Origin of the sequence: Paenibacillus glacialis (assembly GCF_001637205.1) — a bacterium.
In the GTDB taxonomy this organism is placed as follows: Bacteria; Bacillota; Bacilli; order Paenibacillales; family Paenibacillaceae; genus Paenibacillus_AQ; species Paenibacillus_AQ glacialis.
In genome coordinates this window covers 115,343-230,685 of record NZ_LVJH01000003.1, presented here as the reverse complement: position 1 = coordinate 230,685, position 115,343 = coordinate 115,343, and the positions used below count along the sequence as shown (strand labels likewise).

At 41.5% G+C, this 115,343-nt stretch carries 102 protein-coding genes, 2 pseudogenes and 5 riboswitches (1 of these 109 cut by a window edge); of the genes and pseudogenes, 32 read left to right on the top strand and 72 right to left on the bottom strand.

The features are described 5' to 3' along the window. Together PGLA_RS03900 and PGLA_RS03895 are read left to right on the top strand one after the other, a co-directional pair. Nucleotides 1-854, top strand: partial view of an FAD:protein FMN transferase gene (locus PGLA_RS03900; protein WP_068528985.1) — the 3' portion only. Its footprint begins 211 nt before the window's first position; the window shows 854 of its 1,065 coding nt (coding positions 212-1,065); its start codon lies off the left edge, out of view; the stop codon is at nt 852-854. Between the two features lie 640 nt (nt 855-1,494). Further along, nucleotides 1,495-1,833: a L,D-transpeptidase gene (locus tag PGLA_RS03895; RefSeq protein ID WP_068528983.1), complete on the top strand. Its 339-nt coding sequence runs from the start codon at nt 1,495-1,497 to the stop codon at nt 1,831-1,833. Nucleotides 1,834-1,838: 5 nt separating this feature from the next. Here PGLA_RS03895 and PGLA_RS03890 read toward each other — a convergent pair whose 3' ends face one another. Beyond that, nucleotides 1,839-2,654 (bottom strand): squalene/phytoene synthase family protein, encoded by an 816-nt coding sequence (locus tag PGLA_RS03890; protein WP_068528980.1) that lies wholly within the window; start codon nt 2,652-2,654, stop codon nt 1,839-1,841. A gap of 250 nt (nt 2,655-2,904) precedes the next feature. Between PGLA_RS03890 and PGLA_RS03885 the strand changes: the two genes are divergently transcribed. Continuing rightward, entirely contained in the window at nt 2,905-3,486 is a 582-nt protein-coding gene (locus tag PGLA_RS03885; RefSeq protein ID WP_068528978.1) for a YitT family protein, read from the top strand. Between the two features lie 65 nt (nt 3,487-3,551). Here PGLA_RS03885 and spoVAE read toward each other — a convergent pair whose 3' ends face one another. From spoVAE to PGLA_RS03865, 4 genes are read right to left on the bottom strand one after another with little or no spacing between them, the layout of a single operon-like run. Then, entirely contained in the window at nt 3,552-3,902 is a 351-nt protein-coding gene (gene spoVAE, locus PGLA_RS03880) for a stage V sporulation protein AE (protein WP_068528975.1), read from the bottom strand. Then, nucleotides 3,899-4,918 carry a stage V sporulation protein AD gene (gene spoVAD, locus PGLA_RS03875; protein WP_068528973.1) on the bottom strand — a complete coding sequence of 340 codons (1,020 nt, stop codon included), beginning with the start codon at nt 4,916-4,918 and terminating at the stop codon, nt 3,899-3,901. The genes spoVAE and spoVAD overlap by 4 nt, the downstream gene beginning before the upstream one ends. Nucleotide 4,919: 1 nt before the next feature. Continuing rightward, the gene (gene spoVAC, locus PGLA_RS03870; RefSeq protein ID WP_068528970.1) at nt 4,920-5,399 is read right to left on the bottom strand and encodes a stage V sporulation protein AC; all 480 of its coding nucleotides are present in this window, start codon (nt 5,397-5,399) and stop codon (nt 4,920-4,922) included. A 35-nt stretch (nt 5,400-5,434) separates the two neighbouring features. Beyond that, nucleotides 5,435-6,295 carry a DUF421 domain-containing protein gene (locus PGLA_RS03865; RefSeq protein ID WP_068528967.1) on the bottom strand — a complete coding sequence of 287 codons (861 nt, stop codon included), beginning with the start codon at nt 6,293-6,295 and terminating at the stop codon, nt 5,435-5,437. 185 nt (nt 6,296-6,480) lie between these two features. Between PGLA_RS03865 and PGLA_RS03860 the strand changes: the two genes are divergently transcribed. Further along, nucleotides 6,481-6,687, top strand: a complete 207-nt coding sequence (locus PGLA_RS03860; protein WP_068528964.1) for a DUF1657 domain-containing protein — start codon at nt 6,481-6,483, stop codon at nt 6,685-6,687. An 812-nt stretch (nt 6,688-7,499) separates the two neighbouring features. Here the strand turns inward: PGLA_RS03860 and PGLA_RS03855 are convergent. The 8 genes from PGLA_RS03855 to PGLA_RS03825 all read right to left on the bottom strand — a co-directional run bounded on the left by PGLA_RS03855 (nt 7,500) and on the right by PGLA_RS03825 (nt 17,438). After that, on the bottom strand, nt 7,500-9,815 hold the full coding sequence (locus PGLA_RS03855) for a universal stress protein (RefSeq protein ID WP_068528961.1): 2,316 nt from the start codon (nt 9,813-9,815) through the stop codon (nt 7,500-7,502). A 263-nt stretch (nt 9,816-10,078) separates the two neighbouring features. Beyond that, nucleotides 10,079-10,681, bottom strand: coding sequence for a potassium-transporting ATPase subunit KdpC (kdpC, locus tag PGLA_RS03850; protein ID WP_068528958.1), 603 nt, complete (start codon nt 10,679-10,681; stop codon nt 10,079-10,081). Between the two features lie 66 nt (nt 10,682-10,747). Then, complete coding sequence (kdpB, locus tag PGLA_RS03845) at nt 10,748-12,778, bottom strand: potassium-transporting ATPase subunit KdpB (RefSeq protein ID WP_068528955.1); 2,031 nt, start codon at nt 12,776-12,778, stop codon at nt 10,748-10,750. A 17-nt stretch (nt 12,779-12,795) separates the two neighbouring features. Further along, nucleotides 12,796-14,475, bottom strand: a complete 1,680-nt coding sequence (kdpA, locus tag PGLA_RS03840) for a potassium-transporting ATPase subunit KdpA (RefSeq protein ID WP_068528952.1) — start codon at nt 14,473-14,475, stop codon at nt 12,796-12,798. Nucleotides 14,476-14,518: 43 nt separating this feature from the next. After that, the gene (kdpF, locus tag PGLA_RS29650; RefSeq protein ID WP_084403049.1) at nt 14,519-14,596 is read right to left on the bottom strand and encodes a K(+)-transporting ATPase subunit F; all 78 of its coding nucleotides are present in this window, start codon (nt 14,594-14,596) and stop codon (nt 14,519-14,521) included. Between the two features lie 150 nt (nt 14,597-14,746). Continuing rightward, nucleotides 14,747-15,142 (bottom strand): hypothetical protein, encoded by a 396-nt coding sequence (locus PGLA_RS03835; RefSeq protein ID WP_068528949.1) that lies wholly within the window; start codon nt 15,140-15,142, stop codon nt 14,747-14,749. Between the two features lie 122 nt (nt 15,143-15,264). Next, nucleotides 15,265-15,448, bottom strand: a riboswitch (cyclic di-AMP (ydaO/yuaA leader). Between the two features lie 72 nt (nt 15,449-15,520). Continuing rightward, nucleotides 15,521-15,716: riboswitch (cyclic di-AMP (ydaO/yuaA leader) on the bottom strand. Nucleotides 15,717-16,001: 285 nt separating this feature from the next. After that, a complete protein-coding gene (locus PGLA_RS03830) occupies nt 16,002-16,895 on the bottom strand; it encodes a hypothetical protein (RefSeq protein WP_068528946.1) in 894 nt (297 codons plus the stop codon). 225 nt (nt 16,896-17,120) lie between these two features. Beyond that, nucleotides 17,121-17,438, bottom strand: a complete 318-nt coding sequence (locus tag PGLA_RS03825; RefSeq protein WP_068528943.1) for an MTH1187 family thiamine-binding protein — start codon at nt 17,436-17,438, stop codon at nt 17,121-17,123. 287 nt (nt 17,439-17,725) lie between these two features. Next, nucleotides 17,726-17,971, top strand: a riboswitch (cobalamin riboswitch). A gap of 176 nt (nt 17,972-18,147) precedes the next feature. Between PGLA_RS03825 and PGLA_RS03820 the strand changes: the two genes are divergently transcribed. From PGLA_RS03820 to PGLA_RS03805, 4 genes are all read left to right on the top strand, one after another. Beyond that, nucleotides 18,148-20,121: an anaerobic ribonucleoside triphosphate reductase gene (locus tag PGLA_RS03820; RefSeq protein WP_084410703.1), complete on the top strand. Its 1,974-nt coding sequence runs from the start codon at nt 18,148-18,150 to the stop codon at nt 20,119-20,121. Next, nucleotides 20,118-20,618 carry an anaerobic ribonucleoside-triphosphate reductase activating protein gene (gene nrdG, locus PGLA_RS03815; RefSeq protein WP_068528939.1) on the top strand — a complete coding sequence of 167 codons (501 nt, stop codon included), beginning with the start codon at nt 20,118-20,120 and terminating at the stop codon, nt 20,616-20,618. The genes PGLA_RS03820 and nrdG overlap by 4 nt, the downstream gene beginning before the upstream one ends. A gap of 52 nt (nt 20,619-20,670) precedes the next feature. Beyond that, nucleotides 20,671-23,004 (top strand): ribonucleoside-diphosphate reductase subunit alpha, encoded by a 2,334-nt coding sequence (locus PGLA_RS03810; RefSeq protein WP_068528936.1) that lies wholly within the window; start codon nt 20,671-20,673, stop codon nt 23,002-23,004. A 452-nt stretch (nt 23,005-23,456) separates the two neighbouring features. Beyond that, on the top strand, nt 23,457-24,488 hold the full coding sequence (locus PGLA_RS03805; RefSeq protein ID WP_068528932.1) for a ribonucleotide-diphosphate reductase subunit beta: 1,032 nt from the start codon (nt 23,457-23,459) through the stop codon (nt 24,486-24,488). Between the two features lie 90 nt (nt 24,489-24,578). Here the strand turns inward: PGLA_RS03805 and PGLA_RS03800 are convergent, their stop codons facing one another. Beyond that, nucleotides 24,579-25,112: a hypothetical protein gene (locus tag PGLA_RS03800; RefSeq protein ID WP_068528927.1), complete on the bottom strand. Its 534-nt coding sequence runs from the start codon at nt 25,110-25,112 to the stop codon at nt 24,579-24,581. A gap of 167 nt (nt 25,113-25,279) precedes the next feature. After that, nucleotides 25,280-25,849, bottom strand: coding sequence for an NADPH-dependent FMN reductase (ssuE, locus tag PGLA_RS03795; RefSeq protein WP_068528924.1), 570 nt, complete (start codon nt 25,847-25,849; stop codon nt 25,280-25,282). 839 nt (nt 25,850-26,688) lie between these two features. Here ssuE and serS point away from each other — a divergent pair. Next, a complete protein-coding gene (gene serS, locus PGLA_RS03790; RefSeq protein ID WP_068528921.1) occupies nt 26,689-27,975 on the top strand; it encodes a serine--tRNA ligase in 1,287 nt (428 codons plus the stop codon). A gap of 230 nt (nt 27,976-28,205) precedes the next feature. Here serS and PGLA_RS03785 read toward each other — a convergent pair whose 3' ends face one another. Beyond that, the gene (locus PGLA_RS03785) at nt 28,206-28,409 is read right to left on the bottom strand and encodes a hypothetical protein (protein WP_068528918.1); all 204 of its coding nucleotides are present in this window, start codon (nt 28,407-28,409) and stop codon (nt 28,206-28,208) included. Between the two features lie 325 nt (nt 28,410-28,734). On the opposite strand from PGLA_RS03785, the gene PGLA_RS03780 reads away from it, so the two are divergent. Beyond that, nucleotides 28,735-29,157, top strand: coding sequence for a hypothetical protein (locus tag PGLA_RS03780; protein WP_211269494.1), 423 nt, complete (start codon nt 28,735-28,737; stop codon nt 29,155-29,157). Nucleotides 29,158-29,576: 419 nt separating this feature from the next. On the opposite strand, the gene PGLA_RS03775 is transcribed toward PGLA_RS03780, so the two are convergent. Further along, nucleotides 29,577-30,233 (bottom strand): NAD(P)-dependent oxidoreductase, encoded by a 657-nt coding sequence (locus PGLA_RS03775; protein WP_281197250.1) that lies wholly within the window; start codon nt 30,231-30,233, stop codon nt 29,577-29,579. Nucleotides 30,234-30,632: 399 nt separating this feature from the next. Between PGLA_RS03775 and PGLA_RS03770 the strand changes: the two genes are divergently transcribed. Both PGLA_RS03770 and PGLA_RS03765 read left to right on the top strand, forming a co-directional pair. Next, the gene (locus PGLA_RS03770; RefSeq protein WP_068528909.1) at nt 30,633-30,941 is read left to right on the top strand and encodes a hypothetical protein; all 309 of its coding nucleotides are present in this window, start codon (nt 30,633-30,635) and stop codon (nt 30,939-30,941) included. A 92-nt stretch (nt 30,942-31,033) separates the two neighbouring features. Continuing rightward, a complete protein-coding gene (locus PGLA_RS03765; protein ID WP_068528906.1) occupies nt 31,034-31,978 on the top strand; it encodes a hypothetical protein in 945 nt (314 codons plus the stop codon). A 221-nt stretch (nt 31,979-32,199) separates the two neighbouring features. On the opposite strand, the gene PGLA_RS03760 is transcribed toward PGLA_RS03765, so the two are convergent. From PGLA_RS03760 to PGLA_RS03735, 6 genes are all read right to left on the bottom strand, one after another. Further along, nucleotides 32,200-32,424, bottom strand: coding sequence for a YezD family protein (locus PGLA_RS03760; protein ID WP_068528903.1), 225 nt, complete (start codon nt 32,422-32,424; stop codon nt 32,200-32,202). 124 nt (nt 32,425-32,548) lie between these two features. Next, nucleotides 32,549-33,412: a sulfate ABC transporter permease subunit CysW gene (cysW, locus tag PGLA_RS03755; RefSeq protein ID WP_068528900.1), complete on the bottom strand. Its 864-nt coding sequence runs from the start codon at nt 33,410-33,412 to the stop codon at nt 32,549-32,551. Between the two features lie 45 nt (nt 33,413-33,457). Beyond that, nucleotides 33,458-34,291 (bottom strand): sulfate ABC transporter permease subunit CysT, encoded by an 834-nt coding sequence (gene cysT / locus PGLA_RS03750; protein ID WP_068528897.1) that lies wholly within the window; start codon nt 34,289-34,291, stop codon nt 33,458-33,460. Nucleotides 34,292-34,354: 63 nt separating this feature from the next. Continuing rightward, nucleotides 34,355-35,437, bottom strand: a complete 1,083-nt coding sequence (locus tag PGLA_RS03745) for a sulfate ABC transporter substrate-binding protein (RefSeq protein ID WP_068528894.1) — start codon at nt 35,435-35,437, stop codon at nt 34,355-34,357. A 452-nt stretch (nt 35,438-35,889) separates the two neighbouring features. Then, nucleotides 35,890-36,945, bottom strand: coding sequence for a lactonase family protein (locus PGLA_RS03740; protein ID WP_068528891.1), 1,056 nt, complete (start codon nt 36,943-36,945; stop codon nt 35,890-35,892). Between the two features lie 450 nt (nt 36,946-37,395). Continuing rightward, entirely contained in the window at nt 37,396-37,821 is a 426-nt protein-coding gene (locus PGLA_RS03735; protein WP_068528888.1) for an Rrf2 family transcriptional regulator, read from the bottom strand. A 322-nt stretch (nt 37,822-38,143) separates the two neighbouring features. Here PGLA_RS03735 and PGLA_RS03730 point away from each other — a divergent pair, with 322 nt between their 5' ends. After that, complete coding sequence (locus tag PGLA_RS03730; RefSeq protein ID WP_068528886.1) at nt 38,144-38,638, top strand: CcdC family protein; 495 nt, start codon at nt 38,144-38,146, stop codon at nt 38,636-38,638. Between the two features lie 138 nt (nt 38,639-38,776). On the opposite strand, the gene PGLA_RS03725 is transcribed toward PGLA_RS03730, so the two are convergent. The 5 genes from PGLA_RS03725 to PGLA_RS03705 form a co-directional block, all read right to left on the bottom strand. Further along, on the bottom strand, nt 38,777-39,508 hold the full coding sequence (locus tag PGLA_RS03725) for an ABC transporter permease (protein ID WP_068528882.1): 732 nt from the start codon (nt 39,506-39,508) through the stop codon (nt 38,777-38,779). Then, nucleotides 39,509-40,225: an ABC transporter permease gene (locus PGLA_RS03720; protein WP_342671677.1), complete on the bottom strand. Its 717-nt coding sequence runs from the start codon at nt 40,223-40,225 to the stop codon at nt 39,509-39,511. Next, nucleotides 40,222-41,136, bottom strand: a complete 915-nt coding sequence (locus PGLA_RS03715; RefSeq protein ID WP_068528876.1) for an ABC transporter ATP-binding protein — start codon at nt 41,134-41,136, stop codon at nt 40,222-40,224. Before PGLA_RS03715 ends, PGLA_RS03720 begins: the two co-directional genes overlap by 4 nt. 178 nt (nt 41,137-41,314) lie before the next feature. Then, nucleotides 41,315-42,706 (bottom strand): HAMP domain-containing sensor histidine kinase, encoded by a 1,392-nt coding sequence (locus PGLA_RS03710; protein ID WP_068528873.1) that lies wholly within the window; start codon nt 42,704-42,706, stop codon nt 41,315-41,317. Continuing rightward, a complete protein-coding gene (locus PGLA_RS03705) occupies nt 42,703-43,377 on the bottom strand; it encodes a response regulator transcription factor (protein WP_068528870.1) in 675 nt (224 codons plus the stop codon). The genes PGLA_RS03710 and PGLA_RS03705 overlap by 4 nt, the downstream gene beginning before the upstream one ends. 362 nt (nt 43,378-43,739) lie before the next feature. On the opposite strand from PGLA_RS03705, the gene PGLA_RS03700 reads away from it, so the two are divergent. Beyond that, nucleotides 43,740-45,488, top strand: coding sequence for an alpha-glycosidase (locus tag PGLA_RS03700; RefSeq protein WP_068528867.1), 1,749 nt, complete (start codon nt 43,740-43,742; stop codon nt 45,486-45,488). A gap of 109 nt (nt 45,489-45,597) precedes the next feature. Here the strand turns inward: PGLA_RS03700 and PGLA_RS03695 are convergent, their stop codons facing one another. From PGLA_RS03695 to PGLA_RS03680, 4 genes are all read right to left on the bottom strand, one after another. Further along, nucleotides 45,598-47,661 (bottom strand): methyl-accepting chemotaxis protein, encoded by a 2,064-nt coding sequence (locus tag PGLA_RS03695; RefSeq protein ID WP_068528865.1) that lies wholly within the window; start codon nt 47,659-47,661, stop codon nt 45,598-45,600. A gap of 162 nt (nt 47,662-47,823) precedes the next feature. After that, nucleotides 47,824-48,669 (bottom strand): sugar ABC transporter permease, encoded by an 846-nt coding sequence (locus tag PGLA_RS03690; RefSeq protein ID WP_068528862.1) that lies wholly within the window; start codon nt 48,667-48,669, stop codon nt 47,824-47,826. Further along, complete coding sequence (locus PGLA_RS03685; RefSeq protein WP_068528859.1) at nt 48,666-49,967, bottom strand: sugar ABC transporter permease; 1,302 nt, start codon at nt 49,965-49,967, stop codon at nt 48,666-48,668. Before PGLA_RS03685 ends, PGLA_RS03690 begins: the two co-directional genes overlap by 4 nt. Nucleotides 49,968-50,062: 95 nt before the next feature. Then, nucleotides 50,063-51,379 (bottom strand): sugar ABC transporter substrate-binding protein, encoded by a 1,317-nt coding sequence (locus PGLA_RS03680; protein WP_068528856.1) that lies wholly within the window; start codon nt 51,377-51,379, stop codon nt 50,063-50,065. Nucleotides 51,380-52,213: 834 nt separating this feature from the next. On the opposite strand from PGLA_RS03680, the gene PGLA_RS03670 reads away from it, so the two are divergent. From PGLA_RS03670 to PGLA_RS03660, 3 genes are all read left to right on the top strand, one after another. Continuing rightward, complete coding sequence (locus PGLA_RS03670) at nt 52,214-53,263, top strand: LacI family DNA-binding transcriptional regulator (RefSeq protein ID WP_068528848.1); 1,050 nt, start codon at nt 52,214-52,216, stop codon at nt 53,261-53,263. A 171-nt stretch (nt 53,264-53,434) separates the two neighbouring features. Next, on the top strand, nt 53,435-54,109 hold the full coding sequence (gene pgmB, locus PGLA_RS03665; protein ID WP_068528845.1) for a beta-phosphoglucomutase: 675 nt from the start codon (nt 53,435-53,437) through the stop codon (nt 54,107-54,109). Nucleotides 54,110-54,159: 50 nt separating this feature from the next. After that, the gene (locus PGLA_RS03660; RefSeq protein ID WP_068528842.1) at nt 54,160-56,463 is read left to right on the top strand and encodes a glycoside hydrolase family 65 protein; all 2,304 of its coding nucleotides are present in this window, start codon (nt 54,160-54,162) and stop codon (nt 56,461-56,463) included. Nucleotides 56,464-56,558: 95 nt separating this feature from the next. Here PGLA_RS03660 and PGLA_RS03655 read toward each other — a convergent pair whose 3' ends face one another. Further along, entirely contained in the window at nt 56,559-57,584 is a 1,026-nt protein-coding gene (locus PGLA_RS03655; RefSeq protein ID WP_068528840.1) for an EAL domain-containing protein, read from the bottom strand. 128 nt (nt 57,585-57,712) lie between these two features. Beyond that, nucleotides 57,713-58,129 carry a pyridoxamine 5'-phosphate oxidase family protein gene (locus tag PGLA_RS03650; RefSeq protein WP_068528838.1) on the bottom strand — a complete coding sequence of 139 codons (417 nt, stop codon included), beginning with the start codon at nt 58,127-58,129 and terminating at the stop codon, nt 57,713-57,715. 169 nt (nt 58,130-58,298) lie between these two features. Further along, a riboswitch (TPP riboswitch) is annotated at nt 58,299-58,409 on the top strand. Between the two features lie 142 nt (nt 58,410-58,551). Here PGLA_RS03650 and PGLA_RS03645 point away from each other — a divergent pair. From PGLA_RS03645 to PGLA_RS03630, 4 genes are read left to right on the top strand one after another with little or no spacing between them, the layout of a single operon-like run. Continuing rightward, nucleotides 58,552-59,526, top strand: coding sequence for an ABC transporter substrate-binding protein (locus PGLA_RS03645; RefSeq protein WP_425415336.1), 975 nt, complete (start codon nt 58,552-58,554; stop codon nt 59,524-59,526). 57 nt (nt 59,527-59,583) lie between these two features. After that, complete coding sequence (locus tag PGLA_RS03640; protein ID WP_068528832.1) at nt 59,584-59,877, top strand: thiamine-binding protein; 294 nt, start codon at nt 59,584-59,586, stop codon at nt 59,875-59,877. Continuing rightward, nucleotides 59,874-60,635: an ABC transporter permease gene (locus tag PGLA_RS03635; protein WP_211269493.1), complete on the top strand. Its 762-nt coding sequence runs from the start codon at nt 59,874-59,876 to the stop codon at nt 60,633-60,635. Before PGLA_RS03640 ends, PGLA_RS03635 begins: the two co-directional genes overlap by 4 nt. Before the next feature lie 48 nt (nt 60,636-60,683). Beyond that, the gene (locus PGLA_RS03630; RefSeq protein ID WP_068528821.1) at nt 60,684-61,520 is read left to right on the top strand and encodes an ABC transporter ATP-binding protein; all 837 of its coding nucleotides are present in this window, start codon (nt 60,684-60,686) and stop codon (nt 61,518-61,520) included. A 10-nt stretch (nt 61,521-61,530) separates the two neighbouring features. Here PGLA_RS03630 and PGLA_RS03625 read toward each other — a convergent pair whose 3' ends face one another. Beyond that, the gene (locus tag PGLA_RS03625) at nt 61,531-62,130 is read right to left on the bottom strand and encodes a TVP38/TMEM64 family protein (protein WP_068528818.1); all 600 of its coding nucleotides are present in this window, start codon (nt 62,128-62,130) and stop codon (nt 61,531-61,533) included. Nucleotides 62,131-62,200: 70 nt separating this feature from the next. Here PGLA_RS03625 and PGLA_RS03620 point away from each other — a divergent pair, with 70 nt between their 5' ends. Then, nucleotides 62,201-63,004 carry a TatD family hydrolase gene (locus tag PGLA_RS03620; protein WP_068528815.1) on the top strand — a complete coding sequence of 268 codons (804 nt, stop codon included), beginning with the start codon at nt 62,201-62,203 and terminating at the stop codon, nt 63,002-63,004. Nucleotides 63,005-63,015: 11 nt separating this feature from the next. Here PGLA_RS03620 and nfsA read toward each other — a convergent pair whose 3' ends face one another. The 5 genes and pseudogenes from nfsA to PGLA_RS03600 form a co-directional block, all read right to left on the bottom strand. Continuing rightward, complete coding sequence (gene nfsA / locus PGLA_RS03615; protein WP_068528812.1) at nt 63,016-63,759, bottom strand: oxygen-insensitive NADPH nitroreductase; 744 nt, start codon at nt 63,757-63,759, stop codon at nt 63,016-63,018. 42 nt (nt 63,760-63,801) lie between these two features. Continuing rightward, nucleotides 63,802-66,240 (bottom strand): heavy metal translocating P-type ATPase, encoded by a 2,439-nt coding sequence (locus PGLA_RS03610; RefSeq protein WP_068528809.1) that lies wholly within the window; start codon nt 66,238-66,240, stop codon nt 63,802-63,804. A gap of 144 nt (nt 66,241-66,384) precedes the next feature. Then, nucleotides 66,385-66,585 carry a copper ion binding protein gene (locus tag PGLA_RS03605; RefSeq protein ID WP_068528806.1) on the bottom strand — a complete coding sequence of 67 codons (201 nt, stop codon included), beginning with the start codon at nt 66,583-66,585 and terminating at the stop codon, nt 66,385-66,387. A 36-nt stretch (nt 66,586-66,621) separates the two neighbouring features. Further along, nucleotides 66,622-66,783: pseudogene (locus PGLA_RS26500) on the bottom strand (metal-sensing transcriptional repressor); the annotation flags it as partial. A 137-nt stretch (nt 66,784-66,920) separates the two neighbouring features. Then, a complete protein-coding gene (locus PGLA_RS03600; protein WP_068528803.1) occupies nt 66,921-67,100 on the bottom strand; it encodes a hypothetical protein in 180 nt (59 codons plus the stop codon). Nucleotides 67,101-67,384: 284 nt separating this feature from the next. On the opposite strand from PGLA_RS03600, the gene PGLA_RS03595 reads away from it, so the two are divergent. Both PGLA_RS03595 and PGLA_RS03590 read left to right on the top strand, forming a co-directional pair. After that, entirely contained in the window at nt 67,385-69,049 is a 1,665-nt protein-coding gene (locus tag PGLA_RS03595; protein ID WP_068528800.1) for a copper resistance protein CopC, read from the top strand. A 36-nt stretch (nt 69,050-69,085) separates the two neighbouring features. Continuing rightward, nucleotides 69,086-69,799 (top strand): YcnI family copper-binding membrane protein, encoded by a 714-nt coding sequence (locus PGLA_RS03590; protein WP_245699694.1) that lies wholly within the window; start codon nt 69,086-69,088, stop codon nt 69,797-69,799. Nucleotides 69,800-70,023: 224 nt separating this feature from the next. On the opposite strand, the gene PGLA_RS03585 is transcribed toward PGLA_RS03590, so the two are convergent. Further along, a complete protein-coding gene (locus tag PGLA_RS03585; protein WP_068528796.1) occupies nt 70,024-70,254 on the bottom strand; it encodes a cold-shock protein in 231 nt (76 codons plus the stop codon). A gap of 160 nt (nt 70,255-70,414) precedes the next feature. Beyond that, nucleotides 70,415-70,615, bottom strand: coding sequence for a cold-shock protein (locus PGLA_RS03580; protein ID WP_036651712.1), 201 nt, complete (start codon nt 70,613-70,615; stop codon nt 70,415-70,417). Between the two features lie 363 nt (nt 70,616-70,978). On the opposite strand from PGLA_RS03580, the gene PGLA_RS03575 reads away from it, so the two are divergent. From PGLA_RS03575 to PGLA_RS03545, 7 genes are all read left to right on the top strand, one after another. Beyond that, on the top strand, nt 70,979-71,710 hold the full coding sequence (locus tag PGLA_RS03575) for an amino acid ABC transporter ATP-binding protein (RefSeq protein ID WP_068528794.1): 732 nt from the start codon (nt 70,979-70,981) through the stop codon (nt 71,708-71,710). A gap of 33 nt (nt 71,711-71,743) precedes the next feature. Further along, nucleotides 71,744-72,541, top strand: coding sequence for an ABC transporter substrate-binding protein (locus tag PGLA_RS03570; protein WP_068528791.1), 798 nt, complete (start codon nt 71,744-71,746; stop codon nt 72,539-72,541). A gap of 84 nt (nt 72,542-72,625) precedes the next feature. Then, complete coding sequence (locus PGLA_RS03565; protein WP_068528788.1) at nt 72,626-73,288, top strand: amino acid ABC transporter permease; 663 nt, start codon at nt 72,626-72,628, stop codon at nt 73,286-73,288. A gap of 36 nt (nt 73,289-73,324) precedes the next feature. After that, complete coding sequence (locus PGLA_RS03560; protein WP_068528785.1) at nt 73,325-73,975, top strand: amino acid ABC transporter permease; 651 nt, start codon at nt 73,325-73,327, stop codon at nt 73,973-73,975. 201 nt (nt 73,976-74,176) lie between these two features. Continuing rightward, nucleotides 74,177-74,662: a translation initiation factor IF-3 gene (infC, locus tag PGLA_RS03555; protein ID WP_068528782.1), complete on the top strand. Its 486-nt coding sequence runs from the start codon at nt 74,177-74,179 to the stop codon at nt 74,660-74,662. 52 nt (nt 74,663-74,714) lie between these two features. Continuing rightward, a complete protein-coding gene (locus PGLA_RS03550) occupies nt 74,715-75,788 on the top strand; it encodes an undecaprenyldiphospho-muramoylpentapeptide beta-N-acetylglucosaminyltransferase (RefSeq protein WP_068528779.1) in 1,074 nt (357 codons plus the stop codon). 242 nt (nt 75,789-76,030) lie between these two features. Further along, nucleotides 76,031-76,780 carry an SDR family NAD(P)-dependent oxidoreductase gene (locus PGLA_RS03545; protein WP_068528776.1) on the top strand — a complete coding sequence of 250 codons (750 nt, stop codon included), beginning with the start codon at nt 76,031-76,033 and terminating at the stop codon, nt 76,778-76,780. Nucleotides 76,781-76,885: 105 nt separating this feature from the next. Here the strand turns inward: PGLA_RS03545 and PGLA_RS03540 are convergent, their stop codons facing one another. From PGLA_RS03540 to PGLA_RS03525, 4 genes are all read right to left on the bottom strand, one after another. Beyond that, on the bottom strand, nt 76,886-77,785 hold the full coding sequence (locus PGLA_RS03540) for a YitT family protein (protein ID WP_068528773.1): 900 nt from the start codon (nt 77,783-77,785) through the stop codon (nt 76,886-76,888). Nucleotides 77,786-77,890: 105 nt separating this feature from the next. Then, nucleotides 77,891-79,144, bottom strand: coding sequence for a cation:proton antiporter (locus PGLA_RS03535; protein ID WP_068528770.1), 1,254 nt, complete (start codon nt 79,142-79,144; stop codon nt 77,891-77,893). Between the two features lie 4 nt (nt 79,145-79,148). Then, nucleotides 79,149-79,643 (bottom strand): cation:proton antiporter regulatory subunit, encoded by a 495-nt coding sequence (locus tag PGLA_RS03530; protein WP_068528767.1) that lies wholly within the window; start codon nt 79,641-79,643, stop codon nt 79,149-79,151. Between the two features lie 154 nt (nt 79,644-79,797). Then, a complete protein-coding gene (locus PGLA_RS03525) occupies nt 79,798-80,163 on the bottom strand; it encodes a hypothetical protein (protein WP_068528763.1) in 366 nt (121 codons plus the stop codon). A 271-nt stretch (nt 80,164-80,434) separates the two neighbouring features. Here PGLA_RS03525 and PGLA_RS03520 point away from each other — a divergent pair, with 271 nt between their 5' ends. Continuing rightward, entirely contained in the window at nt 80,435-82,351 is a 1,917-nt protein-coding gene (locus tag PGLA_RS03520; RefSeq protein ID WP_068529366.1) for an LTA synthase family protein, read from the top strand. A 233-nt stretch (nt 82,352-82,584) separates the two neighbouring features. Here PGLA_RS03520 and PGLA_RS03515 read toward each other — a convergent pair whose 3' ends face one another. From PGLA_RS03515 to PGLA_RS03400, 26 genes and pseudogenes are all read right to left on the bottom strand, one after another. After that, the gene (locus tag PGLA_RS03515) at nt 82,585-84,252 is read right to left on the bottom strand and encodes an AraC family transcriptional regulator (protein WP_068528759.1); all 1,668 of its coding nucleotides are present in this window, start codon (nt 84,250-84,252) and stop codon (nt 82,585-82,587) included. A gap of 130 nt (nt 84,253-84,382) precedes the next feature. Further along, complete coding sequence (locus tag PGLA_RS03510; RefSeq protein ID WP_068528757.1) at nt 84,383-85,393, bottom strand: ABC transporter substrate-binding protein; 1,011 nt, start codon at nt 85,391-85,393, stop codon at nt 84,383-84,385. Nucleotides 85,394-85,711: 318 nt separating this feature from the next. Then, nucleotides 85,712-87,940 (bottom strand): DEAD/DEAH box helicase, encoded by a 2,229-nt coding sequence (locus tag PGLA_RS03505; protein ID WP_068528754.1) that lies wholly within the window; start codon nt 87,938-87,940, stop codon nt 85,712-85,714. Continuing rightward, nucleotides 87,937-89,256 (bottom strand): ATP-binding protein, encoded by a 1,320-nt coding sequence (locus PGLA_RS03500; RefSeq protein WP_068528751.1) that lies wholly within the window; start codon nt 89,254-89,256, stop codon nt 87,937-87,939. The genes PGLA_RS03505 and PGLA_RS03500 overlap by 4 nt, the downstream gene beginning before the upstream one ends. Before the next feature lie 25 nt (nt 89,257-89,281). Beyond that, on the bottom strand, nt 89,282-92,128 hold the full coding sequence (locus PGLA_RS03495; RefSeq protein WP_068528748.1) for a TerB N-terminal domain-containing protein: 2,847 nt from the start codon (nt 92,126-92,128) through the stop codon (nt 89,282-89,284). 222 nt (nt 92,129-92,350) lie between these two features. After that, nucleotides 92,351-92,722 carry a rhodanese-like domain-containing protein gene (locus PGLA_RS03490; protein WP_084410731.1) on the bottom strand — a complete coding sequence of 124 codons (372 nt, stop codon included), beginning with the start codon at nt 92,720-92,722 and terminating at the stop codon, nt 92,351-92,353. Nucleotides 92,723-92,769: 47 nt separating this feature from the next. Next, complete coding sequence (locus tag PGLA_RS03485) at nt 92,770-93,081, bottom strand: rhodanese-like domain-containing protein (protein WP_068528741.1); 312 nt, start codon at nt 93,079-93,081, stop codon at nt 92,770-92,772. Between the two features lie 42 nt (nt 93,082-93,123). Continuing rightward, complete coding sequence (locus tag PGLA_RS03480; RefSeq protein WP_068528738.1) at nt 93,124-93,921, bottom strand: sulfite exporter TauE/SafE family protein; 798 nt, start codon at nt 93,919-93,921, stop codon at nt 93,124-93,126. Nucleotides 93,922-94,235: 314 nt separating this feature from the next. Continuing rightward, nucleotides 94,236-94,889, bottom strand: a pseudogene (locus tag PGLA_RS03475) (MBL fold metallo-hydrolase); the annotation flags it as partial. 46 nt (nt 94,890-94,935) lie between these two features. Continuing rightward, a complete protein-coding gene (locus PGLA_RS29340) occupies nt 94,936-95,061 on the bottom strand; it encodes a hypothetical protein (RefSeq protein WP_281197249.1) in 126 nt (41 codons plus the stop codon). A gap of 209 nt (nt 95,062-95,270) precedes the next feature. Then, nucleotides 95,271-96,659, bottom strand: a complete 1,389-nt coding sequence (locus tag PGLA_RS03470; protein ID WP_068529364.1) for an alanine/glycine:cation symporter family protein — start codon at nt 96,657-96,659, stop codon at nt 95,271-95,273. A 237-nt stretch (nt 96,660-96,896) separates the two neighbouring features. Next, a riboswitch (glycine riboswitch) is annotated at nt 96,897-96,995 on the bottom strand. Nucleotides 96,996-97,285: 290 nt separating this feature from the next. Next, a complete protein-coding gene (locus PGLA_RS03465; protein WP_068528734.1) occupies nt 97,286-98,896 on the bottom strand; it encodes a response regulator in 1,611 nt (536 codons plus the stop codon). Continuing rightward, the gene (locus PGLA_RS03460; protein WP_068528731.1) at nt 98,865-100,784 is read right to left on the bottom strand and encodes a cache domain-containing sensor histidine kinase; all 1,920 of its coding nucleotides are present in this window, start codon (nt 100,782-100,784) and stop codon (nt 98,865-98,867) included. The genes PGLA_RS03465 and PGLA_RS03460 overlap by 32 nt, the downstream gene beginning before the upstream one ends. An 80-nt stretch (nt 100,785-100,864) precedes the next feature. Beyond that, nucleotides 100,865-102,535, bottom strand: coding sequence for an extracellular solute-binding protein (locus tag PGLA_RS03455; RefSeq protein ID WP_068528729.1), 1,671 nt, complete (start codon nt 102,533-102,535; stop codon nt 100,865-100,867). Nucleotides 102,536-102,633: 98 nt separating this feature from the next. Next, entirely contained in the window at nt 102,634-103,524 is an 891-nt protein-coding gene (locus PGLA_RS03450; protein ID WP_068528725.1) for a carbohydrate ABC transporter permease, read from the bottom strand. Between the two features lie 19 nt (nt 103,525-103,543). Continuing rightward, nucleotides 103,544-104,515: an ABC transporter permease gene (locus tag PGLA_RS03445; RefSeq protein ID WP_068529361.1), complete on the bottom strand. Its 972-nt coding sequence runs from the start codon at nt 104,513-104,515 to the stop codon at nt 103,544-103,546. 236 nt (nt 104,516-104,751) lie between these two features. Then, the gene (locus tag PGLA_RS03440; RefSeq protein ID WP_068528722.1) at nt 104,752-107,973 is read right to left on the bottom strand and encodes a cellobiose phosphorylase; all 3,222 of its coding nucleotides are present in this window, start codon (nt 107,971-107,973) and stop codon (nt 104,752-104,754) included. A gap of 116 nt (nt 107,974-108,089) precedes the next feature. After that, nucleotides 108,090-109,430, bottom strand: coding sequence for a glycoside hydrolase family 30 protein (locus PGLA_RS03435; protein ID WP_068528719.1), 1,341 nt, complete (start codon nt 109,428-109,430; stop codon nt 108,090-108,092). An 86-nt stretch (nt 109,431-109,516) separates the two neighbouring features. Next, entirely contained in the window at nt 109,517-110,536 is a 1,020-nt protein-coding gene (locus PGLA_RS03430) for a LacI family DNA-binding transcriptional regulator (protein WP_068528716.1), read from the bottom strand. A 160-nt stretch (nt 110,537-110,696) separates the two neighbouring features. After that, nucleotides 110,697-111,371 carry a VOC family protein gene (locus PGLA_RS03425; RefSeq protein WP_068528713.1) on the bottom strand — a complete coding sequence of 225 codons (675 nt, stop codon included), beginning with the start codon at nt 111,369-111,371 and terminating at the stop codon, nt 110,697-110,699. Nucleotides 111,372-111,470: 99 nt separating this feature from the next. Beyond that, on the bottom strand, nt 111,471-112,085 hold the full coding sequence (locus PGLA_RS03420) for a hypothetical protein (RefSeq protein ID WP_068528710.1): 615 nt from the start codon (nt 112,083-112,085) through the stop codon (nt 111,471-111,473). A gap of 79 nt (nt 112,086-112,164) precedes the next feature. After that, nucleotides 112,165-112,518 (bottom strand): hypothetical protein, encoded by a 354-nt coding sequence (locus PGLA_RS03415; RefSeq protein WP_068528705.1) that lies wholly within the window; start codon nt 112,516-112,518, stop codon nt 112,165-112,167. A 26-nt stretch (nt 112,519-112,544) separates the two neighbouring features. Further along, nucleotides 112,545-112,712 carry a hypothetical protein gene (locus PGLA_RS27830; protein WP_161487834.1) on the bottom strand — a complete coding sequence of 56 codons (168 nt, stop codon included), beginning with the start codon at nt 112,710-112,712 and terminating at the stop codon, nt 112,545-112,547. Between the two features lie 15 nt (nt 112,713-112,727). Then, nucleotides 112,728-113,150 carry an NUDIX hydrolase gene (locus tag PGLA_RS03410; RefSeq protein WP_245699692.1) on the bottom strand — a complete coding sequence of 141 codons (423 nt, stop codon included), beginning with the start codon at nt 113,148-113,150 and terminating at the stop codon, nt 112,728-112,730. A 44-nt stretch (nt 113,151-113,194) separates the two neighbouring features. Continuing rightward, the gene (locus PGLA_RS03405) at nt 113,195-113,470 is read right to left on the bottom strand and encodes a hypothetical protein (protein WP_068528700.1); all 276 of its coding nucleotides are present in this window, start codon (nt 113,468-113,470) and stop codon (nt 113,195-113,197) included. A gap of 190 nt (nt 113,471-113,660) precedes the next feature. After that, complete coding sequence (locus PGLA_RS03400) at nt 113,661-115,211, bottom strand: sensor histidine kinase (RefSeq protein ID WP_068528697.1); 1,551 nt, start codon at nt 115,209-115,211, stop codon at nt 113,661-113,663. Nucleotides 115,212-115,343 lie beyond the last annotated feature (132 nt).

The following is a 115,343-nucleotide window of genomic DNA, read 5'->3' as shown; positions in this document are numbered from 1 at the left end:
TTGAGATCCAAATGAACCGTAGTAACGACAAAAGTGAGCTTGCAGACGTCAATAGAAACGCTGGCTTGAAACCTGTACACGTATCTGATGACACCTTCTTTGTCGTATCCAAAGCGTTAGAATATTCGGAACGGTCCCTTGGTCGATTCGATCTGGCTATCGGCCCTCTCGTCTCATTGTGGAACATCGGGCATGAAGGTGCGAAGGTACCTCCTATGGATAAGATTGCTGAAGCCATGAAACTCACCAATTACAAGAACGTTAAGCTCAATCCGGATAAACAAGAAATATACCTATCGGAAAAAGGAATGGAACTTGACCTTGGATCTATTGCTAAAGGCTTTGCGGCAGACAAAATCGTAGAATATCTACAAAATAAAGGATTTAAAAGTGCCATTATAGACCTTGGTGGAAATGTATTTGCTATGGGTAAGAAACCTGGAGATCAATTATGGACTATTGGCATTCAAGATCCTGATGAATCACGTGGTAATCCTATCGGCAACATTCATGTAGACAATAAGACCATAGTAACTTCCGGAGTATATGAACGCTATTTCGTAGAGAATGGTAAACACTATCACCATATTCTTGATCCCAAGACGGGTTTCCCTGTAGAGAATGATATCAATAGCGTCACCATCTTAACAGATAAATCCATCGATGCCGATGGACTGTCCACCACGATATTTGCACTAGGACTTGAACAAGGGTTGGCATTCATTGAGAACACAGCACATGTAGATGCGCTATTCATTACAACGGACAAGAAGATTTATGCAACATCAGGTATACAAGACCTGCTTGAAATGACGAATGACAGCTATACTCTGGTCACCAAAGAAGTAAAATAACATATTTAATAAACTCAAAAAACCAGTCACCTGTGGCATCCCTCTCAACCTCCATTTAGGATGAATGAGATGTGATACACGAGTGCGGTTTTTTATGTTTCAAATGAAAATGAGTTTTTGAAAAACGTCATGTTGCGTAAATAGGTTGATATCAGACTTTATATGTGTTATGATATGTAAAGTGTTAAAAAATAATTTAATCCCCTAAGCGTTCCTCGCAAGAAGAATAACCCTTCACCTAATGAAGTTGAAATTTCTATTTTGTTAAAACCCAAATTGAGTAGAGTTTTAAAGACGTATCTGATTCACACTGGCGCGGTCATTGGAGCCGCAAGGACAAAAGAGAGGTAGGGCTTTTGTTGTGTTGGAAGTCAATTATTCTGTAACCCAACTGCTAAAGGGACCGACTGTAGCCGAAACATCATGGCTAACGGGATTAAATATATAGCTTGTCATGCTGCAAGCGAAAGCACTCTGAATCCATATTCCGGGTGCTTTTTTTAATGGTAAGAAAACATCTTCGAAGAAGGGGCTGTGTCATCCTTATTAAGGACGGCACAGCCCCTTCTTCTTATTGGTCTACTGTTCACACCCAACATAGATATCACATATCCTACGATATAAAGGAGTGATCATTCATATGCCAAATAATCGAATCATCGTAGATCTATCTGATCGAAATCTATATTTGCTCGACGGTGATCGTGTTATCAGGTCCTTCCCCGTAGGGATTGGGAAAATGCTGACAAGGACCCCTGCGGGTGAATTCACTATTATTAACAAACAGCTAAATCCAGGTGGCCCATTTGGTGCGTTATGGATGGGTCTGTCCAAACCCCATTATGGCATTCATGGTACTGACGACCCTTCCTCTATTGGGAGAGAAGTATCCCATGGATGTATTCGAATGTATAATAGTGACGTCCTTGCTCTTTCTCCACTAGCCCCTATAAACACACGTGTAACGATCCGTCCTTAAATAACTTATCGGACAGCTCCACTTACAATCTTGAGCACAGAAATACGGTTAAGCTTGGACTTTCCGGATACGATTGCATCTAATGTTCCGGTCGCAAGTGCAAGGGGGATTTTGCAAAAATTATAAATGGGATCTAACTTAATACGACTCGTATAGGATTCAGCAATCTTCAAGTTCTGACGAGCATAATCCAGCATTTCCTCAAAACTCCATCCTGGTGGATGGAAGTTCACTCCACGCTCTGAATCCTCTGAACGATTACTAATAATATTGACTAGCTGTAATCCTCGTCCAAATGCAACACTTTGGTCCTTACTTACGTCACTTTCTCCATACAAAGTCCATAAATCGGACAACATGATCCCAACTAATCCAGCCACATAATAGGTATAGTCATCTAAATCCTCTTTATTCTGAATGTTCCAGTTCTTTATCACCCATTCAGCCATCCCATGCGCCATCGTCGCAGTATAACGACATATCATTTCCTTTGTTTGTAGTGGAGCTAACTTGATCCAATCTGTCATTCGAAGACTAACCTCAGGGAGATCCTTCTTATAGGGTGCAAATAAGGATGCGAAATCTTCATCTGTAAAAGTCTTATTTAATAATGTAGAAATCGATTGTAATAGGGAAATCTTATCTTCTTTTGGAAGTGTCTCATGATCTTCAATCTCATCAATAGCTCTCATACTTAGGTACCCTGCTGTAACAGCTTCTCGGAGTCCCGGTCCTAGATGGCTAATTGGAATAATAAACGTTCGACTAGTCTGAGCTAACACTTTCGTAGCATCTTTTAGTAAAGCAGCGTTCCCTTGCACAAATCCACTTCCCCTCACAACGTTAGAGATTCTATTTTCTACACTTAGTATACGATTTATTAATCATACAATACATTTACACCATATGCACATGACTATTACCTCATTATTAATCTATTCAAGCCTAGTTATACAAATAGCCCACTAAACAGATCGTTTTATCTATTTAGTGGGCTAATATCATGTATTAGCTAAAACAAGCATATATATGAGACATGTTGTTTAGGGAGTTTTTTAGGGAGCTGTGTATATGAAATCACTACAAAAATACGCAATTATTGTACTGGGCAGTTTATTGATCGCTATCGGTACAGACTTCTACCTCGTTCCCTATAAAGTATTAGATGGCGGAGTTATTGGTATCGCATTGATCATAAATTACATTTTCGGATTCAGAATTGGACTGGTTATCCTATTGTGCAGTATTCCTATCTTCATCGTGGCATGGGTGCGAAATCGTGCATTCTTTTATAACAGCCTAACAGGAATGCTTGTTTCATCCCTTTTTATAGAGCTGCTAGCACCTTTTCAGTACCATTTCCTCTATTATATTGAATTAGGACCTCTAACAAGTTCTATGTTCGGAGGATTTCTGCTTGGAACTGGATTGGGTCTAATGTTACGGTTCGAGACAAGCACTGGCGGAACGGATTTACTTGCAAATCTATTATCTAAATATATTCACTTAAATGTAGGCATTATTATTCTTGTAACCGATGGACTTATTATTGGTATAGGAGGATTACTGATATCATGGGAGACTTTCTTCTATTCGGTTATTTCGATTGTTTCCGGGGGCATTGCGACTAGCATATGTACATTGAAAAATTGATCTATAAAAAAACGCTGTGAAAAGAGGATATCCTTTCACCCCTTTAAACAGCGCTAACTAATCCTCTATCCTTTTGGTTTCACAAATAGAGCAGCAAAGAAAGAGAAAATAATTGCTGCCGATATCCCTGCACTTGTCACTTTAAATATCCCGGTTATAATACCGATCACTCCATCTTTCTTCAATTCCGTGATGGCCCCGTGCACCAGCGCATTTCCAAAGCTCGTAATAGGAACGGTTGCCCCGGCACCTGCAAATTCAATTAGCGGCTCGTACCACCCTATGCCATCCAAGGCTGCACCCAGCACTACTAACAAGGTCATCGTATGTGCAGGGTCAAGCTTAAATACATCGAAACAAATTTGTCCAAAGACACATATGGCACCACCCACAAGAAATGCCCATAAAAATATCATGAAATATTCCTCCCAGCTTCTATGGATACCGCATGAGCAATACACGGGATACTTTCCCCTTGTTGAAAACTTAGCGGGGATAGAAGTGCTCCCGTTGCAACAACGAGCATCCGCTTAAGTTCCCCTTTTCTCATGCGATTGAGTAAATGTCCGTACGTAACGACCGCAGAACACCCGCACCCACTGGCACCAGACTGCACCATCTGTGTGTCGTAGTCGTAAATCATCATCCCGCAGTCTTTATATACGGTCTGCTGCATCGGAATATTATGCTTCTTCAACAATTCACAAGCGATTTCATACCCAACTTTGGACAAATCACCTGTCACGATTAAATCATAATGACCAGGTTGGATGTTCAAGTCACGAAAATGAGCTTCCATCGTATCGACAGCAGCGGGTGCCATGGCAGCACCCATATTAAATGGATCCGTGATACCCATATCGATGACCCTCCCGATTGTAGCAGATGTTACTACGGGACCCTCGCCTTTGTCTGATACAATGGCCGCCCCTGCTCCGGTTACGGTATATTGGGCAGTTGGAGGTTTCTGCGACCCGTATTCCGTTGGGTAACGAAACTGTTTCTCCACGCTTGCATTATGACTACATGTGCCCGCCAAAGTATAATGGGCTGACCCAGAATTAACGATCATCGAAGCAATTGCCAAGCTCTCCATCGATGTTGAACAAGCCCCAAATACACCAAGGTAGGGAATAGATAATGTGCGAGCAGCAAAACTGCTACTAATGATCTGATTCATCAAATCACCACCGACATAAAACTGAACCTGTTCTTTCGTCAATCCAGCATTCTCTATTGCCAGTTTAGCAGCCTCTTCAATCAACACCTTCTCGGCTTTTTCCCAACTTGCCTCTTCCAGCATCGAGTCTCCATGAATAATGGAAAAATCCTTAGCCAGCGGTCCTCTACCTTCAAAAGGTCCTACAACCGTTGCCGTTCCGAGAATCACCGGTTTATTCTCAAACACCCAACTTTGATGTCCCTTTAGCATGTCATGAACCTCCTCCGCCTTGAAATACCCATGTTAAGATACCGACAATAAAAGCGGCCACAGTACCAAATACGATAACTGGACCCGCAATTTTGAACATTTGCCCACCAATACCTAAAACGATGCCTTCACTTCGGTGCTCAATTGCCGCTGAAGCCATAGAATTGGCAAACCCTGTAACTGGCACTGCTGTTCCAGCCCCTGACCATTGAGCTAATTTGTCGTATACGCCAAGGCTCGTCAATATTACAGATATAAGAATCATTACAGCCACTGTAGGGTCTGCCGCTGTCTTCTCCGTAAAACCAACCCAATGAACAAACATTTCTTGAACCGCTTGCCCAATTAGGCAAAGCACTCCTCCAGCAATAAAGGCACGTATACAATTTTTCAAAACCGGTCTTCGAGGTTGTATTCTCTGAGCCAGTTCCTGATACTCCTGTTGTGTAGGTGTTAATTTTTCCTTTTTTTTATTCGCCATAATGTTGCCTCCATTTCATTTCTCAGTAACATAAGCTAGCGAGTAAGCGCCGGTCTAACGTCGTTGATGACTTGCTCCATGCTAATTGAGCATCGCTCATACATTTGCTTCACTTGTTGATTGTCGGTAGACAAACTGAACATTTCCAGATCGGCTTCACACTTCTTCAAAGTCGCAAATAATGTAGCCTTATTCTGCGATTTCGGCACAATAATCTGATCATCGTATAGATCTACGAATAACTGCCCATAAGAATCAACCTGACCAAGAAATACATTCTCAATGGCAACACCTATTTTCTCCAACTCCGTATCTAACCATTGCCGGTTTAAGCCAATAGTTGATAAAGGCTCGTCCATGATGTTCCCATCCATAATGATGGCTTGTGTCTCTTGTTCTGGTGCAACTTTAATACCCAAATGGCTTGGTGTGAGTGGTTGATTTTCTCTTGTTAAGAGGACGTTAACTTCACCGCTTGACTCCATCACGGCAAATTCTACGTCTGCTAATCTGAACACATCCTTACTTCTTAGCTGCTCTAATAATTCATCTGTCGTAAGTCGCTCTTTTTTTAAATTTTCCTCAAGAACTTTACCATCTTTAATAAGGATTGTTGATTTACCATCTAGGAGATTTCTGGCCATTTTACTTTTTATCGTTAAAAATTCAATACCTAACGAACATGTCACCCACACAGCCAAGGATATAAGGCCCAAGTGCCAGGTACCATCCATTTCGATTGGAATCGTAGCTGCAAGACTACCGATCGTAATTCCAGTTATGTATTCGAATAAAGAAAGCTGGGATACTTGCCTTTTACCAAGAAGTTTTGTCATAAAGAAAAGAACGACAATAGTTAAGATGGTACGTAAAGAAACAATTAACCACTCCTGCATATTGACATACCTCTTTCCTGTTCGTTTTTAAAGTTATTACACAGTAAGATGTCCTCTAACGTATCGTTTTAACCAAATTCCACTTATTTTTTAATTGAAAAATGATGTATGGCTTTAGCTAAAACCGGATAAGATATGATTCGTTACTTCCTTACAAAATATAAAATAATAAGGAGGTGAAACAGATGACCGTTGCTTCTCAAGTAAAAACATGCTTAGCTTCTTTAAAAGGTGCTCAAGCCAGCCTTGAACAATTCGCTATTGAAACTCAAAATCAAGAAGCAAAAACAACATTTACGAATGCAGCTGAACAAGCGCAACAAATCGTGCAACAAGTAGAAACGCGTGTACAGCAATTAGAGAACGAAGAACCTCAATATAAAGGATTCTAAGATAAAATTTCATAGAAATTGCAAAAAAACCACGGATTTCACAGCCTTCAGGCATGTGACAATCCGTGGTTTTTTTTGTCTTTCATACGATCTATATAGTCTGAAAATGGCTATTGTCCCATCTTTATTAGAAACCCACACGAGAAGTCCGAATAGTTAATATATTGACGATGTAAGGAGGTGATACATCTTTTCAAGACATCGGGAACCCTATCGTCATTGTTGTTCCTGAGGGTCGTAAAGCTCTGATTGTAGCAGTTAGAATGCATCACCGCAGACACCTTAGACACTTCTGTTAGCTTGATTCTCATTCCCCCATCTTCATTAGAAACCCACACGAGAACAACGAATGATTAATATATTGTACTAGTAAAGGAGGTGATCCTCATGTGTGGACATAGACACCATAGACGTCATAGACATCACAATACGTTTGAAGTCATTCTAAGACCTGGCCAAAAACTTCGTGTTAAAGTTAAAAGACGTCGTCATCGCCATCATCACAGACACTGTTGTTGTTAATAATCAACACGCTATAAATTCACACTGTGATAGCTGACCTACTAGTAAAGGAGGTGATATTCATGTGTGGACATAGACACCATAGACGTCATAGACGTCATAGAACAATTGAAATCGTACTAAGACCTGGTCAAAGACTTTTAGTTAAAGCTAAAAGACGTCGTCATCGCCATCATCACTGTTAGTAATCCGCTCTATGGGAGAAGGAGAGTTTCTTTCCTCCTCCCTCCCTTATATAAGTTATTGTACACCACGCAATATGAATACATAACGTTAGTTGAACCATTCGTTTAGAATCTCGCTACAACAAGTACATCTACATGTCGTGCTGCACGCAGTAATCGTTTCACAACAGAACCTTTCCTAATCACCTGAATGAATCGAAGCTTAGATTGACCTACGATAATCTGAGTCACTTTGTGCTCGTTCGCTTGGGTAATGAGAACCGTTGCAATGTGACTGCGACGTCTCGCTTGTAGTATATTAAAGTGACCGCCTAAACGTTCCGTTAGCTTCTCTAACGCCTCAATGCGTACTGAATCTTCTTCTTTCGTTTCCGAATCCTCTAACTGGACATAGGTTACGTACCAAGTTGCTTTGAGGCGATGCGCAATTCGAAATCCTCTTCGTATTAAGCTTTCCGCATGAGCTGTTAATTCTACGCACACGTATATCACCTCTTGTCGACGCCAAGGACCTCTCAAAGAGCTTGTTCGCTCCCAAGACTCCAATCGCTCATCTACGTCATCTGCGATCTCTCTAAGAGCAAGTTCACGCAAAGCGATCAAGTTACCTGTTTTAAAGAAATTACCGAGCGATTGTTCGACCTTGTCTAGCGCGTATACCTTTCCTTCCCTTATCCTTTGTTGAAGAGACTGCGGCGCTACATCAATTAACTGCACTTCATCCGCTAAGCGTAAAATATGATCAGGCACGGTTTCCCTTACACGAACGCCTGTAATTTGCTCAACTGCATCATTTAGACTTTCTAAATGCTGTACATTCATTGTCGTTATGACCGAAATGCCCGCATTCAGAATCTCAATCACATCTTCAAACCTTTTTTTATTTTTACTGCCTGGAACATTGGTATGCGCTAACTCATCAACGAGAACAACATCGGGAGCCTGTCGAATAATCTCCTCCGTGTCCATCTCCTCTAGAAGTGTACCGCGATAATCGATGACTTTTCTTGGAATCATTCCAAGCGATCCTACCTGAGCCCCTGTCTCTTTACGACCGTGCGTTTCTAAAAGTCCGATCGTCACATTCGTTCCAATCCGCTCTAAATCATTTCCTTCTCGAAGCATGGTGTATGTTTTACCAACACCAGGTGCAGACCCAATATATACTTTAAATTGTCCCCGTTTGATTCTTTCAATTTGCTGGTCAACTTCTTCAGAACTTAAACGCCGATACACCGAGCTCTCATTCGGACCTTTCACTTTTGTGGGTAGGATACGTTCTCCCTCATGCTCAGCTCGATCTGCAATCACAAATACATCCACGTTCCGAGTCTTTTTTAGGATGTCATGGATGATTGAACCTTGCCAACACTCCTGCCAGAGCGTTTGCTTCGAATGACCTAACACAATCCGTGTTGCCCGATGCTCCATAGCATACTTAACTAATATATTCGGAAGTGACCTTCTCGAGCTGAAAGGCAGCTCCTCAAATTCACCATTCACTTTTTTAACTAATTTCACAAGCGACCTCTTAAACGTTTCTGCTTCTCTGCTCATCTTATCTTGTGGATTCCTAAAGGTAACAACGTACAGCTCCCCATTTAGCCTTTTAGCAATTTGCTGCCCGCGGCGAATATATATCGAACTATTCCAATGATATTGAGCTGACACTAGAATTTTTTCAGTTACGCCGGTTGGACCCACGTTTCCCATTTCATCGTTGTGCTTTTCCAGTGAATCATTTACCCCTTCAGCGACATGACGGAGAGCGAGTTCACGAAGTATCGCTAAATTACCCCTTTTGAAAACAATATTTGTTTCCGCCTGACTGAGATGAAATTTCCCAGTTGCAATCCGACTCAATAGTGTTTCTGGGGTTACATCAATCAATCGAACTTCATCAGCTAGCGATAGCGTATTAGCAGGTACTGTTTCTTTAACTTCAATTCCAGTCATTCTGCTAGCTACTTCCCTTACACCTTCTAGATCATATATATTTGCCGTGGTGATGACACTAATACCCTGACTAAGCAGGTACTGGATATCCTCAAGTCTTGTCATAAAACGTGCATCAGGCCTATTTCGATGAGCAATCGAGTCCACTAGAACCACTTCTGGATTGCGTTCCAGTAGAACGTCTAAATTCAAATCTTTTTGTTCTATATTATTCCTAGTCCAATGAATGCTCGGTACACGTTCTAGATCAGCAAGTTGTTCTACGGTTTCAGATCGCTGAGATGTTGTAACGGCACAGATGACAACATCTATACCTTGCTGCTTAAGAAGTTGTCCTTCTCTAAGCATGTGATACGTTTTTCCTGAACCACTCACGGCTCCAATGAGAATTTCTAATCGTCCACGATGCAACTTGTAGATAGACATAAGGATTTCTTCTGGTGTTTTTCTTTTGAAGGTTTCCATCGTTGCTTCATCCTTTACTAAATATCTAAAATTAAGTAGAAACGGCTACGCCGTCCTTCTCTAAGGACGGCACCCGTTTTACGCGTAAATATAAGGAATAGAGTATCAAGTGAAACTTATACTTTCATATATTTAAAAAAAAGCCAAAACAAGCGGATCAAATCCGAAATGCCTTGGCTTTAATGTAAGTGTATGAATGAAAAACTATTTTATTTGTTGGAGCCAAGACCAGATCGACCAGGCTTGGCATTCCATCATCTCTACTATTTCTTAACTATTTTCCCCAAATCGATGTTCAACAACAGCACATTGACTCTTGGCTCCCCGAACACGCCCAAATCACGTTCTTTCGTATGGAGATCCACCAATTTCTGAAGCTCAGCTTGATCTAATCCAGTCAACTTGCTGATTCTTGGAATTTGCGCCTTGGCAGAGGCTGGTGAAATATCTGGATCTAGTCCTGAACCTGAGTTCGTTACTAGGTCAATCGGTAGCTGCTCTAACGGAACATCCGGGTTAGCGGCTTCCCAAGCAACCATAGATTCTTGAATCCGTTTCACCAATTCTGGGTTAGACGGTGCATAGTTGTTGGAACCAGAACCTGCCCCATTGTTCTCAATGCTTGATACACGACCTTGGAAGAATGCAGGATTGGTAAAAGTCTGCCCAATGAGCTCGGAACCGACCACTTTACCCTCTCCATCTTTCACCATACTACCATTCGCTTGGTTAGGGAAAATCACTTGCGCTACACCTGTACTAACCGTGGGATAAATGATTCCGCAAAGTACGATCATCACTAGACTGACACGTATAGCGATACCTATAATTGAATTCTTCTTATGGGATGACTCTGTATTGTTCATTGCTATTTCCTTCCTTTCCATATTATAGTATATGGCGTATAACGCTTGCCATCTTATTCCTCGCGCTTAAATCCATAAGTGTACAATCAGGTCAATAGCTTTAATCCCGATAAACGGTGCGATAACCCCTCCAACGCCATAGATTAGTAAATTCCGACTTAGCAACTTACTTGCGCCCATGGGTTTGTATTTAACACCTTTCATGGCAAGCGGAATGAGCAGTGGAATAATCACAGCGTTGAAAATGAGTGCTGAGAGTATTGCCGAAAGTGGAGAACCTAACCCCATCACATTAAGCACATTCATTTCTGGAATAGCGACCATAAACATAGCTGGAATAATAGCAAAATATTTAGCTACATCGTTCGCAATACTAAAGGTTGTTAATGCTCCTCGTGTCATCAATAACTGTTTACCGATCGCAACGACTTCAATAATCTTCGAAGGATCAGAGTCCAGATCGACCATATTGGCTGCTTCTTTCGCAGCCGTCGTTCCGCTGTTCATCGCTAAGCCTACGTCGGCTTGGGCGAGCGCTGGAGCATCATTCGTTCCATCGCCTGTCATGGCAACCAGTTTACCTTCGCTTTGTTCACGGCGAATGACTTCTATTTTATCTTCCGGTGTACTTTCCGCAATGAAACTGTCAACGCCTGCTTCACGAGCAATGGTCGCTGCTGTCAACGGATTATCTCCCGTGCACATGATGGTTTTGATTCCCATCTGTCTTAATTGGTCAAACCGCTCTTTCATACCTGGTTTTACGGTATCCTTTAAGTAAATCAATCCATAAATGACACCATCTACTGCTACTGCTAGAGGCGTTCCTCCGTCAGAAGCAATCACGTTTGCCTTGTCTTCTAGATCTGCCGGGATAAGTCCTCCTTGAGATTCGACCCATTTTCTTACAGAGTCAACGGCTCCTTTACGTACATGACGTCCGTCTTTGAGATCGATACCGCTCATTCGCGTCTGTGCTTTGAATTCAACGAATTCTCCACCAGCTGCAAGTATATCCTCAATGGTATAATCAAGTTTCCTCATGAGTTCAAGGACAGATCGTCCCTCAGGTGTCTCATCCTTCAAGGAACTTATGGATGCCCAATAACCCAACTCTTTCTTAGACATTTTACCTACAGGTACAAATTCACTTGCCATCCGATTACCGAACGTAATCGTTCCTGTCTTATCGAGAATCATCGTGTTGATATCACCAGAAGCCTCAACAGCTTTACCCGACATCGCCAACACGTTGAATTGAGTCACGCGGTCCATACCTGCAATACCGATCGCGGACAATAAGCCACCAATCGTTGTCGGTATTAGACACACTAACAATGAGATAAGTACTGGAATCGGAAGATCAATTTCGAAATGTTTGGCGATAGGAGCCAAAGTCACCACTACGATTAAGAATATCAATGTCAAACAAGTAAGCAACGTATTAAGTGCTATTTCATTTGGTGTCTTCTGACGCGTCGCGCCCTCAACGAGCGAGATCATCTTGTCGATAAAGGATTCACCTGGATCAGCAGTAATCCGTACTACAATTTCATCGCTGACTACCCGTGTTCCACCGGTTACCGAGTTGAAATCTCCTCCAGCTTCCTTGATCACGGGAGCTGACTCGCCCGTAATAGCCGATTCATCCACAGATGCTAACCCTTCAATGACTTCACCGTCTCCAGGTATCATCTCTCCACTTGAGACAATAACGACATCACCTTTACGTAATTCAGTAGAATTAATAATTTTGATTTCCAAACCTACACGCTTATTGGCTTGAATCTCCCGCTTCCCTTTTTTCAAAGAATCTGCTTGTGCCTTCCCACGTCCTTCCGCCAATGATTCAGCGAAGTTAGCGAACAAGACCGTAAATAACAGAATCAAGAACACGCTGATATTAAATCCTAACTGGTCTTCAGTTCCGAAGTAACTTGGAAATAGAACCATCATTAGTACAACAAATGTCCCTACTTCAACAACAAACATCACGGGATTCTTTATCATAAACATCGGATTCAATTTAATAAAACTCTCTTTAACAGCATGTTTGGCTATTTCACCATTGAACATGCTCTTGCGTATATTACTCATCGTTCAAGCACCTCGTTCTAATGGAGTGTTAAAAATTCGGCCACAGGGCCTAAGACAATGACTGGAAGGAACGTTAGTGCCCCGATCAATAAGACAACACCGATCAAAATCCCAATAAATAGCTTGTTATCTGTACGGAATGTACCGATCGTCTCCGCTACGGGTTTCTTAGCATTTAGTGAACCAGCTACTGCAAGCATCGCAATAATCGACATGTAACGTCCAAAGAACATCACAAGCCCTGTCGATACGTTCCAGAATACATTATTATCCGCAAGTCCTTCGAACCCTGATCCGTTGTTGGCGGCAGATGAAGTGTATTCATATAAGGACTGCGTTAAGCCGTGGAATCCCGGATTACTTATGGAATCATAGCCCGAAGCGGTCATAAATGAGAGCGCAGTAGGAACTAAGATAATAAACGGATGCACAAGAATAACGAGTGCAATCAATTTCATTTCCCTTGCCTCAATCTTACGGCCTAAGAATTCTGGCGTTCGTCCAACCATGAGCCCGCATATAAAGACTCCAAGTATGGCGTACATCAGCATGTTAACTAGCCCGACACCCTTACCTCCAAACACGACGTTGAGCATCATTTCAGAAAGCGCTGCAAGTCCACCGAGAGGTGTTAATGTGTCATGCATGTTGTTAACCGATCCCGTTGTCGCAGCCGTTGTAACGGTAGAGAACAATGCTGATTGCGCTATGCCGAACCGAACCTCTTTTCCTTCCATACTACCTTGAGAAGATTCAATCCCTAGCGAATTGATCGCCGGGTTCCCAGCTTTCTCAGACGAATAACTGATGCTTAGGAATATCAAGAACAGAATCATCATGGATGAGAAGATGACCCATCCTTGCTTCTTGTTTTTTGCAAACAGACCAAACATATACGGAAGTGATGCTGCTAACAACCACATACTTAATATTTCGATAACGTTCGTTAGAGGACCTGGATTCTCAAAAGGATGAGATGAGTTGGCTCCAAAGAATCCACCACCATTGGTTCCAAGGTGTTTGATAGCTTCCAAGGAAGCGATAGGACCCATCGTTATTTGTTGTTCGACACCTTCAAGCGTTGTTACTGTAGCTGTCGGGTCAAACGTTTGAGGCACTTTTAAACCAACCAATACGATAGTAACGATAAGTGCTAGTGGTAAGAAGATACGAATAATAGCTTTGGTGAAATCCTGAAAGAAGTTACCTAAACCTTCCCCACGACGGGTAATTCCGCGAATAAATGCAACCGCAATCGCAGCACCTGACGCTGCCGACGTGAACATCATCATCGTAACAAAAGCCATTTGCGTTAAATAAGTAACGCCACTCTCGCCGCTGTAATGCTGTAGATTGGTATTGGTCATAAAACTAATGATCGTGTTAAGTGCGAGCGATGCCTCCATATTCTCGTTACCATTCGGATTTCCTGGAAGGATTCCTTGAAAACGAAGAAGCATGTAACTAATGGCGATTAACACCGCATTCGTAGCAATAAAACTGAGTACATACTTTTTCCAGTTCATACTGTCACGATTTCTTAACCCGATGATCTTAAAGATCACATTTTCGGTTGAACCGAATACCTTATCCGTTCGGTTAGGTTCATTGGAGAATACATGAAACATATAAGTACCGACTGGCTTCACCAGCAACAGCAGTACAACAATCACAATTCCCATTTGCAGTAATTCCATGCTTTATATCCTCCTTATAGGGATGAATTTTCTGATTTAGTTACTAGAATTTCTCAGGATTGATTAGCGCATATATTAGATAGACGAAGATGACTATTGTCAATGCAAGTACAACGATCATTGTTCCCCGCCCCCTCTATCGACCAACGTTCCGCACCAATGCGTGAACAGTACTAATAAGCCGAACGCAACCATTAACGTGATGACCATGTAGACATCCATCATTATGGGAATGCCCCTCTCTCATGCGAATTTTTGATTAAGCCTTATCTTATTTTTCAAGTAGAAATCCGACGTCTCCATTTTTTGTGTATACGACGTGATCCGCACCCATGCCTCTGTAGATTCCTCGTGGGCTCCAGAACCTTGTTACAATGTATATCTCTTGAGACGTCCACGGACGACAAATCTGAAGGTAACGACAACTTAAGTTAAGACTACTTTCGAAAATATAAATCTTGTCCACCGCTATCTGTGGGACGATCCATTTCTTGGTCATAAAGGTATCGATACGTACAACATGCTTAACACCCATTTTTTGATACTGTTGTTCTTCCGCGCGGTTGTTAGTCAATACCGCAAAGGCCTTTTTTCTATACATTAATTGGTCTACGAATTTCCGTCCGTCCTCATTCGGAGCGATAACCAAAATGATCGCATCTTCCATAAAATAGATCCTCCTATACGTTTAAAGGCAACAAAAAAGAAGCTCAGTGAAAAGTAGCTTTTCCAGAGCTTCTTAGTAAGTCCATGACCAAATAAACTCATGAACTAGCCAGAAGGCGGTTTGCTGCCTCTCCCTGCACGCTTACGAGGTTAGCTGTCGGATTCGGGCGAGGAAGTCGCCCTATTCTTAAGTACTGGCACAGTACTTAAGAAATTCACCCCATGGACACGTCCGGCGTTTACGCAGCAGACATCTCCGATTGGTTCCCCCGTTTCTGAATTTCGCAGAATTCAGCGTTCAAGACATTCTTTCAATAAACTTTCAAATAAGAGCATGACGCCCTATGGTCGACTCTGTTCGATCACAAACTTCATCATTCCTCTCTCAAACTTTTGCTTACGAGGTTAGCTGTCGGATTCGAGCGGTGAGAGTCGCTCTACCCAGCAAAGACCTAATTGTCCTTGTCAGGATTCACCCCTGTAGCAACTTTTTTTCGACTCTCACACGAAAAAAAGTTGCTACTATTGGTTCCCCCGTTCTCCGCCACAAGACGAAAACTCAGCGAAATTAACAATTGAATAAATTAACAATTTGTATTTCGTTATGAATCATACACCCGCCCCAAATTAGTGTAAAGGTGACTCAATCCCTTCCTAGAACCAAATAAGAAGCATCTAGACCGATGGTAGCGATTACAAAAATAGATACCTCCTCGCTGCTCCTTAATGCTCCCTATATCTCGTTTTTACGTAAATTTATTCATCTCCAATCCTCCAATACACAAAAAAGCCCCCAATAATGGGGGGGCTATATATATATATATATATGTCTATATATACTACTTTGTAATCATAAATGATTACTCAATCGTTATTGATCCCACTGAGGTGGTCAGCGACAGTAACGGTCCGCCACCATTGATATCACTTGTGCCTTTAGGAGCTCCTGTAATGGATCCAATCTCGCTGTCCGTTTCCAAGCTAACTTGAAGTGATTCAGCAAGATTTGCGTGAATGGATCCTACCTCAGTATTAGCTTCAAGTCTACTATCATCTTCCATTTGGTCGATAGCTAGTTTAATGCTCCCTGTTTCAGACCCTACATTAGATTTCCCTTGGATATGAGCTCCCTCGATAATTATGGTACCCACTTCAGAATGAACATCATAAATACCTTTTAGATTACTGAGATTAATCCCTCCAACTTCACTTGAGATATTAAAGCCATTAACCGTATTTGGAATTTCCACCACATAATCAATGCCGAAGTTTGAGAATCCGTATTCTTTCTTTGCCCATTTCCACAGATCAAGCTTCTCATTACCCTTTGGATGTGTAGTAATCTTCAACTGATCTCCACTTACTACAGCAATAATTTCCGCATTATCCATCATTTCTTGGTACTTGTCATCACGTGATGACTTATCCAGTGACCAGATTGTAGCGCTCACGTTAATCTTGTCTTCAGAGCTCCCCTTTACCTCTATGCTGCCTACCTCGTTTGCCAAATGGAGAACGGATACCGAACTATCGACTTCTTGCGATAGCACTATTTCTTTATGGATACCTGTCCTTTTCAACTGATCGCCCCATTCCGACGCCGTGTCTTTTACCGTATCCCCAATTGTCTCAATCGCTTGTGTTGCCTCTCCAATGCTCGTCTGTATCACTTCATTAGCATTCTTAGCACAACCAGACAATAATGCTAGTGAAACAAATCCCGCAAGCAGCATTGGCTTATAGTGTCTTCTCATAATTAAATAACGCCCCCAGTTCGATAATCCTTATATTGTATACTATACAATATAAGGAAATTATAAACACCAGTCCACGGGCTAGTGAAATACTGGACCTCAGTCGGGGCAACGAATTTCTAACAAAAAACGCGGTCTCTCAAGTTTGAGAAACCACGATATATGGAAGCTAATGAAGGCAATTGAGCCGCTGTCCTACACATTACGAGTACATTGCTCTACTATTTATTTAGATGAATCTTCATTTAATTTTTCCTGAACAGACTGCAATTTTTGCGCACTAGAGGATATTTTATCACGTCGATCATCCAATTTAACAGAAGTTGAGACGCGTTCTGCCCCCGATATAAATGGTGATTCGTGCAGTGTAGCAATCGCCTTCCATACCAATTCAAGAGGTCCTTCAATAATGGTACTCATGGAAGTAAGTTGATACGTTATTCCTTGTTGCTCTTGCAGTACGCGCTGCATGTCCGCTACGTATGCACTTAGACTTGTCGTCTGCGTTCCAATTGGAATAATTGTAACCTCGGCAATGGCCACCTTGATTTCCTCCTTAAAGTTTTGAAAAAAACTGGCATCGTAAGCATTTACTTTAAAGTTTTGGGACAATACTCACTTCGTAAGCCCCACTCATATTCCTTAATCTATCTTAACGAATTTATAAAATTTTCGCAAAATGTAGACACAAATATTTCATATTACTTAGCAAATTACTCAAAAGGTTAGTCGCAGCGGGCTTGCGAAACTTTTCACATTTTTTTCAGTTCAATATTTTGTGATTCCCTGTTTACAAACACCATATATTGAGTTAGATTTATATAGCACTACTAAATATAGTGAAAACAGGTGATCCGGCTGGTACTTCACATCTGGGTCTTAAAAGGGAAGAATGGTGCAAATCCATCACGGTCCCGCCACTGTAACTCAAGAATTGAGCTGCATATTGCAGACAAATAGGCACAGCAATTGCCATAAGCGTTAATTGTCCATATGTATACGTATACCGTCTTTATATGGACAACTAAGCCGTTTACTTGGGAAGTCAGGATATCTGCCTGTTGGACATAGTCGAAACAAATCCTACGAGGAAATAGGAGTTGTTACTATTTACTTCGGTTACGTAACCAGGAGGACACTGTAACATGCCCTGAGCGCCTCTACGGAGTGCTTTTTTTGTCTGATGAAATGGATTTCTACTCCACATGTGGAGCCAATCCGGCATCTCTTATCCGAAGGGTGGAATCAGTTCATGGTACTTATGGAATCAAGAAGTTACGTATCTGAAACGGAGAAAATGTTGCGTGAAGTATCGAGTCTTGGGCACGATATCTCAGAGAGTCTAAATGTAGAAATGTTACGTGAAAATGCCAACCTGAACGGAGAAAGTTTTTCAGGGAAAATCGGTAAATTCGGCAGTGAATATGCCAAATGGTACGCAAGATATTACATATTACCGGAACAACTCATGGCTGCGGTGGATCACAATGATTTATACGTACATGATCTTGATCAATACGCGGTAGGTAGTACAAATTGTATCTTCATTCCATTCGACAAACTCCTATCACGAGGCTTCAGCACTGGAAGTGGGAGTGTTCGTCCTCCACAGTCAATATCTAGTGCCATGGCCTTAGTTGCAATAATATTTCAATGTCAGCAAAATTCTCAATATGGTGGAGTTTCCGGGAGTAAATTGGATCATGATTTAGCTCCTTATGTCGCCAAGTCGTTTGCGAAGCATTTTCATAAAGGGTTACACTACTTTAATGAGAGTTTTCTGACAGAAGACCAAGACATCACGCTAGGCAATTTAAAGTTATCCAGCTCCCATCCCAGTTCATATTCTTTTGCTATGCAAGAGACCAAGACAGAATGCCTTCAAGCTGCTGAGAGCTTAATCCATAACCTGAATACGATGTCCAGTCGCGCTGGAGGTCAGATTCCATTCACCAGTATCAATTATGGTACATGTACCTCACCTGAGGGACAAATGATTATTGATAGCATACTCAGCACAACAATGAACGGACTGGGAAGTGGAGAAACACCCGTGTTTCCTATTCAAATATTCAAATGCAAACGTGGTGTAAATCAATCACCAGAAGATCCTAACTATGTTCTGTTCTTGAAGGCAATAGAATGTTCAACGAAACGTTTGTATCCTAATTTCGCCAACTTAGATGCTCCTTTCAACTTACAATATTATGATCCAACCGATCCCAATACCGAATTTGCTACCATGGGTTGCCGTACTCGGGTTCTTGCTGACCGACATGGACGTAACCACTTGTCTGGCAAGGGTAATTTATCCTTCAATACGATTAATCTTGTGAAGTTAGGTATCAAACACGGCGTGGTTAATGGCAGTACTATTCCCAACGAACTCGGATTTTATCGGGATCTTCATCACTTCTTAGATATCGCTCTCGACGGCCTACTACACCGTTACAATATCCAGGCTCGCCAGCCCGCCAAAGCGTCTGATTTCATGATGCGTGAAGGGGTCTGGGAAGGCGGAGAGCTACTAGCCCCAGAAGAATCCGTGGAAGAATGCTTGAAGCATGGTAGCTTATCCATCGGATTCATCGGTCTAGCTGAATGTATGAAGGCTATGTATGGTCGTCATCATGCTGAAAGTGACGATGTATATAACAAAGCATTAAGTCTTATCGCATCGATGCGGCGCTACTGTGACGAGAAAAGTGAAGAGCATGATCTGAACATTACACTGATAGCCACACCTGCTGAAGGCTTGTCTGGCAAGTTCACCAAGAAAGACCGAGAAGTCTTCGGTTCCATTTCAGGCGTTACGGACCGCGACTATTATACTAATTCTTTTCACGTACCTGTGTATCATAACCTGCCTGCTGCACGTAAGATTGCACTTGAAGCACCTTTTCATGAATTATGCAATGCAGGAGCCATCTCTTATGTTGAATTAGACGGAAATGTTCGGAGTAATCAGAAAGCTTTTCTCAGAATCGTTCAGTATGCATTATCACAAAATATCAGCTATTTCAGCATTAATCACCCTATTGACCGCTGTGGTACTTGCCATTATGAAGGCATTATCGGAGATACTTGTCCTCAATGTGGAACCAACGAAGCGGACGTCCCTATGCATCGCTTACGTCGAGTGACGGGTTACTTAACGGGTGATTATCAGACCCGCTTTAATGCTGCCAAGCAAGCTGAGGTACGAGACCGGGTCAAACATAAGTGAATATTTGTGGATACTATCCTGAATCCATTAATGAAGGTGATGGCCTGCGTGCCGTCATCTTTCTTAGTGGATGTCGTCACCGATGCAGTGGTTGCTTTAATCCGGAAACGTGGAATTTCAACTACGGAGAACCTTTTACAGAACATCGTCAACAAGAGATCATTAATGAAATGGCCAATAATCCGTTACTTGATGGCATGACCTTAGCTGGTGGAGACCCTTTCTTCTCAGCTGATGAGGCTGCCGATTTCATCGATAAAGTTCGAATATCTCTCCCTAACTTCTCTGTATGGATATATACAGGCTACATGTATGAAGATATTATGGCTCACATGGATTCAGCAGAATACCGTCTGCTTCAGAAATGCCAAGTCGTGATCGACGGTCCTTTTATAGAATCTTTAAAAAATACCAGTCTCCCCTATCGTGGGAGTTCAAATCAGCGTATTATAGATATTCAGGCAAATTTAAGACACGATGTTGCCACACTGTTGTAAATTTAAATATCCAAAATTGAAAAACATATATTGAAAGGAAGACGCCTAACCTATGCCACATTCCGTAGTAAAACCGAACAATCGCCAACTCTCTTTTGATGAGAATCGTCTCTCCATCTATACTGACCGCCTTCTTGAAGGGTTGGACATGCTTGATAAGGAGCAATTGATCCGAGGAGTACTATCCAAGCTTCGCCGAGATGAAGTCACGGGAGAAGACATTAGTAATGCCTTCACCATGTCTGCGTTAGAGCTAGTAACTAAAGAAGAACCTAACTGGAAATTTGCTGCGGCACGTTCCCTACTCACTTCTTTATATAAAAAAGCAGCTCATCACCGCCGTTATAAATCCTATGCAGATGAGCCTTATGGTGCACTTTATCCACTAATCACAGATTTGGTACACAAAGGCATATACCGTGAAGAATTACTTGAATACTATACAAAAGAACAGATTGAAGAACTCGCTGAACTGATTGACTACAAGCGCGATCTATTGTTTGATTACATCGGTCTTTTAACCCTTACAGAACGTTACCTTACAACCGATTTCGATGGACACATCATGGAGCTTCCACAGGAAAGATACATGATCATTGCGATGTTCTTAATGCATAAAGAACCTGCTGAGAGACGTATGGAGCTTGTGAAGGAATCCTATTGGGCCATGAGTAATCTATATATGACTGCTGCTACACCGACAATGTCTAATGCTGGTAAAAAAGTGGCTGGACAACTCTCCAGTTGTTTCATTGATACCGTGGATGACTCCTTAGAAGGTATCTTTGACTCCAATACAGATACAGCTCGCCTTAGTAAAATGGGCGGTGGAATCGGTGTCTACCTTGGTAAAGTAAGAGCTCGCGGTTCAGATATCCGTGGACATAAGAATACTAGCTCCGGTATCATCCCTTGGATCCGTCAGCTAAACAATACGGCTGTCAGCGTAGATCAACTAGGTACTCGTAAAGGGGCAATCGCAGTCTATATCGATGTGTTCCATAAAGATATCCTTGCGTTCCTTGATCTCAAATTAAATAACGGTGACGAGCGCATGAGAGCGCATGATGTATTCCACGGCATTTGTATTCCCGATTTGTTCATGAGTGCTGTGGAGAACCGTGGAATGTGGAATCTATTCTGTCCTCATGAAGTCAAGAAGGTCATGGGCTGGACAGATAGCAACGGTCGTCCACTTGGACTTGAAGATTTCTATGATGAAAAGCTTGGACAAGGTGCTTTCAGTGATAAATACGAAGAAGCTGTAAATCATCCTTTATTGTCCCGTATTACAGTCCCTGCCATTGATGTTATGAAACGTGTTATGAAATCACAACTTGAGACCGGCACTCCGTATATGTTCTACCGTGATACGGTAAACCGGGCTAACCCGAATAGTGCACATGGTATGGTGTATTCCTCCAACTTATGTACTGAAATTATGCAGAATCAATCCGCAACTGTTGTGGAAAAGGAAGAACTCGTTACGAAGGACGGACAGACAAGAATTATCATCTCGAAAATCCCTGGCGATTTCGTCGTGTGTAATTTGAACTCCATTCACTTAGCTCGTGCTGTTCCAGCAGGTGTATTAGATCGACTTGTACCTATTCAAGTACGTATGCTTGATAATGTCATCGATATTAATAATATTGAAGTGCTTCAAGCTCAATATACAAACAGTCAATATCGTGCTATTGGTCTAGGGACTTTCGGACTTCATCACTTACTAGCTCTCGAAGGTATTCGCTGGGAATCTGAGGAAGCTGTCACGTATAACGATAATCTATATGAGAAAATTAACTACTTACTCGTTCGTTCCAGTATGGAATTGTCGAAGGAAAAAGGTCATTATCCGAAATTCAAAGGCTCTGATTGGGACAATGGTACTTACTTCTCTCATCGTGGATACACAGACGGTAAACTTGAAGGCAAATATGTAACGACTGCACAATGGCAGGAACTACAACAAGAAGTACAACAGAATGGTGTACGGAATGCTTGGATGTTCGCTATTGCACCAAATGGTTCCACTTCCATTATTGCTGGCTCCACTGCGAGTATCGATCCGTTGTATGAATTGTTATCTTATGAAGAGAAAACAACTTACAAAATTGCTAATCCTGCTCCAGATCTGTCTGACAAGACCATCTGGTACTATAAAACAGCATTTAATATTGACCAACATTGGTCTATCGACATGGCTGCTGCTCGCCAGCGTCATGTGGATCAAGGACAAAGCTTCAATCTGTATGTTCGTCCTGATATTAAGGCAACGGATTTCCTATCGTTACACATTCATGCTTGGAAGTCTGGCATGAAGACAACTTACTATGTAAGGAGTCGGGCATTGACTATTGAGGAATGTGAGAGTTGCTCGTCATAACGTTCTAAGGGATGAGATCCCTTTCAAACCCTTTTTCGATCCCTCCCAAACCCTCCCTTTCCAAGCTTATGCTTCCGGAGTGAGCTTCCTAAGGGAAGCTTTCAAGAGGGCCCCAAGGGCTCTGCCCTCTGGACACCCGAAACTCTTTGGTGGAGTGAGGGGATTTGGAGCCTACGTGTGAGGATCGTTTCGTCCTTAGAGCGCTTAGTCCCCCTGTTCGCTTTGCGAATGCGTTTTGGGGACCCACTCTACTCCATCGGATTGAGTAGCTCTCGCTTCGCCGAGCTACGGGTCCTGTTTGCTTCGCAAATGCGGGAGTTCTAAACCCAAATACGAGAAACCTAAACCCTCCTGTTCGCTATGCGAATACGGGAGATCTAATACAATTACTACCCTTCCCTATTCGCTTGCGCGAATAGGGAAGACAGCTTATTTATAAAGGAGTAATAGATATGAAATTGCAACAAATTTTCAATACTGAAGCACCCAATCAATCTACACGCATTATCGAAGGTGAATGTTCGGGTATTCTGAACTGGAATGATATTCGTATGCCTCATATGTATAAACTCTATAAGGTACTGTTATTAAATCACTGGATTGCCGATGAAATTCCAATGTCCAAGGATGCGCAACAATTCGCAAGATTAGATCCTGAAGAGCAACGCGTCTTCAAGATTAATATTTCACTACTTGCTGTATTGGATTCTATGCAAACGATGTTTGTTGGGGATGTAAAACGTTACTTTACTGACTCCTCATTAGAAGCCATCTCAGCGATTATTGGTCAACAAGAAGTTGTTCACAATCAATCTTATTCATATGTACTTTCATCCATTGTTTCCGATCAGGAGCAGAAAGAAATTTTCGAATATTGGAAACAGGATCCGGTTCTTCTAGAACGCAATCGCTTCATTGCTGATATTTATCAAAGTTTCCGGGATGAGCAGAATCCACAGACATTCTTCCATGCTATGGTAGCTGATTTGATTCTTGAGGGTATTTTCTTTTATAGTACATTTGCCTTCTTCTACAACTTGGCTCGCGATCAGAAAATGATGGGTACAAGTCAGATGATTTCTTATATTCAACGCGATGAGAATCAACACTGCTATTTCTTTGCTGAAGTGTTTAAACAACTTCTTGTTGATTTCCCAGAGCTTAACTCGAAAGAAAACATGGATTATGTGTACAGAACGATTGATGAGGCTGTTCAATTAGAGACGAATTGGGCACATTACACACTTAGTCATATCGCTGGAATCGATCTAAATGAGCTTGAGAATTATATTAAATACACAGCTAACAAACGTCTTACTCTAATGGGAATGGACAAAGCTTATGAGGGTGTAGATGTGAACTGTATGCCATGGATTAAGCCTTTCTCAGACGACGCACTCAATTCAACTAAGACTGATTTCTTCGAAGCGAAGTCCCGTAACTATGGTAAAGTGGGCGACGATAACGGATTTGACGATTTGTAAGTTTAAAGTTTACCTATGTTCTTATATTCAGCAAAAAGGAGGGGCTCAAATGAGCCACCTCCTTTTTGCTTACACCAACTATAGTTCTAGTCATTCATCCGCGATGAACCCATTATCAAGATCTTTAAGTACTTTCCATTCATTATCCTGTTTAACGACTGACATATGTCCTGTTTTGGTCACCACACTTGGGGCCTGGGATGAAGTCAATTCTGAAGAACTTAGTTCAATATCTATGCTATAGCGAAAAGAGAATGTGTCCTTTTCCATATTATCATGATTCATATTTTCAAATTGAATACGGTTAACCTTCATATTCAACTTATTCTTAAGTGCATAGCCTGTGGCTATTACGCTCCGCCTATTGGCTGCAAATGCTTCATATCCTTGCTCCGTTAAGAACGGCTTATATTCTTCTTGTTTCTTCATCCTATCTTCCATCGTTGTTCCGATATCAGCAACTTGAATCTCGTATTGCATTTTCTTCAGGTTCACACCTACTTGTATAGCCGCAGCCTCATCACTTCCAATAGAGTAGCCTGATGCCATAAATAACAGAGAACAGGTTAGAATCAATGATCCAAAGACAACTGCTTTTGTCATTGCTTTAGATTTTTTCTTCAACGTAAATCCCTCCTTTCATACAATAACGCATGAAAATTGATTTGGTCTCTCTTTTTCCGAAAAAAAAACGTTATGAAATTTCCACATAAAAAAAACGGAGCGAAACTGTATCCAGTTCCAACCCCGTCTCTATCTCATATCTGGGCACATGTCACCCAATCAATCATCTACACCTTCAATTCATACACTTTATTGTTATGTTCACTTCTTAAACGCGTTTCATTTGCTAATTCTTCAAGCTCAGCGTGCAGGCGTAATCGCAACTCTTCTGCAATTTCCATCTCACCCTTATCCGTACGGGTTACTTGTGAATCAACCGTGTAGACCCCGCCCAGAATGTGCCGTGCCCCTAATGCAGACAGAACAGGCTTTAAAGCATAATCAATCGCAAGTAAATGTGCAAGGCTTCCACCCATAAACAAGGGCAGCGTAATTTTGCCGGCGAGACCCTTTTGAGGAATAAGATCCAAGAATGTCTTAAGAACACCCGTATAAGACGCTTTATACACTGGACTTGCAATAATTACGGCATCCGCTTCTGCCACTAGCCCGTTGGCTTTGATAATATGTTCGCTTTCAAACTTTGTATGAATGAGATCATCTGTTGGGAGCTTAGCCACATCAATACGACTCACTTCAAAACCTGAACTTCCAAGAATTTTCTCCACGTAATCAATGATTGCACCAAGTCTTGAAGTAAGCGAAGGATTCCCATTTATTATAACGATTTTGGCCATGTTTTCATTCTCCTTTTCATAAGACTCTACACGAGAATCCAAGTATATAAAATTATATTCATAAATCCGATAAGACTACTTAGTTTTAATTATCGTAACAAGTGCAACAACATTTGTCAATTTATTGAACGCAAACAATATAAAGAACGCAAGCAGTCTGACTGCCAATACGATTAACAAACCCGTTCTCTCAGAAAGCATTGAATTGAGACTTGATCCATCATTTTCATTGTTACGAATAGCTTAATGTTGTAGCTGAATAACGTCATAATTAGAAAAAAAGCAGAAGAACCCTGGCAAAAGGGTCTTCCGCTATTATCCGCACGCACAGCGCAGTTGCAGAAAGTATATACAGCGTTTTAAAAGTCGTTCCACGGTGCGAAGTATAAAGAAAAAAATGGTCACATTGTATAAGACTAGCCTTTCAAGAAAAGATCGGAGGGCAAATACTAAATTCTCTAGTCCAAAGAACAGAAATGCTATTAAGAGACAATACAAGAAATATCTTTTTTCCGATCTACAGTGTATTGTAGGTGACTTCTATCTCTTCGGTTAACTGTATATTGAACTTACTCTTCGTATACGCTATACTAAACGATAAAGAATTGAACAGTGAAATTGCGCCTATGATCAGAATCCAACTGTGAGGCGTTGGCGACCAGAGAAGGTATTTCTTCTCCCTAAGTTAACCGGCATCCGTCCGTTACCGCGGAACCAAGAGGATCGAAGACTGCCTATAGCTGCTTCGATCAAGTTGGGTGGCACCGCGAGCAAGCGCTCCTCGTCCCAAAGGATGAGGGCGTTTTTTGTATTTTTTTAGACAAAGGAGCTCGTGAGATATGTTAGACATTCGATTTATCCGGGATAACCCGGACTTGGTACAACGGACAGCACAACAGAAAAGGTTAGAATTGTCGGTCACCGATTTACTCAATTGGGATCAGAAGAGACGCGATCTACTGAAACAGATTGAAGATTTAAGAGCCGATCGTAATCGACTAACACAATCCATCGCTACAACCATCCAACAAGGTAATCGGGCAGCTTCTGAACCTCTCAAAGAACAGGTAAGACAGATCAACAAAGAGTTAACGATGCAGGAATCAGCCTTAAATCAAGCTAATGAACAATGTGAGCAACGGATGATGTCTGTGCCTAACATTGTATCTCCCGACACCCCAGTGGGCCGAGATGATACTGACAATGTCGAGATTAGACAAGTCGGTACTCCCCCAGTCTTTGCCTTTGAGACATTAGATCATGTACAACTAGGTGAACGCCATGATCTCATTGATATTGCACGTGGCGTGAAATCGGCAGGTAGCCGGAACTATTTCCTCAAGGGAGCCGGTCTATATTTACATCTAGCCGTTCAACGATTAGCACTGGATCTACTTACCAGCTATGGTTTCACAGCAATGGATGTTCCAGTTATGGTACGACCAGAGGCGCTCACAAGAACGGGATTTTTCCCAACGGGACAGGATCAGACCTTTGAGATTACGGGAGAAGACAAGTGGTTAGTCGGTACTTCTGAAGTTTCGTTAGTATCGTATTATAGCGATGAAATCATTGATGTAACAGAACCGATCAGACTAGCTGGAATGTCAGCTTGTTTCCGGAAAGAAATTGGATCGGCTGGGCGGGATGTTCGAGGGTTATACCGAGTTCATCAGTTCGCTAAGGTTGAACAAGTCGTTCTTTGCGAGAATAATGCCGAGATCTCGGAGCAGATATTGCAGGAAATCACAGGTCATGCGGAGGAAATTCTTCAGCTATTAGAGCTTCCTTATCGTGTAATGTCGGTATGTACCGGAGATATGTCGCAAAAAACGTATAAGCAATATGATATTGAGACATGGATGCCTAGCCGACAGTCCTATGGGGAGACGCATTCGTCTTCCAATGTGCTAGACTTCCAATCACGTCGTTCTAATATTAGATACCGTGATGCCGATGGTAAGCTACAATTCTGCCATACGCTAAACAATACAGCTGTCGCATCCCCACGTATTCTGATTCCACTGTTAGAGAATCATCAACACAAGGATGGCTCCATCTATATCCCCAAGGCACTGCGGCCCTATATGGGAGGAATAGATCGGCTAATTGCGCCACAAGAGTAACCCTATAAATGAAATACCGATGACACGGATGGACACTTGTAAGGAACCTAATCTTTGTCACGCGTTCCTTTACTCAATCGTCCGTGGATCAAGGTATTCATAGACATATTTAATCTGATTCTAAAAAGGCTATCTACCATGAGTGATTCATGGTAAATAGCCTTTTGTCCGTAGTGCCCCTTTTTATATATAATTCAGCACTCTATTATGTATTTGATAATGGCTCTAGACTAATGTCGCCACCATCCTCTGACTCTAGATGGTTCACAAGCGAATAGGGACTCTTCCTTAGGCCCTATGAGCTCTGGTGTATGAAGATTATTACGTTCATGTCCAAACTCAATTCTATGATACTCTTCCATTCCTTGACCTTCGCTTCTTAAATACTGAACCCGAGTTACAACATGTTGCATTTCAATAAATCCTTCATACATAACCTTCGACCTCCTGAAAGGTTGCAAGCCTACCCTGCCGTTACAAATCTATCCTCAGTCATTGAAGGAATACAGCAAGGTCCTGCTTGCTATAATATTTTGTTTGCGCTTTCATAATAACATAACAAAGCATGATTGTTAAGTATGTAAGCGCTTTATTTGTGTCTAAAATGCTACTTCTATCCCCTTCAAACAAAGCTTATATCTGGGCATATGCCTAGAACATTTGTCTGGGCTCATGACTATGATGAAGTGATGAATTAGAAACACGGATTGAACGATCATAGGAAGGATTGATATGATGCATTCCAAAGAATACCCCCCCATGATGCGGCGTTTACACATTGGGAACTACATTCTAAATAAACTCGCTTGCGGTGGGATAGCTTTCCTATTATTAAACCTTATAACAGTTGTCATGAATGATTACACCTCAAGCCCAATACTACCGATCTCTCTTGAACAATGGGTGTATGGCATATTTATGATGGCATCCATTGTCTCTGATGCCGTATGTGCTCTCGTTGCTCCGTTTAGCCGAACTAAATCCATCTTTCTTATATCTACTTGGGGATATATTGTTGGTTTCTTTGTAGTAGTGAATGGGGGCGAAAGCCCATGGTTCAGTGGGATCGTCGGATTAGGTACGATGCTATTATTCTACTTCGGGAGAACTGTATTGCGGAGACATTCTCTAACTACACTGGTGCTGGCTTGGTTTATTCCTGTAATATGTTTATCTATATAGATTGAACTAAAGACGAAAGCAGAATGCTTTAGTTCATTCTATCTATATAGATTGAACTAAAGGCGAAAACAGATTACTTTAGTTCATTCTATCCATATTTATGTGAGTAGACTAAGCAGATTTATTTAAACAACCTGTTTGCAACCTAAAGAGGGACATTTGCAGTGCAAATCCCCCCATTAGTCTATCATTATCATTCGTTGTAAAATAAGCCTGCGTTCCACGCTGGGTGGTGCGGCTGCCCACCTGTCACTATACCAGTATATGCAGGTTATATGAATATAAACCTTACATTCAACTAGAACCGGCTATGCCGTCCTTTTTCAAAGACGGCACCCGTTTCAGCGGAAATATAAGGAATAGAGTATCATGTGAAAATTATACTTTATATTTGAGCACTACTGATTCTTGCACCTTTTCTAGTATGCCACCGTAAAGCGGGCGCGCAAGAAATATGGATCTTCCACTTCATCAATGATCGCAGCAGCATAGTCCTCTGCTGATATAGAACTTCTGTCACTTTCATCTAGAATGAGTTTATCCGTCCCGATACGGAATTGACCGGTACGACGTCCAGGGATAATCTGAGCTGGAGGGCTACAATACGTCCAGTCCAAGTCAGACTGACTATATATTTCATAAGCCTTTACATGGGCAATAGCTAGTGGCTTAGATTCTTTAGGATATTCATCCGTATCCATCCACTTTATTCCCGATGCCACTTCAAGACTTCCAGCTTCACCTACTACGACAAGTCGGGAAATACCCGAACGCCGAGCACCCTCAACAATCGAGTGAGCTACAATTGCTAATTCTTCTTCCGCTCCAAGTGATGCGCCAACTGCGCTGATGATCACTTGATGACCTTCACAAATGGATGCAACGTTATCTGCATCCATCGCATTCCCTTCCACCACACGTAGATTCTCATATTGCTCTGTCATCCGGGTATGATCGCGTACCACAGCAGTAACCTGATAACCTCGGTCTAATGCCTCTTTCATAACAAGCTGTCCTATTCTTCCATTAGCACCAAATAGTACAATTTTAACATCCAACAATGTAAGATCCACCACTTCTTATTCCCTCTTTCTATGTTGTTCAGGCTTATCCTACGATAGGCCATGAGTTTGGATTCGTTCTGTTATCTTACCACCTATATAGATTGAACTAAAGGCGAAAGCAGGATTCTTTAGTTCATTCTATCTATATAGATTGAACCAAAGACGAAAGCTGAATTCTTTAGTTCATTCTATCTATATAGATTGAACTAAAGGCGAACCCTCATATTCATGATTCTCTTTAGAAATGATTGAGCTTGTGAGATCTATATAGTGTTCCCAAACATCAAAGAATGGGGTATATATAATTATCATTCAATCCTATACTTATCATATTGGGTATATTATCTAGACCAATGGATGTAGAATTAACATAAGATCACCATAAAAAGAAACGGTAGGTGTTACAAAAAAATGTCCAATACGTCTAAGCTTTTAAAATGGATTACGTTCGCTATTGAAGCCTTCTTCGCAATTCCGGTTGTAGGAGGTGCTTTTATTCTCTCAAATGGGTGGCTACCACTCGGAGTTGCATTGCTCTTACATGTCGTGGCAATCGTCTATCTCTTGAAGGATCGAGCTTCAATTATTGGTAATGGACTGGGTGTTGTCACGTCCTTAGTAGGCATTATTCCTATTGTCGGATGGATTATGCACGGGATCACTGCCATCGTATTACTAATCGAAGCTATTACAGGTTCACGAAGAAGACCACGGTTTTAACTAATGCAGACTGTTATCCGAACCCTTCATTACCTTGAAAAGTTAGTGTTCTTATGCAATAGTGAAGGTAGAATAATGAAGGGGGCATCAGGTTGTTCCAAATGGTTACGGAATTCATCAACACTCTCTCAAATTCAGTAGAAAGCTTTATATTGGCTGGTATAGCGGTTGTTCTGTTTATATGGATGTACATACGCACAGCCCTACAATTACAAACAGCCGGCAAGGAACAATTAGAACGACTACAGAAGTCTTTAATGTTATATAGCCGTGTTACTGGCCCTATCAGTGAAATGATGGAGCGTGAGAACAACAGCCTTGAGGAAATAAGCTACCTAATTACTCTGTTGGAGGAATGTAAGGCGGCACCATTACTTACAAGCAATCTTCATGAACAGATCGACGCTTATATAAGAGAACGGGATCACTCCCGTTTATCGATACTTCACAAAACATGGGTACGCGAGGTTAATCGGCAGATCGAGGAACAAAGTACCCTTTTGCGCAAATGGGACCGCCCAAGCTGGGGATTAAGCTTCTGGGTATTGTTGAAGCCATCTCTCCCTTTTGTCGCTGTAGTAGCCAGTGCGTTATGGGGTTTACAGCTATATCAGACTCTTATAGGAACTGAATTCGATTCATCTTCGTTCGATATCATAAATGCATGGGCTCGCTTTATTTCTTGTATTATAGCAACAGCTTCTCTTTACCTCATGTTCATGTATACTCGCAGGCTTTCACATCAACTAGTCTATACGAGTCTCTATGTATTGATCGCAGCAGTTGCCTTATTTCACTTGTTCGGTTTGAATTTGGCACTTTATATTGTTTCCGTACAAGCAATCCTCTTCATCGCAGGCTTTACTCTGACCACAAAGCGTACACGTCGTCGGGCACGCCCTTATGCCGGTCGTGATCTTGTCGTAGAAGTTCAACCAAAGTTGACAACAACGGAGACATTACCGTTACACGCAATCACTCAGGATCAAGATGTAGCTGAGCTACCCAGACGTTCCACACGAATGCATAACAAGTAAGAATAACATTTCTATAGATCCAATTATGCCACAATCAAGTAGAGACGTGTGCCGTCCTTCTCCAAGGACGGCACACGTCTCAGCGGAAATATAAGGAATAGAGTATCAAGTGAAACTTATACTTTCTTATATTTCAAAAAATAGCCCCGCTGTTGTACGAACGCTTCTTCATTACAGAAACGTTCGACTTGAACAGTGGGGCTATTAGCTTTAATCCTCATTTAATGGGAACTCGATTCCCTTAGGTGTCGCGTACCTGAGCGAGGAGCAGAACTAGACTTGGCGATCCCCAAGGACTTATTCTCAAATCGCTTCCGTTCCGTTCTTTCCATCTGTACGATCTGTCCCTCATGTACCACGATCTGAAGTGATCCAAACTCCATATTATTCAGTAAATCAGCAATACGCCCTAACCATACTTCATCCACTTGAAGTGGTTTTGCCATAGTGTCGCCCCCTTCGCCAGGTTAATAAGTCAATATCTTATGACTTAGAACTGCTCTCACCACAATCCACTATTATCCAACCGTTTTAGTATGAATTAACCTTAACACGGACTGGAAAGAAGTGTCAATGGGCATCTTTTCGTGTGAACCAACTCTTTAAAAGTAACGTTACCATCGCCAATAGAAGCAATAGTGATGCAACTGCAAATGAAGCTGAGAATTGATATTCATTGTACAAAATTTCAACATGTAGGGGGAGTGTATTCGTCTCTCCTCGGATATGTCCCGACACGACAGAGACAGCCCCGAATTCCCCCATCGCCCTAGCATTACATAGAATAATACCGTATAGAAGTCCCCATTTAATGTTAGGTAATGTTACTTTAAAGAAGATGGTCCAACCACGTGCCCCTAAGGTAACTGCAGCCTCTTCTTCTTGTTGACCCTGATCTTCCATCAATGGAATCAGCTCTCTAGCTACAAATGGGAAGGTTATAAATAGTGTCGCTAGCACAATACCAGGTACAGCAAATATGATTTTGATATTATGAGCGTCAAGCCAAGGTCCAAACCAGCCATGAGCACCGAATACCAAGACATAGATCAATCCACCTATCACGGGTGATACTGCAAAGGGAAGGTCAATTAAGGTAATTAATATTCCTTTGCCACGAAACTTAAATTTAGTTACCGCCCAGGCAGCGATTACACCAAACACAGTATTCAACGGCACGGTAATGAGTGCTACAAGTAACGTTAACTTTAGGGCGGACATTGCATCTGGATCAGTAAGCGCTGCAGCATACACCGACCAACCTTTTTTCAAAGCTTCTGTTAATACAATAACGAGTGGAAGTACGATCAACCATAGCAACACCAGACCTGCCATACCAATCAGAAGCCATTTAGCCCATCTGGGTTCAGTTGCCGCTGTAGAGATGCTCCCTGAGTGCGCAGGTGAAGCTATCACCGGATCATTTCCCGTCATCTGCCTTTCCTCCTTTTAACAAAGTGGTTGCTATGACTCCCTTTGTTAGCGAGAGGTTCGGCGCACCCATCGTTGTAGTGAATTAATCATAAGTAACAATAAGAACGAAATCGACAATAGGATTATAGCTACTGCAGTAGCACCTGCGTAATCATATTGCTCAAGCTTTGACATGATCAATAATGGAGCAATTTCGGTCCTCATCGGCATATTACCAGAGATAAAGACGACAGAACCGTACTCCCCTATGCCACGTGCAAATGCTAAAGCAAACCCAGTTAAAAGTGGCGGTAACAAATTGGGTAGTATGACTTTACAGAATGTACGAAACCGTCCTGCGCCCAATGTTGCCGCCGCTTCCTCCGCATCCCTCGCCATATCCTCTAATACAGGCTGTACCGTGCGAACCACGAACGGAATACCAATAAACATCAAAGCTAGCGTTATCCCTAAGGGAGTAAAAGCTACTTTGATCCCTAGGGGTTCCAATAGTGAACCTATCCACCCGTTCTGTGCATAAAGCGCAGTTAACGAGACCCCCGCAACTGCCGTAGGCAATGCGAAGGGAAGATCAATTAGAGCATCAAACAATGCTTTACCGGGAAATTTGTAACGTACTAGCACCCATGCGAGAAGAAGACCCAGTACAGCATCTAGTAATGCTGCTACCGCTGAGGTAGTGAAACTGACCCAATAAGACGCTAGTACCCGCGGATCGGTCGCCACTTGCCAGAACTTTTCCCACGTGAGTCCGGTAGAATTAAAGAGTAGCGCCGCCAAAGGAATAAGAACAACCACACTAAGATAGAACACGCTAAACCCCATCGTCAGTCCGAATCCGGGAATGACTTTACGTTGGATACCTTTGACTTGACTCATATCCTTGTATCCTATCCTTTCCGTGCCTTCGATCTATGAGTCGATCAGCTATTCACGTTTAGTCTATTTACCAGGCACGTATATTTGATCAAACACGCCACCGTCTTTGAAATGCTTCGTTTGCGTTTCTTTCCAAGTACCAAATACATCTTTTAAAGTAAATAGTTCAATAGCAGGGAAAGAATCTTTGAATTTATCTTTCACACTCTCAAGCGTTGGACGGTAAAAGTTCTCTGCCGCAATCGTCTGTCCATCTTCCGAATACAAATATTTCAAGTATGCTTCGGATACTTCACGTGTTCCCCGTTTGTCTACCACTTTATCAACGACAGCTACCGGAGGCTCAGCCAGAATACTTACTGAAGGATATACGATATCGAACTTATCTGGACCTAATTCTTTCACAGAAAGGATTGCTTCATTCTCCCAAGCAATAAGAACATCACCAATTCCGCGTTCCACAAATGTTGTTGTTGAACCACGAGCTCCTGTATCTAGAACCGGTACATGTGTGAAGAGGTTCTTAACGAATTCCTGAGCTTTGGCCTCATCATTCCCATTCTGTTTCAGTGCGTAACCCCATGCAGCAAGATAGTTCCAACGAGCTCCCCCTGAAGTCTTAGGGTTAGGTGTGATCACTTCCACACCATCTTTAACTAAATCGGACCATTCCTTAATGTTCTTGGGATTGCCTTTTTTCACTAGAAATACGATTGTTGATGTATACGGTGAACTATTGAGCTCGAATTTACTTTCCCAACCTTCTTTAATGAGACCATCCTCTTGAAGTGCATCAATATCATATCCAAGCGCTAACGTAACCACATCAGCTTCGAGACCATCGATAACGGCCCGACTCTGTTTCCCCGAACCGCCGTGGGACTGCTTAACGGTAACTTTCTGTCCCTTTTCTTTCTCCCAGTACGTCGCGAATGCTTTATTGTAGCTTTCATAAAGTTCACGTGTTGGATCGTAGGATACGTTCAATAGCTCAACATCCTTGAGTTTCTCTGTCTTTTTCGTATCGGTAGGAGCTGGTGCAGCAGCGTTCTCTTTCTCTGATGTTTTATCTCCACATGCAGCAATCGTTGCAGTCATAAGTAATACTAAACCCATTAGAACCCCTTGTTTCAACGCTTTCTTCATAATCATGATCACTCCTAATTATTCTTCTCTTCTTACTAACAGGAACACAAAACAGACGCAGGAAAATCACCATAACGCTGCTGTCAGGCCAGTTACATAGAACTGTGTCTGCAACACTAGCGAGTGATTTCCTCCGTCTGTACGGTAAGAAATATTATTAATTATTCCTACCTGTTTAGTAAGATATAAGATTATTGTAATTAATTGGAGGTAAAGTGTCAAACCTTTTTTTGTTAATCATCCATTCATCCGCGTTTAAGGCGAGTCAAGTTCGAATAAATATGGCGTTCACTCTTTCACTCACACACGTTTAAAGACAAACAAGCAGGCTATTCCTATTATTAAGGTAATAACCTGCTCTATATTCCATTCTTCAAGCCATAAATAATTTATGAACTAAAATTAAGATTTAATCATACGAATAATAATTCCGGCTCGATCTAAAATTATTATTAAACACTTAGAGGTTGAACACACATCGGTATTGGCAACTCTAATTCACATCCTGTTGCTGTTAAGCGTCCCGTCTCTGAATCCATGAAGTAAGAGACCACATTCCCAGTTTTATGATTCGCTACGAGAACATACCCACCTTCTACAATCGTAAAATTGCGAGGATACTCGCCTTGAGTACTTTGCCAATCTACTGCTGTTAAGTTACCTGTATCTAAGTCTATATCATATTGTACAATACTGTCATGTCCTCGATTAGAGGCATATAAGAAACGTCCACAAGATGATACATGAATATCAGCAGGATATGAAACCCCTTCGTTGTAGTCATCAGGTAATGTAGAAATGCTCTGAATCGTGTGAAGGTCTGCGGTCTTATCATCATACGTAAATACCGTGATTTCATTATTAAGCTCATTTGCACAATATGCCCATTTACCCGTTGGATGAAAGTCGAAGTGCCGTGGTCCTGCTCCCGGTGGAAGGTCCACCTCATGATGCTTCACTAACTCTCCCTCTTCTAGACGATAGACCACGACCTGATCAATTCCTAGATCACACACCAGGACGAACTTACCCGATGGATCTGGGAAAATAGAATGAGGGTGCGGTGATTCCTGTCTATCTGGATTAACACTATGTCCACTGTGAGTTATCATGCAAGACTTCTCTTCTAATGTCCCATTATCCCCAATTCTGAAGACGTTCACATTTCCACCAGAATAATTAGATACGAATACAAATTGACCATCTGAGGATAGACTTATGTAACACGGATCAGCGCCCTGCGTAGGTTTCCGATCCAATAAGTGTAATTCCCCAGTCTTATTATCAATAACATAGACAAATACCTCACCATCAGATTTTTCACTGACAGCATACAACCGATCACCTATTGAATTCACAACTAAATATGTAGAATTTTCTATACCATCAGTACTGCTCACAATCCGCATAGATCCGTCCAATGGATTAAGAGTACAACGGAATATCCCCTTCTCTGTATCCTTTGTTTGTGTTCCTGTAAAAAAAACAATTTCATTCTGAGTGTTCATGAGACAACTCCTCCTTATAACTATCTAATTTATTACCCAAATTCCCAACCTTTATAACAGTTACACAACCTAATTATGCCAAGAGGATAAGTATACATATGGTTGATTAAACACAGCTGTTGATATAATAAAAAGGACCATTCCAATCCGTTTCATCTTAAATATAATTTATTATCCTTACAAGTTCAACGGGAATTAATGCACACAAGTAGAAACGGCTGTGCCGTCCTTTTTCAAGGACAGCATCCATTTTAGTGGAAATATAAGGAATAGAGTATCCATATAGATTGAACTAAAGTTTGCGCTCACAAGTTCAATCATTTCTAAAGAGAATCATGAATATAAGGGTTCGTCTTTAGTTCAATCTATATAGTGAAACTTATACTTGCTTATATTCACAAAAATAGCCCTGCAAATACGCAGGACTGTTCCAATTAGTAGTTATTAACGCTAAGGTTTTGTCTCTGATTGAATATCACGGGTAACATCTAGCAAAGTGATGTTATCGTAATGCCGTTCAAGAGCCAATTCCCCACCGTTATAAATTCGTTCCATAACCTCTTGTATATGTTCGGATACCACACAGGTTGTCTCTCCTCCTCCGGAACACCAACTCGGTTGTAGTGAACCACGTGCAAGCAGACGATACAAGTCGCCTAACGTCACATTCGCACTATCGGCATTAAGCAGATAGCCACCACCTACACCTTCCTTCGTGGTTACATAACCTTGTTTCCGAAGCAATCCGAGTACTTTACGGACACGTGCAGGATGCGTACATACACTCTTAGCAATCTCATCACTATTAGCCATGTGGTCTTTCTTTAAGCTAAGAAGGGTTAAACAATGGACGGCAATATTAAATTCACTATTCATTTCATCGCTCCCTCTCATCTGTAATTATAAGCATAACAGTTTTTGGATGTCAAGCCTCCACTTTTGAGAGCACCCTTTTCAAACGATGATTACTTATCTTCTATAAATGACTATTATCCCATATATATATCCATCTTTCTCGCATCTAGCCTCGCTACCCTAGTATATGCAATCTCAAGTACTGTAAAAATGTAAACATACTTAAAATTGAATGTGTTACTTCATGTGCTATAATATTTGTACCTGATGGATTATCCAGCCAAGTACGACCGCACTTGCAATTCATAACTAGTATACAAATTATAGAGAGGGGTTCTCAAGCGTGCCTCAAATCAGTCCCTCATATCTCCAAATTGGAACAACGCTGGGTGCCATTGTTATTGCGTTGCTTACCATTTTCATTCGACTTAAAGCAAGTAGTTCACCGGTCACGATTAAGAAGATCCTTATCCCACCCTTAGGGATGTCTACGGGATTTCTCATGTTTGTTGCACCTTTTACGCATGTTCCTCTGTGGTCGGCTGCCGTTGCTTTTGTAATAGGTTGGTTTCTATTCTCCTATCCACTTATCCGCAGCACCCATTTCAAAGTCGTTGACGGTCAAGTCTACGCTGAGCGTTCTCGAAGTTTCATCGTTATCTTGTTCGCCTTACTTGTAGTCCGTACATTACTTCACCAAATTATTGAACAATATATTTCCATTGCCCAGACTGGCTCTTTATTCTTTCTATTAGCATTCGGAATGATTGTTCGTTGGCGTCTGTTCATGCTAAAGGAATACAAGCACATCACCAAGTCAAGTGACAACTTGAAATAGAATAGAACCTCACAAGGTTACAATTTAAGCTCATAACACCCACTTTGCTTCTACTGAAAAAAAGAGTGTCCTTAACCATTTTCAATGGCTTCGGGACACTCTTTTGCTTCCTGTACCTCATCTTATAAAATTCAGACCTCAGACTTCCTTTAATCTAAAAGCAATCCATCCTGCAATAAAAAACACGATGAAGCTTCCAAGTACGACAATCATTAAGTTGCTTAAGGCCAAATTGAATGCTCCGAAGCTATGTGAATTAGGAAGCATGGATAGTAGCGGCTGCGCCCAGGGATAATAGGGGCCAATTCGTTCCGAATTGATGACGAGCATATTTGGAATGGTAAATACAACATTCAGCGCAAGCGGTGCTGCGAAGCTATTCCACATGACAGAAACAGCGAGTTGTAGCGCAGCAAGCGGTAAGCAAGCCACCCATCCTCCAAAGAAACTTCGCATCATGAATTCCCATGGAATAGGTGTGGCAACGCCCTTCATCCATCCAACAAGAAACACACCTGCTAGGAATAATATCTGGGTTATGGCAAGCAGAACGGCAATAACCGTAAACTTAGCCATATACACACTAGAACGAGATACAGGCAATACTAATAATTGCTTCCATCCCCCTCCGCTATGCTCATAGCGACAAATAAAGGCAGCGAACAAGCCACTCAAGATGGGTAGAAATAACAATCCATGAGCCATTCCCATTTCTAGTAACAGTCTCTCCCATAGCCCGATATCGTTTGATACATCAATCTCGAATCCTATCAGGACGGCGAGGATCGGACTAAGTAGAACAAGTAGCCAAATTTGAATGTTAGCTATTTTCACTCTTTCAGCTGATAGAAGTCTTAGGAATCTCTTCATTTATGCCACGTCCTTTCTACTGAAATGAGCCATTCCGAGTAGTAAGACAGTGAAACCTACGAATAAAGAGGCAACTATTGCCTCTATTTGATGTGGTCCATCTAATGCCATATTGGGCCACTTCATAGGTACCCATTCATCATATTTAGCTGCGAATAGAGATGCAATGGCTATAGTTATACCCATAGAAACTGAGATCGCTTGATTCGAGTATGTTAAAGATAACCATAGTTGTAAGGCTAATATCGGCAGTGTCCCTATAAAAGGAAGAAAACAAAATCGCACGATATCTTGGTACGGTATATCCGTACCGAGTTGCAATCCAAGCCCTAATGCAATCGTTCCCAGTACAAGCAAGGCACAGGAAACCAACAGTAAAATAACCCCTAGACCGAACTTAGCACTAAAAACAGTCATTCTCGATACTGGTAGCGCGAGCAGTTGCTTCCACGAACTCGTCTGATGTTCCACATTGGCCATCAGTGAACATAGCAATGTTATTCCCATAATGAGTGACATGGGAATGAAGATTACAATATTAACGATAAGCCCTCCCCACACGTCTTCTTTGTAAGCCTCCATCAAGTAATCATAACGAAGTCCGAAATTAAGAGCCTGCATCGCAATAAGTCCAATGGGACCCAAGAACACTAGAAACCAGATGCCTTTACCTCGTATTTTAATGAAATCTGTAGATAATACACGCCCCCACATCATGAGATGCCACCTTCTCCAATAACCTGTAGGAAAATATCCTCTAGTGACTTCTTCTTCTCTTCTACACGATAAACGTCATGGCTACTATCCACTAAACGCTTCACGAGCAAAGCCACCTGAGCGTCATTAAGATTAGGAAACTGTAACATGCCTTGCTGCATCGTTCCTTCAAAGCCCTGATCCATTGCCACACGAATAGCTTCTTCTGGTTCAGATACGACGATCCGTATGCCTTCAGAAGCCCGATCCTTCAAGTTCTGAATCGTATTCTGAAACACCATTTCTCCTTCTCGGATAATTCCCACCGTACTAGCCATTTGCTCAATCTCACCTAATAGATGGCTTGATACCAGCACTGTGATTCCATGACGCTGTGGCATCTCTCTAATTAATTCTCGTATCTCCTGAATACCTGCTGGATCTAGACCATTCGTAGGCTCATCTAGAATAAGCAATTCCGGATTTCCTAAGAGAGCACTGGCTATCCCCAGACGTTGCTTCATCCCTAAAGAATAACCTTTAACCGCACGCTTGGACTCCTTTGTCAGAGAAACAATGTCCAACACCTCATCAATTCTTGATCTTGGAACATCCAGAATACGGCGTACCGTCTCCAAATTCTGAACCGCTGTTAAATGCCCATAATAGGATGGGTATTCTACCAACGACCCTACTCTCCGAAGAATATTCAATTTTTCCTTGTTTAAATCTTTACCGAATATTTGAACGGATCCTTCCGTAGGCCGAATTAACCCTAGTAGCATACGAATCGTCGTTGTTTTACCCGCTCCATTTGGTCCTAGAAAACCGTATATTTCGCCCTTCGCTATCTCTAAGTTCAGGTTACTTACAGCCGAGCGGCCACGATATCTCTTATTCAAATTTCTCGTCTGTATTACGAGTTCGCTCATCATGATCACCTCTAGATTTAACAATAAACCCTGAAGTTTAAAATGACGCCTCGCTCTTGTTTAAATTCTGTTTAAGTTTCGTTTAAATGTTCTACTTCTCGATATAGATAGATTGAACTAAAGTTTGCGCTCCAAATTCAATCATTTCTAAAGAGAATCATGAATTTGGTGGTTTTCTTTACTTCAATCTATATAGATACACACGTGTACCTTCGGATGAACTAATAGTTTCCAACTTTAAACCCATCTCGCTTGTCAGAAACTCCACAATGGCCAGTCCTATCCCCACTCCCTTAGTGTCCGACGGGTAAGACATACCTTCACCATGATCAGCAATAACGATGGCTACTTCACCCTGACGAATTTCATTATATACTCCAATATATTCCCCACTTCGCGCATGGCGGACCACATTTTGAAATATATTATCTACAATACGTCTGAACCATCCTTCATCTACGTTCCAGACTAAAGGCTCCTCTTGTATGTTCACATCTACTTCAAAGCCTTCCTTTTCCCACAAAGGATACCAAGCTGCAGCACTTTCCCTAACCAATCTTAGAACATCATGCTTCTCAGTCATTAAAGTATACCGACCACTTGTAAGCAGATTGTAGGATAATAAGTTGTCAATCAACCCGGACAAGTCGTGAATTTTAGCATCTATGAGCTGAAGTGATTCCACTCCGTGCGCAGATAACCTTTCTTTCTGCAAAGAATAAATGTGGCTACGAATAACCGTTAACGGTGTTCGTAAATCATGCGATAAATGAGCAATTAACTGCTTCCGCAAATCTTCTTCCTCACGCTCGCGGTGCATGCTCTCCCGAAGTTGAACGACCATGTGATTGAACGCATCCTCCAATTGGCCAATCTCATCATGCCTATTCACGATAACAGGTTCAGGAATTCCATCCCCTTCAGGCAATGTCATGGAAGATTGTAAACGGAGTAACCTTTTTCGAAATCTAGCAAAAAATAGCCAAGATACAACAATAAACATGATGAACAAGATAAACCCGAAGATCACATAATAGGAATTGGGCATTCCTCTATATGGTTCTCCATCTTCGAGTAAATCACGCGGAATCTGTACGGTCATGAACCCTTGCCCTGCATTAACTTTCCCCCCACCAATAAAGGAAACGACAGTAAATGGGTCAGATGCTATGCTGCTCTTCATAAATGTTATCGCATCCAAGACCGTCCACAGTACCGGTATTTGTTGCTGTTGAGGCATTTCTAATCGTGTATATCCTTGACTATCCACCCAAAACATCGTCGCTTCAGGGTACTCACCCTTTAAATGATGGATTTCTAAATTGATATCTTGTTCAGATGCCCCATCCAAACGCAACGCTTGTTGATGCCATTTAGCCTCTATCACATTCCCACGCTCATAAATTGTTGGTTGCGATGAGTTATCTATAGGTACTACTTTAGTGACTAGCCCATAGGTAGAGACAGGTACCGTGATGATGATGGGTACCATCAATAACGCTACGATCACAATGAGTAAATAACGTGACAATAACGACCGACCGAATCGAAAAATAAACCAATTCTTCATAACCTCACACGGTAACCCAGACCACGAACCGTCTCAATAATTTCCGGATTAGCCGGGTCACGTTCGATCTTTTCACGAAGATAACGAATATGGACCATTAACGATTTATCTCCATCTATGTAAGAATCACCCCATACAGCTTCATAAATCTGTTCCTTTGTCAGAATATGATTTACATGTTGTAACAAATAGGTGAATATCTGAAACTGCTTTCCTGTTAACACGACCTCTTCACCGGTTTCACAGTTAACAATTCGATTCTCTTTCTCAAATATCTTTAAATGTTTTAATTCAATTGGTTCAGCTGAATGTGCACCAGAACGCCTTAGTAATACCTCTATTCTTGCAGCCAATTCATCAGGGTGAAATGGTTTCGTAACATAATCGTCTGCAAATTCTAAACCTTGTAGCTTATCATCAATGGAGGTTCGGGCGGACAGCATAAGGATAGGTAAGCCTGGATATTTCTTCTTAAGACGCTGACCTATTGTAAATCCATCGAGACCCGGAAGCATGACGTCTAGAATTACTAATCTACAAGACTCCGCTTTCTCAATCGCACCATCTCCGTTCATTAGCCACACCACTTCATATCCACGTTCCATCAAGTCTTGGCTAGCCCACTTACCAATATCTCGATCATCTTCAATGTATAAAATTTGTACTCCCATACATCCATCGATCCTCTCATTAATATATTAAGATTATAACATGGAGAAGAGTTGCACTCTTTACTACCCATTCAACTTGAAAAGTTAGCAATACGGGCAATGTACAGTCCATGTGATATATGGTATATTTAAGCTATTATCAAGAAGAAATGGCTACACCGTTCCCTTAAGGACGGGTATCCAGCTCTTAGGAAATATAAGAATGGAGAGTTTCAAGTGAAACTTATACTTTCTTATATTTTAAAATGAATTTTTATCTAACCAAAAGGCAATGCTACCCTATACCTAAAGGTACAACCTCGGCTGCTTCTTAGTCTGGTGCTGTACCTTTTTTGTATGAGGAAAATGAGGAGGAGATCATCATGTTATTAGAAGCTATCTATCATCGTCCGAAACAAAACTGGTGTTATGCTTATGATGGGAAAACGATACATATTAGAATCCGTACCAAGAGAGGTGATATCACCTCTATAGATGCAATGACCGGTGATAAATATGCATGGGACCAGACGATTACGTACATTCCGATGTCGATCCTGTCGTCTGATGAATTATTTGATTACTGGGAATGCGAGGTTATTCCTCCATACCGTCGTTTAAGATATGGTTTCTTATTGCATAAAGATGATCAGAAGGTATGGATGACGGAATACAATTTCTTGAATGAACAACCTAGCGACCCAAATCGATTGTTCGACTTCCCTTATATCAATATGATCGATGTGTTCAAGACACCTGATTGGGTAAAAGATGCGGTGTTCTATCAAATATTCCCTGAACGATTCGCCAATGGAGATCCAAGTATTAACCCTCCAGGTACGTTACCATGGGGCGGAACTCCACAAAGAGATAATTTCTTTGGTGGTGATTTACAAGGTGTTATTGATCACATTGATCATCTTAGTAACTTAGGCATCAATGCCCTCTATTTCACACCATTATTTACTGCAACAACCAACCATAAATACGATACCGAGGATTACCTTCAGATTGACTCTCAATTCGGTGACGTCGACCTATTGAAGAAGTTAGTAGCCCTCTGTCATGAACGTGGAATACGTGTAATTATGGATGCCGTGTTCAATCATTCCGGCAGAACATTCGCGCCATTCGTTGATGTGCAGAAGAATGGAGAATCTTCTCGTTATAAAGATTGGTTCCATATTTCCAAGTTCCCAATTCGTGTTGAGAATGGCATTCCAACGTATGAAACCTTCGCTTTTGAACCATTGATGCCAAAACTTAACACCGAGAATCCAGAAGTTAAAGCCTATCTCCTTCATGTCGCTGAGTATTGGATTAAAGAAGTTGATATCGACGGATGGCGACTAGATGTAGCCAATGAAGTTGATCACCAGTTCTGGAGAGAATTCAGAGAAGTAATTAAGAAAACTAAGCCAGACGCTTATATTCTAGGTGAAATATGGCACGATTCCTCCAATTGGCTACAAGGTGATCAATTTGATGCCGTCATGAATTATCCGTTCACCAATGCTACACTCGATTTCTTCGTAGAAGGTTCGACAGATGCCGAGCAATTCTCACATGCCATCGGCAAACAGGTAGCACTTTACCCACGTCAAGCCAATGAAGTCGCTTTCAACTTACTTGATAGCCATGATACAGCTCGCTTAATCACACTCTGTAAAGACGACAAACGTAAAATGAAGCTGGCGGTAACATTCCTACTCACGTTTACCGGCACGCCATGTATTTACTATGGTGATGAAATAGGAATAACCGGCGACTTTGATCCAGGCTGCCGTAAGTGTATGGAATGGGACCCGAGTAAGCAGGATCATGACCTATTCACATTCTACCAAGAACTGATTAAGTTGCGTTTGGACCACAGCGCTCTTCGTACGGGTACATTCACATTCCTTTCCTCTCAATCAGGAAGTACGACACTGGCGTACTCACGTGAGGACGAGAAGGATAAATTTATCATTCTAATGAATAACGACAGTAAGAAACACTCCATCGAGCTCTCTTTAGCAGAAACTCAACTTGAGGATACTCACTCAGGCAAGACCTATACGATTACGAATGGCTCATTAGCCGTAGCATTACCCCCTTATAGTTATATGATGTTAAAAGTTATCAAGCATTAGAATGATTATTGTATTTCAAATCTACTACTTGAAACATAACAAAGTGGCTAAGGATCTAATCCTTAGCCACTTTTCCATACCTCGAGTCTTAGATAGGATACCATCCCCATTATGTTTTAAATTTCATCAATGAATGCTTAAAGGTCTTGGATATTTCCTCCAATCTATTCGATAAGCCCACCAACTGCTCACTTACAACATACTGCTGTGAGGACATAGACGCCACTTCCTCCGTCGAAGCACTCGTCTCTTCGACCACTGCACTAACAGAAGATATAGATACCGATAATAGCTGTTGGGATTCGATTAACTCTTTAACGGAGACAGAAGATTTATCAATCTCAGCGAGAAACTCATCCATTTGCTGCTTCACACTCTGAAAAATAGTAGCCGCCTCTTTTACAGAAACCATCTGCTCCGCCATCACAGGCGATACTTCATTCAGGGATGATGTAGTATGTTCAATTCCACGCCAGATCTCATCAGTGATCTCTGCTACCGTTAGAATGGATTGCTTCGATCCATCCGCTAGATTACGAATTTCATCAGCAACCACCATGAATCCACGTCCAGCAGCACCAGCTCTTGCTGCCTCAATCGTAGCATTCATCGATAGAACATTGGTTTGCTGTGTAATGTCACTCATAAGTTCCAATATTTTTTGTATAGAATAGGTGCTTTTCTTCAGGGTTTCTGCATGATTAACAATGGTTCTATTCATATCCACAATAATATCCGTTTTATGTACTAACTGATCCATATAAGCCGTACCTTGTCCACTCACCTGAAGTACTCGATTCGCCGCTTGTTCCATAGCGCTATTGGAAGCTAATACCTTGTGAATTTTCTCAGCGATGTGTTCAACCAGCACATTCTCGCTTTCAGCTTCCATAGCCAGATCAGAAGCTCCTACAGCAATTTCTCGTGAGGCAGTAGCAATCTCCCCAGCCGATAAAGATGTACCTTTCGAGACTTGAGCCAATTCATCCGCTGTCTCTAATACCTCTTGAGCGGAACGATTCGTTTGATCCACAAGTACTCCAATCTGCTTCATCATCTGATTGAAACTAGACCCCAGCCGACCGATCTCATCCTCACTATGGAAGGTGGTACGCACCTGTAGGTTACCTTTCTCCCCCTCTTCCATTAGATTACATAATTTCGCAAGCGGTCTGCTCAAATTCCGAATGACATAATAACCAATTAATAAAGCAAACATCACAGCTATGAGGATCACGATCATAGTAACATACAGCAGTTGATTGGTCCCTTTTACGAAATCGCTGAGAGGAGCATATCCCATCATTGTCCACTTCGTTGTATCCAATGTTTTGTATACAACAAGCTGTTGAACTCCATTCTCATTATCCGCTGTAAATGATGTTTCGTCATCCTCCACATTCTTGTTAATTTGAACGAATGACTGCGCTTCCAAAAGGGCATTATCTTTCGCATGAACAATTCTATTACTATCCGTTATCACTTCAACTTGACCACTCAAGCCGATTTTGAGATTAGAAAGCATTTCCGCGATGGCCTTCTCCTTGATTTCAAATAACATTATATATTCTGCCTCGGGTTGGTTCATATTTCGAAGTAATCTTCCCATGGTTAGTGTGGGCTCCGCATACGAATTAAAGAATCCCTTCTTACTCGTAGGGAACCATACAATCTGACCTTTAGCATTCTTAATTTGTTTCATTTTTGCTTGAATATCATCATCTGTACGAACACCATTAATACCAGAAGATTTATAGGAATCTACTTCCACTAAGCTCTCTTTCACTAAGCGGACACCTAGAAGCCTACTATCAGACCCAGAAATGGAACTTAGTTTGCTGCGGACTTTTTCTTCTAAATTATGCTTTTGTAACGTTCCAATTCCAGCTTGATTGATGCTCTCCAAATCGCGCTTCAGTTCCGAATCTACAGCCAGTTGTTTGGATAACGATTCATATTGAAGGAATAGGAAATCAAGTTTATCGGCAGCTTGAACAATAGCCTGTGAGGACGCCAAGGAGACCTCATCTTTAATAATCCCTTTAGATAATTGATAAGAAGAAAGGCCGAGTATCGTAGACAACCCAACAATGGCACAGAACATGATTACGAATAATTTCATTCCAATGGATTTAAAGCGGAGACCATGTATTTTATTATGTATTTTATTCATGAATACTTCTCCCCTTTCGCCGTTCTTCATGTTGATGTTCCAAATAAAAGAATGGTACAGCCCTCTTATGAGAGTTGTACCGAATTGTCATATTTCTTATTTTTAGAAAACCTCAAATTCTTATGTTACTCATGATTTAGTGTGTTAATAATCAGCTCTGTCTTAACCCTTGCTCGCTCCGGATGTTAAACCCTCCACAAGAAGTCGTTGAAGGAACATAAACAGAATCGTAATTGGCACTGCGATTAGAACTGCTCCCGCTGCGAACAGTGTGAAATTAGAATTCGTGTTCGAATTCACCATATCATACAACCCCACAGCGACTGTCCATTTCTCCTTAGAGCGCAATACCATCTTCGCAAAGATAAAGTCAACCCACGGACCGACAAATTGCGTTAGCGCCAAATAAGTGAGCATGGGCCGAGAAAGTGGAAGAATGATTCGCGTGAAAATCCTAAAATTACTTGCTCCATCAATCCTAGCCGCTTCGTCCAATGATCTTGGGATCGTATCCAAGAACCCTTTGGCAATAAAGGTTCCTCCAAGAGGAGCACCTGCTGCATACACTATAATTAATGCAAGATGTGTATCAAGCAAATGGAACTCTTTAAGAAGTAAATAAATCGCGATCATACTCATAAATCCAGGGAACATACCCAGAATCAATACCGTTGAGAGCGCCGTCTGCCGTCCACGGAAACGAAAACGTGATACGGCATAGCTGGTTAACAACGTGAGGACAATACCGATCAACATAGAAATGATCGAAATCTTCAACGTATTCATGTACCAGGTACCAAACATATAACTTTTGGATGTAAATAATTCACTATAGTGTTCCAATGTAAAACTACTAGGAATCAGTGACTTACTATACAGTGATTTACCAGGTCGAACGGAACCAAAAATGACCCACAACGCTGGATACACGGACCCAATTACCATGATAACGAGAATGATATAACTTAGCGTTAAACTCAAGGATTTTTTTACTTTTCGTCCACTCATTGGATCATATCCTCCTCTTTGAATGACTTCGTTCGACGGTAGTTATAAATTGAGAACGAGGCGATAATTAGGAAAATAATGATCCCCACAGCAGAAGCCATATTGTATTTGTTCTGATCTAGCGTTAACTTGTACAGCCAAGTGACTAGCAGATCGGTTGCCCCCGCATACTGGTAATCCCCCACTACAGGATTTCCATTTGTTAGCAAGAAAATCGCGTTAAAGTTATTGATATTTCCAGCAAATTGCGCAATCAGTGTTGGCGCTGTTGTAAACAGTATCATGGGCAGGGTAACGATCCGAAACTTCTGATAATTGTTTGCCCCATCAACCTCAGCTGCTTCATACATATCACGCGGAATTGTAGTCAACACACCCATAATTAATATCATAGAAACTGGAATACCAACCCACATATTGACGACAATAACTGTGACCTTTGCCCAGAACGGATCGGTCAACCATGGAAGTCCACCAAATCCGAAATATCCGAGATACTGATTAACCGGTCCGAATTGACCGTTAAACATATTTCTCATCACAAGCAGCGAAATAAGCTGCGGAATAGCATATGGAATAATTAAAATCGTTCTCCACAAACCCTTAAATTTGATACCCTTTTGGTTAATAAGTAACGCAACGAGTAGGCCTCCAAAATAAGTAGTTACCGTGGATAGAACGGCCCAAATAATGGTCCAGGTCAGAACTCCGTAGAACGTGTGACTCCACGTTTTGAGTGAAACTAAATCTCTAAATGTATCAAATCCTACCCAATCGATCAGCTTAGCTGGTGGGATGTGGTTAGGGGCAGAGTAATTTGTAAATGCCAGCATAACCATAAAGATGATAGGCATAACCGTGAAGAATAGAATACCTATTCCCGGCAAAGTCAAAAAAGCTTGTGCGAACTTATAATCTAGAACATACTGAATAGATTGTTTGAAACTGTTCGGTCGAATTCCTTTTTCTCTTTTCTCTGCGGTTTTACGCGCGTCCTTCACATTCATGACATAAATAATGACAAAAATAATCAAAAGTAAAATGGTTATCAAGCTTTGAATTAGAATAAAGATCGAGTGATCTCCTTCTACCCACTTACCGCTGACTCTCATTCTTGGCGTATCTCCAAGTGTTACAATCCCCCACAAAGATCTACCCAAATTACTGCTGAAATAAATGATCGCATACGCCTCAATTAACAGATAGACGAGGCCTTTTATAAACTGGCGGTTATATATTTGTCCCAGTCCCATGCTTATAAGCGACAGTATTGTGGCTTTGTTACGATAACGGTCCACGAGCTTTCTCCTCTCCCTAGAAAACCCAAGGAATTACCCGCCGCATGATGCGACGGGCACTTCAAATTGATATCCCTCGAGCAGTCCATCCTAATTTACTTCGTTGCACCGCCATTTAAGTCTTTAATTTGTTGTACTGCCTTATCCATCGCTTCTTTCGGATCTTTACCGTTATCCCAAATTTCCGGGAAAGCTGCATTTACAGGACTCCATACATTTCCCATTTCAGGAATGGTAGGCATAGGTTGAGAATTGATAACTTGTTGAGCGAAACCTGATACAAATGGATCACTCTTAATCTGATCAGATGCTAATGCCTCATTGTTTGTCGGGATAGAACCCACTTTTTCATTCAGAAGAAGTTGTGCTTCCTTAGTGGATGCGAACTCAGCGAACAATTGTGCAGCATTAGGATACTGTGTAAAAGAGTTAACGTACCAAGCTTTAATACCAGACAATGAAATGGCAGGTTTGCCATCAATCGTTGGAATAGGTGCAATGCCAAGCTTATCTCCTAGCGCTTTTTTGTAACCCGCAAGTTCCCAAGGACCCGTAATATCCATGGCTACATCACCAGCGTTGAATAAGCTACGTTTAATATCTGGCGTAATATCAGCGCTCTTAATAGGGAGTGCTGCTTTTAGTTTCACATACGTTTGTAATCCTACAAGAGCTCCATCCGAATTGATTCCAATGTCTTCTTTGTTCGTACCATTGTCACCGAAAATATATCCACCTCCGGTTGCAATAAACGGATAGTTAAAGTACAGATTACCCGGTTCCCACATAATTCCGTATCTGTTCTTCGATTTATCAGTGAACGTTTTGCTGAATTCGATAACATCATCGAATGATTTCGGAGCTTCCTTTAAAATTTCTTTATTATAAAAAAGTGCATAGGTTTCAGCTGCTCTTGGGTAACCGTACAGCTCACCATTAAAAGTTACCCCTTGAATGGATGCTGGTGTATTGTTAGCTATTGTTTCTTTAGCTAGCGCTTCATTTGTTAGTAGTAAACCTGCCTCTGCCGCTCTACCCAAGTTATCATGTGGAAACATTACAATATCGGCAGCTAATCCTGAAGGACCATCTTGAGTTAATTTCGTAACTTGATCTGTTGCTTGCACTTCTTCAACTTTAACAGGAACGCCATATTTCTCTTCAAATTGCTTCGCCATTTCATCTGTGAATGATCTTTCTTCCTTACTTTCCCAAACAGTCAGTGTAGCGCCCTCTTCTGGTTGAAGTTCTGGGTTAGCAACCTCCTCCGAAGTAGCACCCGGTTCTATCGTCGCATTCGTGCTTGGAGCAGGCTCCGCATTTTTACTCGGTGTGTTGTTGGAACCACAAGCCGTAATTGAGAAAACCATGGTTAAGGCAGCAACTAACGCCATTACTTTGTTCATTTTCATTCTTAAAATAGCCCCTCTCTAATTGGTCTAAAGGTTATCATTCCGTAAAACTAAGAATGTTGCGCAAACGATTCCACAAATGCGAAAAATCTTCCCCTACACACTTAATCTTGTCTTATTGTGAGCAGTAATTTAAGTGCGTAAGCGCTTTTTCATGGGTTTATCATACACAATAGATTCTGTTTTGTAAAAACGTTTGCACAAGGTGTTTAACCCTAAATAAACCTATTTTATCGATAGTATCCACTGTAATCTTCCCTTTTCGCAGAATAACGTGGCATTACTTAGATTCACTTCAAAACAACCATAGAGTATGGAGAAACCACTAGCAAATTAGAGTTAATATTTGTATTTATACTCGTTATTTTTAATTTTTGTATATTCTGTTTTCTGTGTGTTACATTAGCATTATCTTTTAAGCTACAGCCTACCATTAGCGTTCCGAACAGGCTTCTCCCCATTATTCCGAGACCGAGACGTTTGAAATTTGTGCCTGATTTAATAATTGTCACAATATTCCACCCTTCATTATTTACTTTTTATTGTTCTTTATGGGCATCATCATAACGGAGGGAACATTTCAGTCAAAATATTAGTACTTCCTATATTTCGTATAATTCATTAATTTAGAGAAGGTAATACAGGTCTTGACTTCCTATTCCTCCTTTTTTCGATTCTCATCCATTTTGTTCTAATTTCTGCTATAATTATTCATCATGCAAGTTTTATCATTTACAAGCCGTACACATTAGATTAAGATATCAAGTGTAAAAACGAATACCTCGTTTGTTTGATTTAACGATTTACGCAAACGGTATCATCCGGGAGGTCATTATGTCTGTCACGATAAAAGATGTTGCTAAAAAAGCTGGCGTATCACCCTCCACGGTGTCCCGAGTGCTATCAAATCACCCTAGAATTAGTCGTGAAACTTCTAGAAAAGTAAAAATTATTCTAGATGAGATGGGATATCATCCTAACATTATGGCTCAGAGCCTAGTGTCCAAAACAACGAATAGCATTTGTGTTATTCTACCTAAGTCTGCTGAAGAGTTATTCTTAAATTCATTTTTTATGGAATTAGTCCGAGGTATAGTGACACAAGCTAACCGTTCAGGCTATGATGTTGTGCTTAGTTCTGGAGGAAGTGAGCAAGAGGAAATCGATGTTGTATCCCGTCTAATTAATGGGAAAAGAGTCGACGGTGCAATACTACTCTATTCGCGTAAAGATGATCCTGTTGTAGAATTTCTACACAGCAACAATCACCCTTTCGTCTTAATTGGGCGAAGCGACAAATATCCTGATCTACTATCTGTTGATAATGATAATGTTCAGGCCGCTTATGATGCTACCAAACACATGATTTCCTTCGGACATAAACGAATTGGATTCGTCAGTGGACCACCTAATCATGTCGTTTCGATAGACCGACTTAAGGGATACCAACGAGCTCTTGAAGAAAGTGGACTTGAGATGCGCAAGGACTGGATTGTTGAAGGAGAGTTTCTACAAGAAAGTGGATACCGGGCTATGTCATTTTTCATGAGTTTACCCGAACGCCCTACCGCCTTAGTTGTGGTAGACGATCTTGTATCATTCGGTGTATTACGAGGTTTACATGAACTGGGATTTAAAGTTCCTGATGATCTAAGTATTGTCAGCTTTAACAATATATCAATTGCAGAATTCTCTAACCCACCTATAAGTAGCATTGACATAGGTATTTATAATCTGGGGTATACTGCTTCACAAGCATTAATTCAATCGATTCAACATCAAGGAGAAACACAATTTCAGAAAAGGCATATCATCCCACATCGGCTCGTGATAAGAGAGTCTTCTATCCTTCCTGTGGTTGATCAAAAAAACCATCAAATCTAAGAGTAATACATATGAAGTATGTACTTGCTTCATATGTATCTTATGAGATAATAAATCTGAAGCATACTTAATTCAGATTTATCCTACGTGTAATAAATGTGAAGCAATTCCTTGCTTCATTTATTTTTAAAAGTAGTACAAACGTTTGCACAAACAAGGAGGAACCCACATATGAACCCTACGAATTCCCCTATTCATGCTTGTTTATTCGACCTAGACGGCGTGCTCGTTGACACAGCCAAATATCATTTTTTAGCTTGGAAACGACTCGCGGATGAACTAGGATTTGAGTTTACTGAGAAAGATAATGAAAGACTAAAGGGCGTTAGCCGTATGGCTTCCTTGGACATTTTACTTGAAGTTGGCAACGTTCAACTCGATGACGCCACCAAGATTGCGCTCGCAGAAAAGAAGAACAACTGGTATGTAGACTACATCTCATCCATGGATGAATCAGAGATATTGCCAGGTTCACTCTCCTTTCTGAAAGAGTTGAAAGAACATGGGATTAAAGTTGCCCTAGGTTCTGCTAGCAAAAATGCCATGAAGATATTAAATAACGCTAACATCGTTCCTTACTTCGACGCCATTATTGATGGAACAAAAACATCCAATGCTAAACCTGATCCTGAAGTTTTCCTACTTGGTGCAGAAGCTGTAAACGTTTCTCCAGAGCATTGTATTGTTTTTGAGGATGCCGAAGCGGGTATTGAAGCAGCTACCAATGCAGGCATGCGCAGTATTGGCATTGGATCAGCAGGAACACTCACTCAAGCCAATTATGTCGTAACTTCACTTGCAGACATGTCTGTTGAGAAATTACAACGGATCATGACCCAACACTAATCATTTGCACACATTCCTTATAACCCAATTTCCAAAAGGAGACGATTCATGTGAAACAATATTTAAAGATGGATCCATGGAACATTATTGAAGAAGGATTCGATCCTCAGCATCATGAGATATCAGAAAGTATTTTCAGTATCGGTAACGGATATATGGGACAACGAGCTAATTTCGAAGAAACCTACCGTGGTAGCTCCTTGCAAGGTAGTTATATGGCTGGCGTATATTATCCTGATAAAACACGTGTAGGATGGTGGAAGAACGGCTACCCAGAATACTTCGCAAAAGTATTAAACTCTACTAACTGGATTGGAATTAATGTCCTTATTGACGGAGAAACCCTTGATCTTGCTGTATGTAAGGTTAAAGACTTCGTAAGAGTACTTAATATGAAAGAAGGAACACTTTCTCGTAGCTTTATCGCTGAGACACCAGAAGGTAAAATCGTAAAGATTGAAGCCTTACGCTTCATTAGCATTACTCACAAAGAAATTGGAGCCATTCGATACGCAGTCACGCCACTTAATTTCAATGGTTCGATTTCCTTGACTCCATACTTAGATGGCGATGTTTCTAACAAAGACTCCAACTACGATGAGAAGTTCTGGTTAGAAGTGTTACAAGAAGTGACTCCAGATGATGCTGCTCTCACGATCAAGACGAAGAAGCTTGACTTCCACGTCACATCCGTCATGGCTTACAGCCTACTCAAGAATGGCGAATCGCTCATGGTGACACCTGAAATGATTCATAAAGAAAAATATGTAGCTCATCAATTACAACTTGATGTACAAGAGAATGATCAGATTGTCCTTTACAAATATGTTGCGAATGTGACTTCCCGTGATCATGATTGTAGTCAATTACTGAGTGTTGGACGATCACTTCTTAAATCGGCTATGGAGATAGGTTTCCAAGAGCTCCTTCATAAACATCTTACTGCGTGGGATGTGAAATGGCGTGAAAGTGATATTGTCATCGAAGGAGATGTAGCTGCACAGCAGGCCATTCGTTTTAACATTTTCCAGCTTGATCAGACCTACACTGGCGAGGACGATCGTCTCAATATTGGACCTAAAGGATTTACAGGAGAGAAATACGGTGGAAGTACGTATTGGGACACCGAAGCATATTGCCTCCCCTTCTATTTAAGTACAGCAGATGCATCCATTGCTCGCAATCTCTTGATCTATCGTTATAAGCACCTTGAAAAAGCAAAAGAAAATGCGCGTAAGCTTGGCTTCAGCAAAGGTGCATTATACCCTATGGTGACCATGAACGGGGAAGAATGCCATAACGAGTGGGAAATTACTTTTGAAGAAATCCATCGCAACGGTGCCATCGCCTATGCTATTTATAATTATGTTAATTATACTGGTGATACGGCTTATCTAGGTCAATATGGTCTTGAAGTTCTTACTGAAATTTCACGATTCTGGGAAGAACGTGTCAATTATGTTCCTGCCAAAGATCAATATATGATATTAGGTGTTACTGGACCTAATGAATACGAGAACAACGTCAATAACAACTGGTATACGAATAGCATAGCGGTATGGACAATGAAATACACCCTGGAAGTTCTAAATGATCTACAGAAGAATGAACCTTCTTTGTACAGTGATCTAATAGAAAAACTACATCTTACAAAAGATGAAACGTCCAAATGGAGCGATATCATTGCTAAAATGTACTACCCACATGATGAAGAACGCCAAATATTCTTACAACAGGATGGATTCTTAGATAAAGATCTCACACCAGTGAAAGAACTAGATTCTTCAAATTTACCACTGAATCAACAATGGTCTTGGGATCGTATCCTTCGTTCGGCTTACATTAAGCAAGCCGATGTATTACAAGGCATATTTACTCTAAGAGACCAGTTCGATCTGGATACGGTGAAGCGTAACTTCGACTTCTATGAGCCACTTACGGTACATGAGTCTTCCTTATCTCCATGTGTACATTCCATTCTAGCTTGCGAATTGGGTTACAAAGAAAAAGCTTATGAAATGTATCTACGTACTTCTCGTCTGGATTTAGACAATTACAACAACGATACCGAAGATGGTTGTCACACAACAAGTATGGCAGGCACTTGGATGTCGGTTGTACACGGTTTTGGAGGGCTACGTGTTCAGAATGGTGCTCTATGCTTGAATCCATTCAACCCTGGACACTGGAAATCATTCTCCTTCAAAGTAATGTTCCGGAACTCCCGTCTCAAAGTTACGGTTAGTGAGCACGATGTAACTGTTAGCAACGAGACCGAAACATCTATCAATGTGAATGTATACGGTAATGATTACACCGTTAATGGATTGAGTCATATCAGTATTAACCTATAGTAATCAACTACAACAAGACCCCATATCCCTTAATAGGGGTATGGGGTCTTTATTTATGTATTCATTTCTACTGTTTCATATTGCTGTTATCCAAGCTACATGACTATAGCAAGGGGTGGGCGCTCAGAAGGCTTACCGAATAAATACCCTTGAGCCAGATTAATACCCGCATCTTTACAAAATTGAAAATCTTCGTATCTCTCTATTCCCTCAGCCAATACCTGACCCTTAAATTGAAATGCAGCTTCAGTTATTCTAGTGATTTCCCTCTGCTTCATTAGATCTTGATCACAGTGATCAATAAGGCTACGGTCAATCTTTACATAGTCAGGCTTCAAATCTGACATTAATTCCACTGTAGAATAGCCGGATCCCACATCATCTAATGCGACAGATATGCCCTTCTCACGATAAAGATCAAATATACGTAATAATTGCGGTATATGCTCTACATTCTCCGTTTCTACAACTTCAAAAACAAAATCCTTAGGGTCCAAATTCAAACGATCAATCGTCTCAAATGTGTCACTAAGACAAGGATTATATATTGTTGAAGGTAAAAAGTTAATGAATCTTTTGAATCCATTTGGCACCCAAAGTGCACTAGTCTTGATGGCGGTAATCTGTGCTGCACGATCAAGAAACGAATGTAATCCTGTCTCTCGGGCTACCTCAAATAACTGATACGGTTGAAAAGAATGATCCCCTTGTTCTGGTCGCAGCAAAAATTCGAACCCCATGATCTGCTCATTCGTATCTACAATAGGTTGCATATGGCTAGCGAATTTCTCAAGTCTAATGATATCGACAACACTTTGGTTTTCCACCTTAGCCTCCATCTGAATTACAGGGATCCATGGACTATACATAGTATGTTCCCCTAGTCCTTTTATAGAGAATTCCATATCAGTTCGGTCTTTCTTCGGAAGTATTCTCAAAAAATGCAACAGATCGAGTATCTCCTCTTTCTTATTGTAAGGTACCACCGTACACTCAGCGATAATTTCCGCACCCAATCCTTGTTCCAGTAAGCTATTCATCAGTGATTTATTCAAGGGCTTGATCCGTACGATTCCTTGATTTTCTATTGGTTGAATGAGGGTACATCCGCTGCAACTCATGAACATCCTCCTTGCATATTTTGGCGAAAAATGTTGTTTTTATTATACCACGATAACCCAGTTATTAGGTGTTAAATATATTGCTATAAAAAAAGTCTGAAACCTTGTTTCAGACTTTTATCTTTAATCTAAGCGAGCCATTCCCTTTGCCGCCCATCCTTCTCCGTATAATGGATATGTGCAGGTCGAATATCTAGAATGACATAATCAGGATCCTCAGGCCCTTTAAACCACTTTGACAGATCATCGTTCCATACTTTCACCTTTAATCTATCGTCATTGCAGATGGAGCAAGTTCCTTCTATGACGATGTCTTCTTTACTCCCACCGATCTCATACCCAATGAGCAATGATACATGTGGATTATCTTTCAGTTCTTCAACCTTGTGCGTTCTACGGTTTGTTGCTAAATAAACGCTCAATCCTTCATTATACAACACCATATATCTCTGCTTAGGTTTATTGCCTTCAATAGTCGCCAGAGAACAAAGCTTATTTCGATCTAAGGCTTTCGATATTTCCTGCTCTGTTAAGGTTCTTTCCATATGAATATTGTTTCCTTCCTCATTTTGATTTAATAAAACCACATACCAATTAGTGTTACCTACCTTATAAAATACAAACCTAGACCAATCGATCTTTCCACTTTAATCAATTCCTCACTGGACACCTCCATGATACTGGATTATAATTCATGTAGAAATACCCTAACTTCATAAGTACCAGGGGTGCTGGAATTGGCCGGCTGAGAGTGTGTCCCACATGACACTGACCCTTATACCTGATCTGGGTAATGCCAGCGTAGGAACGTAGCCGATATGATTTATATCCATATCTATCTTGCGCCCACATGCGTCCCGATTACGGGGCGCTTTTTTTGTCGAATACTAATAGGACTTGTCGAACGACATGTCCAACGAAAAGGAGAGAGCGGATGAGAAAGAGAACACAGATGCCATTGCTTCTAATGTGCTTGCTATTAATCGTAATAGCCGGTTGTGGAGGTAATAAGAAGGCAGACGTAAATTCAACAGAACCTAAGAAATTGCGAGACATCAAGATCGTGTTGGACTGGACTCCTAATACCAATCATACGGGACTCTATGTAGCAAAAGACCAGGGATTTTATGAAGCAGAAGGTCTGAACGTTGAGATCATCCAACCCGGTGAGGGTGGAGCCGATACAATGGTCGCATCCGGGGCCATTCCTTTCGGAATTAGCTATCAAGAGGGTGTTACACAAGCAAGAACGCAAGGTGTACCTCTCGTCTCTATTGCAGCAGTGATCCAGCATAATACCTCTGGTTTCGCAGCACCCCTAGACCGAAATATTAAATCTCCTACGGATTTCGAAGGCAAGACGTATGGCGGTTGGGGTTCGCCTGTAGAAGAAGCCGTGATGAGTTCCATCATGGAGAAAGACAAAGGCGATGTTAAGAAGGTTAAGATCATCAATATGGGTGACGCTGATTACTTCACAGCGGTTAAGCGTGATATAGATTTCGCTTGGATATTCTATGCATGGACGGGTATCGAAGCTGAATTACGTAAAGAACCACTCGAAATGTTATATGTCAAAGATTACGCACCAGAGCTTGATTACTACACCCCTGTCATCGTAACAAATGAGAAGCAGATCAAAGATGATCCTGAGCTAGTAAGAGCTTTTCTTAAAGCTACAGCCAAAGGGTATCAGCTCGCTATTGATAATCCAGAACAAGCAGCTGGTATCCTTAGTAAAGCAGTTCCTGAGTTGGATAAAGATCTAGTACTAGCAAGTCAGAAATGGCTTAGTCCACGTTATACTGATGATGCACCTCGTTGGGGTGAGCAGAAGGCAGAAGTATGGCAGGGTTATACAGATTGGATGTTCAACCACAAGCTTCTAGATAAAAAGATTGATATTAATCAAGCATATACCAATGACTTTTTAACAAAATAACATTAGAGATATGTTGTGATCGCTAAACCCCCTATTTGAAAGGATGAACGTATTATCATGGCAAACACATTATTGAGCATTCAAGTTATTCCGAAGACACCTGGAAATGAAGATTCCATTCCTTATGTAGATCGTGCAATCGAGGTCATTCAACAATCCGGAGTTAAACACGAGGTCCATCCATTAGAAACAACCATGGAAGGCGAGCTTAGTGAGCTATTAGACATCGTGAAGAATATGCATGAAGCTCTTGTCGCAGCTGGTAGCCCTAGTGTAATCTCTCAGATCAAAATCGCACACAATCCAAACGGCATCAGCATGGATAAATTAACGGAGAAATATCGTCCATGAGATTGTGGTGGAACAAAATTTGGCCGCCCCTCGTGGCGGTCCTCTTTTTATTGGGGATATGGCAACTATCTACCTCTCTCTTTGAGATTGAGAAATGGATTCTACCCTCTCCGATAAATATTGCTCGTGAAGTGTTAACGGAGTCATCTAGATTGTGGGAACATACTTTAGCTACAGTGAAATTAACAGGCATAGGCTTCACTATTGGAACGTCGGTAGGCCTTCTTATCGCCATCGTGTTGCACAGTATTCCTTTTCTTAAATCAGCCCTGTATCCTCTACTTATTCTGAGTCAAAATGTACCAACTATTGCTCTAGCTCCACTACTCATGATCTGGTTCGGCTTCGGACTTTTACCCAAAATTATCGTGATCACCCTTGTCTGCTTTTTTCCCGTAGCTATCGCTATGATGAGTGGGCTACGACAAACAGATCCGATTATGCTTAGCTATATGCGTATGATTGGAGCAAGCAAGAGGCAAATATTTGTTAAGTTAGAACTTCCACATGCGCTACCTTCCATCTTCTCAGGAATCAAAATTGCAGCTACATATAGCGTGATGGGTGCAGTCATTGCTGAATGGATCGGCTCAGATAAAGGTATTGGTTATTATATGATGCTCCAGAAATCTAGCTATCGTACAGACCGTGTATTTATCGCAATATCCATTATTGTTATGCTTAGCCTTACCATGTTCGCTATTATAGCCCTGCTGGAGAAATGGTTCGTACGCTGGAATCGACGGCAAGAGAGTTAACTATCCTAATCTTATGTATTCCACCAAATTATAAAGGGCGTGTTAACATTGTTGGAATCACCTATACAGCAATATCCTAACATTCGTGGTGAAGTTACTTCAGTAGCTCCTGCCTTGAAGGTTACGGATATTCATAAAAGTTTCAACAGACGACAACAAGGGCTTCCCGTATTAAAAGGGGTTTCACTTACAGTGGAACAAGGTGAGTTTGTCTCAATCGTGGGACCCTCAGGATGTGGGAAGAGTACGTTGTTTCATATTGTCGGAGGATTAGTACAACCGGATTCAGGCAAAGTATGGATGAACGGACACGAGGTAACTGGAGAACGCGGTCATATCAGTTTTATGCCTCAACAACCCGCTCTATTTCCGTGGCGGACCATTGAGGATAATGTGATTCTCGCACAAGAAGTGAAGGGAATTTCTAAAAGAGAGGCTCGCAGGGATGCACGAAAGTGGATCGCAAAGGTGGGTCTATCCGGATTCGAGGAAGCTTACCCACATATGTTATCTGGTGGTATGCAGCAACGGGCTTCTTTTCTTCGCGCATTGCTCAGTCCCGAAGAACTCATGTGCTTAGACGAGCCCTTTAGTGCATTAGACGCATTAACTAGAAGTGATATGCAACGCTGGCTACTCGATATTTGGGAAGAGAATCGCCGCTCTGTCTTACTCATTACACATAATATTGAGGAAGCTTTACTGCTCTCCAACCGCATTTACGTATTCTCTAGTCGACCTGGAACTGTACTACAGGAAATTGCTGTGCCTTTCCCTCGACCACGCAGAGAAGAAATCACTGAAGATCCTACATTCCTAGCGTTGAAACGAGATCTATCCAACTGGATGAAGGAAGAACAGCATAAGATGCAAATTTTACGCTAAATTCACCACTTTATCCCTGACTTTTCCCAAAGCTTTTATAGTTATTAGCTATGAAAATGGAAATAAGAACAAAACAAAATAGGATGTATGACATCGTCAAACTCTTAATGTTCATATCCGGCATAATAATAGACGAGCTGATAATACCGAACAACCAGATATGTGAGAGTGTACCTACGATAGAGGCCCAAGCATACGTGGAAGGCTTTATAGGGGATAAGGCAGACATAAATGAAATAAGATTGTTGGGCATAACGGGTATCGTACGTAGAAAAATAATAGACCATCCCCCGTATTTATCCATTCCATGTTGCCACTTTTCATACCTCTCCAAACGTTTACCCCATCTACGATTAAACCAATCGTAGAAAAAATATCTGCAAATCGTAAATACAAAAATGGCAGCCACAGAACCAACTAACCAACTCGCCATTAATCCAACTGTCAATCCTAGAATAGTTATGTGAAGCACAATTAATGTTGCAAAAGGAAACACACCTAATATGCCCTGAATAATCGCAAGCGTTGTCGTAAGAAGGATGATCGAAATACCTTCTAAGCCTGTAACATTCAGTAGCCATTCAATGACTTGATCCATCAAATTTGTCATAAAACGATCGACTCCATTTCAATACTTCTGTAATTAATTCCACCATTCCAAGCTAGGAGAGTCAATCAACATGAAAATTCCAACAAACACGTCACTCATTGATTCTCATATACATCTTGATTCCTATAGTAAACAGCAACCCTTACAACTTGAATCGTTATCCAATGACAACGTTAGCGGCGTAATCGCTGTATCTATGAACCTTTTATCCAGTAAACGCAATTTAGAACTTTCTAGAATGTATCCCTCGCTTGTTCATCCAGCCTTCGGTTTCCATCCCGAACAGCCCTTACCGACAGCAGAGGAGATTCAGCAACTCTTCTCATGGATGGAGGTACATCTTAAAGACATGGTTGCCGTTGGCGAAGTGGGGCTTCCCTATTATTCTCAATGTGAAGCTAATGAGAATGGACATCCATTTGATCCATTACCTTATATCAACCTACTAGAGAAGTTTATTTCTTTCGCCGCCAATCATAATAAGCCAATCGTACTCCACGCTGTTTATCAAGATGCCGATATCGTGTGTAACTTACTTGAGCAGTATAACATCACTCGTGCCCATTTCCATTGGTTTAAGGGTTCTCAAGATACCCTTAAGAGAATGGAAAATAACGGGTATTATATTTCATTCACACCCGATCTTATATATGAGGCTGAGATTCAAGAAATAGCTCGCTTCTATCCCATCAATCAAATCATGGTGGAGACGGACGGTCCCTGGCCCTTCGAAGGGCCCTTCGCTGGACAAATGACCCATCCCCGCATGATCTCAGACGTGATTGAAGCTTGGAGCCAAATACACAATATGAGTGTGGTAGCGGCCCGTGAGTTATTCTACTCCAATACCCAGCGATTTTATGGAATCAAATAATATGACATAACTTACTTGTTCATAAAGCCTTTACTCTCCAGAAATTTCTTCATGTGTAATCGATGCGGTAGTGCCAAGCGAGTAGCCATCATTTGTGACCATGGGGTATCCTTCTTCCCCTCGGTTCTTTCAAGCAAGTATTGTTTCGTCGTAACGTCATACACTTTCACCTGTTCTATAATCTGTTCTTTGTTATATCTATTTCTGTGAAGCACTGCTTCAATGGGCAATCGAGGTTTCACACTATTCTCTTGATCGGGGTACCCAACACACATCCCAAATACAGGGTACACTAATTCAGGTAAATCAAGAAGTTCTGAGACCTCTGAAATTTGGTTGCGAATGCCACCAATATATACAATCCCAAGCCCTAGTGATTCCGCCGCAATTGCTGCATTTTGAGCCGCTAATGCCACATCTATCGTTGCAACGATGAAGTTCTCCATCGAATCCTCATAGGAAAGCTGATCCCCCAAATGCGGTGCTGTTACTTGCTTCAGGCGATATAAATCTGCACACCATACCAGGAATACAGAACACTGCTCGACATATGCTTGATTTCCCGCAAGTAGGGCTAACTTACCTTTCAGTTCCGGTTCCGTTATAGCAATGACACTGTAAGCCTGCACGTTACTAGAAGTTGAAGCCATTTGCCCCGCGGATATAATCGCATTCAACTGCTCATCTGAGACCTGCTCATCTGTAAATTGACGAACCGATCGATGATTTTTCAACTCCGATATCATATTATTCATGAGTAACTCCCCTTATGTTAATCGTATTTTTCACATCATAGATCATAGCTTCACTCGCTGTAATCGAAGTGCATTAAGTACAACAGAGATAGAACTAAAGGCCATCACTGCGCCTGCAAGCCAAGGTGCTAAGAAACCCAAAGCTGCTATTGGAATACCAATTACGTTGTATGCAAGAGCCCAGAATAGATTCTGCTTAATGTTGCTCATCGTTCTTCGGCTCATGATGACAGCATCAGCAACGGCATTCAAATCGCCTCTCATCAGCGTAACATCTGCTGCCTCCATAGCAACGTCCGTTCCTGTTCCGACCGCCATCCCGATATTTGCGGTAGCTAAGGCAGGTGCATCATTAATCCCATCTCCAACCATGGCAATGATTGTGCCAGACTGCTGTAGCTTCTTGACTTCCTCTGCTTTACCTTCTGGTAGAACCTCAGCTAGCACCGTTAAGATCCCTGCTTGTTCAGCAATCGCCTTAGCCGTACGCCTGTTGTCACCTGTAATCATGATGACTTCAATTCCCATATCCTGCAATCGATTGACCGCTTCTCTAGAAGTCTCTTTGATTGTATCTGCAACAGCCACTATGCCAGCATATTTACCATCAACAGCAACAAGCATTGCCGTCTTTCCCGATTCTTCAAGATGGTTCATATCTTCATGGGCTGTTCCAATATCCAATCCATTCTCAGACATCAGTTTTCGTGTGCCAATTAACATCTTCCTACCGTCCACCCACGCCATGACGCCATACCCTGGAATATTCTCAAATCGTTTCGCGTCAGGTAGTGGCAACCCCTTACTTCGATCTACCGCAGCACTCACAATAGCATCTGCAAGTGGATGCTCGGAATACTTCTCAACAGCTGCTATCATTCTGAGTAATGAGCTTCCAGTCATCGGTGCTACAGGAAGAACATCTGTCAATACAGGCTTACCGTTAGTCACCGTACCTGTCTTATCTAATACAACAACTTCAATTCGCTGAGCAGATTCTAAATGCTCTCCACCCTTGAATAGAATTCCAAACTCTGCAGCACGTCCCGATCCTGCCATAATTGACGTTGGTGTCGCAAGTCCCAGCGCACACGGACAAGCAATGACCAATACAGCAATGGCTTTTTCTAAAGCACTTGCAAATTGGTTGGGCTCCATTACTAAATACCACACAAAGAACGTAATCACCGCAATTCCTACTACGATAGGTACAAAGATGCCCGAAATAACATCCGCAATTCGCTGAATCGGTGCCTTGGATCCTTGGGCAGCTTCAACCACTTGGATGATCTGTGCTAAAGTTGTATCTTCACCAATCTTCGTTGCCTTGATACGAAGAACACCATTCTTGTTCAAGGTTGCACCAATTACCTTATCTCCGACTTGTTTCTCTATTGGAATACTCTCTCCTGTCAGCATCGACTCATCTACGGAAGATAGTCCATCAAGAACTTGTCCATCTATAGGGATCTTCTCCCCGGGTTTAACGATGATCACTTCACCAACCACGACCTCTTCCATACGTATGTTGACTTCTTCTCCATTACGCAGTACAAGAGCGGTCTTGGCCTGTAATCCCATCAAGCTCTTGATCGCTTCCGATGAACGGCCTTTGGCAAGCGCTTCGAACCATTTCCCTACTAGAATCAATGTGATCAGGACACTACTTGTCTCATAGTACATTTCAACCGTGTGTTCCATTGTCCCCATTCCAAGTGACTGAATCGTAAGATATACACTGTAGAAATAGGCTGCTGATGTACCTAATGCAACCAATACATCCATATTTGCACTACCATTACGAAGTGCTTTATAGGCTCCGGTATAGAATTGACCACCTATCATAAACTGTACTGGCGTTGCTAAGATGAGCTGGAACCATGGGTTCATAAATAAGGAAGGAACAGGAATCCATGAAGTAAATGAGAAATGACCTACCATAGCCCATAGAAGAGGCAGAGAAAGTGCTGCCGCGAATAACCACATCCATTTTTTTCGGTCAATTTCTCGTCGTCGAAGTTCAGCCGTATCTTCTGCTTCGACGACGGGTATAGCTTTAAAGCCAAGTTGCTCTACTTTACCTATAATCTCTTTCAAGGTTGTGTTGCCTTGCGAATATTCAACATGGGCGGTCTCTAAAGCAAGATTCACATTCGCCTGTGAGATTCCTGTCATTCTATTAAGACCCTTTTCAATTCGAGTTGCACATGCTGAACACGTCATACCAGTAATCGCAAAGTCCATGGACTGTTTCACTGTCCCAAACCCTAGTGTAGTAATTTTCTGTTCGATCTTATCAACATCCACCTGCGACGGATCATAGGCGACTGAAGCTTGTTCCAACGCTAAATTAACATTTGCCTTCGTGATGCCTTCCATCCGAGATAGTCCTTTTTCAATCCGAGCAGCACATGCCGAGCACGTCATCCCGGTAATTTGTAACGTTGTCTTATGCTCTTCAGACTTATTTGTTAATACCATCAACGATGCCCCTTTCCCTCAGTTGCTCTGAAGTCATACCCAGGAGGTGGGGTATATAAAAAGAAAAAAGGTGCGAGACGTTAGAATCATCTTTCCTCTGCCTCGCTCCTCACTTAAGATCTTACGGATATTCAATTAGATGAACTACACTACGTCGTAGCCTTGATCCTCAATAGCCTTCTTGATCGTCTCTACGTTAAGCTTGTTCTCGTCAAATTCAACAGTGACTTTCTTTGTTGCTAGATCCACTTTACCCGTAGCACCCGCGTCCTTAACCGCACCTTCTACCGCATTCAAACAATGACTACAAGACATACCTTCTACGTTCAATGTTACCTGTTGCATTCTAAATTCCTCCTTATAATTAGCCCATTGTAGACTTCACTTCATTAGTTTGTTAACTGTTATCAACAATTCGTCAATAACATCCGTTTCACCTGCTTCGATTCTTTCCACTACGCAACTTCTCATACGGCCTTCCAACAATAACTTCCCTACACCATTCATAGCTGAATGGATTGCTGAGATCTGGTTTAATATATCCGCCCAGACCTAACAACAAAGACTGCCTAACATAACAATCTGATGATGACCTTTAACAATATGAATAACCCGCAAGTTTAGATAAGTTCCAAACTTGCGGGTTTTTTAGATATACATATTTCATCTTAGAATTGATGTCATCTCGACCTTTGTTCGGTTGAATTCATTTCGTGAGAGGTCTGGTGAAGCTCCTTAATCATGTGTTGCATTAACATATTCTGCTGATTACTAATTCCGAACTGATTATCTTTTATGATCATTTCGTGGATATTCTTCTTCAATATCTCACTACGACGTTCCAACATAGCATGGTTCATTAACTAAATCACTCCTGACTTGTTTTTGAACTTGCAGTTAAAAGTTCTCCTTTAAGTATAAAGAATGATTCAGGATTATGAAAACTTGCTGAAAATGACTCACCCCTTGTAAAACAGGATACACTTTGAAGAGAGGTCGTGACCCACCTGAGTCATAGATATCCTCCCTTATGCTCCAACTTCCTCCCTACTCGAACCCCATAGCCCATTAGAGTCATTACAATTTAGAGCACAGCACAGTAAAATGGATCTATTACAACAGAGAGTAAGTAGGTGAACAGATTTTGTACAATTTCAAAAAATTACTGGGACTGAGCTTAATCCTATCGTTGGTATGCATGTTTCTATTTCCCCCATCCATATATGCTCATGCGTATCTTCAGCAATCCTCGCCCGCTGCTAACGAGACAGTCATAGATTCCCCGTCCAAGATCACACTACAATTCAATGAATCTATCCAACCTGCATTTCATTCTATTTCGGTGAGCAATTCAGCTGGTGAACGTGTTGATCTAGACGACAGCTACATACCAGATAATCAACCGAAGACTTTAGAGGGAAATGTCAGACCCAATCTTCCAGAAGGGATCTATATCATTGGATGGAAAATCATTTCGGGGGATGGTCACCCACTAGAAGGTAACATTCCTTTTCAAATTGGAGCCGGCAGTAGTTCAATTAATGTTCCATCTGCAAACACTACAGGGTACTCTCCTGGACTAGACCTTATTGTGATCCGGTGGTTACTCTACTTAAGCATGGCTTTCTTGATGGGTATTCTCAGCTTCTATCTCTTTATGTATCCATCTAATCCCCAAGGGAAATACCCATTACCACAGCGTAGCCGCAGGATATTATGGATCTCTTATGGAGGTATAGCTGTAAGCATTTTATTAAGCCTCCCGCTACAAGCTACGATCGAAGCACGTTTACAATGGTCTGAGTTATGGACAACACCATGGCTCAATCAAATGATGCAAACGAATTTTAGTTCGATATGGTTAACTCAAGTGGTTATGGTTGTTATACTAGGCGGATTCATGTATATAGCCAATCGAACACCGGAGAGAAGTTACTCAAGGTCCATGTATCAATACACTGCTTTACTTCTGGGACTAGGGATTCTCTTATCTAAGTCATTTATAGGTCATGCTGCTGCATCTGAATTAAAGGGTCTATCCATAACGATGAACTTCCTTCATTTGTCAGCAAGCTGCATCTGGATCGGTTCATTACTTGCTCTAGCTGCTGTTCTGCCAGGTGAGGCTTCACTTCCCTCTTCCCCCGAGGATCGAAAAAGGATGATTTTCCGAGTTATTCGCACGTTCTCTTATTGGGGAACCGGACTTGTAACGATCCTTATTCTTAGCGGGATGTATGCCAGCCTGAAGCATGTACCGACAATGCATTCATTATTTAACACATTATACGGTCAAGTATTGCTAATCAAATGTGGTCTCGTCCTAATCATGTTAGGGTTCGCAGCCTTCAACATGTTACGTGGAAGACACAATAAACCCATTGGCAGAACGGTATGGATCGAATTAAGCGTTGGTGTGATTACACTCGTGCTTGCTGCACTTCTTAGTAATTTACCGACAGCCATATCTTCACCAGGGCCAGTAAATCTCAGTAATACGTTAGCGAACGGGGAAAAAGTTTCCCTTCAGGTTAGCCCCAATGTTATCGGAAATAATCAGTTTGAAATTCATGTTCAGGATGCCAATCAAAAAGAAGTTCTCAACATTCAACAAATCAAGCTTACACTTACTTCCCTAGATATGGACATGAATAAGTACGAAATCCTTATTCCCTACCAACCGAATGCGATGTTTATTGCCGAAGATATCATCAGCATGGCCGGTCGGTGGAATATCCAAGTCCATATCCTAACTGAATCACTGGATACTTGGGATACTGAATTTAATATTAGGGTTGGAACTGAGTAATACGATTCATACTACGAATGAGAAGAGGAATTCACATTGTTTAAAAAATCTAAATTATCTATCATGTTCATTTCAGCTGCCACATGTATCATGATGTTCGCGGGTGTCGCAAGCGCTCATGTTACAGTTAAACCTACAGCATCCACACCAGGTGCATGGGAAACTTATACGATAAAAATCCCTGTTGAACGAGACATTCCAACCACGAAAGTGACATTGAAAATTCCAAGTGAAGTAGAATTTAAACAATATCAACCTGTACCTGATTGGAAAATCAGCACAACGAAGGATACTTCAGGAAAAGTAAGTACCATTACATGGGAAGCTACTGGGAACGGAATCTCTACAGGCGAATTCCAAGCCTTTAACTTCGTTGCTCAGAATCCAGAAGCAGATGCATCCTTAGCATGGGACGCTTATCAATACTACAAAGATGGAAAAATTGTAGAATGGACAGGAGAGAAAGGTTCAGAATCTCCTCATTCCATGACCCTTGTTACTGCTGCTTCAGCAACCGAGGGAGCAGCTAACAACAGCGAGAGTCACAATGATGATCACGGCGCAACAACACCTTCAACACCTGTAACAGATGAACACAAGCATTCAGATACGTCGGAGTCTTCCACTGCCACTACCGCAACACCTAATTCCTCCTCAGGTATAGGTACTGTCACTATAATTATATCCCTTGCAGCCTTAATCTTTTCGATAGCAGCTTTATTCGTAGCTCTCAACAAGAAAAAAGATTAACCCAAATATAACTCACACTTAGTTACCAAGTAGAAACAGCTACGCCGTCCTTCTCCAAGGACGGCGTAGCCGTTTCAGCGGAAATATAAAGAATAGAGTATCAAGTAAAACTTATACTTTCTTATATTCAAATAAAAGCAGACCGTAATCCTAAAGGATTACGGTCTGCTTTTATCCATATTAGAAGGCAACATCCACCGATGGAAGTTCTTCCTAGATGTTATTTAATCAATTTGAACGCCCTTCTTGATTGCCTTCAAGTCACCATTGGAATTGTTAAGTATAGGAAGCATCTTGCTAGCACGAACCATTGGGGATTCGCACAACCGACAAGTCGGTTCATGTTCAAATGCGAAGTTATCACGCATCCATCCCTTACAGCTCTCGTCCGTACAGGACCAAATCGAAGTATCTTCCTCTGGAATTTCCTCTAACGATTTTTTGCGATAATTCATACTCAACCTCCTTCTAAGACTTTAAAAAACCAAACAAGTATAGACGGATACCTAACCTTGAATAGCGGCATCCGTAAGATAGATCATACCTTTACGTTCTCAAATATAATAGTATAGAAAAAACCACCCTTAACAGACGTTAAGGGCAGTCTTGTGTTAATTAAAGTTTAACTACGTTTTCTGCTTGTGGTCCACGGTTTCCTTCAACTACGTTGAACTGTACGCGTTGGCCTTCGTCCAAAGTTTTGAATCCGTCGCCAGTGATAGCGGAGAAGTGTACGAAAACGTCGCTTCCACCTTCAACTTCGATGAAACCGAAACCTTTGTCTGCGTTAAACCATTTTACTGTACCTGTTTGCATTTGTAATTCCTCCAAAAAGTTAATTTAATGCTGATCTTTTTTTACACTTACATATAAAAAAGTTTCACACATTGAAAAGAGTTCCATTATTACTGAATCCGCTTTTCAATACGTGAAAGCGATCAATGTTTCTTGCTGTTTTCTAACTAAGGCAATTGTATCACACGCTAATACTAAACGCAAGGATGAGGTGAAATCAATTATCTGCACCTAACAACGCTTTTACCACCACTCAAATTATTATATCCAAAACATGATGTTTTATAACAATAAGGCATTGTATTATTTCTCCCTTCATATGATTAACAAGAATTCGCTAAACCTTCTTATGATTTCAATTCCAATTAGCGAGGGGGCTTAACGGTGATTCAATTCAAGAAAGTGAACAAGTACTTTGGGCCATTCCATGTACTTAAGAACATTGACCTTCAAATCAAAGAAGGAGAGGTTGTTGTGATCATCGGTCCATCCGGATCAGGTAAAAGCACGCTGCTCCGCTGCATTAACCGATTAGAGACTCTATCAGATGGGGAACTGGTCGTGAATGATGTTCCTCTACACGACAAGAAAATTAATATTAATCAATTTCGTCGCGATATAGGTATCGTGTTCCAACACTTCAATCTTTACCCTCACAAAAAGGTCATCGACAATATTATTCTCGCTCCCATGAAAGTTCAACATCTTAAGAAAGAAGATGCTAAGAAAACAGCCATGTACTACCTCAAGCGAGTTGGTATAGAAGATAAAGCATACAACTTCCCCTCCCAACTATCCGGTGGACAACAACAACGTGTTGCTATTGCACGCGGACTTGTGATGAATCCAAAGATCATGCTGTTCGACGAACCTACTTCTGCGCTTGATCCTGAAATGATTGGAGAAGTTCTCGATGTCATACGTTCTCTAGCTCATAACGACGGCATGACCATGGTAATTGTCACGCATGAAATGGGGTTTGCACGTGAAGTAGCTGATAGAATCGTCTTTATGGATGAAGGTCAGATTCTAGAGGTAGCAACATCATCAGAGTTCTTCGGAAGCCCTCGTGAAGAACGGGCACGTACGTTTCTCAGTCGACTGATTAATCATTAACTTATCCTTAGAATCGAAAGGGGAACATGAACGATGAACAAACTACTGAGGACTCATTTCCTTCTTATTCTTATCGTGGTCGTAGCTATCGTATTTACTGGGTGTAACTCCAAGAAGGACACTACATTAGGTGCTATTAAGGATCGCGGAAAAGTGATTGTAGGTGTTAAATATGATACCAAGTTATTCGGACTCAAAGACCCAGCAACAGGGAAAGTCGAAGGCTTCGACATCGATATCGCTAAAGCGTTAGCAAAAAAGGTGTTAGGTGATGAAACGAAGATTCAGCTTAAAGAGGTCACTTCTAAGACTAGAATCCCACTTCTACAGAATGGTGAGATTGACCTCATCATTGCTACAATGACGATCACGGAAGAACGCAAAGAACAGGTCGATTTCAGTGATGTTTATTTCAAAGCAGGCCAGTCCCTTCTAGTCAAAAAAGGAAGTCCTATTCAAGGGTTAGATAGTCTTACGAAAGACACTAAAGTGCTCGCTGTGAAAGGTTCTACTTCTGCCACTAACATTCGTGAAAAAGCTCCCGCTGCGGAAGTACTTGAATACGAGAATTACCAAGATGCCTTTACGGCTCTTAAAGCAGGTAAGGGGGACGCTCTCACAACAGATAACGCCATCCTACTTGGTATGCAGAAACAAGATCCTGGTTATGTTCTCGTCGGTGGCACTTTTACAGATGAGCCTTATGGTATAGCGATTCGTAAAGGTGATAGCGAATTTGTATCCACTGTGAACGATTTACTAAAAGAACTGAAGGATGATGGTACTTACGACAAACTGTATGAACAATGGATGGGTGTTAAACCTGAATAGTTAAATCTGCTTGGAGGATAGGCTATTCCGCGCCTCTCCTCTTTTTTTACTTAGCGGGGGAAACGGAGGATCCAAAGACCAGCTATGGGGAATTTCGATGTCATGCTTGTATTCGACCATTGGGATCGTTATATGGCAGGATTCATAAACACCATTCAGATTAGCATCATCGCTCTCATTGGAAGCTTCATACTGGGGGCGATCATTGCCATATTCCGAATCGCTCCTCTTAAACCTCTGAATTGGTTTGGAACGGCATATGTAGAAGTCATTCGCAATATTCCGCTCTTGATCGTCGTTTTCTTTTTCTATTTAGGGTTGCCGTCACTTGGAATCGAGCTAGATGGATTTGTATCGGGTACATTGGGTCTGACGGTATATACAGCTTCTTTCATTGCAGAAGCTATACGTGCAGGGATTCAAGCTATTCCTACAGGTCAGACAGAAGCAGCGAGAGCTACCGGTCTCTCTTATCTTCAAACGATGACACATATCATTTTGCCACAAGCGATTAAGATCGTACTTCCTGCTATCGGCAATCAGTTCATCAATCTGGTTAAGAATTCATCTATCCTCGCTGTCGTCGCAGGTATGGATTTAATGTATTATGCCGATCTCATTAATTCAGATACGTTCTTACCCCTAACAGTGTATACATTTGTTGCGCTCTTCTATTTAGTACTCACTGTCCCACTCAGCTACGCCGTTCTTTATATGGAGAAATGTTTTAACATCGCTGATAACTAATGATGCCTATTCCATTGGAAAAGGAGCGAGTAATATATGGATTTTATAGGCGCATACTCCATTCCTAATCTAATTTTTATTCTGAAAGGTTTTCTGATCACCTTAGAAGTAGCCTTTATTTCAATCCTACTAAGTTTCGTATTAGGGACCCTGTTAGGAACCTTAAGATATACTCGAATTCCGGTTGTAGCGCGCCTAACTGCCATTGGTGTAGATATCATACGCAATTTACCTCTATTACTCATTATTTTTTTCATGAAAATCGTGCTTCCTCAAATCGGTATCAGCATGTCCCCCTTCTGGTCAACCGTGGTGGGATTGACTCTGTTTGAAGGAGCCATGATCTCAGAGATTGTAAGAAGTGGTTTGAATTCCATTGATAAAGGACAGATTGAAGCTTCACGTTCGTCCGGACTTAGTTATATACAAACCTTCCGGCACATTATACTTCCTCAAGGACTACGTCGAATGTCTCCACCGATGGTTAGCCAATTTATTTCCTTACTCAAGGACACATCCCTTGCCATCATCATTTCGCTCCCTGAAATCATGCACAATGTTCAAATCCTTGGAGGACAAAGCTTCAATTATGTCATTCCAGCCCTTATACTCGCATCTGCCCTATATTTCATTGTGAATTACACCCTTTCCATTATCGCTCGACGTCTCGAGTCTAAGATCCATTGAAATTCTGTCCGTACGAGACACTTCCCCTCCTCCATCATGAAAGTAACACGGTAAGGAGAAGCTTTCTTCTACGGACTTTTCTTTTTGAAATAACATCAGATACGATCTATATGTTCTGTCATACACACCGAGGTTGATATTTCTCCTCCTACACGCTAACATGGGGTCATTATCCCAAGCGAAAGTCCAGGTGTGTATATGATGATCAAAAATGAAAAAATTAGAGCCTCCGAGGTTCAGTTGACTGGAATTCATGGGGAAGATCTAGGTGTAGTCTCGACTACTGAAGCTCTATCCATGGCCAAAAAACTTAAAGTTGATCTGATCTGTACCTCTCTCTTTAGCAGCCCTCCGCCTTGTAAATTAATGAAAGCCGGTGCAGCTAAGCAAGAAGTACAACAAGCCAGACCAAAGAGTGGCAAACAAGAACAGAATACTAAGGTAAAAGAAATACGGCTGACGCCTCAAATTGAAGAGCACGATTACGATACGAAGAAGAATCAGGCTTACAAGCTTTTGAAATCAGGCAAAGCTGTGTTGATCGTTGTTCGTATTCAAGGTAAAGAAGGCCCAAAAGCGAAGGAATTGTTAGAGCGATTACTAAAAGATGTTGTCGATGTCGGAGTTAAACAAACCGGAATACAACTCAGCGGGAAACAAGCTATGGTTCAAGTAAACCCTCTATAGGGCTATAATAACTGGCACACCTATGTGACCAGAACAATGTGAGGTTTAACAAATGTCCAAACGTATTTTATTTACAGGTGGTGGGTCTGCAGGTCATGTTACTGTGAATGTAGCTCTCATTCCAAGGTTTATCGCATTAGGATGGGATGTTTCATATATAGGCTCTATCAAAGGAATTGAGTCTGAGCTTATTTCCAACATTGATCATGTCGATTACCATGGAATTTCAACAGGTAAACTTAGACGATATATGAGTGTTGAGAATTTCAAAGATCCCTTCCGCATCGTCAAAGGCGTATTTGAGGCAACTAATTTAATACGAAAAATCAAGCCTGATGTAGTATTCTCCAAGGGTGGATTTGTATCTGTGCCTGTCGTGATCGGCGCTAAATTAAACAAAGTTCCGATTATCATCCATGAATCTGACCTTACTCCAGGACTGGCTAATCGAATCGCACTTCCTCTAGCTACGAAGGTATGCGTGACTTTTCCTGAAACGATAGATCATATCAAGAGTGACAAAGCCACTTATGTTGGTGCTATTATTCGGGATGAACTTCGGTCGGGAAATGCTACCCGTGGACTAAATCTACTTAAATTCTCTAACAATAAGCCCATCGTTCTCGTCATGGGAGGTAGCTTGGGTTCCAAAAAAATCAATGGGGCCATTCGTAACAATCTCCACACACTCTTGGAACAATACCAAGTGGTACATATCTGCGGGAAAGACCAAGTCGATCCATCCATCCAACTCGATGGGTATCAACAATTCGAATATATTCATGATGAATTGCCAGATGTCATAGCCGCCGCTGACGTTGTTGTGACAAGAGCAGGTTCCAATTCGATTTTTGAATTCCTTGCACTTCACAAACCAATGCTATTGATCCCTCTATCAAGAGCAGCAAGTCGGGGAGATCAAATATTAAATGCACAATCTTTTCAGAAAGCTGGATTTGCTGAGGTTCTATTAGAAGAAGAGTTAACCGATGAGTCTTTTATTACGTCTCTTGAACTCACCCTCTCTAAACGAGTTCAGATCGTAGACAATATGGCGAAACAAGATCAGACCAGTACTATAGATCAAGTTATTCAGCTTATTCAGAAGGCCTCTAAAAGGAAGTAGACTTGTTTAAACGGTCCACACATTGGGCAAAACCTTATCTATTACTAAATACACTTCGGTTCGATGAACCGAAGTGTATTTAATATGCAATTCTATCGAACATTCACTTATGTCACTATTTACAGTGGGAAACTATGGATTTTTATTTTATTATTTGATATATTACTTAAATATTTTGTCTTTTATTGTTGCTGATTTATTATGAAAGCCCTATCATTCGATCGAAGGAGAGACTAAACAAGATGGCTATTGAAACTACTGTGAAATGTGCTTTAATTACTGGCGCTAGTAGAGGAATCGGTAAGGCAGTCGCGTTGGAATTTGCTAAAGCAGGCATTAATGTAATGATTAACTATTTCGGTGACGATAAGGAAGCACTGGAGGTTAAACACCAAGCAGAGACTTACGGAGTTCGAGCTGAAATCTTTCATGCAGATGTCAGCGAACCCGTTCAAGTACAAGAATTATTCGAAGCGATCGACAATCTGTTCGGAAGAATAGATATCCTAGTCAATAATGCTGGGATTGCCCAAGCCGTATCTGTTACAGAAATGACAGATGAGCAATGGGACCGAATGATCAAAATACATATGTATGGCACCTTCTATACTTCTCGTGCAGCAGCGCGCCGAATGACGGAGCAGAAATCGGGGAGAATCATTAACGTTACATCCGACGTTGTAAGCCAAGGGGCTGCCGAATTTGCTCATTATGCAGCAGCTAAAGGCGGCATTACCGCATTTACTAAATCACTTGCAAGGGAACTAGCTCCATACGTTCTAGTCAATGCGGTGGCACCCGGTGGTACATTCACGGATATCCGTTCCTCCCTTGAGGAAACCCAAGATAAGAACGATGCTCGCTATTTATTAAATAGATTGGCATTCCCGCAAGAGATTGCTAGATCCGTTCTATTTCTAGCATCAGATGACGGTAGCATTTATACCGGACAAGTTCTCGGAGCCAATGGTGGCAGTGTTATGAACGGATAATCTATTCATCTGCTATTGTCGTAACAATAGCAAAATTACAAAAAAAACCGAAAGCAAGAATTTCAGCTCCCTGCTTTCGGCATTTTTCATTAGAATGATAGTTTATTAATTTCTATTATAATAATTTGGTGCGGTTCTTGTATCATAACTTGAAATATCCGCTTCAGGGTCTATAGACCTCACTAGAACTCTAAATCGTGCTTTTTCAGCGATATGAACCTTATATACTAACGGTTTGGCTACCTCTTTATTATTTCCAAGGTCAGAATTCATCTCAGCCTGTTCATGATTTGCATCTTCTACCTGTGTATCAGCCGATATATTCGTAAGACCAAGACTTAAGCCCAGAACCTGCTTAATCTCGTCATCTCTGATACTCTGAACATACATCGTCCTGTATAATGCGAATCCTCTAATGGTGACATGAATCATCTCGTAAGCTAGAAGATAGGCAATAACAGAATACATCGCTTGATCCCATCCGAATATAAAACCTGCCGACGTCAACACCATACAATTAATCAACATAATGATGTTATCCACAGGTAATCCATTTCTCCAATGAGAACGTTCAGCCAATTCCAATGTATCCAATGCTCCGCCATATCGTACGACTGTACCAAGTCCAAGTCCCAACGAGGCTCCACCGATCATTGCAGCAGATAATGGATGCTTAATCAATGCAGGGGTGTGATGAAGAAAGATGGCACTTAATGAGAATACGATCAATCCCAGTACCGTCAGGATGACAAACTCTCTTCGAATGTGTCTGTAGTTCATACCTATAAAAGGTACATTCAATAAAAGGAGAAATAATCCTAATCTCATCTCCGTAATATGAGCGAATAGAGCAGAAATTCCTGTCATCCCACCGACAATAATCTGATTTGGAATTAAGAACAACTCCAATCCTACTGAGGCCAACACACTTCCTATAACAACAAACAACATTCGAGTACACAAGCGTTTAAATTCTCTGCGCTCATAAGATTGCGTTGGTTCCAAAGAAGCTCTAAGTAGTTTCAGTGCAAATCCTCCTCTTCTGCAATAGAATTTACCTATAATGACAGACGGTTCTGGACAGCATTTCAGGTGTGGATTTCAAGACCGTTACGTTCCACTTTCCTCTGGCAGCTTAGGTTTTACCTTAGCCTGACCCTTATCTCTTCTCTTGGAATCTTTGAATTTGAATATGTTATCCATGAAGTTATAGATATGTTTAGACTCTTTAGATAATAAAGGTCCTAAGATCGCCATGATTAATACGTATAGCGCGGTAAAGGATTGAAGCACAGGCATAAGTCCCCCTGCTTTTCCTAAGTTGGCCATGATAATAGAAAATTCACCACGACCCATGATTGTGAATCCAATGTTAAATGATGATTTGGTGGATAATCCTGCATTTCTTCCTGCTATTAGCCCAGCAGCAAAGTTCCCAATTAGAGTCAAAAGAACTGCGGCAAGAGATAACCATACAGCACCAAACATTTCTAACGGATTAATGGATAGTCCAAAGCTAAAGAAGAAAATAGCTCCAAAAAAGTCCCTAAAGGGTAAAATAAGATGCTCAATTCGTTTCGCATGTTCCGTATCCGCGAGTACAAGTCCAAAGAGTAACGCTCCTATAGCTTCAGCTACATGGATCGTTTCTGCAAAGCCCGCTACTAGAAATAACGAACCAAACACAACAAGTACAAATAGTTCATTGGAACGGATATTGAGCAGCTTATTTAACAATGGGACAGCCTTTCGTCCAATAATAATCATCAATAACATGAACCCCATGGCTATGGATGCGGTCAGTAGTACACCCCACACACTCGAGGAGTCACTGAGGACAATTCCTGAGAGGATGGATAAATAAACGGCAAGAAATACATCTTCAAACATGGTTATTCCAAGAACCATTTCCGTCTCTGCATTAGCTGTACGCTTCAGATCCACAAGGACTTTGGCTACAATGGCACTCGATGAGATGGTGGTAATCCCTGCAATAACGAGAATCTCCGAAATCGGAAACCCCGCTATCCATCCCAGTATAAGGCCCAAAGTAAAGTTAATTCCGATATATATCGATCCGCCCGTCACAATCGACTTACCTGACTTGATCAACCGCCCTATCGAGAATTCAATACCCAAATAGAACAATAGGAACAGTACTCCGATGCGACCTAACAAGTCGATAAATGGGGCACTCTCTATGAATCGGAAATCAAAATGCCAAAAATTCATTGCGTGAGGCCCAACAGCCATACCAATCAATATATAAAAGGGAATTACTGAAAATCTAATCTTAGTTGCTATCAGTCCCACTGCAGCGATTAAAGCAATGGCCAACCCTACTTCAAAAACAATGTAATCCATCTATTCAACCACTTCCGTTCAGTAAAATTTGTTTGAATAACTTCTGTTGTTCACGCTCGCCTACAACAACCAGCGTAGATTCCTTCGTAATCACGAATTCTGGACCTGGATTCACGTGCTTCGAGTGATTTTTCTCAATAATGGCAATAATCATAGCTCCCGAATTCTGGCGCACATCAAGTTCACCAATCGATTTACCAATGGATTTATAGCTATTGTCAATTTTGTACCATTCAATAATTAGTTCATCAAATGCCATATCCACTTTTTCAAGTGCTTTAGGGACATATGTCATCCCACCTACAATCGCAGCAATCACACGAGCCTCATCGTCATCCATCGAAATCATAGAAACACTGTCATCCGGATCCTCATAGTCAAAATGATACATTTCTCGTCTTCCGTCATCATGGATAATGACAACTAACTTATCTCCACTACGAGTCACAATATGAAATTTCTTCCCAATACCTGGTAGATCTATTTCGCGTACGTTCATTATTATAATTCCTCCAATTATTCTGAATATTTAAATAGAACGATTACATTGTTCATTAAAAAAGAACAGTGTTCGTCTCTATTTTTCATGGATAAGTATAACATTAATAAAATTTATATTAGGAAATGGTAATCGTATAAAAGGGTAAATTAAATTAGAGCAAAGGTACATTAACTCTGCTCACGAAAGTGGAGGTGTATTTAATGGGGTCAAGAAATAAGCGGCGTAATAATAAAGGAATACAACGTTTAAAAGGATTCACAAATAAAGGTAATCGTAGGATTGTTAGAAGATAAACCATGAATAAAAGGGGTAACAATTGCGCAACCACAATAAGCCTTGAATAGATCGGTGCGGTTTGACGAAGAAGCGGCCTAACCATATGTACTTCCGTAGTAATAGAGCCCTGGGAGGTCTCAGTCGTACGCTCTTCATAAGAAGACACCGGAAAGGAGAAAGATAAGACCAAAGCCATGCCAATCATGATAAATAAGCGAAACAACTGATGTACTCTGGTCATATTACATTTCTCCTTTCGCATACTGTTACTAAAATGATAACACATTATAAAAACGATCTCAAATTGAGATGGATCAGCGGAAGCCATATTTGAAGTATAATAAATTTATATACCCTGTCGCACTTTCCGTATTATGTCCAATTATCTAACAGATTAGTCGATTTTTCTAACACACTAGAAACTCTCATTATTTTTTGTTATTTTTCGTTTTTTACGTTACACTAATTATTAATTTTTCAATAAAAGAAAAGAAGTGAACTAGGATATGTCTATGAACTGGAAAGCAAACAAATTAACCACTTTGATCAGTATTACACTACTATTGATAGCTAAATTATGCCTTCTTCGCTTTTTCTATTTCAAAGAAGTTACGGGCGTTGGACTATTAGCAGATACATTGTCCATTCTAGTATTCATGTGTTTACTTGATCTCGTCGTGCCCTTAAAAGCAAAACGCGCTGCATTTTGGAGTTTCAATCTCATTTTTTCGCTCATACTTTTTGCTGCAACTTTGTATCAGATTCATTTCGGTTCAGTGCCCACATATACGACACTCACAGAATTAGGACAAGTAGGTCAAGTGCGTGCCAGTATTACTCCCTTAATCAAACCGATCCATTTTCTCTTTTTTATTGATCTTGCTATCGGATTAACATGGGTTCTTGTTAGGGTTGTTATGCGTCGCAAACGCAAGCATGTGCATACTCTAGGCTATATCATGGGGTCTACGCGTAGTCGGGGCAGTACAATGAAGTGGAACATCATTGTAGCTCTAACCTTGGTACTAAGTCTTGGTAGTTCAATTCTTGTTATTAACCGCTCTCTGCACATCGATAATGAACTTGTCCAAGCCGAGAAGCTTGGATTTGTAAATTACCAAGTGGCCGCTATGCTCAAGAATAAGCAAGAGAACGCCATGATTGCCAATGGGAATCTTCAGGATACAAAATTAGAAGTGAAGGCACTACAGTCAACCTATCCTTATCGGGCCAATAACGCTGAACCACCTGCACATTTCGGTTCCGCTAAAGGCATGAACGTCATTATTGTACAGATGGAAGCCTTTCAGAACTTCCCGATTCATCTGAAGCTGGGACAGCAGGAAGTCACACCTGTACTGAACCAACTTGCGAAGGAAAGCTTTTACTTCCCATACTTTTATCAGCAGATTGGTCAAGGAAATACGTCGGATGCTGAATTCATTTCCAACACGTCTATTTATCCAACTGGAACTGAAGCGATGTCTGCCGGTTTTGGAAACAGAGAGTTGCCAAGCCTTTCAAGATTATTACATGAACAGCAATATAACTCGGCAACCTTTCATATCAATGATGTAACCTTTTGGAGTCGAAATCTGTTATACCCAGCGCTTGGATTCGATCACTATTACGATAAACCCTTCTATATCAATGATCTTTTCAATGATTTCGGTGCTTCGGATGAAGAAATGTACCGTGTCGGTATCGAGAAAATGAAGGAGATGTCCGCTGACAAGAAGCCTTTCTATGCACAGTTCGTTACGACATCTAGTCATGCTCCCTTTGTTATTCCCGAAGATCAACGAAGGCTTACGGTTCCTGCTGATATGGAAGGATCACAACTCGGTAACTATTTAACAGCTGTGAACTATACAGATTATGCGTTAGGTAAACTGATCGAACAGTTGAAAGCAAATGGCATGTGGGATAACACCGTGTTGGTCGCTTATGGTGATCATTTCGGTATTAATCCGAAAGAGACAGATGGGGCAGAGATAACGGAGAAATTGGGTATTCCTTACGATAATCAGATCAGTAGATTCAATATCCCGCTCCTTATTCATGTTCCTAAACAAATGGATGGCAAAGTTATTGAGCTCACTGGTGGACAACTTGATATTATGCCGACTGTAGCTAATCTTATGGGCGTTTCACTGGAGGATAAGAATTTCACTGCATTCGGACGTGACCTTCTAAATACGGACCGTAACGTTGTGGGAATGCGTTATTACTTACCTACAGGTTCCTTCTTTAATAATGATGTCATGTTCATTCCTGGTACTGGCTTTGAGGATGGAACAGCTATCTCTTTAAAGACGCTCCTACCTGTTCAAGATGTGAGCGCCTACGGCAAGGACTATGATTATATAATGTCACTGATGAAACTATCGGATAAATATGTGAAATTGTTACCTAAACGGTCTCCATGATAGTGTAAATCTACAATATGTAGATTTACACGCTCTCTGTAGGGATTCGAAGCGTTATCCCAATAGGTTCATTTACGAGAGACCGGCATTTAACGCTAAGTGCTTCCAACCACAGTTATGTACTTGAACGAAAATGATCTTGGGACGTTAGAGCATTACCCTCTAATGTCTCTTTTTCTTGTCTTATGATCTATCGTATCTAACACAGGAGCTGAATCCTCAATCGACGATATTTAGGAAGATCTTGTGAGTAAGGCTGGAAGCATGTCCAGAATGTGAATACTCGTCAGGGCGTCCCCATAATTCCACTCAGAATCCTCTACCCAGTAAGCATGGCCACTGCGGACAGCGGGTAGCCCTTTCCACATCTTACTTCCGGCTAATTCATAGGCCGCCTGCCGGGATGAAGCCTCCTTGGTCAGAACCATGAATATTCGATCTCCTGCGAAAAGGGGCAGATCATCAATGGAAATTTCCATGTAGCTCACCCCTCGGTCAAGTAGCTGCCCAATACTGGAAGGCGCCTGAAAACCCGACTTATGATATAACGTAGCCGGAAGTCCGATTGTTCCCATCACAAAAAAACGTCCACCACGATCAGTAATGAACACTGATGCGCTCTCACCAGGTTTTAGCTCCTCTCTCAACCGCACCCACATCTGCTCTGTGCGTTCCTTATAATTCTCCAGCCATTGTTCGGCAACCACACGAACGCCCAATAAATTTCCTAGCGTGTGCATCCGTTCTTCAAGGGGCGCAAATGAATCAAATGTTACCGTTGGAGCGATCCCCATCGCCTTGTTGTACTGTTCCTCATCGCTGCTCGCCAGAATAATTAAATCCGGTTCCAACTTTCCGAGCTTGGCAACATCGATTAAGAATCCGACGTCCTCCACATTACATATTTGCTCTCCAATCGTGATACGTTCTTCTAAGAATGCACTACCCCCTACTGCATCTACACCAAGTGCCACTAAATCGCCAAATGTCTCTCCGTGATATACGATTCGTCTCGGACTCTGCGGAATCTCGATGCTATTACCAAGCCAGTCGCGGACGTGGACAAGCCCCAGTGTTGACTTTGAATACTGTCTTGGCGCTTGACCCGTCATCTGTCGAAAGCGACGGTTGAAATAATATTCATCCCGAAATCCGACCAGATGAGCAATCTCCCGCAGCGGTGCATCTGAGTTTCGCAACCACTCTTTAGATCTCTCAATCCGCAACTCGTTCAGATAATCCAGTGGTTTCTTACCGGTCAGTTGTTGAAAAATCCGAGTATATTGTTGGTACATAACCCCCGCTAGTTCCGCAAGCTGCCGGACGGTTATACGTTCCATGTAGTGACTATGAATATAGGCAAGGGTATCCTCAACAAGCTTGGTTCCATTTACATTTGCGCTTTCAGGGTGAAGGTTGTGCTGAAGAAGAAGCACCATCAGCTCTTGAAAGAAAAGCTGTCGCTTGTAATCTCCCAGTTCGTCAGAGGAGGTCTCTGCTTCTTCCATCAGCTTCACAAGACGTAGGATACGAGTCAGTGGATGGGCAGTCAGCTCCCCTAATCTAGATGCTAGCTCGCCATTGTATAATTGAGGATGCATTCCTCTCATCTGTATAGCAGAAAAAGACAGCCGGTAATAATAAAGGGTACATTCCGTTTCATTCTGAAGCTGGTATCCACTTTGGGGACAAACTAAGAATGCCCTACCCGGAACCAATCGAAGCCGCCTATAATCGTCCGTCATGAGCCCCACTTGGCCCTGTGTTACAACAATCAATGTATGTAATGGACTTCGTTCCTTTGCCGTTTCCCCTCCAGGAGGCATCTGACAAAATCGGACTGCATCCAAATGAAAGAGTAGTGATTGGGTTGTTGATATAGAAATGGGATTCTTATTCATATTGAACGACTCCTTTAAATGAGAATAGTTCTCATTGTATAGAAAAAGGGTAAGCTTTTCAACCGTAAGATTGAAAAGCTTACCTAAGAGTGATCGCTATCTTTATCTATTTATCTCAGGCCTTGTTCTCTTAGTTACCCAGTAATTTCGGTAGCTCATTCAGCATATATTCACGGGTAAAGGCGTCCGAACTAGCTTTATTAATATCCAATCGGTAAACATGTCCGTTCTTCACAGCAGGAAGACCCTTCCAAATCGGACTTGCCAGCAGTTCTTCCGTTGATTTCTCCGCTTCACTGTCTATAGGATTAAGAATAAAAATATAGTCTCCTGCAAATTTACCAAGCTCTTCCGCTGAGATTTGTCTAAATCCTTCCCCTGCATCTAGAACCTCTTGAATCGGATCCGTTGGTTTCATACCACCCTTGCCATACAATAACTGCGGAAAGCCAGCTTGAGCCATAATGAACAGCCGATCCCCAGGATAATACGTAAATACAGATGCCGTCTCTCCTGGCTTAAGCACCTTTTCGTAAAGTTGCTTCCATATTTCCTCCGCCTTTGCATTGTAGATATTAAGCCAGTCCGTTGCCTCCTGCTGTTTACCAAAGATGTCACCCAACTCGATCATTCGTTCATCAAGCGATGCAAATGTATCAAACATAATCGTTGGTGCGATTTTTGTAAGACTTTCATAGCCTTTCTCGTCGGTGTCTGCAATCAGAATCAGATCGGGATTTAGGGAAATGACCTTCTCTAGATTAATGGGAAAACCCACATCCTCCACTTGGGTTAGCTCATTCTCATATAATGCATCTTTAATGGAGACTCCGAGCACGCCAATCGGCTGAATGCCTATCTCCAGTAGATCACCAGTCGTTTCACCCGCAAATATGACACGCTGAGGTGCGGTAGGGATATCCACCACATGCCCCTTATAGTCAGTGTACGAACGAGATACTTCATTATCTGAAACATCTGAACTTCCCTTCGCTGCATCCGTTTTGCTGTCCGCACTATTTCCATTCATAGATTCACTGGCTATATTTTCATCTTTACTACCACCAGTGCAGCCAATTAACATAACCCCCATTAGGGAAATCAGTGCTATTAATACAACCATATATCTTGCTTTCTTCATAATCTCTCTACCCCACTATTCTATTCGCTTTATATTTATAGATAATGATAATCATTCTCTATTAGTAGCGTACGGATATCGACATACTAAATCAATGGACAAATTCAAATCTGTCCCATTTATTTTTTACAAACATACTATCATAGCGGGTATATCACTCAAATTCTCTCAACATATGCTTTCACTGCTACCATCTTGAACTTTTCGTATATTTTTGATATACGTGTCCTTTTTTCTCATGGAATATCCCCTCCAAAATCACTCATCACTTCATGAAAACATGAGTTTTTTAATGAGTGCCTCTTAAAGGGGGTCACATTAGATCTCGTTTATGGCGTTATTATTTAATGCTGAGCTGTATTCATGTTTCCCCAGTTCCTTAGCGAGTCCTTTAACATCAAGACCATCTATCGCAAAGGCCCTTCGAGTCAATTCAGGCGGGATGAATTCATCGTACTTGCCTAAATACGGAGCTTCATCCGGTGATAAAAGGGTTATCGGGTCCTCGCAGTTGGATGATTCAGCTATGATATGCTCAAGAAGAGTCTCCGTGTTGGTCTTACCCGATACGACCATATAATAAGGCTCCATCGGGACAACAGACCGTAGTCCCAACTTATCCTTCAGGTTATTCTTAATTAGCCGTTCCAAGGTTCGGAACTGCTTGCTTCCAACCCATGGCATGATGAAGAAGGAATCGCCCCCTGCAGGCATGACAGAACTACGCAACATCCCACTTTCTCGTACAAGACGGCGGGCACGTTCGATACGGTTCACGGCATTAGGTGCTAAATAGGAGTATATACAATCGTCCGCTAATATCTCACGCATCTTCTGTACGACACGGGTATGTACGTCCCCTCCAGCTCCCAACCAGAGCGTGTCCACTTTTCCACGTGAAGACTTCACATAAACAGCTTGGTGCTTCGTATCTACCTCTTCTACCTTCCACAACTTACCTGCCAGTGTGAAACAATATCCGGGAGGTGGAACTGTCGTAATCGAACCAATCTCCTCCGTGCCGTTATATACGACATGTTCCTCATCGTCTTTAAATACCGCATAGAACCGGAAGTTATTCACGATGCGTTCACCCATCAGCCCGATAATTAGGGTACCCTCTTCTGTGCGCTGAATGTGGTCCGTTTGCAGCAAATAATTCAGGAATATCTTGTAGTCTTCTGGCTGAATCTTGTTAAAAGAAGGTAAAGTAAGAACCGCTCTAGCCAGTTCCGCAGGTTCCGCTTCCCCCAAACTCTTCAATGCGCTCATCGTCTGATGATACAACAGACCCATTGGCATTTGACGAACATGTAATGGTTCAACCCATTTCTCTCGAACATATAACTCGATGACGGCAATCGCACGTAACAACATCCAAGGCATCCGTGCTGGTAGCTCTGCCTCTTCATCTTCCTCTTCTGGGCATACAAATAACATTTCGGATGCCGCATTTCCCCTGCGTCCTGACCGTCCCAATCTTTGGACGAAGCTAGAGCTGCTGTAAGGTGCTCCAAGTTGAACCACTCGCTCTAATTCTCCAAGATCGATCCCTAACTCGAGTGTCAAGGTTGCTGCTGCAACGGCTGGTCCGTATCCTGTGCGGAGTGCCGCTTCTGCCTCCTCACGCAACATCGCAGATATACTGCCATGATGGACGTAGAATACATCTGCTTCATGCCGCTTCGCTGCGATACGCCGAAGCTCTAGCGTCATTAGTTCCGCATCGGAACGACTATTCGTGAAGACCAGAGCTTTCTTATGATGTGTATGATCATATATGTAGTCGTGATACGCTTGCTTGGCATATTCCAACATCCTAGCCTCTTCTTCATTCCGTGCATCAGGGAACGAAAAGTGTTCTACACTTAACTTCAGTTTCCGTCCACCCTCTGGAGATACGATTTCCGTCTGCTTGTCTGTACCTGCGCTGATCCAATCGGTTGCAGAATCATAGTCACTAAGCGTTGCTGACAAACCAATTCTACGCGGCTTACAGTAGGCCATTCGCTCAATTCTAGCAAGCTGACACAATACTTGAATGCCACGATCCGATCCCATGAAAGCATGCACTTCATCAATGATGATGTACCTCAGATCATGAAATAATGCTGGTATTGCATTCGGTCGATTCATAAGTAGCCCTTCAAGAGATTCAGGTGTAATTTGTAGCACACCAGAAGGTTTCTTCATCAGCTTCGTTTTCTCCGCCTGTGGGACATCCCCATGCCAATGCCATACCGGTATTCCACCTTCTTGAAGCAGCTCATTTAATCGTTCGAACTGATCATTGATCAACGCCTTCAACGGACTAATATATAAGATGCCAACCGATTTAGACGGCCTAACATGTAACTCCGTCAATGCTGGAAAGAAGACAGCTTCTGTCTTCCCAGAAGCTGTCCCAGAAGCAATCAGTAAGTGATTCTGCGTATCAAATAGCACACGACAGGCTTCCACTTGCGCTTCACGTAATTCATCCCATCTTTTGCGATATATAAATTCCTGAATGAACGGAGCTAATCTATAGAAAGGGTTGTTGCTCATAGTTCGAACTCCGCAAGGAAGTCATTCACTTCATCCGGATCAGCCGCTGCAGGTGCTATATGTCGCTCACCAAGAAGGTCTCCGAACGTCTTCTCTGGATTCTGATGAAGCGTATTGAGTAAATCCATGAAATCTCTCACTATTTCACGTGTTGTGAGCAGTTCATCTGCACCCAATCGCCCCACTGCAAGCTCCATAAACTGTACCAATTGAGGGTCGCTTAAGGATGACTCATAACTATAGTGCATCGCATGAATTTGACTAAGCTTCTGCAATAGAATCAAGATTTCTTCATGTGATAACATGTTCAATCGAAGCATCGGTCCTGTATAATTCTTCAAGCCTTCAGCGCCATAACGTCCCTCAGCCAATCGCGATCTAAGCGCTTCGTAGCTGAACAAGCCTCGACGTGGATCTTCCACGAATTGAGGCGTACCACCCAAGAATATACCTAAGTGCTCTGCTTTACCTTGCATCGTGTCATTGAACATCATGAGTAACTTCTCATAGTTGCTCTGACGAGAGATGCTGTTGGTTATTTTGTACAAGTTAACCCCTTCATCAATGAAGAGTAGCAATCCTTTGTGTCCGATCCGAGCCACGAACTCCGACCACAACTTCATATAGTCATACCAGTTGCTATCGTCGATAATCACTCCGACATCTATCGATCTTCTCGCCTCTGTCTTCGTGGCATATTCTCCACGCAACCAACGAAGCGCAGCCTGTTTACCTTCATCATCTGCTAACTTATAACTGTTCCAATACGCGGCTAATACCTTGGCGAAATCGAACCCATGTACCATGTTCTGCATCTCTGATGTAATGGCAAATATCCGAAGCTCCACTTCCTGATTCAAAGCAAGATCATTCGGTCGAAGACCCATCTCCTTCATGGCAGCTTGCTGTATGGAAGCAATCCATTTCTGCAAAATGACTTCAAGCGCTCCTCCATCTGGACGCGTGCGTGTGGAGAGATGAGTCATCAGCTCACGATACGTCGCTAGCCCCTGCCCCTTGGTTCCAACTAATCGGCGTTCAGGCGACAGATCGGCATCTGCCACAACAAAATCTCGATCCATTGCGTAATTACGTATCATTTGTAACAGAAAGCTTTTTCCGCTCCCATATCGTCCTGTAATCAGCTTGAATGTTGCTCCACCCTCCGAGACATTATCCATATCCCGCAAAATCGCTTCAATTTCATATTTACGCCCTACCGCGATATGCTCCAGCCCAATTCTTGGCACCACGCCTGCGGTTAATGAATTAACAAGCGCTGTCGTCATTCTTTTGGGAATTTTCAATTCACTCATGGTTATCACCTCTTTACTCTATTCATTAAATTGTCTTATTTAATTGCGCCAACATAGGCAAATATTCTTCAGTCAATTCAGCACCATCTATGATTAAATCACCAAGCGTATCCATAGCGATCATGTTAATATCATCCAGTAGCAATTCTGGCATCGTTCCCGCCTCGTTCGCAATGTCCTGTAGCCCTGACAGATCCTGTCCCTCTTTCAATATATATATTGATTCGAGTTGGATTGCACTGAGTGCGTTCACGAATTCCTTCCACTCTTCTGGTAATCCAGTGACATCCCATGTAATCAGAGATTTAGAAGGCTTACCGTCAGATTCCTTAAGGATATTTATATCATGATGCAATAAGGAAACTTGTTGTTCTGCAAAAGCGGTTCTCGCTTCAACATCAACTTCACCTTGGACTTGAACTTCAATTTCAACTTTAAGTTCAAGTTCATCTTCCATTTCCACTTTATCCTTAACATCATCTGCACTTGCATCCCCATAGCCAGTCCATTCCGATCCTTTGTGATTGGAATGGATGACAAGATCCGTCTCTTCTTCTATATTCACTGTAAGAATATCTCGCACGAACTCCGAATCTTGTTGGAGCTGCGCAAGTTTCTCTTCATCGATGACGACAGCCGGACCCCTCCGTTCTTGTACAGACGTGCTCGTGAACATCCGATCAATATAGCGAGACACGAGTGTCTCAATCTCAGGTTCTAGTTCAATGCCACGGAGCCTTCCCTTGAAATTCAGATTTTCACGAAGTTTATTCTCCGTCAGACGAATCAACTGTGTCGCAAATTCCCTCAGAGGTGGATGTGCACTGATCTTAGATATACTAATAATAATGGATCTACCATATTGGGACTCATCATACATCGCACCTTGGAAGAGAGGTCTCTCCTTCTGAAGAATGGGTCCCGGATAGAACATCTCGATTAAGCGTAACCCTTGTTGTTTCGCCAAATAGGCATCCACAAGTGCAAATACCTTAGGAACATACTCCTTCATGGATAGTTCCCCTCCCTCGGTGTAGAACTTGCTCTTGGACACATCCACATCCGACAATCGCATCAACAGGGACAATGGCATATCTAGCGGTTCAGTACGGAACCTGTGCATCAATTCCATCTCTAATAAATCACCGGTCAGTTCATTCGGAGCATATCTGAATACATCATGAAGAGAAATAGGTAGCTGATGTACCAAGGCAAAGTCGGTCATCCATTCTAATATGTAGGAGGTTAGCTTCGAATATTGCTCTCGATAAGCCATCCATACATCTACCATCATTTGATAGCCCTCGATCGGTTCCCTCCAACCTATCCCATTGATCAATTCGTACACATATAGAAAGATATAAGAAAGGTCTGTACCTTGATAACGCTGACTTCTTACTTCACCTCTCCAATAGAAGTACCACATGGATTGCGAATTTGTCATGCTGTCATAGGTCGGCCAGTAATTCATAAAAGGCACAAACACAGCGGATGACTCGATTCTTTCCTCATACAATCTAGCTCTCTTGGTGAACCGATGTTCACTCAATTCATATATCGACCCCGCAGGAACTGAAGTAATAGATGAATCATGACCTCTAGCTGATCTCGGCTGTAGTGGAAATAAAGACTCGATTTCAGCATGAAGTTTAAGATCGAACGGAGATCTCAACTCGCCCCCAGATGCTGATGCCGGAATGCCTTCTCCTTCTGAGGAGAAAGATGTTCCTTCCGCTTGTTTCGCATGCCGTTCTGGTAAAAAACTTGCCGTTAAGGACGATGGAATAAATTGTCCACCCTCTTCCCTACGAGGAATCGGTGTTCCTTTCTCTCCACGTTCTCCCTCTAGTTCCATCTCTGTCATATGAAGAGAGGGTGATTCCGCAAGAATTGAAGGTCGTACCAATCTCCGATAGGGTCGCGGCAATTCTTTTCGCGGATTCTTAGGATTATAGATTACATATTGAGATACGCTATAATCATTAATCTTCAGCAGATTCATATGCGTAGTAGACACATAGGATTGTGCTATATAATCTTCTTTCGCATATACCGCGAGCTTAAGCCGCGACTTCATCTTCTTCAATTGCTTATATATTTGAGTCGTGCTACTCTTCGTTAGATCATCGGGTTCAAGCATCAGTATGATATCAAAAGACATCGTCTGCACCTGGTGCTGCTTAGCTACATTAGGCGTTGCGATGATGATTCCACTGGGAAGAATCTCTTGGAACATCTGTTGCTTCCCACCTGCGGTAAGCCACATCGCATCCAGCTCCACCCAACTCTCTCTCAGCTTGTCCAATAACACCTTCTTACCTACCACAAGAATCTTCGTTTCTGGATAACGCTGTAAAGTATCATTCATGAATAACCGTATTTCCTCAGCATGGTTGAAAGCTCCACCCCGAGCTCCCCCATTCAAGCCCCACTTCGCTAGAAATTGCAAATGTTCGTAGACCGGGTATTCTCCAGCATAGGGCCAATCCAGCTCAGGAAATATGACCCGATTCCATGCACCTTGCATCCGCTCACTTCCACGAGCGATGATCTCCAAGGCAATAAGTTGATAGGGTCTATCCATAACTGCCCCATGAATCGTTCTACCCATCGGGCCAACCCCAGCTTGTCTAAGTGTATCCACCGATATATAACCATCAAGAACAGGTACAAGGGAACCATCTGGCTTGATACTTCGTGAGACTTCAGCAGCCTTAAGTCGCTGAGAATCTACCATCAATACTGGAATCGCATAGGCTTGACCTACACCGTTATTCACCTCTGTATATCCTTCGAGTACAAGCTCAGCCTCTTGATACGTTTCACTAATACGAATGTCAGTTAGGTTTCCATTTTCCCTCTCGCCTGTCATACACAAGCCCCTCCTTTCCCTAGTCCTTTTTATTCATCTACAATTGTCTTCACATGCTATATACACAACCTTCGACGATCATCGAGGTTGATATTTACAACCGAAACACTTCGAATAGATTATATCATTATTTGTCTAAAAGCAGATGATTTCAAGTTGGTATGCTCTATACGCAAAAAGAACCCCAAATGTAGTATTTAGGGTTCTTCTAATATTGTTAGTTTACTTCGAGACTTTCCCTTTCCAAGCATCAATGCCGCCTTGTAAATGTGCTAATTGGGTATATCCTTGTTTCATAAGAATGCCTCCCGCTTTACCACTTCTCATCCCACTTCTGCAATAAAGCAGAAGTTTACGATCCTTTGGAATTTCTGAAAAACGTTGGCTTAACTGAGAAAGAGGGATATTCTTAGCGTCTGGGATATATCCACCTTGGAATTCATGTGGTTCGCGCACATCAATAAGCATGAGTGTTGGGTTATGCTTCATTTCGTTACGAAAGTCTTCATCCCTCAAACTCTTTACATTCTTGGCCGATCCAAACCGGGTATACATAAACCATATGGCAACTACAATGATTAGGGTATAGATCATCGTCACACCGTTCACCTCTTCTTATCCATATTCGTAGTAGAACGCATCTACACTAATCTATCTGTCCAATCCATAAGTCCGCCTGTCATATTAACTACATTAAATCCTCGTTCACTTAACATTTCACATGCTAACCCGCTACGACTTCCACTTCTGCAGATCATGAACATTTCCTGTGCTAGATCCAACTCATCTTGTCTTTCTAACAGTTGGCCAAGTTGAATATGTTTAGAACCTGCAATATGTCCTTCCATCCATTCTTGCGGTTCTCTTACATCAATAATCAACAAGGACTCACCGTTATTTAGACGTGAAGCGAGTGCCTCGGGCGTGATTTCTTTCGGTATATTAAAGGCCATTTCATTTCTCTCCTTTATTTAAGCTTCTTTACATCGTCATGATTATAAAATCGACATCCACACTTTAACGGCCGTGAATGATATTAAAACGATTAAAGCATATCGCAAATATTTCACATTCATTCTTGCGCTAATCCTTGATCCAAGCGGAGCACCTAATATGCTACCTATAACCGTAAACAGCGTTGGCATGATGGGAATATGCCCTCCTGTTATTTTACCGATCACGCCGCCAATGGCAGAAATAAATACGATGGCAAGGGAAGATGCTATTGTCGTTCTTGTAGGGATTTTTAAAACAGTTAACATAATAGGAATAAGAATAAAAGCCCCACCTGCACCAACAATCCCTGATACAATACCGGTTGAGAACGCAGCTACAATGGCAATCATTCTGTTATACGATATTTCATCCGAATCATCTTGTTGTTTCCCTCTATTCGGAATGACCATGAGCACGACAGCAACAATCGCTAATACACCATAAATAACGTTAATCTCATCCCCAACTAAAAATCTGGAAACGTATCCTCCGAGAAGACTTCCCAACAGAATACTAACGCCCATATTGATCACGAGTCCCTTATGGATCAAGGAAGCTGTTTTACTTTTCTTACTCTTCGATAAATAGGCTAGAACGCCAGCTAATGATGCAAAGAACACTTGAAACATGCTAATGCCGGATACCTCTTGTGCTGTAAAGTTAGCTACACCAAGGCTTGAAGGAACAAATAGTAACAGAGGATAATTGATGATGGCTCCACCGATACCTAATAATCCAGAAAAGAATGAACCAATAAAACCAAGAATGATCATAATAATTGCAAGAAAAATGTCCATAGACCCACCCTCATACTGCTAGCCCAATAGACTGTTAGATCCATTGAACTTCGCAAATAATCTAATTAACCCCTATACATTGGGGAGTCGTAAAGGTATAATAAAACCAAGTAAATTCATATGAATTAGGTGGTTATTATGCTGAATAAATTAAAAAGCTTTTTTGAAAGCAGATGCCCAACGTGTAATGAATTACTAACCTGCGACAATACGAACTTACACTTAATAAAAATTTGCTCACATGGTCACTATAAGGAAGAAACCTACCATTCCCTTGGCGTAAAAATTGTATATGACGGTACAAGTAACCTTGATCAGTCGTGAATCGCACAACGGTTTGGCCCAATTTCCATCTCACGTTGTTCTTCATCACTCGGTTGAATCTTACCCATATTCATCTGTCGAATCTCCTAGTAAGCGTTCGGTTGCGGTGGTAAATGATTCGTTACTTTGTCTCTGAAGTCTGCTTCATTCTGTATATTTAACCCAGGGTTGTTCAGATACAAATCTGCTAAACGGCCAGATACTTGTCCGCCCTCACCAAGTTCAGAAATCTTGGCAAAGTGTGCTGGAAGTACAATCAAGTCATTTGATAGTTCTTTATATCGACGATATAAAGTAGTGCGTAAATCTTCGACCCAATCCTCTGCTTTCCCTGCCAAGTCCGAACGACCAATCGACTCCATGAACAAAATATCGCCAGTTAGTAAATACTGATCATCTACGATCAGTGATGTACTCCCAATCGTATGTCCAGGAGAGTATACCGGTTGTATGTTAATATTTGTGTTCCCAACTGTCAAGGTCTCGCCTTCTTCAAGATCGGCATAATTGAATACAACTTCCGTAGCATCCTTTGGAGGTAACCAATAGGTTGCCCCCACTTTATCAACTAATAATCGACCACCTGAGATATGATCTGCGTGAAGGTGAGTATCCAGTGTGTGCGTGATCTGAACATGGTGTTCTTAGATCGTTATCTCTTCATTGGGTTCCACCATTTCCAGTAATTCTTCATTTGTTGGTATGAGGGTATAACATCTCCTCTTTCACTTCATCTGGATTCGCCTTACGAATGAAATGTTTGAGGACGTCTCCTTCCGAAATAGTCCCCAAATACGATTTGGTTCGGTTTTTCATCGTATACCCATACCCCTATATGTATAATAAAAGTATAGTGCGGTCTTCCTCGTTCGTCAACAAAGAATGATTATTGAAGGACATTCAGCACACAGATAAATGGAACATGTTGATGTGAACGTAAATAAACCTCCTATCCCACATGGTGTGAAACAGAAGGTTTTCGATGTGATATGAGGGCGATATGAATGCCCATAATTTGGATTTAGTTATTTAATATTCATCTCTGTCGATAGTGGCGTCTTCCCCTTTTTCTTTCCGTGAACAGCGGCCATATACACTCGTGTCTCTTTCACAACAACACCGGATAGTCCAAGCAAGGCAATCAAGTTAGGGAATGCCATCAATGCATTGAAAATATCCGCCAATAGCCAAATCGCATCTAGCTTGATAAAGGCTCCACCTGCTACGAGCGCGATGAATAGATACCGATATGGTTTGATCCCTTTGACCCCTATTAAATACTCCACGCAACGTTCCCCATAATAATTCCAACCGAGAATTGTTGTGAAAGCGAATAGAATCAAACAGATTGTAAGTAGTCCCGGACCAAAGGTAGGGAATGCACTCGCAAAAGCCTGCTGCGTCATCAGCGCACCTTCGCTATCTCCATTCCACACCCCTGTTACGAGTAACATGAGTCCTGTCAGATTACAAATAATAATTGTATCGATAAAGGTCCCCGTCATCGAGACCAATCCTTGCTCCGCTGGCCATTTCGTCTTCGCAGCTGCAGCTGCAATCGGTGCGCTTCCCAATCCGGATTCATTCGAGAATATCCCTCTTGCTACACCACTTCGCATCGCAAGCATGATCGTCGCTCCCACGAATCCACCCGTGGCTGCCGTAGTTGAGAAGGCAGATGTGAATACGAGAGAGATCGCATGAGGAAGCTCATCAGCAAAGCTGATGAGAACTCCTAAACAAGCCAGAACATACAAGCCTGACATGAAAGGTACCACTTTCGTAGATACCTGTGCAATGCTCTTAATACCGCCAATCGTCACAATGGCTGTTAACACAGCTAGAATAATAGCTGTTACGATCACAGGCACTCCAAAACTTGCTTCTGTAGAGGATACGATCGCATTTACCTGAGGAAACGTCCCGATCCCGAACAACGCAACCAAGATACCACTGGCTGCAAACATCATCGCCAAAGGCTTAAAGCGCCGACCGAGGCCTTTCTCTATGTAATACATCGGTCCACCGGAATATTGTCCATTCTCGTCCTTTGTCCGATATTTAACGGCTAATAATCCCTCTGAATACTTCGTTGCCATTCCCAAAAAAGCTGCAGTCAACATCCAGAACAATGCTCCAGGTCCACCTAGCTTAATGGCTGTTGCCACACCTACAATGTTCCCTGTACCTACAGTTGCCGCTAGAGCCGTGCTTAAAGCGCCGAAACTACTAACATCTCCGCTTCCTTCATTTGGCGATTTGCCAATAAGTTTAAGCGCGAGCGGTAGGCGGAGAATCTGCAATAGATTTAAACGAATCGTCAGCCATATCCCAGTTCCCATGACCAAGATAAGCAACGGAGGTCCCCACACCCAACTATCAATCTTCTCTAATATTTCTACCAATTTAACCACTCCCCCTAAAATAATGAATACAAAAAAGAGCCAAATCGACTGATTTTGACTCTTGGAGAGGTTCAAAGACATAAGTAGAAACGGCTTCGCCGTCCTCATAAGGACGGTATCCATTTCAGCGAGAAACATAAGATTAAGTATAAGATAACACTTATACCTTCTTATATTTAGAGGAAAACACACCTTATGCCTTATAGTGAAATCATTCACAAGGCGTAGACTATTTCCTCTTTCGCTATTCTCATCTCTGTCCTTTTGCCTGAGAGTTTAAGCAGATATTCATCTACCGTGCACCTTCGGCGCCCTATTGATTAGGGTCTCTCCAGAGTGCTGTCCGTTTACGGTCTTCGCTTGTTGCTTCCACAAGCACCTGAGAGTTTTGCCCCTTCGGTTGAAACATATCGTTCCATCTCCCATAAACATCATCCAGCGATATAAAATTTTTATCATTATACTGACTAATTCTGTCGATTCACAAGTGAACATTCTGTGAAGTCATTGTAACTATCCTATAAGATGGAAATTGATCACTTCATCCGTATTCATATGAATTACTTCATATACAACATAACAAAACCGAGAAAAGTCATTCTTTTCCCGGTTTGAATTAACATATGATTGCATACTTATATCGACTCACTAGAGCTAGAATCACCCTTTATATGTTGGTCAGCTTGGACCTTTATTCGATACTCATGTGGCGATACTCCCTCTAATTCTTTAAACACACGGGAGAATTGCTTGCTATTCTCAAAACCAACGGATTCCCCGACCATAGATAGTTTCACTGAACTTTTCAATAACAGTTCCTTGGCCTTTCGAATCCTTACTTTTTTCAAATAGAGAACAAAGTTTTCTCCAGTATAAGCTTTAAATGTCTCACTAAAATAAGAATAATTCAGAGATACATGATTGCTTACCATCGCCATATTCAAAGAACGATTATAGGACTCTTCTATAAAGGCAACGGCTTCCTTCATATCACCATGTTCTTCTGTATATGCAGATCGTACCATTGTAACATAAGCATTCACACTGATGAGCAGGTGCTCTAGCTTACGATAGTAATCGTGAAAACTCTGAAAGTTAGACATATTCCCGACTTTTTTATATAGCTTGAGTACCTCTACAGATGATTCTCCATATAAAAGGAATACTTCATCTAATACCTGCTCATTCACCAGCCTGCTCACTCGTTCTAAATACGACAAGTCGATGTGTTGTAAATGTTCGATATGAAATATGGTACCTAAGAGAAGCAGCATTTCTTTCTCATGCTCTGTTCCGAGCATATTAGCCAATTTACGGATATCTTCATGTGGTACTGGGAAATTCCGGCGTTCTGTTCTAACTGCTTCATACTCAATATAGTTAGCTTGTGGGTATAAAAAGGTATATTGCAAAGAGTGAATCGCTTCTTCATATCGATTTCGAATATCTAATAAGCAATAGCCCTCCGTGCTGATACCCATATGCAACCCACGCCAGCCTTTTTCTTCAGCTTGTCGTCCTAACTCATGAAACCAGCTCTTCGGGCTCCCAATGAGCACGAGTCTCCCTTCGTAGTCTGATGTCATGATTTCGAGTTTCCCTTCCAAGGAGTCGGACATCCGTTCTACTAAACTCTCTGTCTCACTTGGGGACATTCTGGACCCATCGTCATATCGAAAATTCACAACAGCTACTGTATATGGCTTCTCAAACTTCTGGAATCCAATTTCACGACTATACTCCTCCAACTCATCCTCCGACAAAAGACTCTCTTGAAGCAACAATTGCCGTATACGACTAGCACGAAGCTCCTTGTGGAAAAGTTCACTTTCCTCTTCCCGTTGTCGATCGATCGCTTCTTGTTTCGTGAAGTCCTTCTCAATACGATTCAGTAGATCAAATAATTCTTCGCGGCGGATAGGCTTCAGCAGGTAATCTTTTACTTTATATTTAATAGCTGTCTTGGCATATTCGAAATCATCAAATCCACTTAGAATGACAACAGCCGGTCCGTCACCACTACTCTCGATAGCCAATTCGGCTATAAGACGAATACCGTCCATGACAGGCATCCGTATATCCGTGATCACGATATCAGCACATGTCTCACGGTAAAGATCCAATGCGCTCTGTCCATTACTCGCCATATGAATACAATACCTATCTGGGAACTCTCGCTCAATCATCATCTTCAATCCAACCCGGATATTCTTCTCATCGTCTACGATCAATAGCGTTCGCTTCATCAGTACTTCCTCCTGTCAGTAGAACTCTAGGTAAAGTAATTAGTACCTTCGTATAAACGCCTTCTTCACTTGTAATGATCAATCCATAGTCCTTACCATAAAAGAGTTGCATCCTCTGATGTACATTGTGTAATCCAATCCCTGCCCTTACAGGGTCTTGTTTGTCTGGATCCAGCTTATTCTGAGTATCAAATCGATCTTCTCGTATTCCTTTATTTAGTTCTATAAGTTGATCATTACTCATCCCATCGCCATTGTCTGTAATGGATATACAAACACCATCCTTCACAGCCTCTACCACGATTTGAATTTTCTTGTCGGTGCTTTCATCACTCGAATCTGACCACCCATGTTTGACACTGTTCTCTATGAGAGGCTGAAGCGACATTTTTAATACTTCTAACTCCATATATTGAGGTTGAATCTCCATAACTAACGAAATGGGTTCTTCAAATCGAATATTCATGACATCGATATAGTTCTGAATATGTCTAATCTCATCCTTTAACTTGACGTACTCTCCCGACCATTTGAAATTATAACGCATCATGCCACCAAGTGATGTCAGAGCATCGGATATCTTACGATGGTTGTCTATTTCCGCCAGCATTTTGATATTCTCTAACGTATTATAGAGAAAGTGGGAATCAATTTGATTATGTAACGTTCGTAACTCTGCTTCTTTGGTCAATGCCTGCTTACGAACAGCCACGGCAACAAGTTCGTTAATTTTGTTCATCAATTTATTGAAATGGTGAGTCAACTCAGCAATCTCTCCACCCCCTCGAATCGTTACCCCTGTATAGAGTTCGCCTCGACGAGCCTTCTTCATCGCTTCAGTAAGTCTCACTAAATTCTTTAGAATAATAGCATTTAATACATACGCGATCACCGTGAATAACACGATAAATAACACATTTGTCCCAATTGTCTTGTTACGAATTACGGAAATATCCTTCAAAACATCCTCCATGGAGACTACATTTAGTAAGTATGCATTCATACGCTCAAGGGGCACTTGGATGAACAAGAATGATTTACCGTTCTCTTGATACTGGGTGTCCCATACTCCGCCTTGTTGGAGAGAAAGAAAGCGATCGTGAATCGCTTTATTCATTTCTTTATTATCCTGAAGGAAAGAATCATTCTGTCTTGTAAACATTTGCAAATCACCATCTAATAGAAACAATTGCGATTGATCATCTTGTATTGTCGAGAAGGTTCTAGGTGAGAATTTAGACAGCAACATATCCACTTGAATAATGCCTGAATGTACTCCAGCGGGAACACTAATCTCTCGAAGCAAAGAGACTTTAGGATTTTTCTCTGCAATTACATTAGAATCTCTCTTCGTGAAATCAACATCATCGTCTTGGAAATACCACATCTGTTGAAGCCCTAATCCAATTGTCTGTTTATACCAAGGTTCTTGCCGAATCCTATCCTCTCTGAATATAATCGGCCAAATTTCATGGACATTCTTACTCGCCGAGAACAGACGCAAGTGCTCAATATTTGGGTTATTGAACTGAATTCGTGTTAAATTAACATAGGCATTAGTATTAAACTCAACAAGTTCCTTTAATTGTGGTTCACTCTGACTCGTCAAATAATTCTCAACTGCTTTATCCGATACCGCAATTTGAGCAGACCGCTCCATCGATTCGATCTGATTCACAATCTGTAATTTCTCCATTTCAAGTAAGTTGCCATTCTTACTAATCGTATCTTTAATATATGTTTCATTGATTGCATTAAAAGAATTAGTAGACACAATTAAACTGGGCACCAAAATAATAATGATATACGTCGATATAAGGCGACTCTGTAACGATCTACGATCCCACCAATACATCAATGATTGTAGAAACTTCGGTGTCCATTTCATTATCTACAGCACTCCCCATTCTCGTCGAAACAGCCCCGAACCCATGTTAGTTACGGGTTCGAGGCTCTATTGCACAATGATTATTTCATGAATTCAGCTAGTTTCTTCACGTTTTCCTCATATTTTGCTTGTTGGAATGAAGTTACTTGATCCAATCCATCTTTTTTACGTTTTTCTTGATACTCATTCCAAATGGTGTCGAACTCCGCATCCGAACCAGACATCAATAGTTTAGGAAGTGTTTTACCGAACTGCTGCGCAAGTTTCGTATTAATGATACCCTCTGGTGAATTCCCTGTCGGATTAATTAACTCAAACTCGGATGCACTCACCGTCTTCCCTCTGGTCCAATCTTGTAAAGATTTGAACGGCTCTACTGCTTTAGGTGCCCATTGATCTGTGATGTTCGTATTCATCAGCATCCAGAATGTGAAGGATGATCCATTTTGTTTATCAAAGGCAGACCGGTCTGAATTTAGTAATGCTAATTGCTCAGGTTTATACTGATCTACCCCATCGATTGTATCATAGCTGAACCCTTTTTCGCCTAAGAATAAGTCTTTATTTCCTTCTTCGCTGTTTAGATAACTCATGAAACGAATAGCACGCGCTTTGTCTTTCACATTCTTAGAAATCAAGGTTACTGTCCAACCTGAAATACCAGGACCGTCCAGCGTAGGTGTATCTAGATTACTGTTAGCTGGTCCATCCACAGCGATATAGACCGCATTTGGATCTTTCGCATACAACGAACTTAATTGCGCTTCCATATCTTTGCCCTGATAGATCAATGCGAAATAACGACCTTGAGCAAGTTTCTCTTCCATTTGCGGACGTTTATCAATAAATACGTCTTTTGCTAATAATCCTTCTTGATTCGCTAGACGCAAAGTCTTAAGCCATCTCACATATTCAGGATCCGTAGAGCGGTCATATACTTTACCGTCTTTTGCTTTCGGGATAGCTAATAAGTTCTGAATAAAGGCTTCTAATGAGAAGTTACCTGTATCTGTAAACTCATGTAATCCAAGTGGGATTAAGGGCTGTCCGTTTACCGTACCAAATTTATCTTTAGCCAATTGTAGCGCTTTCAGAAATCCTTCTGGCGTTCTCATCTCTGGACTACCAATAGCTTCGTACATGTCTTTACGTACGAGGAATGTTTGGTTTGATATGTACGTATCTCCATATTTAGCATAATCTTTCGGAGAAGAAGATGCATTCGGGTAGGCATAGACATTGCCATCAGGCTTTGTATACCATGATAACTTAGCTGCATCCGATGACGTAAAGAAGTATGGATCATACTCATCAGCTAGTTTATTAAGTGGAAGTACCATTTCACCGTCAATCATCTTCTGAATGGCATCTTCTCCCTTATCTAACGTAATGAAATCGGGAAGATTACCTGATGCGATTAACGTATTCAATTTCTCTTTTTCATTACCCGCTGGAACGATAAAGTTAATATCCACGCCTGTCTTTTTCGTAATGTATTTCGACGTCGGATCTACGCCCCATTTATTCGCAAACCAAGAGAAGTTCAGATACCAATCAAATGTGATTGGAGAAATGTCTTCTTTCCAACCTGGTTGATCTGCAGTTAACTTAACAGCTGGCTTGTCTTCGACTTTGTTGTTAGCAGCTTTATTCTTCTCGTTATTAGTACCAGAGGAACAGGCAGCTGTGGCAACTACTACGACCAACGCTGCAGTCAGTAACAAGCTACGCTTCAAATACTTCATGTTCATTTTCTTTACCCCTTTTCGATGATAGTTAGTATATCATGCTTTATATTACAACCCTTACCGCCATTGTACGGTAAGGGGGAATATCTTGAAATTATGGACTAGCCTTTGATCGAACCAATCATCATACCCTTAACAAAGTACTTTTGTAAGAAAGGATATACGAACACGATCGGAAGTGTCGTGACGACCATCGTCGCGAGTTTGATCGATTGGGATGTCACTGTCTTCGTTCCAGAACTTCCTTGCACCGCAGCAACCATTTGACTAGAACTGGATTGCGCAACTACTCGGTATAGATAAGTCTGAATAGGCTGGAGATCTGTATTATTGATATAAATCATGCCCGTGAAATAATCGTTCCATTGAAACACACCATGGAACAATGCAATCGTCGCAAGAACAGGCATCGAGACTGGAAGAATGACTCTCATAAAGATGGACCAATCGTTTGCCCCGTCAATTCTAGCGGCTTCTTCCAACCCTTCCGGAATTTCACGAAAGAAGGTCATGAAGATAATAAGATCGAAGAAACTGAACATGAAAGGAATGATATATACAAGGAAATTATCAAGTAAATGAAGATCTTTCATAAGTAGGAAAGATGGAATCAGTCCGCCTGCGAAGAATAGCGTAACCGTCCCAATCAGGATATATATTTTACCTCCGATGAGTCCTTTACGTGAGAGGGCATACGCGACCATCGCTGTAAAGAATACATGCGCAACCGTACCAATGAACGTCTTAGCTACCGTAATTCCCATGGCTGTCATAATACCTGGACTATCAAATACCGCTTCGAAGTTCTCCAAACTGAACACTCTAGGCCACCAGTAGATACCACCACTCATGGCATCTGTACCATCGTTAAAAGCGTTGACCAAAACGTACCATATCGGGTATAAGGTGACGAAACAGATAAGCAACATACCGATTGTGTTGATGAGATCGAATAGGGCCTCACTTTTCGTTTTCCGTTGAAGTTTAAACATGTGTATGAGCCTCCTTATTCTAAAACAGCGACGTATCGTTGATTTTTTTAGATATTTTATTCGCAACAAGTAGTAGGATTAATGCAATCACTGACTTAATCAAGCCCACGGCAGCGGAATACGAATACCGTCCAGAGATAATTCCCGTTTGATAAACATAGTAATCAATAACATTACTTGCACTGTCATTGAGAGAGTTGCGTAAGACTAGAATCTGATCGAAATTAGAGTTAAGCACTCCACTGATAGCCAGAATGAACAGAATACTAATCGTAGATTTGATCGATGGTAGTGTAATGTACCACATTTTCTGAAAACGTCCTGCACCATCGATGGTCGCCGCTTCATACATTTCAGGAGATACACTCGAAATCGCAGCCAGATAGATGATCGCAGACCATCCTAATTCCTTCCACAAATCGGATGAAATAATGATCGTCCAGAAATAGCTAGGTTCAGCCAAATACGTAATCGGTTGATCAATAATATGTAACCAGAGTAGTATGTTATTGATAATTCCAACGTCTGCTAACCAAGTCGCTAGTATGCCTCCCAATACAACCCATGAGAGAAAGTGTGGTAGGTAAGATATCGTCTGTACAAATTTCTTGAATCGAACAGATCGTATTTCATTAAGAAATAGGGCGAAAATAATAGGTAGTGGAAATCCTATAATTAACTTAATAAAACTAATGCCGAGCGTATTCTTGATGACATTCATTAGATTCTCATCTTCCAGAAACTCTCTGAAATGCTCTAAACCAACCCAAGGTGCCTCGGATATCGTATGGATGATATCGAATTCTTTAAATGCAATGATCACACCATACATTGGAATGTAGTTGAATATAATCATCCATGCGACTCCAAGTAAAGCCATGGTCTGTAGATGCCTCTGGGTGTATAATTTTTTCAACCATTTACGCCGAGTTGAGGGCGAATTTACTGGGATTTCTTTTGATGCGATTTCTCTGTTTATAGTAGGTTTCATTTCCATGATTTCGACCTCCATGCTGATTCTTGTTCTCTATGTTGAAAGCACTTTCATTAACTAACTTAATAGTACGTCCTTTTTATCACAGACATAAGGCTTCAGATTTCGTATTTAGGGTCTCATTTTTCGGGTCTCCTCTTACCGACTAAGTTGCCCATGTGAGGACAGATCAACCATTTCCAACAACACAAGAAAGACCTGGCCTCATCGGCCAGATCTCTTGGTTACTACTATTAATCCATGAAGATTTCTATCGTTGCTACTTCCCCGTTACGAACTGCCACTGCTTCTACTCCCTGTATGATAGAACCGTCGAACTCAACTACCGTACCATCATTTTTCAGTAGCTTCATCCTACTTATCTTGGCAGCATTCGTACCGAATGTATCTGCTCGACGAGCATTGTAATACGTCACTTGTGTGTTTCCTAAGAAAATAAAGGATACCTTCCCTGACTCATCAAATAACCAACCTGGCAAAGCTGGAGCTAGCGTAAGTGTTAATTCTCCATCACTCATAGTGAAGACCTTCGAACCTGCCATCATCATTCTCCACATACTTAGGAACTCTGCAGTAGATCCGCTCAATCTAGCTACGAAACCTCTTCCATGTACCTCAGGATCTGGGTTTCCACCCGTCGCAATAAATGAGGAATTCTCTAATGTGCTACGTCCATACACAGCCGGATCAAGGAAAGGAACAAGGGATGTTTTCAATTCCCCGAAATACTGTTCGTAAAGACCCGCTTTCAATAGTCCTAACAAATATTTATAAGTCATATGAAGGAAATTGGATTCTCGTTCTAACCACCCTGGTGTAAAGGCACGCATACGCCCAATTTCATGACCTTCCGAGTCTAGACTAACGGACGTTTGATACATTTGGGTCGTCTTATCATACAACTCGGTCTTCTTAATGAGGTCATATAATGCTTTAGCCTGTTGTGAATCAGTTACCGTCTTCATCCAACGCGTTGGGCCTTCGAGGAAATGTGGTAATGCGGACACCTGAAAATGCTGTACTCTTGCTCTAGGAAGCCCACTACTACTCAAGTCTGGTTGTCCATTCTCGTCTACAATTCTTTCAAACTCCGTAGCTTCAAAACGGAAATACGTAGGCGTGATTCCATCGCCTAGTTCTATAGCTTTCGCAATGCCTTCATCTAGCTTCACTAAAAATGCAGAGAATCCTTTTTCGATCACGTTCAAGGATACTTCGTGCTCCACTCCAGTAATGCCATACCGAACACGAACACGATAAGCTTCACGAACGGAAGCTACGATATCCCAATAGGTGAATGAATCTAGCTGATTTTCTTGATAGATTACGACTGCACGATGAACCGCATGGAACAAATCGGCCATTTCTTCTGGTAAGCGGATAGACCTCTCGCCGAATTCCTTCGCACTTTCTAACAAGAAAGTCACCATACGCTTCAATTCAAACGTCTCGCTCATACCTGAACCAAACAACCCAGGAAGACCATTCATCGCATCATTCCATCCCGGCTTGTTAGCTTCCATTTCCACACCCATACCATACGGATCTAAAGTAGCGAATTTATTTAAGGCTAACGACACAATTTTGCTAAAGAGATTTGTCTGATAAATCTTGCCCTTGCCGCCCTCTGTTTGTAGCCAGTTCGTATCATTCATTCTCCGTCCAAGATGTTCTAACTTCTCCTCATCCTCAATTAGCGCATCATACTGCCGAACTTCGTCATGAAGCACAACATATTTCTTAGATCGAGGTTGAACATAAGCAGCGCTATCGTAAAAGGCATAGGTCTCATCTGCGAAGAGAAGCTCTTCCTTCTTATCCGGGAATATGTCGAGGTAACCGTCCACTAAGTCCATATTGTAAGTCCAATGGTCTGACCAGAATCCTTCACCGAAACCGGCTTCGATATTCTGCTGCGAAAGAGCCAGTATGCCACTTAGCAAACGTTCTTCGCTTACATGAAGCTGAATGCCATGATCCGCTAAGAAATTGATGATCTTCCCTGGCGTGAATTTCCCGCTACAGAGTACCATTAATTCCTCATGATGATCTACAACAGCGCTACTGAGCAATTCATCAAGCTTGCTTGCATTCTCTGACTCGACGTTAAAGCTACATCCCTGTACGCTGAGCGGATTATATCCATCTGCCTGCATCAGACTGAAGAACATTTTGATGTTAAATGTGCCCACCTTAGGATTAAAGAACACATCGTTACGACGGTTCTGATTCATATCCCGAAAGTTGCCATTACCTTGAGAGTAATATTCTGGAGCTAATGAGAAGAAATTATAATCCCGCTCCAAGTCACCATGCTTACGTGAATAGAGATGTACAACAAAGCCTTCTCCCTCGTTATCAAAAATAAACGGATATCCTCCACGAAGAAAATTATCCATATAAGACTGCTTCGCGTAGGCGTCAAATAGTTCAGATGACGTATGTGTTGCAATGTCTGACGTCAAATCTTCAACTAAGCTATTGGCCTCTTCACGCTTACGAGTAATGTATTCTGCCGTGCATAAGCGATCTGCCTTGGCATTGATTCTCTCTATATCATTCACATGACCGATAATGGTGTTCACGGTTAGACTCTCGCCTGGTGCAATACTCTTCGCTACCCCGCTGAAGCCACACGGCACTTTATTGACTGGATATTGAGGTTGTTGAGCAATCTCAGCAAGCGAAGCAGTAGCGAAGTTATCCGGGTACATCAAGGATGTATTTCCACCAAATACAACTTCAAAGTCTACAATCGGAGCGATTCTCTCCCCATCTCCTGTAAAGGATAAGTAAAAATGTCCACTCGTTACTTGGCTGACTTGCGCCTCATCTGCAGTACTGGAACGTACGTGATAGAACGGAATGCCATTCTCTAAATTATAGACTTCCATCCAACTGCGTAGTAGGTTACCGATCTCTTTGAATCCCCCATTCTCCACTCCATATGGAAGAATTTCTGACATCCCATCTAGTAATTCTAATTGAATAGGTTCATTACTAATATTTATAATTTCAACCTGACGGACCAAAGCAGCATAATCATCATTTGGTAAATTGAAGTAATTCACCACCGTCTTCAGCCCATTTGCTGCATGCGTCTCTTCGATTGTGAGTCCGTTCGGCGAAATCTTCATCACGCGAGAAGCTTGTGTATTAGGACGAGCGGACTGAAACGGCTCATAAACGCTATCTTGTCCTTGAATTTTGATAAACGTCCTAAATCCATTGGCTGCGACGTTCTTATAAGTAATACTCGCAGGTGAGAATTCCATAATCGCCGAATTCTTGTCGCGAATCCCGAAGCTACATACCCCTTGACCCCGATTGACGTAGAATGTCCACATCGGAATACCCTTTAATCCTGCCATTCCTGGTAGGAAACTTGAGAATGGTTTGGCTTGATCAAATTGCTCAATAACAAATGAATTGTTCTCATAATAGTACTTAGACATGATGTTTCACTCCTCTGTTAGATAGATTGAACAAAAGTAATGGTATTGTCTCTTTAGTTCATACTAGTCGCTATCGATTCCACCCATAATTATGGTGTGCATCTCTTTAGCTCGTTCTATTTAGACATGATATAAGTTGCAATGGAATGCGGTTGTAATTCAGCTGCTAACATACGATCTTCTAGACCAATGGTTGCCTTTTGCGCCTCATCTGTCTCATTCTGAACAACCACTACTATCGTACCGTCTGGATTTAAGAACGCTGTAGAGAGCAAGCTATCTACTTTCGAGTTCTGTCCAATACGTACTGCACCTGGAGCGATATACTTACTGAAATGTCCAATGTAATAATAAGAGCTATTGTAATGAATCGTGTCCGTCAACGTATCCGCTATGATTGGGGCATCGCATAAATTACCTACATGGTTAGGTCCACCTGTCTCGTCCAGTACGATATTCCAATCCAAGTAACCCTCGATCCAGTTATTCAAATCGCCAATCATATTTCTACCGTATCTCTCGCCTGTGAACCATTCACCTAATTTAACGCCACCTTCTTGGCACCCCTCTGTAAATAGTAGATGTTTATCAGGGAACAAATCATGCACCTGGCCCACCTTCTCAAATTCTTCACTTACATACCAGTGTACCCCTGTACCCCACACGTACTTAGCTGCTTCTGGATCAGATAGAACAACGGATGCTCTCTCTACGATGATGTCACGGTTATGGTCCCAGATCAGGATTTTCACATCTTCGTGACCCTCTTGATGCATGATTGGACCCAAATAATCCTTAATGAAATCACGCTCTTCTTCGGCACTGTATATACAGGAATCCCATACTTGTACGGCAGCTGGCTCATTCTGTACGGTAATCCCCCAGATTGGAACGCCTTCCTTGCCATATGCTTCAATAAATTTGGTGTAATAACGTGCCCATACTTCTGCGTATTCCGGTTTCAATTGGCCTCCATTATTCATTTCCCCGTTCGTCTTCATCCAAGCTGGAGGACTCCAGGGAGAAGCTAGCATGATGAACTCGCCACCTTTTACCTTCATAGCATCTTTAATCAGAGGTAACACCCATTGATGATCATGCGATATATCAAAAGTCGCTAATTCTGTATCGTTATCTTCCACATACGTGTAGTTACCAAGCGCGAAATCACAGCTATGAATATGTACTCTCCCTATGGAATAGCCCAACCCTTCAATCGGATCGAAATAACTACGAATGACCTCTGCTCGTTTCTCATCACTTACACGAGACAACGTATACGCAGCGGATTCCGTGAATGCACCTCCGAAACCAACGATACTTTGATAAGTTGTGCTTGGATCGAGTTCCACATCTGCCACAACACCGGATTCCCGAGTTAGAAAAGAAAGGCTCCCCTTATCACTTAAACGTTCTCCTGAATCTTTAGCCGTTACGATCATCTTAACTTGGTTCATTTGTGAACAACTCCTTATTTAGTATATTTCGAAACCGGTTTCGAAATAAGATAAAAAAAAGAAAACACTACGCTTTTTGTTGCTTCTTATGTTGCGTTAGTCACACTGCTACATGAATCTCTAACGACCAGCCTTACAGGTAACACCACTGATTCTAGAACATGTGAAGGGTCATCAATAGACCGAATTAGTAATTCTGCCGCCTCATTTCCCATAAGCGTTGTATCTTGTGCAATGGTTGTTAAAGCAGGTGTAATATATTGAGATAACTCAATATTATCAAATCCCACAATAGACAGGTCGTTAGGAATACTAAGCCCTCGTTCCATAGTAGCTCTCATAGCTCCAAGTGCTAAATGGTCCCCCGCTACAAATACAGCAGTCGGACGATCTTGCAGATCCAAGAGCTTCATCATTGCAGCATATCCACTCTCAATGGAATAATATGCGCTGTCGACGATATAAGACTCTTTTGTCTCCAGATTCAGACTGTTCATTGCCAATTCATATCCATGCACCCGCTTAGAACCAGCAAATGTATTCATCCCACCAGAAATATGAGCGATCTTGCGGTGTCCAAGTGAATATAAATGCTCCACTGCTAGAAGGCTACCTTCAAGGTTGTCTGAATACAGGGTATGAGCTTGCGATGTTTCATAATCCAGGATGACGCACGGAATGTCACTATCCAGAAGTTCTTTGAAATAAGGATCTTCATAATCGGATAAAATAACGACTACCCCGTCCACACCTCGAATTTTGCAATTCTCCAGATACCCGCCCTGCTTACCACCTACGTCTTTAGAAATAAACATCAGCGCATACCCTTTGGATACCGCAACTTGCTTAAAACTTTCGATAACTGCACTAAAGAAAGGATGCCGCATACCAATGCCAGAGGATTCAACAAATAACACACCAATGGTCCAAGACTTCTTCGTTGTCAATGTGCGTGCATGCGCATTAGGCAAATAACCAAGTTCTTTGGCCGCTTGCAAAATCGTCTGCCGAGTCTGTGCTTTTACATCTGTGTAGTTGTTGAATACTTTCGAGACTGTGGTGGGCGAATAACCCGTCTTCTTAGCAATATCATAAATCGTGGTCATTCTTGGAATTCACTCCTGTTGCATATAGCCTATGGCACATTCTTACATTGCATTCTAATCTTTTAACTTATGAACGTCAATCAGAAAAAAGCGAGTTCATAACCTACATGTAGAATTTATATATTCGCTATATCTGGTATGAAGATCAGGAAATTTAGTCTTATATTGTTATTATTTTATATGGATATTGCAATAACTGCTTCGTCCCAGGCTTTCCTTGATTAATGACAATCTCTAATGGGAATATTTCAGCCTCTTTATTAGATCCTAACCAAATACGTTGACGAATCGATACTATGAATAATCCTTCTTCATCTCCAATAGGTGTAAATGTAGGACTGCCTGAGAGATACATCTGCTCATCATACTGCTCTTGGATATAGGTAGAAAGCTCGATTACGTCTTCCGAAGGAAGCCCAATTTCACTAATATTCAGAATATCTTTATAGGTAAATTCCGAATATGATTCATGTTTCTGATTATGCCTAGCAATAAATTCTACGATATTACCAACTGAGTCATAGAAGTAAATGGAATGGGAATTCCACGATTCGGAATAACTTTCATCATGGTCATCGACTTGACTAATGTTAATCCCCCTACTCTTTAACCACTCGATTGCCAATTGGTTCTTATCCTCTACAATATTAAAGGCAAAATGATAGTAAGGATTAGCCACGGTATCACTCTGTACGAATGTCAGTCGGGATAATCCTACTAAGAAGGTAATCGAGGTATTCGAAGACTCCATAATTGGCAATTCTAGTCCAACGGAATAGAAATCCTTCACCGCATCTAAATGTTCCGTGTATAATCTAATCTCTTCAATTTTCATTGTTACACTCCTTAATATTTAAACATAAAAGCTTGTATTCACTAGGATGCAAGCTTCTTATTTCCCGCATAAATAGTAACATAAGACTTGGAAAATCGTCTATTTCCGTGCACTCCACAGACGCCATAATACGAACATGACTCCACCGGCCAAACCTACAATAATTACAATTCCCGTCCAATTCGTAGAAGACTTAGAGGTGGAGTCATCAATCTTACCAGTCTGATTAGTCTTATCATCAGAGCTCAATTCTGCACTCTCGTTATTATCTGAGGGTGATTGCGTTGGAGCGGAAATTCTTTTAATAGGAACTTCTTTATCTTGTAAAAAGGTCAATTCTTCCGCTGAATCAGCAATTCTCATGGTAGGAGAACAAAGTGGGTTTTCCCACCCAAAGACACCCTCTTTTAGATAATAAAGATATTCATCACCAATCTCACTAGGTCCCGACAATGACCCCCATGTTATATTTTCCTTCACCGAAATCTGTTCATCTTCAATCTTTTTAAAGCTCTTGATGACTTTCAATTTGATCACATTGTTATCTTTCTCACGAATGACATCTTCCACTTGACCTATAATGATTCCGTCATAGGTCTCGTAACCTTTCTCACCAGTCGGCATTTCTACACACGACAGCGCATACGTCGTTGTTGGGCTAATCATCAATACAATAAAGATCGATACTAAGACGAGTACTATTCCCTTTTTCATTTTCAACACCCCCTGCCATTTAAGACGAAATGGATGGTGAAATGTTGCTATACAATAACAGCAGTACCACCTATCGGTACTACTTATAAATAGTTGAGTTTATATAACCTCTCTCTTGGCTCCACAGCTTTGTCTTACGACCAGTTCTGGTTCCACTAGCTTCGGTTTCCATAAGGTTAATCCTTGAGGTTGAAGCTTCTCTGGTCTGATCATTTAACACACGTTGAAGTGGCCCTACCAAATCTCTTGCACATGGACCTGGATGATCATGTCCCATCAGCCACATATCTACCTTCCATACTATACCATCGTGATTCTTATATTTAATTTGATAGTATATCCCCTGATCTTCACCGTCTAAATGATTTGCATATCTCGCTCCAATAACGTTTGAATTCTTCGCAAGGTTCTCTAGCACTGTAAATCCAGCCATGACTTCAGGATGATTACAGTAAATTTCTAAATCAATATCTGGATTAACAATTCCTCCATAATCTGATGAGCAGCTTGAATGTTACCTTCTGCTTGTTTCATAATAGACATCCTTCGATTCTCCCCATAGTGTTGTCTAGTACTATCCATCAGTACTTCTGACAGATAATCTTTGTTATCCCTTTTCAAGCTCATGAGATTATCTTATAACTATGACAAAACTCCCCTTACAAAAGGTGTTGTTTCAATATTATCTATTTCATTGATATCAATCCAACTGGCTCCTAAGGAATCCTCCCCATCTCCATCCGTCTTTAATACGTACTGACTACTCGTTAATTTGACGTCATAGATGATTCCGATATGATGTAACTCCTCTAATTCATTTTCTTTGAATGGATAGACTAAAGTATAAGATATGGCTGTTCTCATTTTGCCTTCTAATTCATTGATTCCAGTCTCTTCATAGAATTCTCGCTTCAGTGTTTCATAGGGTTCTTCACCGAACTCTATCGATCCACCTGGCAAATCCCATTTCCCTTTGTGTGGTCCTCTGGATTTCTTTATCAGTAATATTGTATTGTTATGGATAAGAATTCCGTAAACACCTAGATGGGTATATTTCTTCATCATGATCTCCCCCAACATTGTAAAGTACGTCTACTATGTTTCTCTTACTATTCTTTACTCGTAAAAAAGGATTGATATATATCCACAATCGTATTCATTATGATTAACGAATCACTAACCGTCTCTACTTCTAAAGCGTGTGTTCCATCTTCGATAAGGTGAACTTCCATGTGATTAAGATATTCTATTGCTTCGATACTCTGGTTGCTAAATAATTGATCTTTCGTCCCGTAAATGACAATGCCTCTTGCCTGTTGGATATATGGAACCGTGTCGTCCAACGGCGTTAAATAAACATGTCTTAATAGCACTTCGACTCGCATAATAAAGTAGAGGTAAATCGCAGGAGTAGTCCTTTCCGGGAAACACGACGACTAATGACGTTGAGTGATTTGATAAATACATATGTCTAACTTCTCTGCCCCAAAAGGACTGAAGTGACATGTAACTTTTATCCATATCATTGCCTCCAAAATTAGAATAGTCACCAAACACTTCTGCCTTCATATTAAATCAACTGCAACCTGCAGTTGTCGGCAATTTAACAGTAAACACCGTTCCCGAACCAACTTCACTTTCTACCGATATGTACCCATTGTGATCTTCGATAATTTTTTGGCATAATGACAGCCCAAGACCTGTTCCTTCTTCCTTGGTTGTATAAAATGGGTCAAATATCTTGTCGATTTCACTCATTGGGATGCCTTTTCCATTATCACGAACCTGAATTACGGCCATCTCCCCTTCTCTGCTAAGCGCAAAATGTACATGACCCGCTCGTTCCATAGCTTGAAAGGCGTTACGGATCAGATTGATTAATACCTGTATGATCTTATCTCGATCCATCAGCAACATAATATCGCGATCCAACGCGTCCATTTCGATGGTGTGGCCGCACGATGTAGCTTCCGATTCGCACAGTGAATACACTTTCGCCATGCATTTAGCCATCATTTCAACCTTCATGTGACTTGCATGCGGCTTCGAGAATTGCAAGAACTCTACAGTCAGTTCACCAACTCTTGTAATTTCGCTCATAATAACGTCATACCATGGTTCAATATTATATCCCGATTTCTTCGATAACTGGATAAATCCTTGAATCGATGTTAATGGATTGCGTATTTCATGTGCCATACCAGCCGCTAACTCTCCGACCATCTTCATTTTGTCTGAACGTAACTGTTCTTCCTGCCGTTTAAGCCGATTCCCTTGCTTCATTTCAAGAATTCTTTCTTCGCCTGTATGGATTAGCTGTTGGAAGTTACTCCCCTCCTGAGGAAAGTGCGTGATACTGCTCGTTACTTTGATCCCTAAGTTCTCGAATATCTGTAGAACGTCAATTTTCTCTGTAGCCGATAACATGATTCCAAAGCTATCTCCAGCATATCGACATGCACCGAGGTGATTCGGGAAATACTCCTTTAACGTATGAGAGAAACTTACTAGGATGTCTTCAAAATTCTTAGCTGCAACATTGCTAATATCAAACAGAACAAACTGAAATGCCCTGTTTAGTTCAATATTTTGTTGGACTTTTTTGATATACCCAGAATAGTTATTAAACCCTGTAAGAGTATCATAGTTGGTGAGGTATTCGTTCTTCTCTTTCAATCGTCTCTTCTCGGATTCACTGCGTATGATGACGTGGAAGAATAGTACAGTAACTAATGAAGTAATCATGTCGAAAAGAGAAACAAATATATTGTAGTTCGTCATAGGTACATAAGAAAGACGGATGAGCGAATACTGACAGATAAACATGAGCGCAATTGGAATGCTATCCCGCAACCTAACCTTATGCTCTATCAAATTAATAATCATCATGTTATACAGTAACACGCTCCAATTAAAATGGCTGGAATAATGAAACGCTCCCAAGAAAATAAATTGAATATGTTTAAGCCACGTATATTTACGATCCAAAGATACACTGATGTTTAACAATAGAGCTGCTATCACCATGAAAAGAACATTCGTTGATTTATCGAGAATCATAGAGGATATAATAATGAGCACCGAAATCACAGGTACACACCAGAGCTTGATAATATTAATGGACAAATGAAATCACACCTCATTGATGATCGATATCGTTTTTATTACTGAATTCTCCACATACAATTCTCTCCTAAAATACTACTATTTACAACATAAATTTCCTTTATAAACCACGAATTTCCTCCTGTATTTCTA

Bases quoted from the DNA above. Each gene is read 5' to 3' on its own strand.
- PGLA_RS03895 (WP_068528983.1), top strand. From the start codon at position 1,495: ATGCCAAATAATCGAATCATCGTAGATCTATCTGATCGAAATCTATAT.
- PGLA_RS03885 (WP_068528978.1), top strand. From the start codon at position 2,905: ATGAAATCACTACAAAAATACGCAATTATTGTACTGGGCAGTTTATTG.
- spoVAE (WP_068528975.1), bottom strand. From the start codon at position 3,902: ATGATATTTTTATGGGCATTTCTTGTGGGTGGTGCCATATGTGTCTTT.
- spoVAD (WP_068528973.1), bottom strand. From the start codon at position 4,918: ATGCTAAAGGGACATCAAAGTTGGGTGTTTGAGAATAAACCGGTGATT.
- spoVAC (WP_068528970.1), bottom strand. From the start codon at position 5,399: ATGGCGAATAAAAAAAAGGAAAAATTAACACCTACACAACAGGAGTAT.
- PGLA_RS03865 (WP_068528967.1), bottom strand. From the start codon at position 6,295: ATGCAGGAGTGGTTAATTGTTTCTTTACGTACCATCTTAACTATTGTC.
- PGLA_RS03860 (WP_068528964.1), top strand. From the start codon at position 6,481: ATGACCGTTGCTTCTCAAGTAAAAACATGCTTAGCTTCTTTAAAAGGT.
- PGLA_RS03855 (WP_068528961.1), bottom strand. From the start codon at position 9,815: ATGGAAACCTTCAAAAGAAAAACACCAGAAGAAATCCTTATGTCTATC.
- kdpC (WP_068528958.1), bottom strand. From the start codon at position 10,681: ATGAACAATACAGAGTCATCCCATAAGAAGAATTCAATTATAGGTATC.
- kdpB (WP_068528955.1), bottom strand. From the start codon at position 12,778: ATGAGTAATATACGCAAGAGCATGTTCAATGGTGAAATAGCCAAACAT.
- kdpA (WP_068528952.1), bottom strand. From the start codon at position 14,475: ATGGAATTACTGCAAATGGGAATTGTGATTGTTGTACTGCTGTTGCTG.
- kdpF (WP_084403049.1), bottom strand. From the start codon at position 14,596: ATGATCGTTGTACTTGCATTGACAATAGTCATCTTCGTCTATCTAATA.
- PGLA_RS03835 (WP_068528949.1), bottom strand. From the start codon at position 15,142: ATGGAAGATGCGATCATTTTGGTTATCGCTCCGAATGAGGACGGACGG.
- PGLA_RS03830 (WP_068528946.1), bottom strand. From the start codon at position 16,895: ATGAGAAGACACTATAAGCCAATGCTGCTTGCGGGATTTGTTTCACTA.
- PGLA_RS03820 (WP_084410703.1), top strand. From the start codon at position 18,148: ATGGTACTTATGGAATCAAGAAGTTACGTATCTGAAACGGAGAAAATG.
- PGLA_RS03810 (WP_068528936.1), top strand. From the start codon at position 20,671: ATGCCACATTCCGTAGTAAAACCGAACAATCGCCAACTCTCTTTTGAT.
- PGLA_RS03805 (WP_068528932.1), top strand. From the start codon at position 23,457: ATGAAATTGCAACAAATTTTCAATACTGAAGCACCCAATCAATCTACA.
- ssuE (WP_068528924.1), bottom strand. From the start codon at position 25,849: ATGGCCAAAATCGTTATAATAAATGGGAATCCTTCGCTTACTTCAAGA.
- serS (WP_068528921.1), top strand. From the start codon at position 26,689: ATGTTAGACATTCGATTTATCCGGGATAACCCGGACTTGGTACAACGG.
- PGLA_RS03785 (WP_068528918.1), bottom strand. From the start codon at position 28,409: ATGTATGAAGGATTTATTGAAATGCAACATGTTGTAACTCGGGTTCAG.
- PGLA_RS03780 (WP_211269494.1), top strand. From the start codon at position 28,735: ATGATGCGGCGTTTACACATTGGGAACTACATTCTAAATAAACTCGCT.
- PGLA_RS03770 (WP_068528909.1), top strand. From the start codon at position 30,633: ATGTCCAATACGTCTAAGCTTTTAAAATGGATTACGTTCGCTATTGAA.
- PGLA_RS03760 (WP_068528903.1), bottom strand. From the start codon at position 32,424: ATGGCAAAACCACTTCAAGTGGATGAAGTATGGTTAGGGCGTATTGCT.
- cysW (WP_068528900.1), bottom strand. From the start codon at position 33,412: ATGACGGGAAATGATCCGGTGATAGCTTCACCTGCGCACTCAGGGAGC.
- cysT (WP_068528897.1), bottom strand. From the start codon at position 34,291: ATGAGTCAAGTCAAAGGTATCCAACGTAAAGTCATTCCCGGATTCGGA.
- PGLA_RS03745 (WP_068528894.1), bottom strand. From the start codon at position 35,437: ATGAAGAAAGCGTTGAAACAAGGGGTTCTAATGGGTTTAGTATTACTT.
- PGLA_RS03740 (WP_068528891.1), bottom strand. From the start codon at position 36,945: ATGAACACTCAGAATGAAATTGTTTTTTTTACAGGAACACAAACAAAG.
- PGLA_RS03735 (WP_068528888.1), bottom strand. From the start codon at position 37,821: ATGAATAGTGAATTTAATATTGCCGTCCATTGTTTAACCCTTCTTAGC.
- PGLA_RS03725 (WP_068528882.1), bottom strand. From the start codon at position 39,508: ATGAAGAGATTCCTAAGACTTCTATCAGCTGAAAGAGTGAAAATAGCT.
- PGLA_RS03720 (WP_342671677.1), bottom strand. From the start codon at position 40,225: ATGATGTGGGGGCGTGTATTATCTACAGATTTCATTAAAATACGAGGT.
- PGLA_RS03715 (WP_068528876.1), bottom strand. From the start codon at position 41,136: ATGAGCGAACTCGTAATACAGACGAGAAATTTGAATAAGAGATATCGT.
- PGLA_RS03710 (WP_068528873.1), bottom strand. From the start codon at position 42,706: ATGAAGAATTGGTTTATTTTTCGATTCGGTCGGTCGTTATTGTCACGT.
- PGLA_RS03705 (WP_068528870.1), bottom strand. From the start codon at position 43,377: ATGGGAGTACAAATTTTATACATTGAAGATGATCGAGATATTGGTAAG.
- PGLA_RS03700 (WP_068528867.1), top strand. From the start codon at position 43,740: ATGTTATTAGAAGCTATCTATCATCGTCCGAAACAAAACTGGTGTTAT.
- PGLA_RS03695 (WP_068528865.1), bottom strand. From the start codon at position 47,661: ATGAATAAAATACATAATAAAATACATGGTCTCCGCTTTAAATCCATT.
- PGLA_RS03690 (WP_068528862.1), bottom strand. From the start codon at position 48,669: ATGAGTGGACGAAAAGTAAAAAAATCCTTGAGTTTAACGCTAAGTTAT.
- PGLA_RS03680 (WP_068528856.1), bottom strand. From the start codon at position 51,379: ATGAAAATGAACAAAGTAATGGCGTTAGTTGCTGCCTTAACCATGGTT.
- PGLA_RS03670 (WP_068528848.1), top strand. From the start codon at position 52,214: ATGTCTGTCACGATAAAAGATGTTGCTAAAAAAGCTGGCGTATCACCC.
- pgmB (WP_068528845.1), top strand. From the start codon at position 53,435: ATGAACCCTACGAATTCCCCTATTCATGCTTGTTTATTCGACCTAGAC.
- PGLA_RS03655 (WP_068528840.1), bottom strand. From the start codon at position 57,584: ATGAGTTGCAGCGGATGTACCCTCATTCAACCAATAGAAAATCAAGGA.
- PGLA_RS03650 (WP_068528838.1), bottom strand. From the start codon at position 58,129: ATGGAAAGAACCTTAACAGAGCAGGAAATATCGAAAGCCTTAGATCGA.
- PGLA_RS03645 (WP_425415336.1), top strand. From the start codon at position 58,552: ATGTGCTTGCTATTAATCGTAATAGCCGGTTGTGGAGGTAATAAGAAG.
- PGLA_RS03640 (WP_068528832.1), top strand. From the start codon at position 59,584: ATGGCAAACACATTATTGAGCATTCAAGTTATTCCGAAGACACCTGGA.
- PGLA_RS03635 (WP_211269493.1), top strand. From the start codon at position 59,874: ATGAGATTGTGGTGGAACAAAATTTGGCCGCCCCTCGTGGCGGTCCTC.
- PGLA_RS03625 (WP_068528818.1), bottom strand. From the start codon at position 62,130: ATGACAAATTTGATGGATCAAGTCATTGAATGGCTACTGAATGTTACA.
- PGLA_RS03620 (WP_068528815.1), top strand. From the start codon at position 62,201: ATGAAAATTCCAACAAACACGTCACTCATTGATTCTCATATACATCTT.
- nfsA (WP_068528812.1), bottom strand. From the start codon at position 63,759: ATGAATAATATGATATCGGAGTTGAAAAATCATCGATCGGTTCGTCAA.
- PGLA_RS03610 (WP_068528809.1), bottom strand. From the start codon at position 66,240: ATGGTATTAACAAATAAGTCTGAAGAGCATAAGACAACGTTACAAATT.
- PGLA_RS03605 (WP_068528806.1), bottom strand. From the start codon at position 66,585: ATGCAACAGGTAACATTGAACGTAGAAGGTATGTCTTGTAGTCATTGT.
- PGLA_RS03600 (WP_068528803.1), bottom strand. From the start codon at position 67,100: ATGAACCATGCTATGTTGGAACGTCGTAGTGAGATATTGAAGAAGAAT.
- PGLA_RS03585 (WP_068528796.1), bottom strand. From the start codon at position 70,254: ATGAATTATCGCAAAAAATCGTTAGAGGAAATTCCAGAGGAAGATACT.
- PGLA_RS03580 (WP_036651712.1), bottom strand. From the start codon at position 70,615: ATGCAAACAGGTACAGTAAAATGGTTTAACGCAGACAAAGGTTTCGGT.
- PGLA_RS03570 (WP_068528791.1), top strand. From the start codon at position 71,744: ATGAACAAACTACTGAGGACTCATTTCCTTCTTATTCTTATCGTGGTC.
- PGLA_RS03565 (WP_068528788.1), top strand. From the start codon at position 72,626: ATGGGGAATTTCGATGTCATGCTTGTATTCGACCATTGGGATCGTTAT.
- PGLA_RS03560 (WP_068528785.1), top strand. From the start codon at position 73,325: ATGGATTTTATAGGCGCATACTCCATTCCTAATCTAATTTTTATTCTG.
- infC (WP_068528782.1), top strand. From the start codon at position 74,177: ATGATCAAAAATGAAAAAATTAGAGCCTCCGAGGTTCAGTTGACTGGA.
- PGLA_RS03550 (WP_068528779.1), top strand. From the start codon at position 74,715: ATGTCCAAACGTATTTTATTTACAGGTGGTGGGTCTGCAGGTCATGTT.
- PGLA_RS03545 (WP_068528776.1), top strand. From the start codon at position 76,031: ATGGCTATTGAAACTACTGTGAAATGTGCTTTAATTACTGGCGCTAGT.
- PGLA_RS03535 (WP_068528770.1), bottom strand. From the start codon at position 79,144: ATGGATTACATTGTTTTTGAAGTAGGGTTGGCCATTGCTTTAATCGCT.
- PGLA_RS03530 (WP_068528767.1), bottom strand. From the start codon at position 79,643: ATGAACGTACGCGAAATAGATCTACCAGGTATTGGGAAGAAATTTCAT.
- PGLA_RS03525 (WP_068528763.1), bottom strand. From the start codon at position 80,163: ATGACCAGAGTACATCAGTTGTTTCGCTTATTTATCATGATTGGCATG.
- PGLA_RS03520 (WP_068529366.1), top strand. From the start codon at position 80,435: ATGAACTGGAAAGCAAACAAATTAACCACTTTGATCAGTATTACACTA.
- PGLA_RS03515 (WP_068528759.1), bottom strand. From the start codon at position 84,252: ATGAATAAGAATCCCATTTCTATATCAACAACCCAATCACTACTCTTT.
- PGLA_RS03510 (WP_068528757.1), bottom strand. From the start codon at position 85,393: ATGAAGAAAGCAAGATATATGGTTGTATTAATAGCACTGATTTCCCTA.
- PGLA_RS03505 (WP_068528754.1), bottom strand. From the start codon at position 87,940: ATGAGCAACAACCCTTTCTATAGATTAGCTCCGTTCATTCAGGAATTT.
- PGLA_RS03500 (WP_068528751.1), bottom strand. From the start codon at position 89,256: ATGAGTGAATTGAAAATTCCCAAAAGAATGACGACAGCGCTTGTTAAT.
- PGLA_RS03495 (WP_068528748.1), bottom strand. From the start codon at position 92,128: ATGACAGGCGAGAGGGAAAATGGAAACCTAACTGACATTCGTATTAGT.
- PGLA_RS03490 (WP_084410731.1), bottom strand. From the start codon at position 92,722: ATGATCTATACCCTAATCATTGTAGTTGCCATATGGTTTATGTATACC.
- PGLA_RS03485 (WP_068528741.1), bottom strand. From the start codon at position 93,081: ATGGCCTTTAATATACCGAAAGAAATCACGCCCGAGGCACTCGCTTCA.
- PGLA_RS03480 (WP_068528738.1), bottom strand. From the start codon at position 93,921: ATGGACATTTTTCTTGCAATTATTATGATCATTCTTGGTTTTATTGGT.
- PGLA_RS29340 (WP_281197249.1), bottom strand. From the start codon at position 95,061: ATGAAAAACCGAACCAAATCGTATTTGGGGACTATTTCGGAAGGAGAC.
- PGLA_RS03465 (WP_068528734.1), bottom strand. From the start codon at position 98,896: ATGAAGCGAACGCTATTGATCGTAGACGATGAGAAGAATATCCGGGTT.
- PGLA_RS03460 (WP_068528731.1), bottom strand. From the start codon at position 100,784: ATGAAATGGACACCGAAGTTTCTACAATCATTGATGTATTGGTGGGAT.
- PGLA_RS03455 (WP_068528729.1), bottom strand. From the start codon at position 102,535: ATGAACATGAAGTATTTGAAGCGTAGCTTGTTACTGACTGCAGCGTTG.
- PGLA_RS03450 (WP_068528725.1), bottom strand. From the start codon at position 103,524: ATGTTTAAACTTCAACGGAAAACGAAAAGTGAGGCCCTATTCGATCTC.
- PGLA_RS03445 (WP_068529361.1), bottom strand. From the start codon at position 104,515: ATGAAACCTACTATAAACAGAGAAATCGCATCAAAAGAAATCCCAGTA.
- PGLA_RS03440 (WP_068528722.1), bottom strand. From the start codon at position 107,973: ATGTCTAAGTACTATTATGAGAACAATTCATTTGTTATTGAGCAATTT.
- PGLA_RS03435 (WP_068528719.1), bottom strand. From the start codon at position 109,430: ATGAACCAAGTTAAGATGATCGTAACGGCTAAAGATTCAGGAGAACGT.
- PGLA_RS03430 (WP_068528716.1), bottom strand. From the start codon at position 110,536: ATGACCACGATTTATGATATTGCTAAGAAGACGGGTTATTCGCCCACC.
- PGLA_RS03425 (WP_068528713.1), bottom strand. From the start codon at position 111,371: ATGAAAATTGAAGAGATTAGATTATACACGGAACATTTAGATGCGGTG.
- PGLA_RS03420 (WP_068528710.1), bottom strand. From the start codon at position 112,085: ATGAAAAAGGGAATAGTACTCGTCTTAGTATCGATCTTTATTGTATTG.
- PGLA_RS03415 (WP_068528705.1), bottom strand. From the start codon at position 112,518: ATGGCTGGATTTACAGTGCTAGAGAACCTTGCGAAGAATTCAAACGTT.
- PGLA_RS27830 (WP_161487834.1), bottom strand. From the start codon at position 112,712: ATGAGCTTGAAAAGGGATAACAAAGATTATCTGTCAGAAGTACTGATG.
- PGLA_RS03410 (WP_245699692.1), bottom strand. From the start codon at position 113,150: ATGATGAAGAAATATACCCATCTAGGTGTTTACGGAATTCTTATCCAT.
- PGLA_RS03405 (WP_068528700.1), bottom strand. From the start codon at position 113,470: ATGCGAGTCGAAGTGCTATTAAGACATGTTTATTTAACGCCGTTGGAC.